The sequence below is a fragment of the Mesorhizobium sp. WSM4898 genome (assembly GCF_029625845.1).
GTDB lineage: Bacteria > Pseudomonadota > Alphaproteobacteria > Rhizobiales > Rhizobiaceae > Mesorhizobium.
Genome location: NZ_JARTVQ010000004.1, coordinates 409,792 through 500,864 on the forward strand (window position 1 = coordinate 409,792; position 91,073 = coordinate 500,864).

Sequence of the window (91,073 nt, forward strand, 5' to 3'; positions counted from 1 at the left end):
GGATTGCGCGCCGCTTGTCGGCGCGCACGCAGTAGAGGTCGTTGACCGCTTCATCGCCGTCGGCGATCAGGGCCGAGGGCTCGATGTCGAGGGCGGCGGCCAGCGGCCAGATCACCTTGACGCGCAGCGAGGACATGCCGCGCTCGATCTGGCTGAGCGCGCCGATCGATATGCCGGCCTTGGCTGCGAGCTCGGCCAGCGACAGCTTGCGCTCGAGCCTCAGCGCCCGCACGCGCCGGCCGACACGCACGTCGGCATCGTCCTTCGGTTTTGCTTCGTCGGCAATGTCCATCAAATAGTCCTTGTTGTCTTTCCACCGGTGCGGCGCAGCGCCGCCAGGCCCCCCTTCCCCCCTTGTGGGAGAAGGTGTCGCCGAACGCGACGGATGAGGGGCGCTCCAGCGAAGTGAGACGTCGGCGTTCCCTGGATCACCCCTGATCCGTCTCGGCGCTGCGCGCCGATCCACCTTCTCCCACAGGGAGAGAAGGCAAGTGCGCTCAGCCGCCGGCTTTCACCTTCTCGAACATCTTGGCGACGTCGTCGTTCTGCTTCATCGGTCCGGTGAAGATCGTGCTCTTCAGCATCACGTCGGGATCCGCCGGCAGCTGCAGCTTGTCCAGCTCGTCTTTCGACACGCCGGCGAAGGCGGTCGAAAGCGAGCTGCCATAGCCGTAGGACTGGATGAGGTACTTGCCCGAATCGGCGTCGAGCCGGCTGTTGATGAAGTCATAGGCGAGATCGACGTTCTTGGCGTCCTTCAGCATGACGAAGCCGCAGGCCCAGGTGAGCATGCCTTCCTTCGGCTTCATGAACTCGACCGGCACGCCCTGCTTCTTCAGCGACGTGGCCGACGCGTTCCAGGTCATGGCGGCGACCAACTGGCCGCTGGCCAGCGCCTGCTCGACCGAGGTCATGTCGGTGGTGTAGCTCGACAGCAGCGGCCGCTGCTCGCGCAGTTTCGCCGCGACTTTTTCCATCTGCTCCGGCGTCATGTCGAAGGGGTTCACGCCTGCCAGAAGTGCCGCGACGATCGGCGTGTCATGCACGGCGTCGATGGTCGCCATGCGGCCGGCATATTGCTTGTCCCACAGAAGGTTCCAGCTCGCCTCGGGGTTCTTGACCAGATCGGTGCGGTAGAGGATCGAGGTGTTGCCCCAGTCCCACGGCACCATCCAGACCTTGCCGTCGCCGGCCTGCAGGTCGGGCAGGTTCTTGAACACCGGAAAGATCGAATCCCAGTTCTTGATGCGCTTGGTGTCGATCGGCTGCAGCAGGCCTTCCTTGTTCCAGCGCGCCACCTTGTCGTAGCAGGGATGGGCGATGTCGGGCCGGAAGCCGGCCTTGACCTTGGTGAAGGCATCGTCGTCATCGCCGAAGATCGTGGCCTCGACGCCGTCCGGATGCGCGGTGAGGAAGCTCTTGTTGAAGTCGGGCAGCTCGTAGCCCGACCAGGTGAAATATTGCAGCTTGTCGGCAGCCAAAGCGACGGTCGACGACAGCGCCAGGGCGAGTGCGGCTAGACCCGCGCGGGCCTTGTATCCCGTGATCGATTTCAGGTGGACTGTCATTTTCGTTCTCCTCTTCTTTGTTGTGGTTCAGGCTGGATTGCGGCGCGTGGCGCCGAGGCCGCGATGGCGCAGGATCTCGGCGAGGGTGGCGATGACGAAGGACACGGCCAGGATCACCGTTCCGAGCGCCATCACCGTGGGCAGCGAACGCGGGAAGCGCAGTTGGCTCCAAATGTAGAGCGGCAGCGTCGGCTCGGTGCCGGCGAGGAAGAAGACGACGATGAACTCGTCGAAGGAGGTCAGGAAGGCGAGCATGAAGGCCGACAGCACCGCCGGCAGGCTGAGCGGAAGCATGACGCGCCGGAACGTTGTCCAGTCCGACGCCCCAAGGTCGAGCGCCGCCTCGCGAATGGTCTTTGGGATCGCGGCGAATCGACTGCGCATCACCACCACCGTCGTCGGCAGCGCCACCAGGATATGGCCGAGCACGATTGCAACGCGCGACGGGCCGAGGCCAATGAGATTGACCAGGATCAAGAGCGAGATGCCGACGATGACGCCGGGGATTAGGATCGGCAGCCGGGCTATGGCACTGATCGTAGCCGCGAGCGGCGAGCGGCCGTAAAGGTCCATATAGGAAACGGTGATGCCGCAAAGCGTTGCCCCCGAGGCAGCAACGACACCGATGACGAGACTGTTGGCCAAAGCGCCGGACAGCGCCGGATTGCCGTAGAGGGTCTCGTACCAACCGAGCGTGAAGCCCTGCAGCGGAAACGCCGCCTGGATGGAATCGTTGAAGGAAAACAGCGGGATCAAAAGGATAGGCAGATAGAGGAAGACGAGATAGGCAAGCACATAGAGGCCGAGCCAGCGACCGCCCGCATTTGCCTCTTTGCGCGCCGCGCTCATGTGCGGCTGCCAAACCGGCGGTCGGCGCCGCGCGCGACCAGGACCACGCACAGGATGACCAGCATGACGCAGACCGACAGGGCCGCGCCGAACGGCCAGTCATTGGCCTTGCCGAATTGCGACTGGATCAGCGTGCCGATCATGGTGCTGGCCGGGCCGCCGACCATAGCCGGCGTGACATAGTCGCCGACGGTCGGCACGAAGACGACGAGAGCCGCCGCCAGCACGCCCGGCATCGAATTGGGCAGCACGACGCGGCGGAACGACGTGAACGGGCGCGCGCCGAGATCGGAGGCGGCTTCGAGCAGCGATTTCGGGATGGTATCCAGCGCCACGTAGATGGGCAGGATGGCGAAAGGCGCGTAGGCGTGCGCAAGCGTCACCACCACCGCCGCCGGCGTGTTGAGGAAGGCGAGCGTCGGCTCCGACCAGAGGCCGCTTTCGATGAAAGCCGAGTTCAGGACGCCGTTATAGGCAAGCACGATCTTCCAGGCAAAGACGCGCAAAAGGTAGCTGGTCCAGAACGGCAGCGTGACCAGGAAGAGCAGCAGGTTGCGCCGACGGCCGGCATGGAAGGCGAGGTAGTAGGCGACCGGATATGCAGTAGCGACGGTGGCGAGCGTCACCAGGCCGGCGATGACCAGCGAGCGCAGCGTCACCGTCCAGTAGAGCGGATCGGTGGCCACAGTTACGAAGTTTGCCGCCGTCAAGCCGGCGCCGAGCAGCGAGCCGTCATTGCTCCTGAAGGCAAGGAAGAGCACAAGGCCGAGGGCAAAGAGGATGAGGAAGAAGGTGACCAGCCCGCCGGGCAACAGCATGGCAAAGCGGAAGACCGGCGAGATGCGGGTTTCCGGCGATGGCCGCGCTGCAACGATGGTGGACATCTGCTAGCTGCCCATCGGATTTTGAAATCCGCCAATGATTTTTCATATTCCTGAAACTGTCAAGCTAAATCGGTGATGCGCTGCACGCGTTCAACTCAGCGCTCGAAGGCATCCAGCATCCGATACCAGGCGATGGTGGCGGCAACGCCGACCTGGCGGAAGGCGTGGAGCGGGATCGGCCGGATCGGCGACAGCGGGAAAGGCAATTGACTGACATCGCCGGTCGCGAGGTAACCCGCCATGCGCTTGCCCAGCGCGCTCATCAGCCCGACGCCCCTGCCCTGGCAACCGACCACGGCGAGCAGGCCCTTTTCCGGCTCATGCAGGTGCGGAAGATGATCCGGGGTCATCGCCACACGGCCGAACCAGCGCTTTTCGACGGCGATGCCGGCAAGCGCCGGATAGAGGCGCAGCAGCGCGCGTTCGCAATGCGCCCAGTCGGCCGCGCTTGAAGGCAGGGCCATGCGGCCGCGTCCACCCAACACCATCCGGCCATCAGGGCCCTTGCGGTAATAGACCAAGATGCGGCGGGAATCGGAAACGGCTTGCCCCCCGGGCAGGATGCTTGCCGCAAGCTCGGCCGGCAGCGGCGCCGTGGCGATCTGGAAGGAATGCAGAGGCACAATCGTCCCGGCAAGCCCGGGGAGCAGGCCGTCCGTATAGGCGTTGGTGGCGAGCACGACCGCCTTCGCGCGCAGTTCGGCGCCGCCTTGCGTGGAGACCCGCCAGACGCCCGCTTCCTTGGTGAGCCTCACCACCCGCTGCTGTTCGGCGATCCCGACGCCGACGTCCGAGGCGACGCGGGCAAGCTCGAGCGTGTAGGACAGCGGATCGATGACGCCGGCGCGGCGGTCGAGCCAGCCGCCAAGATAGCCCTTGGCGCCGGTCATCGCGGCGATCTCGGCTCGGTCGAGCAGCTTGACGTCGGCGCCGCGAGCCCGCCATTGCCGATCCCGGTTCGCCGCCGCCTTCAATGCGGTCTCGGTGTGCGCGGCCTGGATCCAACCGTTCCGCGTGAACGGCACCGCAAGCTTCTCGTCACGGATCACGTCGAACACCGCGTCGGCCGTCGAGGCGGCGAAGTCGACCAGGGCCTCGCCGCGCTCCTTGCCAAAGTGCTCGATCAGCCATTCGGGATCATATTTGAGGCCGGGAATGACCTGGCCGCCGTTCAAGCCCGACGCGCCCTGCCCGATCGCGCCGGCATCCAGCACCTGGACGGAAAGACCGGCGCGGGCCGCGTGCAAGGCGGTCGACAGACCCATGATGCCGCCGCCGACGATCACCGCGTCGAGCGTGCCGTCGCTCGACAGCTCGGACTGCAACGCCGGAGCTGTTGGGGGCTTTTGCCAGATCGGATCGGAAAAGGCTGCGGGCAATTGGTCACCTGAGGCGCTGGAGGCTCGTGAAAATCCTATTGCTGATTTCATGAGCTTGAAAGGGGACCCGATGGGCCAGTCGGCGCTTGGCTATGTGACAGCATGCCATTGGCTCATAACCTCGCCATCGATGGGATAGACGTTTGCCTTAAATCCGGGGAAAGTGACGCGCGACAATCGAGAGGACAGAAGACCATGACCGATTTAACCCGCCTCCCTGGCGACGGCCTTTTCGTCGGCCGCGCCAGGATCAGCGAAGCCTCCCATCCGCTGGTGGTCACGGTGCGCGCAGGCGAGGTCATCGACATCACGTCGAGCGCGGCGCCTACCGTGCGCGACCTCTGCGAGCTGAAGGACCCGGCCGCCTACGTGCGCTCGGCCCGGGCCAAGGCGATCGGCACACTGGAAGACATCGCAGCCAACAGCTTCGAGTCTCAGCGCGACGCCAAGAAGCCGATCCTGCTCTCCCCCGTCGACCTGCAGGCGGTGAAGGCTTCCGGCGTCACCTTCGTCGTCAGCCTGCTCGAGCGCGTCATCGAGGAGCAGGCGCGCGGCTCCGCGGAAAAGGCCGACGCCATCCGCGCCGACATCGCCGGGCTGATCGGCCATGATCTCTCCAAGCTCAAGCCAGGCTCGCCGGAAGCGATGGAGATCAAGGCCAAGCTGATTGCGCGCGGCGTCTGGTCGCAATATCTGGAAGTGGGCATCGGCCCCGATGCCGAGATCTTCACCAAATGCCAGCCGATGGCCTCCGTCGGCTTCGGCGCCGATGTCGGGCTGCATCCGGTCTCCACCTGGAACAATCCGGAGCCGGAGATCGCCATGATCGCCGACAGCTTAGGCCGCATCGTCGGCGCCACGCTCGGCAACGATGTCAATCTGCGCGATGTCGAAGGACGCTCGGCGCTGCTGCTCGGCAAGGCCAAGGACAACAATGCTTCCGCCTCGCTTGGACCTTTCATCCGGCTCTTCGACGAGACCTTTTCCATCGCCGACGTGAAGCGCGCCACGGTGCGGCTCAGCGTCGAGGGCGAGGACGGATTTTCGCTAGAGGGCGCAAGCTCGATGGCCGAGATCAGCCGCTCGCCGGAAGAGCTGGTCAAAGCCGCGATGGGACCGCATCACCAGTACCCGGACGGGCTGGCGCTCTATCTCGGCACCATGTTCGTGCCGTCGAAGGATCGCGGCGAAAAGGGCAAGGGCTTCACCCACAAGGTCGGCGACACCGTCACCATCTCGTCGGAAAAGTTGGGCGCGCTGACCAACCGGGTGCGCCTGTCGCCCGACTGCCCGCCCTGGACCTACGGCGCCAGCCACCTGATGCGCGACCTCGCCAGAGCCGGTCTGATCTAGCAGCGGATCACAACGGCATACGCTTGCTCATCACTGGAGGCTGATGAGCGCAGCGGCGTTTGCCGGGAAAATATCACGGTAACTGATGCAATCTGATGGGATTGCTGATGGCGTGCGGAGCTGTGCCAACATCCATTGACGATCGAGGCTTGCCAGCGGCCGAAAAAGGGAATGCTCTAGAGGCGTCCGGTCGGCGCGGGCAGGAAGATGCGATCCTTGAGGACCGCATCGCGCCTGATGTGGAGGTGGTTTTCAACATGGGAGGAAATCGATGCTTTCGAGGCTGAGACTGTTCGTGCTTGGCTTGATCGCGGCAATCGCCATTCCGGCGATGGCCGAGGCCAAGACCTTCTACTGGATTTCGCATGGCGGGCCGGCCGATCCGGTCTGGACCTACTTCCTGGCCGGTGCCAAGCAATGGGCGACCGACACCGGCAACAAGGTGAACACCTCGTTCCACAATGGCGACGTTGCCTCGCAGCAGGAGGCTGTTCGCGCCGCCATCTCGGCCAAGGCCGACGGCATCGTCACCACCAGCCCCGATCCGGGCAGCCTCGTCGAGATCGTCAAGGAGGCCCGTGCGGCCAACATTCCGATCATCAACTTCAACACGCCCGACCCGAAGGCCAACTTCAACGCCTATGTCGGCGGCGACAACGTCACCTTCGGCAAGCACTGGGCGCAGTATCTGGTCGACAAGGGCCTGGTGAAGAAGGGCGACTTCGTATGGATGCCGGTGGAGGTGCCCGGCGCCACCTATGGCGTGCAGGAAGAGGAAGGCATCAAGAGCGTGTTCGAGCCGCTCGGCATCACCTATGAGGTGACCGAGGCGACGCTCGACCAGGCCGAAGTGATCAACCGCATGGTCGACTATCTCACCGCCCACAAGGGCAAGGTGAAGGCAATCATCGGCCTCGGCGACCTCGTCACAGGCTCGGTCAAGCGCGTCTTCGACCAAGTCGGCGTCAAGCCGGGCGAGATCCCCGTTGTCGGCTGGGGCAACTCGCTCGACACCACCCAGGAAGTGCTGAACGGCTATGTCAACGCCGCGCAGTGGCAGGACCCGCAGGCGACCAGCTACATCGCGCTTTCGATGGCGGCGATGGCGTCTGCCGGCATTCCTCCGGGCTTCAACGTCATCACCGGCGCGCTCTATGAAAAGGATACTGCCGGCGTTTATGACAAGATCCTGTCCGGCAAGTAATTGCTGACATTAACGGTCGCGGCTTTCGGGCCGCGATCGCTTCCTGGACCGTCGAGTCCTGACTGATCGCAGCGGGCTCGCCAATCATTCACATCGCGGGCCCAATGGAAAACCGTTCCTTCATCCAAAGTTTCATCGCGCGGCCGGAATTCGGGCCGTTGGTGCTGCTGATCGTCGAACTCGTCATCTTCTGGGGCATCAATCCGGATTTCCTGTCGCCGCAGAACATCTCGAACATCCTTGCCTTCACCGTCGAGCTTGGGCTGATCGCGCTGGCGATGACCTTGCTGATGACGTCGGGCGAATTCGACCTGTCGGTCGGCTCGTTGTTCGGCTTCTCGCCGGTGCTGATGTGGACGCTGTTCAACGGCGGGGTCACCTCGCTGGAGATGGGCTTAGCCATCGCGCTGGTGGTCGCGGCCTTGATCGGGCTTGTCAATGGCTGGTTCGTCACGCAGCTCAAGATCCCGTCCTTCCTGGTCACGCTCGGGATGCTGCTCGTCGTGCGCGGCACCGCGCTTTTCGTCACCGACGGCTTTCCGCAGCGCACCTGGAGCGCCGAAGGCAGCTGGCTTGCGGACATCCTGGTCGGCGACTTCTACGTCGGCCCGTTCCGCATCTATGCCTCGCTGTTCTGGTTCATCGGCGCCGCGATCGCGCTCGGTTATGTGCTGACGCAAAGCCGCACCGGCAACTGGATCCAGGCGGCCGGCGGCAATCCCAACGCGGCGCGCGCCCGCGGCGTCAATGTCAGCCGGGTCAAGATCGGCCTGTTCATCCTGTCGGCGGTGATGGCCTCGCTCGCCGGCGTGATCTCGTCGCTGCGCACCTCGGCCGCCAATCCGAACAGCGGCACCGGCTACGAGCTCGAGGTCATCGCCATGGTGGTCATCGGCGGCACGGCGCTGACCGGCGGCCGCGGCACCATTATCGGCACGGTGCTCGGCATCCTGATCCTGCGCGTCATGCGCAACGGCATCGTGCTGATCGGCGTTCCGGGACTTGCCTACAACATCTTCATTGGCGCGATCATCCTCGGGATGATGGCGCTGCACTCATGGCTCGAACGCCGGCACCAGGCAGGGACTTGAAGACGATGGCCGAGCCTCTGATCCGCATGACGAACATCCGCAAGTCCTATGGGCGCGTACAGGCGCTGGTGGATGCCAACTTCCACGTCAACGAAAAGGAGATCGTCGGCCTGCTCGGCGACAACGGCGCCGGCAAATCGACGCTGATCAAGGTGCTGTCGGGCGCGGTGCCGCTGACCAGCGGCGACATTTTCGTGCGCGGCAAGAAGGTGAATTTCCGCAGCACCAGCGACGCGATCGCTGAAGGCATCGAGACGATCTATCAGGACTCCGCGCTTGTCACGCAGCTGTCGATCGCCCGCAACCTGTTCCTGGGGCGCGAGCCGATCAAACCGCCGCGTTTCCTCAACCGCATGGACCAGGAGGCGATGAACACGGTGGCGCGCGACCTGCTCAAGCAGGTCGGCATCTCCAAAAACATCCCGCCGACGACGCCGATCGGCTCGCTATCAGGCGGCGAGCGGCAAGCAGTGGCGATCGCGCGCGCCATGCATTTCGACAGCGACCTCATCATCCTCGACGAGCCGACCAACAATCTCGGCGTCGCCGAGACGCAAGGGGTGTTGAGCTTCGTGCGCGGCGCCCGCGATTCCGGCCACTCCTGCATCTTCATCGCCCACAACATCCACCACGTGTTCCAGGTCGTCGACCGCATCGTGGTGATGCGCCGCGGCAAGGTGGTGGCCGATGATATCGATCCGAAGAAGACCACAGTAGCGGACGTCGAACGCGTCATCACCGGCATGTCGGACAAGGAGATCCGCGATGCGATTTCCGACGGCCCGCAGCCGCATGGCTGATTTGGCCTGACCTTGATTTTTGCCTGGGGCTCGATCCTATCCCATGACCGGACCCATGAAAGCGACCGTAGCCGACATCGCCAGAAGCTGCGGCCTGTCGACCGCGACGGTCGACCGAGTGCTCAACAACAGGCCGGGCGCAAGCGCGGCCAACCGGCAGCGCGTCTTGGAGGCGGCAAAGCAGCTCGGCTATCTGCCGACGCTCGATCAAGTCGTGCTGCCGTCGAAGCCGGCGCATCTCGAATTCTTCCTGCCGATCGGCAGCAACGCCTTCATGGCCGACCTTGCCCATCATATCGAGGACTTTGCAGGGCGCCTGCCGCTGGTCGCCTCCTGCCGCATCCACAATCTCGCCGGGATCTCGCCGGGCGCGCTGCAGGGCGCGATCGAGAACCTCTCGCTCAAGGCCAACGGCGTTGGCGTCATCGCCGTCGACCATCCACGCACGCGCAACATTTTGCGCGAGCTGGTCGAGGCCGGCATTCGGCTGGTCACGCTGGTTTCCGATGTGCCCGCGGCCCCTCGCTCGGCGTATGTCGGCATCGACAACCGGGTTGCCGGACGCACGGCGGCGCTGCTGATGGGCCGCTTCCTTGGCGGCCGGATCGGGCACCTCGCGATGGTCGTTGGCTCGCGCTCCTACCGCGGCCACGAGGAGCGCGAGATGGGTTTCCGCTCGGTGCTCGCAGAAGAGTTCCCCAATCTCACCGTCTCCAGCGCCGTCGAGATCAACGACGAGCCCGACGCCAGCTACAGCGCGACCATGAAGGCCTTGCACAACGAACCGGAACTGCTCGGCATCTACTGCGTCGGCGCCGGACGCTCCGGCGTGGCCAAGGCGTTGCTCGAGGCCAAGCCGCGCAGAAAGCCCGTCTTCATCTGCCATGACCTGACCAGGGAAACGCGCCGCTACCTCGTCGACGATCTCGCCGACGTGGTCATCGACCAGAACGCCCGGCTGATTGCCGAGCAAGCAGTGATCCGCCTGCTCGGCTCGATCGCCTCGTCGGCGCCGTACCTGACCAAGAAATTCATCGAGCCCCGGCTGATCATGAAGGAAAACGTGCCGGTGCAGTAGGCGCGAATGGCATCATGCCGTCGCCTCACTGATTTGTCAGACGATTGATCCGGCAAATCTGCACACCAGCTATGCACGTTTCGCGGTTGCCGAATGGTTGGGCAAATCGTAATTATTGCCGCGTCGGATGTCTTCCTCCTCCCAGACACCGGCGCTGAATGCGGTGCTCCTCCTCCCGCGCCGTATTCGAAATCGAAGCCCGCTGCCTCCTCCTCCCGGCAGCGGGCTTTTTCTTTGCCTGCACTTAGGCGGAGCGCCCCTCACCCGGATATTGCCGAGTCGAATTGCCTTGCAATTCGAGCAATCCGAACTCTCCTGGGGAGAGACGAGACGGGTCAGCGCCGGCGCTAGCCTGGCCGCGAAGCGGCCGCATCAGGGGAAGCCGCCTTCAGCGTGCCCGGAACGAGGCGATCAGGCTCTCGGCCATGCGCACGAACTGCGCGCTCGGGCCCTCGGCGCCAACGCTCTGCATCGAGACGCGCGCGCCTTCGAGCAACAGCGACAGCGTATCGGCGAGCAACTCGGCCTGGCCGATGCCGGCATCGCGGCAGAGCGCAACCAGCTTCTCGCGCTGGGCTTCCTTCAGTTCCTTGATGACGCGCCGTGCCGGGTGATTGGTCTCGGTGAGCTCGACGGCGGCATTGGCCATGTCGCAGCCGCGACTGTCGGCGCTGAGCAGCTCTGAAGCCTTGCGGACCCAGGCATGCAACTGCGCGAGCTTGTCGCCGGGATGCTCGGCCTCGAACTCGTCCCATATCCTTGAAGCCTTCGCCGCCGTGGCGCGCAGGCATTCGATGATCAGATCGTCCTTGGATTCGAAGTGACGATAGAGCGTCATCTTGTTGGTGCCGGCAGCCTCCGTGATGGCGTCGACGCCGACGCCCTTGATCCCGTGCTTGTGGAACATGTCCTGCGCCGTTTCCAGGATGCGATCCCGGGGGCGGGAACGTTCCGCAACGCCGTCAGTCATCATGCTCTCCTTTCGTCGTTTCCAAAAAAACCGAGGTCACCTCTTGACTAGGGTGTTACCGGTCTGTAACTTTCAGATGTTACTTACTGGTAACACCTATATCGCTCCCCGTCAAACGACAAGGCCCCCCGATAGAGCCCTGCCAGAGTGAGATAGGACGAAAAACCTGCCTGTCATGCGGCTTCGGCCGGTGAAAACGAGAAAAAGCGGTCCGTGATCATCCGATGCGGGCCGCAGCAAGGAGCCGCTCCTATGCAAAAGCGCAAAGACCTGACGATCGACGAAGCCATCCGGGATCCGATGATCCGGCTGGTGATGAAGGCTGATGGGGTCGATCCCAACGCCTTCGAACGGATGCTGCGCTCGCGCGCCGCGGAACAGGCGCCGGAAGATGTCCCGCCATCCTTCCTGGAGGTTTCCGGTTCCGTCCGGGCCCGGCGCATGCGCCATTTTGCAAAACCGTTCGGCGAGGCATCCGCGTCATGGTGAACTTCTTCATCCACCGCCCGATCTTCGCATCGGCGATCGCCATCATCATGGTGCTCGCTGGTGCGATCGCCTATTTCCTGCTGCCGGTCTCGCAGTTCCCTGACATCACGCCCCCGCAGGTCGTGGTCAGCGCCCATTATCCAGGCGCCAGCGCGCAGGTGGTGGCCGATACGGTCACCACGCCGCTGGAGCAGCAGATCAACGGCGTGCAAGGCATGACCTATATGTCATCGACGAGCTCGAATGACGGCTCCTCGACCATCACCATCACATTCGACGTCGGCTATCCGCTGAGCACGGCGGCCGTCGACGTCCAGAACCGCGTCTCGCAGGCCGCATCCTCCCTGCCGGCCATCGTCAACCAGGGCGGCGTCACGATCAAGAAGCAGAACCCGAACTTCGTTCTGATCGTCGACCTCACCTCGCCCGACGGCTCGGTCGATCCGGTCGCGCTGAGCAACCTCGCCTATCTCCAGGTCGTCGATCCGCTGAAGCGGCTGCCCGGCGTCGGCGACGTGCAGATTTTCGGCGAACGGCGCTATTCGATGCGCGTCTGGCTCGATCCGGACAAACTGGCCAATCTCGGCATCACCGCCGTCGATGTGCAGAACGCCATTTCCGAGCAGAACGTGCAGGTGGCGGCGGGCAAGATCGGCCAATCGCCGGCGCCGGCCGGCACCGCCTTCGAGATGCAGGTCAATGCGGTCGGCCGTTTGAGCGACCCGAAGGAATTCGGCGACATCGTCGTGCGCGCCAACTCGCAGAACGGCTCGCTCGTGCGTCTGCGCGACGTCGCCCGCATCGAGCTCGGCGCGCTGCAATATTCGTCATCGGCCTTCTTCGGCAAGGACCCGACCGTGGTGCTCGCCGTCTACCAGATGCCCGGCTCCAACGCGCTCGACCTGCAGCAGCGGGTCAAGGACAAGATGCAGGAATTGTCGGCGCGCTTCCCGAAGGGCGTCCACTACGCCATGCACTACGATACGACGCGCTTCGTCTCGGCCTCGATGCATGACGTGCTGATCACGCTCGGCGAAGCGCTGGTGCTGGTGGTGGCTGTCGTCTTTATCTTCCTGCAGAGCTGGCGCACCACCATCATCCCGACCATCGCCATCCCGGTGTCTTTGATCGCGACGCTGGCGGTGATGTACATGCTGGGCTTCTCGCTCAATATGCTCTCGCTGCTCGGCATGGTGCTGGCGATCGGCCTTGTCGTCGACGACGCCATCGTCGTGGTCGAGAACGTCGAGCGACAGCTGGAGGCCGGCCTCAAGCCGCTCGCCGCGACGCGCGCGGCGATGGCCGAAGTGACTGGCCCAATCATCGCCACCACCGCGGTGCTGATGGCGGTGTTCATCCCGGTCGCCTTCATTCCCGGCGTTTCGGGACGGCTCTACAACCAGTTCGCGCTTACCGTTGCGATCTCGGTCGGCATCTCCGCCTTCAACTCGCTGACGCTGAGCCCGGCGCTGAGCGCCGCGTTCCTGCGCCATCGCGGCGAAACGCAGTTCGTGCTGTTCCGCTGGTTCAATGCCGGCTTCGACTGGCTGTCGCATGCCTACGCGCATGGCGTGCGCATTCTGATCCGGCTGCGCTGGGCCATGCTCGGCCTGTTCGCGGCGGGCTTGGTCGCCACCTATTTCGTCTGGCAGAAGCTGCCCTCGACCTTCCTTCCGGTGGAGGACCAGGGTTATTTCTTCGTCGTCATCCAGTTGCCGGACGGCGCTTCGCTGGAGCGCACCGACGCGGTGGCGCAGAAGGCGCGCGACATCCTGCAGAACACGCCCGGCGTCGACATCGTCGGCTCGATCAGCGGCCTGAACTTCCTCACCAGCGCCGCGCAATCGAACTCGGCGGTGGAGTTCGCCATCCTGAAGCCGTGGGACGAACGCGGGCCCGACCAGAACGCATCGAAGCTGGTCGCCGAGGTGCGCAACAAGTTGCTGCAGATACCGGAGGCGTTTGCGCTCTCATTCGATCCACCCTCGATCCCGGGCCTCGGCACGACCGGCGGCTTCGAATTCCAGGTGGAAGACCTTTCGGGCCGCGGCAGCGCCGCGCTCAACGAGGTCACGCAGGCGCTGATCGCGGAAGCACGCAAGCAGCCGGAGCTCAATCCGCAGCAGCTGTTCTCGTCCTTCTCGACCTCGACGCCGCAGTTCAACTACGACCTCGACCGCAGCAAGGCGAAGCTGCTCGGCCTCAACCTGCCCGACGTGTTCAACACGCTGCAGATCTATCTCGGCTCCCTCTACGTCAACGACTTCAACCTTTTCGGCCGCACGTTCCGGGTGACGATCCAGGCCGACAAGGACGCGCGCGGAAACGCGAACGACATCTCGCGCCTCTACGTTCGCAATGCGTCCGGCGGGATGGTGCCGCTGAGCACACTGGGCAAGCTGGTGCCGATCGTCGGTCCCGAGACCGTGCCGCATTACAACAACAATGCATCCGCCCTCATCAACGGCGGCGCGGCGCCAGGCTTCTCGTCCGGACAAGCGGTCGCGGCGATGGAGCGGGCGGCGGCAAACGTGCTGCCGCGGGACTTCGGCTATGAATGGACCGGCATCACCTATCAGGAGCTCCAGGCCGGATCGATCGCCTCGATCGTGTTCGGCCTGGCGATCGTGTTCGTCTTCCTGATCCTGGCGGCGCAGTATGAAAGCTGGGCGATGCCCTTCATGGTGCTGCTCGCCGTGCCGCTCGCTTTGTTCGGCGCCTTCGTCGTGCTCTTGCTGCGCGGCATGCAGATCGACGTCTACTCGCAGATCGGTTTCGTCATGCTGATCGGCCTGGCGGCGAAGAACGCGATCCTGATCGTCGAGTTCGCCCGACGGCGCCGCGAGGAAGGCCTGACCATCGTCGAGGCGGCCATGGAAGCCGCGCGGCTGAGGCTGCGGCCGATCCTGATGACGGCCTTCGCCTTCATCCTCGGCGTGCTGCCGCTGATGTTCGCGACCGGCGCGGGCGCCGCCAGCCGGCAGTCGATCGGCACCACCGTCTTCGGCGGCATGGTGGCGGCGACGATCCTGTCGCTGGTCTTCGTGCCGGTCTTCTACGCGGTGATCGAGAAGCTGCGCGAGCGCGGCGGCGAGAGCGAACCTGCCGCGGGGCCTCAACATGCCCCGCACCAACAAGAGATTGAACCGACCGCCGAGCCCGTCCGGCTCGCCCAGGCGGCCGAATAGGATTGGAGACCAACATGCGTAAATGGAAAATCGCTTTGGGAACGGCGGTCGCGCTGGGCGCAATCTCGGTGGCAAGCGTGCACCTGCTCGACATGGGCAATCTCAGCCTCAGCGCCAGCACTGCGGGCGCGGCACCTGCGCCCAAGGCGTTCGTCATGCCGGTCCCGGTGGTCAACGTCGTCAAGAAGACGCTGCCGATCTATCTCGACTACGCCGCGCGCGTCGAGCCGATCCGCAACATCACCCTGCAGGCGCGCGTGCCGGGCTATCTGCAGGAGCAGACGGCGCAGGACGGCAGCGACGTCAGGCAGGGCGACCAGCTTTACCGGATCGCGCCCGAGGACTACCAGGCAGCGCTCGACCAGGCGAAGGCGCAGGTGCAGCGCGACGCGGCAGCGCTCGAATACGCGCGGTCCAACCTCGGCCGTGGCACCGACCTTGCCAAGGCCGGGTACCTCGCCAAGGACAGCTTCGACCAGCGCACCAGCAACTTGCGCACGGCCGAAGCCGCCCTCGCGGTCGACCAGGCGGCGGTGCGGACGGCCGAGCTCAATCTCGGCTATGCCGAGATCAAGGCACCGTTCTCCGGACGGATCGGCCGCAACCAAGCCTCGGTCGGTACCCTGGTGAGCGTCGCCGGCACGGTTCTCAACACGCTGGTGCAGCTCGACCCGATCTACGTCACCTTCAATCCGAGCGAGACCGACCTCGTAGAGATCGAGCAAGCGAAGGCCAACGGTCCGATCGCGGTCGACGTGCTGTTGCCCGGCGAGACCGAGCCCAGCCAGAAGGGCGAGCTCACCTTCATCGACAACACGATCGATCATTCGACCGGCACGATCACGGCGCGGGCGACGATCGGCAACGCCAAGTTCGCGCTGCTGCCCGGGCAGTATGTGCGCGTCCGGCTGCATGTGAAGGAGCAGCCCAATACGCTGATGGTGCCGCAGGTGGCGCTGGGTTCCAGCCAGCTCGGCAAATACCTGTACGTCCTCGGCAAAGACAACACCGTAGACCAGAAGCTGGTGTCGCTCGGCCCGACCGACGGCGACCTGATTTCCGTCACCTCAGGCATCTCCGAGAGCGACCAGGTGATCACCGGCAATTTGCAGAAGATCGGACCCGGAATGCCGGTTTCTCCCTTGCCGGAAACGAAACCGGCCAGCTGATAATCCCCCATCAGTCCCGGTCCGACGGCGCCCTCGACACCCACATCGAGGGCGCCGTTTTGTTTGCGCGCCTGCAACCGGGAAAAAATCGATAGCCACCCTCTTGTTGGATTGTCGACAATCTGCTTGTCTTGCAGTCGGTTCATCCAGGAGTGGCCCACATGTCAAAGCTGGATTTCAGTCCGATCGCGGATACGACGCGCAGGGCCGAGATCGTCGCGCTGCTCAGGCGCGCCATTCTGACCGGCCAGCTGGAGCCTGGGCAGAAGCTCAACGAACTCCGCATTTCCGAGCAGATGCGGGTAAGCCGCGCGCCGCTGCGCGAGGCGATGCGCGAGCTGGTGCAGGAAGGTATCCTGACCAGCATTCCCTATGCCGGAACCTTCGTCGTCGACGTCACCGCCAAGGACATCGTCGACGCCTATTCCCTCAACAAGGTGCTCGACGACTTCGCCATCGAGCTCGCCTGGCCGCAGCGCGACCAGCGTTTCTTCGACGAGCTCGACCGCCGCCATGAAGCGGTGAAGCAGGCGACCCGGGCGCTCGACACCACGCGCCAGATCGAGACGGCGCTGCAGCTGCACGGGCTGGTCTATGAGTGGGCCGACAATTCGGTGCTGCTCGAAACCTGGCAGCGGCTGACCAGCCGGCTGCAAATGTATTTCGCCCTGCACCAGCGTGCGCGGAACGAGCCGGTGCCGGCCGAGGACCTGCACGAAACCTATGTGGCGCTGCTCAAGGGCACGGACATGCGCGCCGCCCAGCGCCATGCCCGCGTGCATATCGACAACGATTTCGAAGCGCTTCTTGCCTATGCGCGCAGCCTCGAAAAGCGCGCATCGAAGGGCGCCTGACAAACCCGCGGACAAACGGATACAAACGTGAAGATCAAGAGCATAAAAGCCTACCATGTCGTGCAGCCCTTCGTGGACGGGCCCTACCGCATGTCCAAGGGCCGGGTCGCCGACTGTTTCGATGCGGTGATCGTCGCCATCACTTCCGACACAGGCGTGACCGGCTGGGGCGAGATGGCGCCACTCGGCAATTTCTACTCGGCCGCGTTTCCGGCGGGAACGCGCGCGGGCGTGCCGGAGATCGCGCCGCATCTCATCGGCCATGACCCGCGCGGGCTGGCCGGCATCGGCAGGTTGATGGACACGGTGTTCAAGGGCCATCCCTACGTCAAAGCCGCGCTTGACATGGCGTGCTGGGATCTCGCCGCCCGCGCGGCCGACGTGCCGTTGGTAGCGATGCTCGGCGGCCGCGAGAGCGAGACGGCGGAACTTTACCGGGTCGTGACCCACGGAACGGTCGACCAGATGGCGGCACTTGCCAAGCGCATCGTTGCCGAAGGCTGCCATCGGCTGCAGGTCAAGGTCGGCGGCAATGTCCGCGACGACATCGAGCGAGTGAGCGCCGTCGCATCAGCCGTGCCGAAGGGCACGGTGATCTTCTGCGACGCCAATGCCGGCTGGACGCCCTACCAGGCGCGCCAGTTCGCCGATGCCACACGCGGCATCGACTACACATTCGAACAGCCCTGCACGACGATCGAGGAGAATATGTCGGTGCGCCGCATGCTCGACAAGCCGATGGTGCTCGACGAATCCGTCACATCGCTGGGCGAGATGCTGGAAATCCATCGCCGTGGCGCGGCCGATGGGCTGACGCTGAAGATCTCGCGCCTCGGCGGCGTGACGCAGACGCGGCTGATCCGCGACGTCGCCGTCGAGCTCGGTTTCATGGTCACCATCGAAGACACCGGCGGCGCGGAGATCGACACCGCCGCGATGGCGCATCTGTCGCTGTCGACACCGGAGGAGCGCCGTCTGCATGCCATCGCCTTCCACGAATGGGTGACGGTGCGCACCGCCTCCAACAAGCCGCCGGTCGCGGGCAGCCGCATGGGCATTCCCGACGGCGCCGGGCTCGGCATCGACGTGGTGCCGGACCTGCTCGGCAAGCCCTTCTTCGAGATCGGCTGAGATGAAGATCGGGAGCAGCGCCGCAACGCCGATCGCGCTAGCAGGCTTTTCGCTGAGCTGAACTGGGAGATCGCCAAAAGGAAAGGAGACCGGCAAATATCGAATCGAGGCGGCCACGATTTCGATCGGGGCTGCACGCCCGAGCTAGGCATGCATCAAGAAAATCTGACTTTTCCGCTTCAAGGAGCGGATGGACCGGACCAAACTGCATGTTACAGTTCGTTCGACTGAATTCTTGACGATGGCCGGGACCGGAGAACTCCACGGAACGTCGTCAACCGGAATGCACTCGCCAACCACAAGAACTGGGGAAAGGGTTTAGACCCATGAGCAAGAACTACCGCGTCCTCGACCTCATCCGGCGCAACCGCACGCCGCTCGAAAATCACCTCATCGACGGCCTCATCGACGGCCGCGTCAGCCGCCGCGATTTCGTGCGCCACGGCAGCCTGCTCGGCCTGTCGCTGCCGCTTCTCGGCCGCATCGGCATGGCCGCCGGCTTCGGCGCCGCGCCCTCGCTTGCCCGCGCCCAGGGCGCGCCGGGCGCTACCATCCGCGTCGGCAGCAGCGTGCCGGCCGCCGCGATCGACCCGGTCACCATCGCCGACGCCGGCGGCCTGCTCGTCATGCAGCAGGTAGCCGAATTCCTCTGCGTCGACGGCCCCGACCTGGTGCTCAAGCCGGCACTCGCCGAAAGCTGGAAGCCGAATGCCGATGGCTCGGTGTGGACCTTCACGCTGCGCAAGGGCGTCAAGTTCCACTCAGGCGGCGAGATGAAGGCCGAGGACGTGGTGGCCAGCATCGACCGGCTTGCCGATCCCGCCAACTCCTCCAACGCGCTGTCGGTGTTCAGCGGCATCCTCTCGAAGGGCGCCAGCAAGAAGGTCGACGACTACACGGTGGAATTCCACCTCGACGCGCCGAACGGCAACTTCCCCTACATGCTGTCGTCCGACAACTACAACGCCGTCATCATCCCGGCGAGCTACAAGGGCGATTACGAAAAGAGCTTCGACGGTACCGGGCCGTTCAAGCTGGAGAAGTACACGCCCAAAGTCGGCGCCTCCTTCGTTCGCAATGAGAACTACTGGGGCGAAAAAGCCCTGCCGGAGCGCACCGAATTCACCTTCTTCACCGATATCCAGCCGCAGATCCTGGCGCTGCAGGGCGGCCAGATCGACATCATCAATCAGATGCCGGTGCTGGCGGGCGTCGCCGTCCTCAGCGATCCGAACGTGAACGTCATCAGCCTGAAATCGTCGGCGCATCAGCAACTGCATCTGCGCTGCGACGACGGTCCGATGAAGGACCCGCGGGTACGCCGCGCCATCGCGCTCAGCATCGATCGCAAGAAGTTGGTCGCCGGCCTGATGAAAGGCCGCGCCCAGGAGGGCAATGACAGCCCATTCGCCGGGGTCTATCCGTCGACGGACACCAGCGTGCCGCAGCGCGAGCAGGACATCGCGCAGGCCAAGCAGCTGATGGAAGCGGCCGGCGCCGGCAAGGGGTTCAAAATAACGCTGACCACCGAGCGCTATCTGGAAATCCCCGAATACGCGCAGCTGATCCAGAACTGGGTCAAGGAGATCGGTATCGAGCTCGAGCTCAACATCCTCGACCAGAGCGCCTATTACGGCGATGCCGTGTTCGGCAAATCGAACTGGCTGGATTCGGTGATGGGCATCACCGACTACGGCCACCGCGGCGTGCCGAACGTCTATCTCGCGGCGCCATTGAAGAGCGAGGGCACCTGGAATGCCGCGCATTTCAAGAACAAGGACTATGACCAGCTGGCGACCAGCTATATCGCGGCCCTCGACCTCGAGGCGCAGAAGGCTGCAGCCGGCAAGATCCAGAAGCTGCTGCTCGAGGAAACGCCGGTGATCTTCGGCTATTTCTACGACTATCTGACGGCGACGGCGAAAGGCGTGGCGGGCGTGCAGCCCACCGCGATGTCGCAGCTGTTCCTCGAAAAGGCTTCGAAAGCCTGACGCGAGGGAGCAAGCTTATCCCTGACAGCCGGCTCTCGACGGAGAGCCGGCTCCAATAGGAGTATTCGTCATCCTCGGCTTCCTCATCCGGCGCCTGGCTCTGTCGCTTGTGACGCTGTTCCTGCTCAGCGTCATGGTGTTCCTGGGCGGCCAGGTGCTGCCCGGCAATGTCGGGCGCGCGATATTGGGGCCGTTTGCCGACCAGCGCGCCGTCGACGCGCTCAACCACTCGCTCGGCGTCGACCGGCCGCTGCTCGTCCAGTACGGAAGCTGGATCTGGAACTTTCTCCATGGCGACATGGGCACGTCCTACATTTTCCGCGCACCGGTGGCGCCCTTCGTCATCGACGCGTTGGGTAATTCGATGAAGCTGGCGCTTGTCGCCTTCGTGCTGGTGGTGCCGATCGGCATCCTCGGCGGCGTGATCGCCGCGCTCAACCTCAACCGGCCGCTCGACCGCATCATCAGCCTCGGCGGACTGTCGGTGACGGTGCTGCCCGAGTTCGTCACCGGTATCATCCTGATCCTGATCTTCGGCGTCTGGCTGCGCTGGCTGCCGATCGCGGCGGCCTGGCCGAAGGGTGCCGGCTTCTTCACCCAGCTCTATTATCTCATCCTGCCGTCGCTGCCGCTGTTTCTGGTGCTGTTCGGCTATATCGCTCGCATGGCGCGGTCGGGGATGATCGAGGCGCTCGATTCCGACTATACGCGCACCGCGGTGCTTAAAGGTCTGCCGTGGCGCACGGTGATCTGGCGGCATGTGCTGCGCAACGCGCTATTGCCGACCATCACCGTCATCGCAACCCAGACCGGCTACCTCATCGGCGGCCTTGTCGTGATCGAGACGCTGTTCCGCTACCAAGGCATCGGCTCGCTGATCTTCACCGCCGCGCGCGGCAAGGATTTTCCGATGCTCGAGGCCGGCATCCTCACCATCGGCATCGTCTATGCGGTGGCCACATTGATCGCCGATTTCCTCTATTCGGTGCTCAATCCGCGCATCCGGCTGGGAGCGGAGCAATGAGCGCGACAGACACACCCGCTAACCTGCCAACGCCGGACGCCGCGACACAGCGCAGCCCCTGGGGCGAGGTGCTGCATTCGCTCTTGCGATCGGGAACCTTCCTCACCGGGCTCGGCATCGTCCTGCTCTGGATCGTCTGCGCGCTGTTCGGCGAGCATTTCGTCCCCTACGATCCGCTTGCCGACGACATCATCAACGCGCTGGCGCCACCGTCGGCCGAGCACTGGTTCGGCACCGACCAGATCGGCCGCGATGTCTTCTCGCGGGTCATCGTCGGCTCGCGCGATATCCTGACGGTGGCACCTTTGGCCACGATTCTGGCGACCATTGCCGGCACCGCGCTCGGGCTCGTCATCGGCTATTTCCGCGGCATCGTCGACGATATCGTCAGCCGTATCCTCGAAGCCTTCATGGCGATCCCGGTGGTGATCATCGCACTGCTCGCCATCGTCGCGCTCGGCACCTCCAAGATCACCGTGATCGTCGTCATCGGCTTGAGCTTCGCACCGATCATCGCCCGCACGGTGCGCTCGGCGGTGCTGGCCGAACGCGAGCTCGATTATGTCGCGGCGGCAAAACTTCGCCACGAAGGCGCGCTGCACACGATGTTCGTCGAGATCCTGCCCAACGTGATCCCGCCGATCCTGGTCGAGACGACGGTGCGTCTGGGCTATGCGATCTTCGCCGTCGCCACGCTTTCCTTCATGGGCTTCGGCATCCAGCCGCCCTCGCCCGACTGGGGACTCTCGATCTCCAGCAATTACGGCATGATCGGCGGCGGGTTCTGGTGGACGGTGCTGTTCGACGCGCTGGCGATCGCCTCGCTGGTGATCGGGGTCAACCTGGTGGCCGACGGCGTCCATGGAGCGTTCAATGACTGACAGGGACGCGCTCGAGCTCAACGATCTCTCGGTCGCCTATCGCGTCGGGCGCCGCAACCGGGCGGTGCTGCGCAATGTCAGCTTCAAGATCGGCCGCGGCGAGGCCTATGGGCTGGTCGGCGAATCCGGCTGCGGAAAGTCGACCGCGGCGCTGTCCGTGGTCCGCTACCTGCCGCGCAACGGCTCGATCACCGGCGGCTCGATCGCGCTCGACGGCCAGGATGTGATGAAGCTCGATGCCGAGGCGCTCAGACGCGCCCGCGCGGAAAGTGTCTCCATGGTCTATCAGGATCCCGGCAAGGCGCTGAATCCATCACTGCGCATCGGCCGCCAGCTCACCGAGATCTTCGAGCTTGCCGGCATGTCGGGACAGGCGGCGAGCGACAAGGCGATCGCGATGCTCAATCTTGTGCGCATCTCGGATCCGGCCAGTGTCATGCAGCGCTACCCTCACCAGCTTTCCGGCGGCATGCAGCAGCGCGTGGCGATCGCCATGGCCTTGGCCAACGACCCCTCGATGCTGATCCTCGACGAGCCGACGACGGGTCTCGACGCGACGGTCGAAGCCGAAGTGCTCGACCTCATCGCGCAACTGCGCCGCGAGCTTTCGGCCTCAATCCTGTTCATCAGCCACAACCTCGCCGTGGTCTCCAACATGTGCGACCGGGTCGGCGTGCTCTATGCCGGCATGCTGGTCGAGGAAGGCTCGACGAAGGACGTCTTCAACGATCCGCGCCATCCCTACACGGTCGCTTTGCTGCGCTGCCTGCCGCGCGGCGGCCAGCGCAAGGACCAGGGCCGGCTCGACACGATCCCCGGCTTCCTGCCCGGCATCGGCGCCACGATCGTCGGCTGTGCCTTCGCCGACCGCTGCGCGCTGGCGACCGAGCGCTGCCGCACCGAGCCGCCGCCGCTCTATGAGCTTGGAGGCGGCCGGCTGTCGCGCTGCCACTATCACGACAAGGCGCAGTCGCTGCCGCGCGCGACACCCGCCGAGATTGCCGCCGTCGCGCCGAAGCACGCACCGCCCGTGCTGCAGGTCGAGGGGCTGAACAAGACCTATGCCAGCCATGGTCGTGCATTGAGGGCGGTGAAGGACGTTTCAGTCAGCCTCCGGCCCGGCGAGACGCTCGGGTTGGTCGGCGAGTCCGGCAGCGGCAAGACCACCTTCGCGAGGCTGCTGCTCGGCCTCGTGCCGCCGGACGAGGGCGGCAGCATCGAACTGGAGGGCAAGCAGTTGGCGCCGCGGCTTGCCAGCCGCTCGGAGGACCAGGTCAAGGCGGTGCAGATCGTCTTCCAGAATCCGGATTCGGCGCTCAACCGTTCGCATTCGATCCGGCATATCCTCAGCCGCGCTTTGAAGCGGTTGGGCGGGCTCACCGGCAAGTCGCTGGAAGCGCGCCTCGAAGAGCTCGTCCGCTCGGTGCGGCTCACCGACCGGCATCTCGCCGTCAAGCCGCGGCAGCTTTCGGGCGGTCTGAAGCAGCGCGTGGCGATCGCCCGCGCCTTCGCCGGCGATCCGCGCATCGTCGTCTGCGACGAGCCGACCTCGGCGCTCGACGTGTCGGTGCAGGCGGCGATCCTCAACCTCTTGGCCGACCTGCAGTCGAAGCAGGATGTGAGCTACATTTTCATCTCGCACGACCTCGGCGTGGTGCGCTATCTGTCCGACAAGATCGCGGTGCTCTATCTCGGCCGCATCATGGAGTTCGGACCGTCGGAAGCGGTGTTTTCCGGCCCGCATCACCCTTACACGGAAGCTCTGTTGTCGGCCGTTCCGAAACTCGACCGGACGGAAAGCTCGCGCATCCGCCTCGACGGCGAAATCCCGAGCGCGGCCAACCCACCCACGGGTTGCGTTTTCCACACGAGATGCCCGCGCAAGATCGGCGCGATCTGCGAGACGCAGGAGCCGGAACTAAGCGAGGCCGAGCCCGGGCACACAATCCGCTGCCATATTCCTTTCGCGGAGTTGGCAAGGCTGCAGAAGCCGAAGGCCGTGGAGCCGGCATAGTCGCCGCCAGCAAACGACAACGCCTGCTGGATTCGCTGCGCCGATGGCTGGCGCAAGGGCGGCAAGCGCGCTGACACCGGCGCGGCCCTCCGTCAGCGACGTCCACGGCGTCCGCCGGGCGGCAAACCTCGTTTCGCCGCATAGGGGTTCCCTCGCGCCTCGATCCTGCCGGATCTCCCCCCGCCCCGCATCGTCTCGGAGCCTCGTTTTAGCTCATTCCTAAGACGACCGCCGAAATGGCGGTTGAAATATTTTTCAAACGGTCATAGGAATGTTCAAAGAGTGATCGCGGCGCGGGCGGCGCCAAGGACCGGAGGAAGCGACATGTCCCATCCGCAATTCGCAGCGGAACTCCTGCAGCGCGCTGAGAAACAAGGACCGATCACCATCGGTCTCGCCGGCGCCGGACAGATGGGAACAGATATCGTCGTTCAGGTCGCACTCATGCCGGGCATGCGCATCGGCGCCATTTCGGAGGTCAGGCCGCAGGCGGCGATCGATGCGGCGCTGCTGGCCGGCCATGATCGTTCCGATATTGTGCAGGCGCCCAATGCCCCGGCCATTGATCGCGCCATCGAGGGCGGCAAGATCGCGGTCACCGAGGACCTGCATGCGCTCGCCGCCGCCGGCCGCATCGACGTGATCATCGACGCAACCGGAAATCCCAACATCGGCACGCTGTTCGCGCTCGAGGTGATGAAGAACGGCAAGCATATCGTCATGCTCAATGTCGAGGCCGACATCACCATCGGCCGGTTCCTGAAGGAAGAGGCGCGCAAGGCCGGCGTCGTCTACACAGGTGCGGCCGGCGACGAGCCTGCCTGCACGCTCGAGATCATCGGCTTCGCCAAAAGCCTCGGCTTCAATATCGTTGCCGCCGGCAAGGGCAAGAACAATCCGCTGAAGTTCGACGCCGTGCCGGCCGGCTACGAGAAGGAGGCGGCCGAGCGCAACATGAATGCGCGCATGCTGGTCGAGTTCGTCGACGGCTCGAAGACGGCAATCGAGATGGTGGCGATCGCCAACGCGACGGGACTGGTGCCCGACGTGCCGGGCATGCACGGCCCTACCGCGACGCTAGAAGAACTAGCCAGCGTGCTCTGCCCGCGCGAGGATGGCGGCGTGCTTCATCGCAAGGGCGTTGTCGACTATTCGATCGGCAAGGGCGTCGCGCCCGGCGTGTTCTGCATCATCGAAACCAAGCATCCGCGCGTGCTGGAGCGCATGATCGACCTCAAGGTCGGCAGGGGCCCCTATTTCACGATCTTCCGGCCCTATCACCTCACCAGCCTGGAAGTGCCGCTGTCGGCGGCGCGCGCCGTGGTCTACAAGCGCGCCGACATGGAACCGCTCGACCATCCGGTGGCCGAGGCGGTGGCGGTGGCCAAGACCAATCTCGGCACCGGCCAGTCGCTCGGCATGATCGGCGAGAACGACTACCGCGGCTTCGCCATGACCTGGGAAGACGCGCGCGCCAAGGGCGCGCTGCCGCTCGGGCTTGCTGAACGTGCCAAGGTGGTGAAGCCGGTCAAGGCCGGCGACTTCCTAACCTATGAAAACTGTGTACCCGACGATTCGATGGTGATAACCCAGATCCGCCGTCGTCTCGACCAGTCGGACGGACGGTTCGTAACCAACGCGGCCTAAAGCGCGTCGCGCGGAATCGGATCCAGGCGACGCGCTTTAGGTCCTTTTTTATGCATGTCGTTTTCGCAAAACCGCTGCACACTTTTGCGCGACATGCTCTAACCCTCCGGATCCCAGCCTGATGGACGATGTGGTAATCGGGATCGACGCCTCGACGACCGCCGTGAAGGCGATCGCTTTCGCGCGCGACGGCTCGGAGCTTTTCCAGGCACGCGAAACCTATCCGCTGTCCAATCCGGCGCCCGGCCATTTCGAGCAGGAGGCCGAGCATTGGTGGGCGGCGCTGTTGTCGGCGCTGCAACACGTCGCCAAGGCGATCGATGCCTCACGCGTTAAAGCCATCTCAATCGCGCACCAGCGCGAGAGCTTCACGCTGATCGACAACGCCGGCAAGCCGCTCATCCCCGCCATATTGTGGCTCGACGAACGCGCTCGCCGCCAGGTGGCGCGGCTTTCGGAAGAACTCGGCCGCGAGGCGATCCGCGACTGGAGCGGCAAGCCGCCGGACCCGACGCCGGCGCTCTACGCTTTGGCCTGGCTGACGGAGCACCGGCCGCAGACGCTGGCGGAAGCGGCCGCGCTGGTCGACGTGCACGCCTTCTTCGTCCACCGGCTCACCGGGCGACTCGTCACCAGCACGGCGAGCGCCGATCCGCTCGGCCTGCTGGACATCGCGCATGGCGTCTGGCACCCGAGGCTGGTCGAGGCGGCGGGACTGCGGCCGGAGCAACTGCCGGAGCTCGCAGCCCCTGGCGCGGTCTGCGGCACGTTGTCGGAAAGCGTCGCGGCGGCGATCGGCCTGAAGGCCGGCACGCCGGTTATTGCGGGCGCCGGAGACGGCCAGGCAATGGGCCTCGGCATGGGAGTCTACGGGCCCGGCAAAAGCTATCTGTCGTTGGGCTCAGGCGTCGTCAGCGGAAATTATTCCGGTACGGTGACAACGTCGGATGCATTCCGCACGCTGGTTTCGCCGACCGGCTCCGGCTTCATGCTGGAGACGGTGCTGCGTTCCGGCATGCAGTTGGTCGACTGGATCGTGCGCACCACCGGCGCGCCTTCGGCCGCGGTGCTGGAGAAGGCTGCGAAGGATGTCGCGCCAGGCAGCGACGGATTGCTCGTCATGCCCTATTGGGCCGGCGTCATGAGCCCTTACTGGGACGGCTCGGCGCGCGGCGCCATCGTCGGCCTGTCGCTCGATCACGAGCCAAGGCATCTCTTCCGCGCGGTGCTGGAGGGCATAGCGCTGGAGCAGGCGATCGCCACCGAGGCAATGGAGGAACAGACCGGCAAGGCCGACGCGATGATCGCGGCCGGCGGCGGCACCAATTGCCCACTGCTGTTGGAAATCATGGCGAGCGTGCTCGAGCGCCCGCTCTTCGTCTCGCCGGTCAACGAAGCAGCGTCGCTGGGAGCCGCCATGCTCGCGGCCTCGGCAATCGGCTGGTTCGCGTCACCGGAAGAGGCGGCAAAGGCGATGGCGGCACGGCCGGCACGCCAGGTCGATCCTGTCGAGGCGCTTGTTCCGACCTACCGCGCGCGCAAAGAAGTCTATCGTGATCTCTATCACGCGACACGCGATATCCACACGCGGCTCGGCGCGATTACCTGAACTACCGGCTAAGCAGCCCCTTGGCCGCGTCTTCGTCGGTGATCAGCACCGAGACCTTCGTATTCGCAAGTGCGGCGCGCATGACGGCGATCTTCTCCCGCCCGCCCGACACCAGGATGGTGGTCGGAATGTCAGACAGATCCTGCAGCGGGTAGGCGCAGACGCGGCGGTTGACCTCATGGTCAACGATGCGACCCTCGGCATCGATGAAGTGGCAGAGGATATCGCCGACCGCGCCCGCCGCCTGCAATTCCTCCAATTCGCTGGGCTTGATGAAACCGTAATTGGCGATCGGGCTGTCGTTGGAAAAGGAGCCGACGCTGAGCACGGCGATGTTGGCGCGCCGCGCCCTAAAGACCACATCCTGGACGCTGCGCTGGCTCATGAAGGCATCGCGCTGCTCCGGCCTGTCGGCATAGACGGGCACGGGCAGCAGATAGCATTCGGCGCCGATCTTCTCGGCGAATTCCCAGGCGCTCTCGGTCGGATTGAGCGGCTGCGCATGGGTGAGGCCGCCAAGCATCGAGACCACGGTGGTCCTGGCGATCGGTCGCCTGGGCAATTCGTTGATGGCGAATTTCAGCGTCCTGCCCCAACCCAGTGCGATAACGTCGCCCGGATTGACGTTGTCGGCGAGATAGGCGGCGGCGGCATGGCCGATCATCAGTGGCGCGTTGCTCCGGTCGGCGGCCGACGGCACGACCACCGCCTGGCTGAGGCCGAAGCGCTGCTTCAGGCTTTCCTCCAGCTGCACGCATTCGACGACGCTGTCGCGAATGCGGAACTGGACCACGCCTTCCTCGCGCGCGGCCGACAGAATCCGGTGCACCTTGATACGGCCGACGCCGAGGATCTCCGAGATCCGCTCCTGCGTCAGCCCTTCGACATAGTAGTGCCAGGCGGCTCGGGCCTTGAGCTCGGCATCCGGAAAACGCGAGACCTTGTCGTTCTCGATCACCGCCATGCTTTATGCCTCCGTATGCGCTCGACTTCCCTATGGCAAACTGTCGGTTCACGCAAACTGCCGCCGAATGGCTGCGCGGCACTTGACAATTTTCTGATGAACGTTTTAGCTGAACAAAATTGCAGATCAAAGATAAATTGTTCACAAGGGAGGATGCCTGGTGAACAAGAGCGGAAGGCAAGGCACGCCTGCCCGCTGACGGAGGAGACCAAGTGGCCGTGAGCAACGAGACGAGCGAGTTGAAGGCTGGCACCGGCGCCGCGCAGGCCGCTTCCGGTGCGAAGCTTTCGGCGTTGTTTGCCGGAACGATGGGACCGCTGATCGGGCTGGTGCTGCTGTGCCTGGCGCTGGCGCTGACCACCGACACCTTCCTGACGGTACGCAATATCCTCAACGTGCTCGACCAGGTGACCGTCCTCGGCATCATGGCGATCGGCATGACGCTGGTCATCCTGATCGGCGGCATCGACCTTTCCGTCGGCTCGGTGCTGGCGCTGGCCTCGATGGTGATGGGCTATGTCGCCTATCCCGACTATCTCAATCTCGGCGTCCCGGCGGGCATCGCCGCGGCGCTCGTCGTCGCCGCCCTCTGCGGCCTGGTGTCGGGCCTGCTGGTGACGGTGACGAAACTGCCGCCCTTCATCGCGACGCTTGCCATGATGTCGGTGGCGCGCGGCCTCGCCAACATGATCACCGACGGCTCGCAGATCGTCGGCTTTCCGGACTGGTTCACCAACCTCTCGATCGTGCGCCACTTCGGCTTCCTGTCGGTCACCGTCGGGCTGATGATCGTGCTGGCGATCGTCTTCGCGATCTTCCTCAATTACCGCGCCACCGGCCGCAGCCTCTACGCGATCGGCGGCAGCGCCGAGGTTGCCCGCCTCTCCGGCATTCCGGTGAAGTCGCTGACCAACTGGGTCTACGCAATCTGCGCACTGCTGGCGGGACTGGCCGGCATCGTGCTCGCGGCCCGGCTCGATTCCGTGCAGCCGAGTTCGGGCGTCGGCTACGAGCTCGACACGATCGCCGCGGTGGTGATCGGCGGCGCCAGCCTTTCCGGCGGCATCGGCTCGATCGGCGGCACGGCGATCGGCGTTCTCATCATCGGCGTGCTGCGCAACGGCCTCAACCTGCTCGGCGTGTCACCCTTCATCCAGCAGGTGGTGATCGGCGTGGTGATCGCGCTGGCGGTTGCCACCGATACCTGGCGGCGGCGCCGCCAATAGGAATTCGCCCGGATGTCCGGGCGGAACGGATCGGTCGATCCGAGACTGGGACTGTCCGGCCGAGGGCGCCGCGATGCGCAGGCGGACAGATCGAACACCAACGGAGGAAAAACATGCTGACCAAACGTTCACTGCTGCTTGCGGCCGCGGCCATCGTCCCGCTGCTCGGCCTGTCCGATGCCGCCTCGGCCAAGGACGCCAAGAAGCTCGGCCTCGCCGTCGCCAATCTGCAGGCGGACTTCTTCAACCAGATCAAGCAGTCGGTCGAAGCCTATGCCAAGGAGAAGGGCATCGAGGTCATCACCGTCGACGCCAAGGGCGATTCGGCCACGCAGGTCAGCCAGGTGCAGGACCTCGTCACCCAGAACATCGACGCGCTGATCTATATCCCGGCCGGCGCCACCGCCGCGACGGTGCCGACCAAGACCGCGAAGGCCGCCGGCATCCCGGTGGTCAATGTCGACCGCAACGCCGACGGCGCGCCCGGCGACACCTTCATCGCCACCGACAGCGTCAACTCGGCCAAGGGCGTGTGCGACTACATCGCCAAGCAGGCCGGCGGCAAGGGCGAGATGGTGATCATTCATGGCCAGAAGGGCACGACGCCGGAAGTCGACCGCTCCAAGGGCTGCGGCGAGGCGCTCAAGGCCTATCCGGACATCAAGGTGGTCGGCGAGCTCTGGAGCGATCAGTGGCACCAGGACGAAGGCTTCAAGCTGGCGCAGGACCTGCTGCAGGCCCATCCGAACGTCTCGATCATCTTCGGCCAGGCCGACGCGCTGGCTCTGGGCGCCGCGCAGGCGGTCAAGGTCGCCAACCCCGACCACAAGGTGTGGATCGCCGGCTTCGACGGCGACGTTGCGGCGCTCAAGGCGCTGAAGGAGGGCGTGTTCGACGTCACCGCGACGCAGCAGACGCAAGGTATGGGCCGGCTCGCCGTCGACTCGGCGATCAAGATCGTGGCGGGCGAGAAGCTGCCGGCCGAGCAACTGCAGGACGCGACGCTGACCACCAAGGACAATGTCTCGCAATTCATCGAGAAGCATCCGTAAGGCGGCAACCGTTGAGAGAGCGCCACGATGTCCACTGAACCTCGCCATAGCGAAGGCCCGCATAACGGGCTCTTCGTCAACGGCCTCTGCAAGAGCTACGGACCGGTGCAGGTCCTGGCCGATGCGAGCTTCGAGGTGCGGCCGGGCGAGGTCGTGGCGCTGCTCGGCGAGAACGGTGCCGGGAAGTCGACGGTGTCCAACATCATCGCCGGTTCGACCAAGCCTGATGCCGGCACCATCATCTGGCGGGGGAGGCCCTATTCCCCCGCCAATCCCGCCGCGGCCATCGAGGCCGGCGTCGGCATGATCCATCAGGAATTGAAGCTGCTGCCGGACCTATCGGTGGCGGAGAATGTCTATGTCGGGCGGCTGCCGATGCGGGGCGGCCGCATCGACCGGGCAACCATGAACGCGAAGGCCTCGGCGCAATTGAAGCGCCTCGGCCTCGACGTCTCGCCCGAGCGCAAGGTGCGCACGCTGCGCGTCGCGGCACAGCAGCAGGTGGAGATCGCCAAGGCGCTGACGCTGAATGCCGAGCTTCTGATCCTCGACGAACCGACCGCCGCGCTCGGCGGCGAGGAGACGGAGCTGCTGTTCAAGCAAATCCGCAAGCTCAAGGCCGAAGGCATGTCCTTCATCTATATCAGCCACCGGCTGGACGAGATCGCTCAGATCGCCGACCGTGTGGTGGTAATGCGCGACGGCCGCATCGTCGCCCGGCACGAGCGCGCCGACATCCCGGTGCGCACGGTCGTCGAGCAGATGGTCGGACGCAGCGTCGAACGCATGTTCCCGAAGCTGTCGGCGCCGGGTACCGAGACAGTGCTCGAAGTCGAGAACCTGTCCTCGCCGGAGCGTAGCTTCAACAATGTTTCGTTCGCGGTGAAATCGGGCGAAATCCTGGGCATCGCCGGGCTGATCGGCGCCGGCCGCACCGAACTGGTCCGGGCGATCGCCGGCGCCGATCCAATCTCGTCCGGCGCGGTGCGGGTCGCGGGCCAGCCTGTTCATCTCAGCGGCCCCGCGGCGGCGATCAGGGCCGGCGTCGTGCTGGTGCCGGAGGACCGCAAGGAACAGGGCGTCGTATTGGAGCAGACGATCGGCGAGAACCTCGCCATCGGCAATTTCGATCATGTCGCACCGAAGGGCTGGGTGTTTCCCAAAGCGGTTCAGAGGTTCGCCGAGGCCGGCATATCGAGGCTCGGCGTCAAGGGTCGGCCGAACCAGGCGGTCTCAAAACTTTCCGGCGGCAACCAGCAGAAGGTGATCATCGCCAAATGGGTGTCGCGGCCGCCCAAGGTGTTCATCCTCGATGAGCCGACGCGCGGCATCGACGTTGGCGCGCGCGCGGCGATCTACGATGTCATCGCCGACCTTGCCCGCTCGGGCATGGCCGTGGTGGTGGTGAGCTCGGATCTCGAGGAGGTGCTGGGGCTTTCGCACCGGGTTCTGGTGCTGAGCCGCGGCCGCCAGCGCGGCATCCTCGATCGCGACGAAGCAAGCAATGTCGCCGTGATGGAACTCGCCACGAGCTGAGGGCACGGCAGATGGGAATAAAGCGCAGCAGGTGATAGCCTCCCAAGCACCGGACCGCGCGGGGCGCCAGCAGGGCTGGCGCCCCTTCTTTCAGGGAGAGGGAGAAAGATGAAACTGTTCGATATTGATGGCGACGTGGCGCTGGTGACGGGCGCCGGCAGCGGCATCGGTCAAGCGATCGCCATCGGTCTGGCGGAAGCCGGCGCCGATGTCGCCTGTTTCGGCCACAGCTCGAAGGGCGGGCTGGAAGACACGGCCGACAAGATCAGGGCGCTCGGCCGCAAGGCGCTGGTGCTGACCGGAACTGTCACATCGCAGAGCGATCTCGCGGCAGCGGTCGAACGCGTCGAAAAGGAACTCGGCGCGCTGACGATCGCGGTCAACAATGCCGGCGTCGCCGGTGCCGAACCCGCCGAGACGCTGCCGATGGAGAAGTGGCAGAAGCTCTACGACGTCAATGTAAGCGGCGTGTTCCTGTCCTGCCAGGCCGAGGCGCGCGTCATGCTGCCCCGTCGCAAAGGCTCGATCATCAACATCGCCTCGATGTCCGGCTCGATCGTCAACCGCGGCCTGACCCAGGCGCACTACAATTCGTCCAAGGCGGCGGTGATCCACATGTCGAAGAGCCTCGCCATGGAGTGGGCCGATCGCGGCCTGCGCGTCAATGTGGTGAGCCCCGGCTACACGCTGACGCCGATGAACAAGCGGCCGGAGGTCGCCGAGCAGGTCAAAATCTTCGAGCGCGACACGCCGATGGGCCGCATGGCGACGCCTGAGGAAATGGTCGGGCCGACCGTGTTCCTGGCGAGCCGGGCCGCGAGTTTCGTCACCGGCATCGACCTCATCGTCGATGGCGGCTTCGTCTGCTGGTAGGAGAAAGAAAAAGTGCAGAAGCGTTTCGAAGGAAAGACGGCAATCGTCACAGGCGCCAGCGGCGGTATCGGTGCGGCCATGGCGAAGCGTTTCGCGGCGGAAGGTGCGGCGGTCGTGATCAGCGCCATTGATCCGCGCGTCGACGAGGTCGCCGCCGGCCTGAAGACTGCGGGCGCGAAGGTCGCCTCGATGCGCATGGACGTGACGAAGAAGGACGAGGTCGAAGCGCTTTACGATCTCGCCGAGAATGAATTCGGTCGAGTCGACATTTCGGTGCAGAACGCCGGCGTCATCACCATCGCCAAGATCGAAGCGTTGACGGAAGCCGAGTGGGACAAGGTGATGGCGGTGAACACGAAAGGCGTGTTTCTGTGCTGCCAGGAAGCGATCGCGCGCATGCGCAAGCACGGCCAAGGCGGCCGGCTGATCAACACCGCGTCCGGCCAGGCGCGGCAGGGTTTCATCTACACGCCGCATTACGCCGCCTCGAAATTCGGCGTTGTCGGCATCACGCAGAGCCTGGCCAAGGAAGTGGCCAAGGAAAAGATCACCGTCAACGCCATCTGCCCCGGCATCATCGACACCGACATGTGGGCCTATAACGACACCGCATGGGGCCAGCTGCTCGGCGACTACAAGCCGGGCGAGCTGATGGCGGAATGGGTGAAGAACATCCCGATGGGCCGCGCCGGCAGCGGCGAAGACGTCTCGGGCCTCGTCAGCTTTCTCGCCAGCGATGACGCGGCCTACATCACCGGACAGACCATCAATGTCGACGGCGGCCTGATCATGTCGTGAGAAGGCCTGCGATGCGTTGAGTGACCGCGGCGCCAGCCTCACTGCGACCCAGGCAGCCGGATGGCGACAGCCGATTTCATCGCAGGTTCTGCGACATAAGACGGCTTGCCGCCGTGATTGCGCTCCTGTATCGCCACCGAATATGTTCACCTCGAGTGAAATAAATCGGCGGAAAGTTGAGGGGCGCCATGGCGAAGAAGACGACCGACACCAAGCCTTCCGGCGCGAGCGACCAAGCCAAGCCGTTGCCGAAGAGCGTCTCGGCGGACGGGCGAACCGTGCGAACCATCCGCGCGCCGCTGACGCAGAATCCGCACGCCGTCCGCGACACGCGCGAGAAAGTGCTGGAGGTAGCGATCGGCCATGAGGTGCGCGCCTTCCGCAAGAAGCTCGGCATCACCGTCGCCGATCTCGCGGCCGCCACCGACATTTCGCTGGGCATGCTGTCGAAGATCGAGAACGGCATCACCTCGCCGTCGCTAACCACGCTGCAGGCGCTGTCGCGGGCGCTCGGCGTGCCGGTCACCGCCTTCTTCCGCCGCTTCGAGGAAGAGCGCGCCGCCGTCTTCGTCAGGGCCGGCGAAGGCGTCGACGTCGAGCGGCGCGGCACACGCGCCGGCCACCAGTACAATCTGCTTGGCCATATCGGCGCCAACACCAGCGGCGTGGTCGTCGAGCCCTATCTGATCACGCTGACCGAGGACTCCGACGTGTTCCCGACTTTCCAGCATGCAGGGATGGAGTTCCTCTATATGCTCGAGGGCGAGGTCGTATACCGGCACGGCAGCAATCTCTATCCGATGAAGCCAGGCGACAGCCTGTTCTTCGACGCCGATGCGCCGCATGGGCCGGAAGAACTGACACAGCTGCCGATGCGCTATCTCTCCATCATCTGCTATCCGCAGAACAGCACGACCTGACCAACCCGAACCCGGACATCGTTCGGTGACGCATTCGTCGAAGGTCCGACCTCGCGAAGCATTTCCGTGGCATTTCCATCAGCTCGTGCCGGCGATGTGCCGTCCGCGGTAATTTTCCTGCAGGCAAATAGTTTTATCCACAGGCAATCCTGCGGCGGACCCCCAAACCGTTTACCGAACGGAAAACCGGCTTGACAACTTCGCGGTTCGGGCAGAACTTATGAAAAAAATTTCACTCTGTTGAAAGAGTGGACGCCCGGTCGATTGCGGGGCCGGACGTCGAGAAAAGGGGAAAAACCGATGTCCGACCTTAAGCAGCGCATCGAAGCGCTGTACCGTTCCGACGTGCGCGGATCCGTGCTCCTGATCGTCTGCCTTTGGGCGACGATCCTCTTCGTCCTCTTGATGACCTGGGCCTACATCCCCGACAGCGGGATCAAGCTCGTGGTGGTGATCGCCGCGGCCGCGGTGCTGATCTTCAACACCGCCGCCATCCTGGCGATGCTCAACCACTACAAGGAAGACAAGGATTTCATCTACGGCCTCGACATCAAGAACGCCGATGCGTTCCGCAACCGCCAGTCCTGAAGGGAGAAAGCATGTCCCGCTACATTCCGCCGGAGCAGAGCAAGGCCGGTCAGGTCTTCGACATCGCCGTCGTCGTCGTCGCCATTTTCGTGGCGCTTTGGTTGCCGCTGAAACTCGGCCTCGCGGGTGCTGCGAAATCGATCGACGTGCTCGACGCCAAGACCTGGGAAGCGCTCGGCCAGAACGCGACCATGGCCTCAATCTGGGAAAAGCTCGGCTACACGCCGGAGACCGCCCACGACATCATCCAGAACCGCTTCCACTACATCATCGACTGGCCGACGCTGATCATCATGGCGGTGGTGCTGATCGCCTATTTCGTCTTCATGTTCCGCGCCTCCGATCGCGAATATCGCGAGGTGATCAACGAGAAGTTCGACGGCAAGTAACCCGGGAACACGATCATGTGGATGACAGTCTCTTACGCATGTTGGGGCATCTCGATCCTGCTCGCGCTGTGGATGCTCTACGACTGGTTCAAGGTCGACACGACCTATTCCGAGGAGACGCTGACCTCCTCGCGCGAAGGCGAGCTTGAAGCCGTCTCCGAAAAGCACCGGATCTGAGTGGAGCCTCACCAATGACAGTCGCGGTTGAAACGAGAGAAACGGTGGTCCACGGCGACCGGGTCTCGCTGCTACGCGTGCTCGGCCCCGCCCATGTCTGGGCGCTCGGCGTCGGCATCGTGCTGGTCGGCGAGTTCACCGGCTGGAATTTTGCCGCCGACAAGGGCGGCGCGCTCGCCGCGCTGATCGTCTGCTGGGTCGTCGGACTGCTCTACACCTCGGTCGCGATGATCGATTCGGAAGTGACGTCGACGGTCGCCGCCGCCGGCGGCCAGTACGCGCAGGCCAAGCACATCGTCGGGCCACTGATGGCTTTCAACGTCGCGCTGTTCCTGGTCTTTGCCTACACGATGCTCGAAGTCTCGGATGCGATCCTGCTTGGCGACACCATCGTTGCCAAAGCAGGTGTCGAGGGATTGACCCACAATTCCTTCATCGCCGCCACCATCGTCGTGCTGGCATGGCTCAACTATCGCGGCGTGCTGATGACGCTCAACGTCAACTTCGTCATCACGGCGATCGCCTATATCTCGATCGTCATCCTGTTCTTTTCGGTCAGTCCATGGACGCAAGGGGCGGTGCTGAAGCTCAACGAACTGGTCACTCCCGGCAACGCGCTGCCCTATGGCTGGATCGGCGTGATCGCCGCCTTCCAGTTCGGCATCTGGTACTATCTCGGCATCGAGGGCACCACGCAGGCGGCCGAGGAAGTGCGCTCGCCGGCGCGTTCCCTGCCCTATGGCACGATGGCCGGCATGATCACGCTTCTGATCGCCGCCGCCATGACCTGGTATGTCTGCGCCTCGCTGATGCCTTGGGAATATCTCGGCATCACCTATTATCCGCTCTGGGACGCCGGCAAGCTGACCGGCAGCCCGCTGCTCGAGAACCTGCTCTTCATCGCGACGCTGCTTGCAGCCCTTGCCTCGGCCAATGGCTGCATCAACGACGCCGCCCGCGCCTGGTTCTCGCTCGGCCGCGACCGTTACCTGCCGAGCTGGTTCTCGGCGGTGCATCCGAAGTATCGCACGCCCTATCGGTCGATCCTGTTCCTGCTGCCGATCGCGCTGGCCTTCGCCTTCATCGCCGATCTCAACCAGGCGATCACCTTCTCGATCCTGTCGGGCGTGCTGCAATACACCTTCATGAGCATCAACATCATGATGTTCCGCAAGAAGTGGCCGCTCGGCTCGATCCGCCGTGGCTACACGCATCCCTTCCATCCGCTGCCGGCGATCGTGCTGTTCTGCCTGTGCGTGGTGACCTTCTTCGCCATCTTCCTCGGCTTCGGCTCGCAGCTGATCGCGATGATCGCCTTCTACTTCCTGATCTCGCTGTGGTTCCACTTCTACCGCTACAAGTTCGTGCGCCGCGGCGACCAGTTCACCATGCCCTGGCCGAAGCCGCAGGGCTATTGAACGGAAAAAGACCCGCCGCCTGGCGGCGGGTCTTGGCGTGTCGAGATGTCTGAGTTGACGTCAGTCTTGTTTGCCGGGGCGATCGTATTTGCGGTCGTCCTTCACCTTGCCTGGCTTGCGCGCTCCAGCCGCAACAGGGCCAGGGCGGCGCTCGCCGACGACGAGGCCGCCATCCGCGCCGTTATTCGCGACGCGATCGACGTCTCCGACGGCACGGCCGGCGTCGCTACCTGGGCGGGTTCGCACAAGGGCGAGCGAGCGCAGGTGCGTACCATCGTTGACACGCTCGCGACCAGAAAGCTTCCCGCGCGCTGGCTCAGCGTGTCGATCACCGAGCCGGTGGCGGTGCCGGGCGTTTTCGACATGATGATGCGGCCGGGATCGCCGACGAGCTTCTCCAATTTCGACCATCTCGAACACACGCTGCCGAAGACGGCGGCGTTCCCCGACGAGGCGGTGCTGCGGACAGCCCGCAAAGGCATCGTCTTCCCGCAGGAGGTGATCGCCGCGCATGCCGGGATATTCGGCGAAAGCCGCGCCAAGGAATTGCTGATCACGCCGAAGGGCGTGCGCATCGTGTGGCTGCTGGCCCAGGCCGATCGGGCGCGCTACGGTGTGTTCCGGCAAGCCGCTTTCGGCGACGCGAGGCTCGATCCGACATTGATCGAAAAACTGCTCGAAGCCGCATCCTCGATTCGCGACGCGATCAACCAGTGCGAAAGGCAGGCCGCATGAGCAACGCCACCGAACCCGCCGCCCGGCCTTCGAACCCTTATTTTGTCCTGGCCTCCGCGATCGTCCTGCCGGGCAGCGGACATGTCATGCTCGGCTTGCCGGCGCGGGGCCTGCAGTTCCTGTTCTTCATGGTGATCCTCGGCTGGGTCACAACCAAGGTGGCGCCGGCGGATGCCAGCTTCATCGGTCGCCATGCCGGCGGGTTCCTGATCTATGCGCTGTCGATCCTCGATGCCTACAGGATAGCGCGCGTTCGCCACGCGATATGGGGCCACGGCCATCCCGACGGCGACAACGCTACAGGCGGCGCGAGAACGGAAATATAATCAGAGGAAAATTTCTTTCATGCCATTGAATTCGCGGATTTCATTCGGTACACCATCTGGAAGCCACAAACGTCGGAGGCTGACATGTGCGGAATCGTCGGACTTTTCCTCAAGGACAAGACGCTGGAGCCGAATCTCGGCGCGATGCTGTCGGAGATGCTTATCTCGCTCAGCGACCGCGGTCCGGACAGCGCCGGCATCGCCATCTACGGCGCGGCGACCGGCAACGAGGCTAAGATCACCGTGCAGTCGCCGAAGCCCGAGCGCGATTTCCGCGGCCTCGACGTCGAGCTCGCCAAGGCGGTCGGCGCGCCGGTGAGCGTCGCGGTGAAGTCGACGCATGCGGTTATCCGCACCACGCCCGACAAGGTCGACGCCGCGCGTGAGGCGCTGCAGTCGCTTCGGCCCGATATCCGCATCATGGGCGCCGGCGAAGCAGTCGAGATCTACAAGGAAGTCGGCCTGCCGGAAGCCGTCGTCGATCGCTTCGACGTGCGCTCGATGACCGGCACGCATGGTATCGGCCATACCCGCATGGCGACGGAATCGGCGGTCACTACGATGGGCGCGCATCCCTTCTCGACCGGCGCCGACCAGTGCCTGGTGCACAACGGTTCGCTCTCCAACCACAACAATGTCCGCCGCGAGCTGGTGCGGGAAGGTATGACCTTCGAGACGGAGAATGATACGGAAGTGGCGGCCGCCTATCTCTCCAACAGGATGGCGCATGGCAAGAATCTCGGCGAAGCGCTCGAAGGCACGCTCTCCGACCTCGACGGCTTTTTCACCTTCGTCGTCGGGACCAAGAACGGCTTCGGCGTTGTGCGCGATCCGATCGCCTGCAAGCCGGCCGTGATGGCCGAGACCGACCAGTATGTCGCGTTTGGCTCGGAATATCGCGCGCTCACCAAATTGCCCGGCATAGACAATGCGAGGGTCTGGGAGCCGGAGCCCGCAACGGTCTATTTCTGGGAGCATTGAGTTCATGCCTGCAACACCCATGCCGAAGGCGCAGCGCGAGCAAGGCCATGCGAGGGTCTTCGACCTTGCGGAACAGTCGCTGCGCGAGCTGAACCAGGCGCTTCATCAGCTGACCCCCGGCTCGAACGAGACCGCTTGGGAAGTGCTCAACCCGAAAGGCAGCCATTCGGTCGCCGTCGGCGTCGACCAGCCGATCAGCATCGATGTGCGCGGCAGCGTCGGCTATTACTGCGCCGGCATGAATGATGGTGCCGCGATCACCGTGCATGGCTCGGCCGGCCCCGGCGTCGGCGAGAACATGATGTCCGGCTCGATCGTGGTCAAAGGCGATGCCAGCCAGTATGCCGGCGCCACCGGCCGCGGCGGCCTCTTGGTCATCGAGGGCAATGCTTCCTCCCGCTGCGGGATCTCGATGAAGGGCATCGATATCGTCGTGCACGGCAATATCGGCCACATGTCGGCCTTCATGGCGCAGTCCGGCAATCTGGTGGTGCTGGGCGATACCGGCGACGCGCTGGGCGATTCCATCTATGAGGCGCGGCTCTTCGTGCGCGGCAAGGTCGAAAGCCTGGGTGCCGACTGCATCGCCAAGGAGATGCGGCCCGAGCATATCGTACTGCTGCAGGGCCTGCTCGACAAGGCCGGCGTCACCGACGTCAAGGCTTCGGAGTTCAAGCGCTACGGCTCGGCCCGGAAGCTCTACAATTTCAATATCGACAACGCCGACGCGTATTGAGGCAAGATGACCTACCGCAACCCGCCGACGACGCCACGCAAGTCCGCGACCTTCGACGACTACACGCTTTCCGAAATCCGCCGCGCGGCAGCGACCGGCATCTACGATATCCGCGGCGCCGGCGCCAAGCGCAAGCTGCCGCATTTCGACGATCTCCTGTTCCTCGGCGCCTCGATCTCGCGCTATCCGCTCGAAGGCTATCGCGAGCGCTGCGACACTTCGGTGGTGCTGGGCTCGCGCCATGCCAAAAAGCCGATCGAGCTGAAGATCCCGATCACCATCGCCGGCATGAGCTTCGGCTCGCTCTCCGGTCCGGCCAAGGAAGCGCTCGGCCGAGGCGCGACGCTTTCCGGCACCTCGACCACTACCGGCGACGGCGGCATGACCGAGGAAGAGCGCGGCCATTCGAAGACGCTGGTCTACCAATACCTGCCGTCGCGCTACGGCATGAACCCGCGTGACCTGCGCCGTGCCGACGCGATCGAAGTTGTCGTCGGACAGGGCGCCAAGCCCGGCGGCGGCGGCATGCTGCTGGGACAGAAGATCTCCGACCGCGTCGCCGAGATGCGCACGCTGCCCAAGGGCATCGACCAGCGCTCGGCCTCGCGCCATCCCGACTGGACCGGCCCGGACGATCTCGAGATCAAGATCCTGGAGCTGCGCGAGATCACCGACTGGGAGAAGCCGATCTACGTCAAGGTCGGGGGCGCCCGTCCTTATTACGACACCGCGCTTGCGGTGAAGGCCGGCGCCGACGTCGTCGTGGTCGACGGCATGCAGGGCGGCACCGCCGCGACCCAGGAAGTATTCATCGAGAACGTCGGTCAGCCGACGCTCGCCTGCATCAGGCCGGCGGTGCAGGCGCTGCAGGACCTCGGCATGCACCGCAAGGTGCAGCTGATCGTCTCCGGCGGCATCCGCAACGGCGCCGATGTCGCCAAGGCGCTGGCGCTCGGCGTCGACGCGGTGTCGATCGGCACCGCCGCACTCGTGGCGCTTGGCGACAACGACCCGCGCTGGGAGACGGATTACAACGCGCTCGGCACCACGGCCGGCGCCTATGACGACTGGCACGAAGGCAAGGACCCGGCCGGCATCACCACGCAGGATCCCGAGTTGATGAAGCGCGTCGATCCGATCGCCGCCGGTCGGCGGCTCGCCAACTACTTGAAGGTGATGACGCTCGAGGCTCAAACCATTGCCCGCGCCTGCGGCAAGAACAGCCTGCACAATCTCGAGCCCGAGGACCTGGTCGCGCTCAGCATCGAAGCAGCCGCCATGGCCGGCGTGCCGCTTGCCGGCACCAACTGGATACCGGGGAAGAACGGCTTCTAGGACACACCATCCAGGACCACATAAGCGAGGAACTATAATGGGGAACGATCTCGCCGCATTCGCCAAGGAGAACGGCGTCAAATACTTCATGATCTCCTACACCGACCTGTTCGGCGGGCAGCGTGCCAAGCTGGTGCCGGCGCAGGCGATCGCCGACATGCAGAAGGACGGCGCCGGATTTGCCGGCTTCGCCACGTGGCTCGATCTCACGCCGGCGCACCCCGACATGCTGGCGGTGCCGGATCCGGATTCGGTGATCCAGCTGCCGTGGAAGCCGGAGGTAGCCTGGGTGGCGGCCACGTGCGTGATGGACGACAAGCTCGTCGACCAGGCGCCGCGCAACACGTTGAAGCGGCTGATCGAAGAGGCCGCCCGCGACGGCATGCATGTCAAGACCGGCATCGAGGCCGAGTTCTTCCTGATCTCGCCGGACGGCAGCGCTATCTCCGACCAGTACGACACGGCGTCGAAACCCTGCTACGACCAGCAAGCGGTGATGCGTCGCTACGACGTGATCGCCGAGATCTGCGACCATATGCTGGCGCTGGGCTGGGGTCCGTACCAGAACGACCATGAGGACGCCAACGGCCAGTTCGAAATGAACTGGACCTTCGATCACGCGCTGGCGACCGCCGACAAGCACTCTTTCTTCAAGTTTATGGTCAAGTCAGTTGCGGAAAAGCATGGGCTGCGCGCGACTTTCATGCCCAAGCCCTTCCAGGGCCTGACCGGCAATGGCTGCCATGCGCACATCTCGGTGTGGGACGAGACCGGCAAGACCAATGTCTTCGCCGACAATTCGGAGGAGCTCGGCCTGTCCGCCAAGGGCAGGAACTTCCTCGGCGGCATCATGAAGCATGCTTCGGCACTTGCCGCGATCACCAATCCGACGGTCAACTCCTACAAGCGCATCAACGCGCCGCGCACCATTTCGGGCGCCACCTGGGCGCCAAACACGGTGACCTGGACCGGTAACAACCGTACCCACATGGTGCGCGTGCCGGGACCGGGCCGCTTCGAGCTGCGTCTGCCGGACGGCGCCGCCAATCCCTATTTGCTGCAGGCAGTGATCATCGCTGCCGGCCTCCACGGCATCCGCTCGAAGGCCGATCCCGGCAAGCGCTACGACATCGACATGTACCAGTTCGGTCATACCGTGACGGATGCGCCGAAACTGCCGCTCAACCTGCTCGATGCGCTGCGTGAGTTCGACAAGGACAAATCGCTGAAGGCGGCGCTGGGTGAGGAATTTTCGTCGGCATATCTAAAGCTGAAGCAACAGGAATGGAATTCCTATGCTTCGCACTTCACGCAGTGGGAGCGCGACCACACGCTGGACATCTAAAGCCCGTCGGCCGTGCAATCCGATGCGATAGAGAAGAGTCGGCGTGGGCGAGCGGCCTCGGAATGATTTCATGAAATACTCGATCTTCTCGCTCGCCCGTGCCGCCCTCTCCGGCCACAAGACCTGGAAGCCGACCTGGCGGGATGCGGCTCCGAAGGATCGCTACGACGTGGTGATCATCGGCGGCGGCGGGCACGGGCTGGCGACCGCCTGGTTCCTCGCCAACGAGTTTGGCATCCGCAACGTTGCGGTGCTGGAGAAGGGCTGGATCGGCTCCGGCAATGCCGGCCGCAACACCACCATCATCCGCTCCAATTACGGCCTGCCCGGCAACACCGGCTTTTACGAATTGTCGATGAAGCTGTGGGAGCGGATGGAGCAGGATTTGAACTACAACGCGATGGTCAGCCAGCGCGGCGTCATCAACCTCTACCATTCCGACGCGCAGCGCGACGCCTTTGCCCGACGCGGCAACACCATGCGCATCAACGGCATCGATGCCGAGTTGCTCGACCAGGCGGCGCTCAGGAAGATGATGCCGTTCCTGAACTTCGACAATGCGCGCTTCCCGGTGCAGGGCGGGCTGTTGCAGCGACGCGGCGGCACGGCACGTCACGATGCCGTGGTCTGGGGCTACGCGCACGCGGCGAGCGAGCTCGGCGTCGACATCATCCAGAACTGCGAAGTCACCGGCTTCATGCGCGACACCAACGGCAAGGTCTCCGGCGTCGAGACCTCGCGCGGCCGGATCGGCGCCGGCAAGGTCGGCATGGCGGTCGCGGGCAGTTCCTCACGCGTCGCGGCGATGGCCGGACTGCGCCTGCCGATCGAGAGCCATGTACTGCAGGCCTTCGTCTCCGAAGCGATCAAGCCGCTCCTGCCCAACGTCATGACCTTCGGCGCCGGGCATTTCTATGTCAGCCAGTCGGACAAGGGCGGGCTGGTGTTCGGCGGCGACATCGACGGCTACAACTCCTATGCCCAGCGCGGCAATCTGCCTGTCGTGGAGGATGTTTGCGAAGGCGGCATGGCGCTGATCCCCATGATCGGCCGCGTGCGGCTTCTGCGCCAGTGGGGCGGCATCATGGACATGTCGATGGACGGCTCGCCGATCATCGACAAGAGCCCGGTCGACGGCCTCTATCTCAATGCCGGCTGGTGCTATGGCGGCTTCAAGGCGACGCCTGGCTCCGGCTTCGTCTTTGCTCATCTCATCGCCCGCGATCAATCGCACAAGGAAGCCGCCCGCTTCCGCCTCGACCGGTTCCAGCGCGGCGCCATGATTGACGAGAAGGGCCAGGGCGCCCAACCGAACCTCCATTGAAGACCCGACCATGCGCATAGTCTGTCCCTTCTGCGGCGAACGCGAACTCGGCGAGTTCACCTATCTCGGCGACGCCAAGCCGCAGCGCCCGCCTGCCGATGCCGGTGAAGACGCCGTCTACGACTACGTCTACCTGCGCGACAACATCGCCGGTGTGATGAGCGAGCATTGGTATCACGGCGGCGGCTGCCGGGCCTGGCTGAAGGTCACGCGCAACACGCTGAAGCATGAGATTTCGGCTGTCGACCCGGCGGCGGGCGCCGGCTCCGCCAAGGTTGGTGCTTGATGCGCGGGAACCAGGCAAACCGTCTGGCCGCCGGCGGCCTCATCGACCGTTCGACACCGCTCAGCTTCCGCTTCGACGGCAAGACACTCTCCGGCTTCCAGGGCGATACGCTGGCCTCGGCGCTCGTCGCCAACGGCGTCAAGCTGGTCGGCCGCTCGTTCAAATATCACCGCCCGCGCGGCATCCTGACGGCGGGTTCGGAAGAGCCCAACGCGCTGGTCGAGCTGCGCAGCGGCGCAAGGCGCGAGCCGAACACCAAGGCAACGACCGCCGAGCTCTATGAAGGGCTCGAGGCCGCCAGCCAGAACCGCTGGCCGTCGCTCGATTTCGACGTCATGGCGGTCAACCAGCTCTTCGCGCCGATTTTCGTCGCCGGCTTCTACTACAAGACCTTCATGTGGCCGGCGAAATTCTGGGAAGCGATCTACGAACCGGCGATCCGCCGCGCCGCCGGCCTCGGCCGCGCGGCGGGCATTCCCGATCCCGATCGCTATGACAAAGCGTGGGCGCATTGCGACGTGGCGATCGCCGGCTCCGGTCCGGCCGGCCTCGCCGCCGCCCTTGCCGCCGCGCGCTGCGGCGCGCGCGTCATCCTGTGCGAGGAGGATTTTGTCCTCGGCGGCCGGCTGCTTGCCGATGGCGGTACGATCGACGGGCTGCCGGCGGCCGAGTGGATTGCCCGTACCCTGGACGAACTCGCGGCGATGCCGGACGTCCGCATCATGACGCGCACGACGCTGTTCGGCGTGTATGACGGCGGTACCTATGGCGCGATCGAGCGCGTCAACGACCATCTATCGGCACCGCCGGAGCATCAGGTGCGGCAGCGGCTTTGGCGTATCGTCGCCAAGCGCTGCGTCGTCGCGGCGGGCGCGATCGAACGTCCCATCGTCTTCGCCGGCAACGATACGCCTGGCGTGATGATGGCCTCCGCCATGCGCAGCTACATCAACCGCTACGCCGCTGCACCGGCGCGACGCATTGCCCTGTTCACCAACAATGAGGATGGCTGGCGCACGGTGGAGGCGGCGATCGCAGCCGGACTGCAGGTCGCTGCGATGATCGATGGGCGGCCAGACGTTTCGCCGGCCCATCGCTCGCTTGCCGGCAAGGGCGGCTTCCCGATTCTCAACGGCTCAGTCAGCGGCGTTGACGGCGGCAAGAGCGGTGTGCGCAAGATTTCCGTATCGCTGACCGGCGGCGCGCGCGCCGAAGTCGAGGCCGACGGGCTTGCCGTCTCCGGCGGCTGGAACCCGGCGGTCGGCCTCACCTCCTATCATCGCGGCCGGCCGAGATGGCGCGACGATATCGCCGCCTTCGTGCCGGACGGCGCGCCGCCCGGCATGGCGGCGGCAGGCGCGGCGAACGGCGCCTTCGGCCTTGGCGCCTGCCTGCGGGAAGGTTTCGAGGCAGGTGCGGCAGCGGCGCGCGATACGGGACGGAGCGGCAACGCCGGATCGGCGCCCGTCGCCGACGACGAGGCCTTTTCGCTGACGCCGCTCTGGCATGTCGCCGGCAAGGGCAAGGCCTTCGTCGACCAGCAGCATGACGTGACGGCGTCCGATGTCGCGCTGGCGCAACGCGAGGGTTTCGAGTCGGTCGAGCATCTGAAGCGCTACACGACGCTCGGCATGGCGACCGACCAGGGCAAGACCTCGAATGTCGCCGGCCTCGCCATCATGGCGGCGGTGTCGGGTAAATCCATTCCCGAAACCGGAACGACGATCTACCGGCCGCCTTATGTGCCGGTCGCCATCGGCGCCTTCGCCGGTCACCATCGCGACGAGAATTTCCATGCGACGCGGCTGACGCCGTCGCATCACTGGGCGGCCGAACAGGGCGCGGTGTTCGTCGACACCGGCCTGTGGAAGCGCGCGCAATGGTATCCGTTGCCCGGCGAAAAAGACTGGCTGGAATCGGTGACCCGCGAGGTCAAGGCGGTGCGAAGCGGCGTCGGCTTCTGCGATGTCTCGACGCTGGGCAAGATCGACGTGCACGGCCCGGATGCCGGCGCCTTCCTGGACCGCGTCTATATCAACGCGTTCTCCAGCCTCGCAGTTGGCAAAGCGCGTTATGGACTGATGCTGCGCGAGGACGGTGTCGTCTATGACGACGGCACCACCTCGCGCCTGGCCGAGGACCATTATTTCCTCACAACCACGACCGCCAAGGCTGGGCTGGTGATGCAGCATCTCGAATTCTGCCGCCAGGTCCTATTCCCCGAACTCGACGTGCAGCTGACCTCGGTCTCCGACCAGTGGGCGCAATTCTCCATCGCCGGTCCGAAGACCCGCGATCTGCTGAAGGAGATCGTCGATCCGGCCGAAGACCTGTCGAACGAAGGCTTTCCGTTCATGGGCGCGCGCGAAGTCAAGCTGCGCGGCGGCATCAAGGCGAGGCTGTTCCGGATCTCCTTCTCCGGCGAGATGGCGTTCGAGATTTCGGTGCCGGCGCGCTACGGCGAGGCTCTGGCGCGCAACCTGATGATCGCGGGAAAGCCGTTCGGCGTGACGCCTTACGGCACCGAGGCGCTCGGCGTGATGCGCATCGAAAAAGGCCATGTCGCCGGACCGGAGCTCAACGGCACCACAACGGCTGCCGATCTCGGTCTCGGCAAGATGATGTCGACCAAGAAGGATTTCATCGGCCGCGTCATGGCCGGCCGCGAAGCACTCGTCGCACCGAACCGGCAGGTGGTCGTCGGCATCAAGCCGACCGACAAGGCGCGCCGCCTACGCTCCGGCGCGCACATCGTTCCCAAGGGCGAGACCCCCGGACCAGACAACGACCAGGGCTATATCACCTCGGTCTGCTTCTCACCGGTGCTCGACCAGTGGATCGGGCTCGGCCTCGTCGAGCGTGGCCGTGCGCGCATTGGTGAGATCGTGCGCGCTCATGATCCGCTGCGTGGCGAGGAGTACGATGTCGAGCTCTGCAATTCCGTCTTCTACGATCCGGATGGAGGGCGCCAGCGTGGCTGATTTTTCCTGGAACATCCGCAGCCCGCTCGAGCGCGCCCTGGTCGCCGGCCGTTATGGCGCGCCGGGCGAAGCCGGCGTGTCGCTGACCGAGATCCGCAATTTCGACCTCGTTCAGGTGATGGCGCGTCGCGGCAAGGCGGCCGAGACGGTCAATGCCGCGAAGGCTCGCTTCGGCGTCGCCGCACCGGAAACACCCAAGGCGGCCGACACGGCCGACGCGACGCTGATCTGGTCAGGACCGGACCAGTTTCTGGTGCTGTCGAGAGGCGGCGGGCAAAGGATGGAGACCCTTGCCCGCGTGTTTGCCAGTTTGGCCTCGCTTTCCGATCAATCACATGCGCGCGCGTTGATCAGCGTTTCCGGCGACAAGGCGCGCACGATGCTGGCCAAGCTGTCGTCGATCGACCTGCACCCCGAAATATTCCCGGTCGGCACGGCAGCCGCCACCTCGATCGACCATACCAGCGTGACGCTCTGGCGCGGGAAGAACCGACAAGACGGCCAGGCCGTGTTCAACCTCTTGGTATTCGCAACCTTTGCCGAAAGCCTGTGGCATACGATGCTCGACTCGGCCGCGGAGTATGGCGTGACGGTCGCGCATTCCGAGGAATTGGCGTAGGCGCCTCGCCGAGCGCGCCGCGGCGGCGCGAGGCGTTCTTTCGATGCGCATCATCCGCCACCGGCTTTCGCCGATGGCGGATGATTCGAGGTTGCCACCTTCTTATTCCGCAGCCAGCGCCAGCTGCGGTCTTTCGATGCCTTCGACCTGTTCCGGCTCCTGCGCCTGCTCGCCTGTCTTGGCCTTCTTGGGCTCGCGGCCGAAGAACAGGGCATAGCCCGCCGGCAGCACCAGGATGGTGAGCACGGTGGCGACGAGGATGCCGCCCATCATGGCGTAGGCCAGAGGCCCCCAGAAGACGGCGCGCGAGATCGGGATCAGCGCAAGCACCGCGGTCAGCGCCGTCAGCATGATCGGGCGGAAGCGGCGCACCGCAGCGCCGACGATCGCTTCCGATCGATCCATGCCGGCGGCGATGTCCTGGTCGATCTGGTCGACCAGGATGATCGAGTTTCGCATGATGATGCCGAGCAGCGCGATGACGCCGAGGATGGCGACAAAGCCGAAGGGCGCGCCGCTGATCAGAAGGGCTGCCGCGGCACCGATGATGCCGAGCGGGCCGGTGGCCAGCACCAGCATCGACTTGCCGAAATGCTGCAGCTGGACCATCAGCAAGATGACGATGACGGCCAGCATGATCGGTGCCTTGGCGGCGATCGAGGCCTGGCTTTCGGCCGAGTCCTCCGCGCCGCCCTGGATCTCGATCTTGTAGCCGGGGGCAAGGCCGGCGCGCAGGTCCTTCATGTCGTTGTACATCTTGGTGACGACGTCGTTCGACTGCACGCCATCCGGCAACGTGGCGCGCACGCTGATGGTCGGCAGACGGTCGCGCCGCCACTCGATGCCCTGCTCCATCACGGGCACCACTTTCGCCACCTGGGACAGGGGCACGGAGCCGCCGAAGTCGGTCGGGATGTAGACGGAGTCGACCGAGGACAGCAGATGACGGGTCGCCTCCGGCTCGCGGGCGACGATCGAGACCGTCTCTTCGCCGTCGCGGAAATCGTCGAGCGGCGCACCGGACATGGTTGCCTGCAGCATCTGGCGAATGCGCTGCGATGTGACGCCTAGTGCCCGGGCTCGGTCCTGGTCGATCACCAGCTTCATCGCCGGCACCGGCTCCAGCCAGTCGTCATGGACGGCGCCGAGCAGCGGGTTTGCTTCGAACCTTGCCTTCACCTCGTCGGCGATGCGGCGCACCTCCTGGCGATCCGGCCCCATGATGCGCATTTGCACCGGCCAGCCGGTCGGCGGCCCGAGGAACAAACGATCGACCTTGGCGCGGATCGACGGGAAGTCCTTGGCGAGGATGCCTCGCATCTTGACGATCAGCCGCTCGCGCGCCGGCTCATCCTTGGCCATCACCAGAAGCTGGGCAAAGTTCGGATTGCGAAGCTGCTGGTCGAGCGGCAGGAAGAAGCGCGGAGCGCCCTCGCCGATATAGGTGGCGATGAAGCGCTTGTCCTGGTCGTCCATCATCTTCGCTTCGAGCGCCTTGGCTTGGTTCTCGACTTCCTTGATCGAGGTACCTTCCGGCAGCCAGAGATCGACCAGAATTTCCGGACGTGACGACTGCGGGAAGAAGTTCTGCGGGATGAACTGGAAGGCCCAGAGGCTGGTGCCGAAAGTGACCAGCGTCATCGCCAGCACGATGATGCGGTGGCGCACGGCCCAGGTGACCGTCGCACGCAGCCGCCGGTAGAAGCCGGTGTCGAAAACGTCGTGGTGGGTGCCGGCGTGCTTGCGCTGCTTCAGGATCATGTAGCCCAGCCACGGCGTGAAATAGACCGCGACGAACCACGACACGACCAGTGCGATGCCGACGACATAGAACAGCGTGCGCACATATTCGCCCGCGGTGGAGACCGCGAAGCCGACCGGGATGAAGCCGGCGGTGGTGATCAGCGTGCCGGTCAGCATCGGGAAGGCGGTCGAGGAATAGGCGAAGCTCGCCGCCTCGATCTTGACCAGCCCCTCCTCCAGCTTGCGCTCCATCATCTCGACGACGATCATGGCGTCGTCGACCAGCAGACCGAGCGCGATGATCAGCGCGCCGAGCGAGATGCGCTGCAGGTCGATGCCGATCTCGTACATGATGGCGAAGGTGGCGGCTAAAACCAGCGGGATGGCGATCGCGATCACCAGGCCGGAGCGCCAGCCGATCGACAGGAACGAGACGACGAGAACGATCAGCAACGCTTCGCCGAGCGCCTCCATGAATTCGTTGACGGCATCCTTGACCACCTCCGGCTGGTCGGAGATCTGGTCGACCGCAACGCCATAGGGCAGACCTTCCTCGAAGCGCTTGTAGGTCGCCTCGACATCCTTACCGACGTCCCTGACATTGAAGCCCTTGGCCATGACGACGCCGACCTGGACGCTTTCGTGGCCGTTGAAGCGGTACTTGCGCTCATAAGGGTCCTCGAGGCCGGAAGAGACCGTGGCGATGTCGCCAAGACGCGTCACCTGATTGCCGGCGCGCAGCCTCAGCTCGCGGATATCGGCGGCCTTGGTGACGTCGCCCTCGACCGAGATGCGAACCGAGCGCAAGCCGGTATCGACCGAGCCCGCCGGATCGACGGCGTTCTGCCCTTTCACGGCATTCTGCAGGTCAAGCACCGTCAGGCCGCGCTCGGCGAGCGCCTTGGAGGACACATCGATATAGATCTTCTCGGGCTGGTCGCCGATGATGACGGCCTTTTCGACGCCCGGCGTCGCCAGCAGCATGTCGCGCGCCTGAACGGCGAATTTCTTCAGCTCGGGATAGGTGAAGCCGTCGCCGCTGATCGAATGCAGCGTGATGAAGGTGTCGCCGAACTCGTCGTTGAAATAGGGGCCGAGCAGGCCCTGCGGCAGTTCGTTGGCGATATCGCCGACCTTCTTGCGCACCTGGTAGAAGGCATCCTTCACCTCCTCGGCGTTGGTGTCGCCCTTTACCTGGAGCGTGATGATGGCGCTGCCGGCGCGGGTGTAGGAGCGGACAAAGTCGAGATGCGGCGTCTCCTGCAGCTTGCGCTCGATCTTGTTGACGACCTGGTCTTCCATGTCCTGGATCGAGGCGCCCGGCCAGACTGCCTGCACGACCATGACGCGGAAGGTGAAGTCCGGGTCTTCCTTCTGGCCCATGCGCATCAGGCCGAGCGCGCCGGCCAGGATAATGAGGCCGAACAGGAAGCGCGCGATGCTCGGATGCCCGATCGCCCAGCGCGAGAGGTTGAAGGGACGCTTTTCAGTGCTGCTGTCCGTGGTCATGGCGCAGGTCCAGTCCAATTGGCGGCAAGGCAGCATGCCTTGCGGCTCATGAGTTCTCGGTGGGCTTCCGGGCGGCGAGCACCTCAAGCGGAGAGAGACTCGCAATCGCGCTCGACGTGGCCGTGGTGCGGGGGATACCAATGCCGCGTCTCGTCGATCGGGCGATTTCGCCGCCCGGAACCCATGCCCTGCCCGGCTCGCGGCTCACGCAGCGAGGTCGGGAAAGGCGTTCTTTCGCCTGGTTAGCGCAGGCTGCTGGTGGCGGCGATGTCATCCTCCGCCGAGGCGGACTGCTGGGTGGCATCGCCGGATGGCTTCACCTTCAGATTGTCGGTCATGAACTGTGTGCCGGCGGCCACCACCACGTCGCCCTGCTTCAAACCTTCGGCAACGGCAACGCCGTCGGCGGTGAAGTTCGCCACCTTGATCGGGCGCGGATGCACCGTGTCGGACGCGCGGTCGACCGTCCAGACGATGTGCTTGCCGTCCTTCTCAGCCATGGCGGTCAGCGGGACAGACACCAGCTGCGCCTTGCTGCCGACGGTCGCCGCGACATTGGCGGTCATGCCGAGCAGCACCCGCGGATCGTTGGGCAGCGACACCCGGACCGCAAAGGTGCGCGACTGCGGGTCGGCGCTGCCGGCCACCTCGCGGACCTTGCCGTCAAGGGTCAGCGCCTCGTCCGACCAGAAGCTCGCCTTGACCTCCTTGCCCGGCCGGAAGCCGGCGATGTCCATTTCCGGCACCGCGATCAGCACTTCCTTCTCGCCGTCGACGGCAACCGTCATGACCGGCGTGCCGGCGCCGACCACCTGACCGATATCGGCCGAGATGGCGGTGACGATGCCGGCCTTGCCGGCTTTGAGATCGGTGTAATGGACCTGGTTCTGCGCCTGGGCCAGGGTCGAACGGGCGGCATCGCGCGTCGCCACGGCCTGATCATAGCTCAGAACGGCCTGATCGAGCTGCGACTTAGGCGCGAAGTTCTTGGCATAGAGCTGCTCGGCGCGCTTCCTGGCGAGATCGACGGTCTCGACCTGCCGCTCGGCGGCGTCGAGGCTCGCCTCGGCGCTCTTCACCGACAGCTCGTAGTCGGAGGGGTCGACGCGGGCAAGCACATCCCCCTCGTTGACATGCTGGCCGATGTCGACGAGACGCTCGGTGACCTTGCCGGCGATGCGGAAGCCGAGATTCATCTCGGTGCGGGCGCGCACCGAACCGGAATAGTCGAGCTGGCGCGTGGTCTCGGCCTCGCCGATCTCGACGACCTTCACCGGCCGGATGACTTCCTGGACTTCCGCTTTCTTCTCTTGGCTGCAGCCGGCAAGCCCGAGCGCCGCGACAACGACGCCGACGACTGGGAGGCCGGCGGCCGGCAGCCTGCGGAGGATGGAACTGGACAAAGACACCTTAGCACTCCCGAACTGGAGATAAACGTCGACCGGCACCCGGCGGGGCAGCGGCTATTTCAAGGCTCTGATTGCGTAGTCGATGAGGTCGTCCGGCATTGCCCGGTTGGTCTTGGCAAGGCACTGAGCGACCATCTGCGGATGGCATAGGATGACGGTGGAGGCGCCGAAACAGCGCGAGGCGATCACCGGGTCCTGCTTCCTGAACTCGCCGGCCTCTATGCCGTCGCGGATAACGTCGGCGAGCAGGTCGTGGATGCGGTCGACATGCTTGTCGATGACGCCCCAGTCGCGCTCGAGCGCGACGATCACCATCTCATGCACCTTCTGGTCGTCGAGCATGACTTCCAGCGTCATCTTGTACTGGGCGTGAACGTAACGGCGCAGCCGCTCCTCCGCGCTGATCGGCAGGCGCGAAATCTCGTAGGCCATTGCGTAGCTGGCGCCGAGCATGCGGCCGCAGACGGCCTGGTGGATTTCGACCTTGGAGGCGAAGAAGCGGTAGATGTTGGCCGGCGACATGCCGAGATCGCGGGCAATGTCGGCAACGTTGGTCTTGCCGTAGCCGTAATGCCGGAACAGGCGCTCGGCACAGTCGAGAATGCGCGTCACATTCTCCTGTCTGGCGGGGTCGGCCACGATGTTGGCGGGTTCTGACATGGTGCTTTCGATTTACGAGTGACGAATTTCAATTTTCGTCACTCGTAAATCGAAAGCGGCCCGGAGTCAACGCGGAATCGATATACGCGTACAAAATGGTGACAGATGGTGACAGTTGCGAGGGTGGGCGTGGGTCACACTGACGACTAGCCATTGACGCCTGTGACGTCGTCATCCACGGGCGGAGGAAGGAGCGAAGCGACGCGCGCAGACCCGAGGATCCATTCCGTGACTTATGTCAAAGAATACAACGGCATCAATAGGTTACGCCAATATACATCTGACGTCCACCTGCCAGCTATTCTCAACCGCTGGGACATGGCCGCATGGTCACGGAATGGATCCTAGGGTTTCCGCGACGTCGCTTCGCGACTGCTCCACCCTAGGATGACGATCTCAGAGGCCCTTCGCCATTTCCCTCAACCTGAACTTCTGGATCTTCCCCGTAGACGTCTTCGGAATGTCGGCGAACACCACCGCCTTCGGGACCTTGAAGCGGGCGAGCAACCCACGGCAATGCTCGATGATCTCGGCCTCGGTCGCAACCTTGCCGGGCTTCAGCTCGACATAGGCGACAGGCACCTCGCCCCATTTCTCGTCTGCGCGGGCAACCACTCCGCAAGAGGCGACGGACGGGTGCTTGTAGAGCGCGTCCTCGACCTCGATGGACGAGATGTTCTCGCCGCCTGAGATGATGATGTCCTTGGAGCGGTCCTTGAGCTGGATGTAGCCGTCCGGGTGCATGACACCGAGATCGCCGGAGTGGAACCAGCCGCCGGCAAAAGCCTCGTCGGACGCCTTGCGGTTCTTCAGATAGCCTTTCATAACGATATTGCCGCGGAACATGACCTCGCCGATGGTCTGGCCGTCGGCCGGCGTCTCGACCATCGTCTCGGGGTTCATCACGGTCAACCCTTCCAGCGCGGCGTAGCGCACGCCCTGGCGCGCCTTCTTCGCCGTCCTCGGGCCCTTCTCCAACTCGTCCCACTCATTGTGCCATTCGTTGACGACGGCCGGCCCATAGGTCTCGGTCAGGCCGTAGAGATGGGTGACGGCGAAGCCGGCATCGGCCATGCCGGAAAGCACCGCCTCGGGCGGCGGCGCGGCGGCCGTGTTGAAGGTGACGGTCTGGGCAAACTGGCGCTTGTCCTCGTCTTTCGCGTTGATCAGCACCGACATAACGATCGGCGCGCCGCAAAGATGGGTAACGCGATGGTCGGCGATGGCGTCATAGATCGGCTTTGCCCGTACCCAGCGCAGGCAGACATGGGTGCCGGCCTGCACGGCGAGCGTCCAGGGAAAGCACCAGCCGTTGCAGTGGAACATCGGCAGCGTCCAGAGATAGACGGCGTGCTTGGCCATGCCCGCGTGGATGGTGTTGGTGTAGGCCATCAGGGCCGCGCCGCGATGATGGTAGACGACGCCCTTCGGATTGCCGGTCGTGCCGGAGGTGTAGTTGAGCGAGATGGCGTCCCACTCGTCGTCGGGCATCGACCATGCAAAAGCCTCGTCGCCGCCGGCGACGAAGTCCTCATAGTCGAGCGTGCCGATCCGCTGGCCCTTCGGATAGGGTGCATCGCCGGCGTAGTCGGGGTCGTCATAGTCGATGACCAATGGCTTGGCCTTGGCCGATGCCAGCGCCGCCCTGACCACGCCCGAGAACTCGCGGTCGACGATGAGCACCTTGGTGTCGGCATGGTCGAGCTGGAAGGCGATGACCTCGGCATCGAGGCGGGTGTTCAGCGAATGCAGCACCGCCTTCACCATCGGCACGCCGAAATGCGCCTCCAGCATCGGCGGCGTGTTCGACAGCATCACCGTTACCGTATCCCCCTTGCCGATGCCATGCCTCGACAGCGCCGAGGCGAGCTTCAGCGACCGCCGCCAGAAATCGCGATAAGAGATGCGCTGGCTGCCGTGGATAATGGCGACATGGTCGGGATAGGTCTTGGCCGCCCGCTCAAGGTAGGTGAGCGGCGTCAGCGGCTGGTGGTTGGCGGCGTTCCGTTCGAGATCCTGTTCGTAGGGATTGGCCATCCCATCCTCCCCAAAAGTCTTTTCGAGCTTTCTAACCGCAGGCCCGCGATCATGCCATCCCCCTGAACGACCGGGAAATGCTATGACATGAGTGCTCGGTAGAAGGGCAGCCCCGAACATGCCGGCGCCGGAGGACGAATAACCCAGCCGGCTGGATTTGACTTTTGTCGAGAGCCGTGACTAATGTCAGCCGAGGAGGCGGCATGGCGATCCGACCGGCAGAACAGCTCATCCACAAGGCCGCCTGGCTTTACTATGCGCATGGCCTTCGCCAGGACGAAGTGGCGAACCAGCTCAAGATTTCGCGCGCATCGGTCGCCATGTATCTTCGCAAGGCGCGCGAGACCGGCATCGTCAACATCTCGACCTCGACGCAGCTTTTCACCGACGATGTCATGGCGCGCAGGCTGGAGGACGCCTTCAAGCTCGACGCCGTCTGGATAGCGCCGGAAAACGCCTATGTCGCCGACCCGTCGACCGACATCGCCGTCCTGGCGGCGAGCGTCTTCCTGGAACTGGTGAAGAAGGGCGACCGCATCGGCGTCGCCTGGGGCCGCACGGTCTACACCATCGCCGACATCATGTCCTATGCCGATCTGCAGGACGTCACCGTGGTGCAGCTCTGCGGCAACCTCGGCGCGCCCTATTCATATCGACCCGATCAGTGCACGATGGAGATCGCGCGGCGGCTGAACGCCAAGGGTCTGAATTTTTACGCGCCGCTGGTGCTGTCCACGGAAGAATTGGCAGAGGGCCTGCGCGCCGAGCCGGTGATCCGCGACCAGCTTGCCGGCATCAGCGACTGCGATGTCGCGCTCTATTCCGTCGGCGCCGTGGACGCCGACAGCCATCTGGTCAAATGCGGCGCGCTGACGCCGGCCGAAATGGCCGCGCTCCGCAAGGAAGGCGCGGCCGGCGTCATCGCCGGACAGATCATCGATGCAAGCGGCGAGGCGCTCGACTGCAGCTACAACCGGCGGGTCATTTCCGCCGAGCTCGCCTCGCTGCGCGCCATCGGGAAGCGGCTGATGGTGGTGCAGGAGAACAGCAAGTTCGAGCCGCTGCTGGCCGCAATCGGCGGCGGACTCTGCACGCATCTGGTGGTCGGCGCGCATATGGCGGGGCGCCTTCTCGATCACGCCGGCGCGGTCAGCAAAAAGGCCTCGTAGGAAATCACCCTCGCCGCGTCTGTCATCAAGACGTCGCGGCTTCCTGTTCATGAGCAGACAAAATACGGAATCGGACGGAACGACATGAAGAACCTTTGGAACGACGCCGACGCGGAAAAGATGGTTGCCGACTACGCCAAGCAGGGCGTCCGCCGCGACCTTGCGCTGCGCGTCTACACGACCCGCCTGCTCGGCGGAGAGCCGCGGCTGGTGCTGCATGGCGGCGGCAATACCTCCTGCAAGACCAAGGCCACTGATCTGGTCGGTGACGAATGGGACGTGCTTTGCGTCAAGGGCAGCGGCTGGGACATGGCCGTCATCGAGCCGCAAGGCTTGCCGGCGGTGAAGATGGGCGCGCTGCTCAAGGCGCGCGCGCTGGACACGCTCTCCGACGAGGACATGGTGGCGCTGCAGCGTTCCAATCTCATCGACCCCGCCTCGCCGAATCCATCGGTCGAGACACTCCTGCACGCCTTTCTGCCGCTTAAATTCGTCGACCATACGCATTCAACCGCGATCCTTGCCATCGTCGACCAGGAGAACAGCAAGGCGCTGGTGAAGACGGTGTTCGGCGACAAAATGGGCTACGTGCCCTATATCAAACCGGGCTTCGAGCTCGCCAAGGTCGCGGCGGACGTTTTTGACGCCGACCCCAGCGTCGAAGGCCTGATCCTCGACAAGCACGGCATCTTCACCTTCGGCGACGATGCCAAGCAGGCCTATGACCGCATGATCCACTATGTGACCATCGCCGAGGACTATATCGCCAAGAACGGCAAGCCGCAGGCGACCAAGGCGGCGCTGCCGGTAAAGCTCGCCAAGGCGAGCGACATCGCGCCGACTCTGCGCGGCGCTGTCGCAGTGGCGCGCGGCGAAGGCCGCTTCGACCGCATGATCAGCGATTTCCGCACCTCGGATGCGATCGTCGATTTCATCAATTCGGCCAGGATCGCCGAGCTGGCCGGACGCGGCGTGTCGACGCCCGATCTTTCGATCCGCATCAAGACCGGACCGATGGCGGTCCCGGCTCCCGACGCCGACAAGCTCGGCGACTACAAGGCCGCCGTCCGCAGCCATGTCGAGGCTTTCGCCAAGGACTACCGCGCCTATTTCGAGACCAACGACGCGCTGGATGACGTCAAGCGCACCATGCTCGACCCGATGCCGCGGCTGACATTGGTGCCGGGCCTCGGCATGTTCGGCCACGGCCGCACGCTGAAGGACGCGAAAATCGCCTCCGATGTCGGCGAGATGTGGATCGAGGCGGTGCGCGGCGCGGAAGCCATCGGCAACTTCCAGCCGCTCTCCAAGGCCGACCTCTTCCCGCTCGAATACTGGTCGCTGGAGCAGGCCAAGCTCGCCTCGAACAAGCCGAAGCCGCTGACCGGCCAGGTGGCGTTGATCACCGGCGGCGCCGGGGCGATCGGCGCCGCGACGGCGAAGCTGTTCGCCGCAAACGGTGCGCATGCGGTCATCGTCGATCTCGATCCGGCCAAGGCCGCGGAAGCGGCAAAGGCGGCGGGTAACAATTCGATCGGGGTCGGCGCCGACATCACCAGCCCGGCCGAGGTGCGCGCCGCCTTCGACAAGGCGGTCGCGGTCTATGGCGGCGTCGACATCCTGGTCTCGAATGCAGGCGCGGCCTGGGAAGGCCGGATCGGCGAAATCGACGACGCGCTGCTGCGCAGGAGCTTCGAGCTCAACTTCTTCGCCCACCAGTCGGCGGCGCAGAACGCGGTGCGCATCATGCTCGAACAGGGCACGGGCGGCGTGCTGCTGTTCAACACCTCCAAGCAGGCGGTCAATCCCGGGCCGAAATTCGGCGCCTACGGCCTTCCCAAGGCGGCGACGCTGTTTTTGTCGCGCCAGTATGCCCTGGACTACGGCGCCTACGGCATCCGCTCGAACGCGGTCAACGCCGACCGCATCCGGTCCGGGCTTTTGACCGACGCCATGATTGCCAGCCGCTCGGGCGCGCGCGGTGTCTCGGAAAAGGAATACATGTCCGGCAATCTGCTCGGCCAGGAAGTGACGGCCGACGACGTGGCGCAAGCCTTCCTGCATCAGGCACTGGCCGAACGCACCACGGCCGACGTGACGACGGTGGACGGCGGCAATATTGCCGCGGCGCTGCGCTGAAGAAACAAGGAGATCTCCCTGAGCGGCCCGTCGCTTTCCCAGAACGACGGACCACTCTCTCCGTGTCGCGACCCAGGTCAGGACTGAAGCCCATTTCACGTCTGCTGGAAAACTGCTCCAACCGGTCAAAATCCGCGCAAATCTTTTGCTTATTGCTCGAACAGCTTTAAGGGGGTGCCTTGCCCCTCGCTTGCGGGACACAAAGCTGGAGCCGCTATGCAAACCAGGGAAGTGCCTTATTTCAGCCAGTGGGAATCGCCCGGCATGACTCTGCCGCTGTTGGCGGAGGGACCATCGGCTCTGCACCGCGACCCGCTGTGGCGCAATTCCGGAGCCGAAACGATTGAGGATTATGCACGCTGGGCCGTGAATGTCTGCGGCATGGCCTGCCTGAAGATGATCCTTGCCGCGCGCGGCGAAATTCATCCGACGCTTGAGCTCGCCCGCGCCTGCACGGCCTATGGCGGCTATGTCGTCAATGAAGGCGACGGTACGATCAAGGGGCTGATCTACGAGCCCTTCGTCCGGTTCGTGCGCGAACGTTTCGGCCTGTTCGCCGAGACGATGACGAATGTCGATGCGGCCACGGTGCCCGGTCTGCTTTGCAAGTGGCGCTACTTCATCGCCTCGGTTCATCCAGGCATCCGCTGGCCCGAGCGCGAGCCGCCGTCGAAAGGCGGGCATCTGGTACTGGTGACGGCCGCCTCGCCAGGCGAAATCCGCTTCCACAACCCTTCGGGACACGTCAGGCAGAGCCAGGCGGACGTCACGCTACCGCTCGCCAGTTTCGACCGCTTTTTTGCCCGGCGCGGCATCGCCGTCGGTTTCTGATCCTTGAGCATTGTGGAGATGTCGATGGCCGAAAAAAGACTGCGTATTGGCGTGCTCTTTGGCGGGCGGTCCGCCGAGCACGACGTGTCGGTGCTTTCGGCGAACAATGTCATGGGCGCGCTGGAGCCGGGGAAGTACGATGCCGTTCCGATCTTCGTCACCCGCGAAGGGCAATGGCTGCTCAGCCGCTTCGAGGACGGCGCGCTGGCGACACCGTCGAACGGAGCGGAGGTCTGTCTGGTGCCCGGCGGGCATGGCCGAATGCTGGCCGTTCCGGCCGAAGGGCCGCCTTACGAGTTGCCCGCGATCGACATTCTGTTTCCCGTCCTGCACGGTCTCCATGGCGAGGACGGCGCCGCGCAAGGACTGGCGGAGGTGGCGCGCGTGCCGCTTGCCGGCTGCGGCATTCTCGGTTCGGCCACGGCGCTCGACAAGGATATCGCCAAGCGGTTACTGAAGGCGGCCGGCCTGCCCACGGCACGGTCCAGCACCATCCTGCCCGAGGCCGCGCCTGGCTTCGCGGAGATCGAGCAGGCGCTCGGACTCCCGGTCTTCATCAAGCCGGCCCGCCAGGGCTCTTCCGTCGGCGTCAGCAAGGTCTCCGACGAAACGGGCTATCAGGCAGCGCTCGCCGAAGGCTTCAGGCACGACGGCAAGCTGCTGGCGGAGGAATTCATCCGCGGCCGCGAGATCGAATGCAGCGTGCTTGAGGACACGGAAGGTGGCCTCTTCGTCTCCCGTCCCGGCGAGATCGTGCCGTCCGAAAGCCACGGCTTCTACAGCTATGACGCCAAATATATCGATAAGGATGGAGCAGCACTTAAGGTGCCCGCCGAACTGCCCGAGACGATCGAAGGCGAGATCCGCGAGACGGCGGCGAAGGCGTTTCGCGCGCTGGGTTGCGACGCGATGGCGCGCGTCGACTTCTTCGTGAGACCGGACATGACGCTCCTGATCAACGAGCTCAACACCATTCCGGGCTTCACCGACATCAGCATGTACGCCAAGGCAATGGCGGCAAGCGGCATCAGCTACCCGGAAGTCATCGACCGGCTGGTGGCGCATGGGCTGGCGCGTGCCGCCCGATCTACCTGAGCGACTCCGGGAATAAAAAGAGCGGCCCGAGAGCCGCTCTTGCCTTCAGGCGCGTGGCCTACTTGGCGTTGGGGTTCGGCATCCAGGCCGGCATGGCGACATCGGCATGGGCGAACTGCGGCAGCTTGGCCGACAGGTCTTCCATGTTCTTGATGTCCTTGTCGATAAGTTCCTTCTGGGTGATCAGCGTCGGCGGCACGATGACGTTGTGGCCGGGATCCTCGCCGGCGAGCAGTTGCGCCAGCGCGCGCACCGAGACCTGGCCGACGACTGCCGGGTTGGTGGCGGCGGTGGCGGCCCAGGCGCTGTCCGGCTCGCGCATCGCGGCGATGTCGGACGTCGATATGTCGGCTGAGTAGATCTTGATGCCCTTGTTCAGGCCGGCTTCGTCGACGGCGATCTTCACCCCCTTGGCGAACTCGTCGTAAGGCGCGAACATCACCTTGATATCGGGATGCGCCTGCAGCACCGAGCGCGCCTGGTTGGCGACGGAATTGGCGATCGGATTGTCGAGCGTGCCGAACATGGCGACCTCGCTGATGCCGGAATGTTTCTTCTTCACGTCGACCCAGGTTTCGTTGCGGCGGTCGAGCGGGGCGATGCCGGCGACATAGACATAGCCGGCTTTCCAGGCGTCGCCATTGTCCTTGACCGCCTGTTCGAGCGCGAGTCGCGCGAGATCGCGGTCGGACTGCTCGATCTGCGGGATCTTCGGGTTCTCGACATTGACGTCGAAGGCGACGACCTTGATGCCCGCGTCGACGGCGCGCTGGGCGGCGTCCTTCATCGATTCCGTCAGGCCGTGCTGGATGATGATGCCCTGCACGCCGAGCGCGATCGCCTGGTCGACCATGTCGGCCTGGAGCGCTGCGTCCTGGCGGCTGTCCAGCACGCGCAGATCGACGCCGAGCGCCTTGGCCTGCGCCTCGACGCCGGAGAGATAGGCCTGGAAGAAGTCACCGGTGGAGAGATAGCGCACCAGCGCGATCTTGACGCCCGGCTTGTCGAATGGCGCCGGACGGTCCGCCGCCAATGCTGTGCCCTGCATGAGCAGCGCCGCGCCCGCGAGGCCGAGTGCGGCCTTCCCTAAAAGTCTCCTTGTGATGCTCACTTCGTCTTCCTCCGTTTTGTTCTCAATGCCCCGGTCGAAACTATCTCTTGCCCCTGCCGGAAAGGGCGAAGGTGAAGACAAGGGCGACGACGAGAACCGCGCCCTTGACGAAATCCTGCGTGTAGTAAGGGGCGTTCATCATCGTCAGGCCCTGCAGCAGGACGCCGACGAACACCGCGCCGACGGCCGTGCCGAAAGCGTTCGGCTTGGCGGCGCCGAGCACCGCGTAGCCGATAAGCGCCGCCGCTACTGCGTCGAGCAGCAAATTATTACCCGAGGCGATATCGCCGCGTCCAAGCCGGGCAGCGAGCAAAATCCCGCCGATCGAGGCAAAAACTCCCGAAATGACATAGGCCCAGATCTTGTATGCCTTGACAGGCGCGCCGGCCAGTTCGGCGGCGCGTTCGTTGCTGCCGACGGCATACATCATGCGGCCGAAGCGGGTGTATTCGAGGAAGAACCAGATGAGCGCGGCGAGCACGACCAGCACCACCACCGAGACCGGGATCAGGTTCGGAATGAAGAAGTCGATGCGGTGGCGGCCGAGCGCCAGGAAGGCTTCCGAGAACTTGCCGTTGGCGACCGAGCCGTCGGGCATCGTCATGCCGGTGGCGATCGAGCGGCCTTCGGTCGGAATGCGTTGCAGGCCGAGCAGCAGGAACATCATGCCGAGCGTCGCGAGCAGATCCGGCACGCGCATGTAGACAATGAGCCAGCCGTTGATGAGGCCGACGACCGCGCCGATCACGAGGCAGGCGATGACGGCGACGACGGCGTTCTGCTCCAGCACAACCATGGCATAGGAAGCCGCCATCATGGCGCTGGTGGCGACCGAGCCGATCGACAGATCGAAGCCGCCGACGACAAGTGTCGCGGTGACGCCGAGTGCCAGCACGCCGGTGATGGCGACCGACTGGAAGATGAAGACGGCGCTTTGCGGCGAGGCGAAGCCGTCGGCGGCGATCGCGAAATAGGCGATCAGCCCGACCAGCAGGATGATGAAACCATAGCGGATCGCATAGTCGCGCAATGTTATCGAACGCCCCCGCGCTGCTGCCCTCTCCGCCAAACTGGAACTCATGCCTGCACTCCAAGTCTCGTCATCCATACGATCTCACGCCGCGCTGGTGAGCGGCCCGCCGGCCACCTCAGCCAGCAGCCGATCGAGATCGATGTCATCGTTCCTGTGCTCGCCGACGATCGCGTGCTCCGACATCACCAGGATGCGGTCGGCGGTCTCCAGGGCCTCGTCGATCTCGGTGACGAAGAGCAGTGTGGCGCGGCCATCGGCGCTCGCCCTGAGCTTGGTTGCGATGTCGCGCCGAGCCGAGATATCGACGCCCTGGAACGGCTCGTCGAGGATGAACAGGCGCGAGGCCTGCGACATCCAGCGCGCCACCATCACCTTCTGCTGGTTGCCGCCCGAAAGCGCGGAAAGCTCGTCCTTCTCGGAGCGGCAGACGATGCCGAGCTCGTCGATCTGGCGGCGTGCGGCAGCCCGCTCTGCCCGCTTCTTCATGACGCCGAAGCCGGACATGCGCTTGAGAAACGGCAGGCTGATGTTGCGTTCGATGTTGAAGCCGCCGACGATGCCGCTCATCGCGCGGTCCTTGGCCACAAGGAAGACGCCGGCAGCGATCGCCTCGCGCGCGGATCCCGGTGCGTAGGGCTTGCCGTCCATATGCATGGTGCCGGCGAGCGGCCTGCGCACGCCGAACAAAGTTTCGGCGAGCGCCGTCTTGCCGACGCCGACCAGGCCGGTGATCGCCACCACCTCCCCAGCGCCGAGCGTCATCGAGATCGGTCTGGCGCCGGGCGCCAGCTGCAGGCCTTGGGCGGTGAAGACCGCGCGCGCCGAGCTTCTGGCAATGACGCGGTCGAGCAGTATCTTGCGGCCGAGCATGGCATTGACCGCGCCCTCATAGTCGAGCGGCTTCCGGTCGAACACGCCGGAGACGACGCCGTCACGCATCGAGACGATGCGGTCTGCCAAGCGCCTGATGTCGGACATGCGATGCGAGATATAGAGCATCGCGACACCCTGCCCGCGCAGCCTGTCGATCAGCGCAAACAGCCGGTCGGCCTCGGCGCTCGACAGCGAGGAGGTCGGCTCGTCGAGGATCAGCACTTTCGGCTGGTGCGCCATGGCGCGGGCAATCGCGACCATCTGACGATCGGCGAGCGAGAGGTCCGCGACACGTGCCTTAAGATCGAGCGTAAGCCCCATGCGGTCGGCGACGGTCCTGGCTTCGACGCGGACATTGGCGGGCTTGAACAGCAGCGATGCACCCTTGCCGCTCAGCCGGTCGAGGGTCAGGTTGGTGGCGACGTCGAGATCGGCGACAACGCCGTCATTGATGTTCTGATGAACGGTGACGACGCCGGCGCGGATCGCTTCTGCCGGCGAGCCGGGATCGAAGGCCTGGCCGGCGAGCCGCATCGTGCCGCCGCCGCGCGCGTAGACGCCGCTGACGATCTTGACCAGGGTGGATTTGCCGGCGCCGTTGGCGCCCATCAGCACGGTGACCTCGCCCGCATAGAGATCCAGCGCGATGCCGCCAAGCACTTCGTTCTGGCCGAAGGATTTCCTCAGGCCGCCCACACGGAACACGGCATCTGCGCCCATTCGTTCCTCCCTGATCCATGACGCTATGGGCTCACTCGGCAATTGTCAACACGATTGACAATTGCCAGAGCGCTGCCTAGCTTGGCCCGGCCGCCATGGCTCCGTTATCGTGGGACACCACGCGCAGGAGGGAGAGGATGACCGGGAAGTTCGAAGCATTGTCGGTGGAGACGCTGCCGCAGCGCCTCGGCGAGACCACGGCGCTGACCGAGCGCATTGGCAAGGACGCCGGCCACTGGAAAGTACGCGAGGTCGGCGACGGCAATCTGAACCTCGTTTTCATCGTCGAGGGCGACCAGGGCGCGGCGGTGGTCAAGCAGGCGCTGCCCTATGTGCGCCTGGTCGGCGACAGCTGGCCGCTGCCTTTGAAGCGCGCTTTCTTCGAGTATCACGCGCTGACGAGGCAACAGCGCCGAGCGCCAGGCTCGGTGCCGGCGATCTATTATTTCGACGAGGACCAGGCGCTTATTGTCATGGAGTATCTGGCGCCGCCCTACATCATCCTGCGTCGCGCGCTGATCGACGGCCGCGAGCTGCCGAACATTGCGCGCGACATCGGCCTGTTCATGGCCCGCACGCTGTTCCGCGGCTCGGACCTCTCAATGCCGACAAAAGAGCGCAAGGCCGATCTCGCGCTGTTCGCCGACAATGTCGAGCTCTGCGACATCACCGAGAACCTGGTGTTCTCCGATCCCTATTTCGACGCCGAGATGAACCGGCACACCAGCCCGCAGCTCGACCGCCTGGTGGCCGAATTGCGCGCCGACCGCGACCTCAAGGTCGAGGCGCAGCGGCTCAAGCACCTATTCGCCGCCAATGCCGAAACACTGCTGCATGGCGACCTGCATTCCGGTTCGATCATGGTGACCGACACCGAGACCCGGATGATCGATCCGGAATTCGCCTTCTACGGCCCGATCGCCTTCGACGTCGGCATGCTGCTCGCCAATTTCTGGATGGCCTTCTTCTCGCAGCGGGGCCATGAGCAGAAAGGTAGCCGGGATTCGATGCGCGCCTACCTGCTTAAGGTCACGGCCGAGAGCTGGGCGGTGTTCCGCGCCGAGTTTTCGCATTTGTGGCGAACCGAGCGCACCGGCATCCTCTACCAGAAGAGCCTGTTCGAGGATCAGGGCGACCTGCTCGGTTCCGAACAGGCGCTCGACCACATGCTTTCCGGCATCTGGACCGACCTGCTCGGCTTCGCCGGCATCGAGGTGCACCGACGTATCCTCGGTCTCGCCCACAATGCCGATTTCGAGACCATTGCCGACGCAGACCTTCGCGCCAAATGTGAAGCAAAGGCGCTGCGCTTCGGCCGCCACATCGCCGTGAACCGGCGTCAGATCCACAGCATCGACGAGGTCAACGCATTGGCCGCGCTGGTCGAACAGGAGAAGAGCCTTTGAACGTCGGCGAACGCCACTATCGTACAATTTGGCTCAGCGACGACAAACGCTCGGTCGAGATCATCGACCAGCGCTGGCTGCCGCATGAGTTTCGCGTCGAGACGATCGGAACGGTTCCCGGCATCGCCACCGCGATCCGCGACATGTGGGTGCGCGGCGCGCCGCTGATCGGCGTCACCGCCGCCTACGGCGTCGCCATCCAGATGACCGACGATCCCTCGGACGAAGCGCTCGACGCGGCGTGGGAGACGCTGCACAAAACGCGACCGACGGCGATCAACCTGCGCTGGGCGCTGGACGAGATGCGGCGTTTTCTGAAGCCGCTGGCGCCGGGAGAGCGCGCCGAGGCCGCCTACCGGCGCGCCGCCGAGATCGCAGACGAGGATGTCGGGCTCAATCGCGCCATCGGCGAGAACGGGCTTGCCATCATCAAGGAGATCGCGGCGAAAAAGAAGCCTGGCGAGGCGGTCAACATTCTCACCCATTGCAATGCCGGTTGGCTGGCGACGGTCGACTACGGCACCGCCACGGCGCCAATCTATCTGGCGACGGAAGCCGGCATTCCGGTCCACGTCTATGTCGACGAGACCAGGCCGCGCAACCAGGGCGCCCAGCTGACCGCCTGGGAAATGGCCGGCCACGGCGTGCCGCACACGCTGATCGTCGATAACGCCGGCGGGCATCTGATGCAGCATGGCGACATCGACATGGTGATCGTCGGCACCGACCGCACGACGGCCAATGGCGACGTCTGCAACAAGATCGGCACCTATCTCAAGGCTTTAGCCGCCGCCGACAACGACGTCCCTTTCTATGTCGCGCTCCCCTCGCCCACCATCGACTGGACGGTCGCCGACGGGCTTGCGGAAATCCCGATCGAGGAGCGCGCGAGTGACGAGGTTTCGCTGGTGTGGGGTAGGACGGCCGACGGCAAGGTCGCGCAGGTGCGCGTCTCGCCCGACGCAACGCCGGCGGCAAACCCCGCCTTCGACGTGACGCCGGCTCGGCTGGTGACAGGGCTGATCACCGAGCGCGGCGTGGCGAAGGCTTCGCGCGAGGCGCTGAAGGCAATGTTTCCCGAGCGCAGCTAATCTTCGCCCGGTGCTCTCGGCCGTGCTCACGCCGCACAACTATCATGAGAGCGCCGAGCACCGCCGCTTCTCCCACGAGCATTTTTTGGTGAAGGGCAAGGAAGCGGCGAAGGCCTGCGTCGAAATCCTTGCCGCGCGCGAGCGGATCGCTGCTTAGACTCGACTCGGGCCGGATTTCAGCCCTGCAACAAGAATTGCGGCCGAAAGGGCTTCAAAAGGTTGCGGTAGGTCAGAAATCCGGCCAGAAGCAACGGGGCCGCCCGCCCGGGCCGGCCTTTTCAAACACGGGCTCGAACCAGATACGGGAGACTATTCGTTGGCTCGCATCACACTGAGACAATTGCTCGACCATGCCGCCGAACAAGGCTATGGCGTGCCTGCCTTCAACATGAACAACATGGAACAGGGCCTCGCCATCATGGAGGCGGCCGAGGAGACCAAGTCGCCGGTCATCCTCCAGGCGAGCCGCGGGGCGCGCGCCTACGCCAACGATGTGGTGCTGGCCAAGCTGATCGACGCGCTGGTCGAGATTCACCCCGACATTCCGGTCTGCATGCATCTCGACCACGGCAACAACGAAGCGACCTGCGTCACCGCGATCCAGTACGGCTTCACCTCGGTGATGATGGACGGTTCGCTGAAGGAAGACGGCAAGTCGCCGGCCGACTACGCCTATAATTCAGGCATCACGCGCCGCGTCGTCGATATGGCGCATTGGGGCGGTGTCTCGGTGGAAGGCGAGATCGGCGTGCTCGGCTCGCTGGAGAGCGGCGGCGGCGAGCAGGAGGACGGCCACGGCGTCGAAGGCGCCATCAGCCACGATCAGTTGCTTACAGACCCGGTGCAAGCCGAGCAGTTCGTGCGCGACACCCATGTCGATGCGCTGGCGGTGGCCATGGGCACCAGCCACGGCGCCTACAAATTCTCGCGCAAGCCGGATGGCGCGGTGCTGGCGATGAACGTGATCGAGGAGATCCATCGCCGCCTGCCCAACATGCATCTGGTCATGCACGGCTCGTCATCGGTGCCGGAGGAGCTGCAGGAGATCATCAACAAATATGGCGGCCAGATGAAGCCGACCTGGGGCGTGCCGGTGGAAGAGATCCAGCGCGGCATCAAGCACGGCGTGCGCAAGATCAACATCGACACCGACAACCGCATGGCGCTGACCGGCGCGATCCGCAAAGTGCTGACCGAGAACCCTTCCGAGTTCGATCCGCGCAAATATCTGACGCCGGCCATGGCGGCGATGAAGAAGCTCTGCAAGGAACGCTTCGAGCAGTTCGGCACTGCCGGCAACGCGCCGAAGATCAAGCCGATCCCGTTGTCGGAAATGGCCAAGCGTTACAAGGCCGGCAGCCTCGACCCGAAGTTCGGCTGAGCCACCTCCTCCCGCGACCGGGTTCCAGCCGGTCGCGGGAGCATCCCCGCCCTCCCACGGCACCAATTCCGCGAACCTGACGTCATTGGCATTGGCCAAGGAACCATCCATGGCCGAGCTTAGTTGTGTCCTGACGCAATGGAGGGTGCGCCGACCGGCGTCGCCGACGGGAAATGCTCGAGCCGCTCTGCTGCGACATGCCGCTTCATCCGACCTGGCCGGATCTCGTTGCGCGGCTGTTGCTGACGCTGGTCGCGGGCTTCCTCATCGGCTTGAATCGCGAGGCACGCGGCCATTCCGCCGGCCTGCGGACGACCATCCTGGTCGGCCTCGCGGCTTGCGTCGCCATGGTCCAGGCCAACATGCTGCTCGACGTTGCCGGCAAGGGACCGGCCTCATTCGTGCGCATGGATGTGCTGCGCTTTGCGCTCGGCGTGCTCACCGGCGTCGGCTTCATCGGCGGCGGCGCCATCCTCAGGCGCGGCGATCTCGTCACCGGAGTGACCACCGCCGCCACCATGTGGATCATGACGATGATCGGGCTGGCCTTCGGCGGCGGCCAGTTCGGCCTCGGCGCGATTGCTACAGCATTGACGCTGGTGACGCTGCAGGCCCTGAAGTGGGTCGATCTCAAGATCCCGCGCGACCATAAGGCGATCCTTGCGGTCTCATGGCCGAAGACAGCCCCGCCCGACCTCCAGGAGATCGTACGGCCGCTCGGATACGATGCCCGCTTCGTTGGCATGGAGCACGATGCCGACCGCGACCGCTTCGTGTTTTCCTTCCAAGTCAAATGGCGGCAGCCAGATGCAGTCGAGCCGTCAACTGAGGTGCTGGCGCTGGTCGGCCAACACTGCGAGATCGAGCGGTTTGAATTGATCAGCGAGAAAGCGCCCTGATCAGCGTCAGAAGGGTGGCGAACCTATTCGGCTGCGCTTGGCGTTTCCGAATCCGGGCGAACAAGCTTGATGTCCGCTCCCGCCGCCCAGGCGCCGATGTCCTCCCGGCGCAGCGCCGCCGCCATCATGTCGGGAAAGTGGTCCGGCGTGCAGGCGAAGACCGGGACGCCCAACGCCGCGACCGAGCCGGCCATGGAGGAGTCGTAGCCGGGACGGCCCTGGTCGGTGAGCGCCAGGAGCACAACGACATTGACGCCCGACCGCACCAGCGCAGCCAGCCGACGAAGCAGTTGGTGACCGTTGCCGCCTTCGTAGAGGTCTGTGATGAGGACGAAATGCGCCTTGGTCGGCCGCTCGATGCGCTCGGCGCAATAAGCGACCGCCTGGTTGATGTCGGTTCCGCCGCCGAGCTGGACGCCGAACAGCACCTCGACCGGATCGCTGAGCTCGTCGGTCAGATCGACGATCGCGGTGTCAAAGCAGACCAGCTTGGTGCGCACGACCGGCAAGGAGGCCATCACGGCCGCGAAGATCGAGGCGTAGATGACCGAACTTGCCATCGAGCCGGACTGATCGACGCAGAGCGTCACTTCGTCGAGGTCGACCAGCCGACGCTGGCGGCGCATGAAGCCGACGAGCTTTTCCGGCACCACGGTCTTGTGGTCTGGCTGGTAGTGGCGAAGGTTCGCCGCGATCGTGCGCGGCCAGTCGATGTCGCGCTGCCGCGGCCGGTTGGTGCGCCTTGAACGGTCGAGCGCGCCGCGGATCGCCTCGGCGGTCTTCTGCTCGAGACGCTGCATCAGCTTGGCGACGATGTCGGAAATGATCGAGCGGGCAATGTCCTTGGTCTTTTCCGGCATCGCCGAGCGCAACGAGACCAGATCGGCAACGAGATTGACGTCGGCCTCGATCGCCTTGAGGAATTCCGGCTCCATCAGCATCTGCTTCAGGTTCAGGCGCTCGAAGGCGTCCTTCTGCACGACCTGGACCACCTGCTCGGGGAAGAAGGAGCGGATATCGCCCATCCATTGCGCGACGCGCGGCGCCGAGCGGCCAAGCCCGCCGCGCCGCTTGCGCGGATCGCCGGCGTGGCCGCTGCCGTCGCCGTAGAGCGCATCGAGGGCTGCCGAAAGCCGCCGGTCCTCCTGCGACAGCGCCGAGGAGGACTCATCGTCGGCGCCGATCGCCAGGCGCCAACGGCGCTCCCGCGTCCCTTCGATCGGGTGAAGATCGGGTCCGACCGTTTCATCATCCATGGTTGAGCTCCCCCGTGAGCAGCTTGCCGAGGAGACCAAAATGCCGGCGCCAGGCCTCGCCGCCATCGGGTGCCGGCGTCAGTCCGGCGGGCAGGCTCGCCCTGCGGCCGAGCACGGCCTCGATCAGGCGGCGGCGCTCCATGCTGTCGAGATTGGAAAATACGCGGCGCAGCAAAGGCAGATGCGCAACGAAGGCGTCCTCGTCGAGCGATGCCAGCCAGGAATCGACAGCGCCGCGCAGCCCCTCGTCATAGATCAGCCTCTGGCCGGCGCCGCTGAAGAAGCCTTCGAAAAAGGCGGCGGCATCGATGACCGGCGTTCCGGGCGACAGCCGCTTTGCCAAAAGGCCGGCCGTGGCCTCGACCGAGAGGTGCCCGGCCTCGTAGAGCAGATGTGCGGCGCAGCCAGCAACGAGCGCCGTCGAGCGCGATGAATCGAGCACGGCCGCAAGGCCGTTCCGCCAGGCATCCAGGACATGCTCGTCCGGTTCGACCAGCCTGATCGCCTCGTCGGCCTTGCGCAGCGCCGCCATCAGCGCTGCGGCGGCCTGCGCGTCGAGATCGCGCGCGGCGTAAGGCAGCGCGATCGCGCCTTCGATGACCAACCGCTCCAAGAGGCCGGCAAGCCGCTGCGTCTCGGTTTTGCGCGCTTCGCCATAGCGGATGATGTCGGCAAGTGGGGGCACCGACGCAAGGAGCTCCAGGCATTCGCTGCTATGCGCCGCCTTCTCCTCGAGCGCGGCGAGGCCGGCCGCGGACGCCTCGCTCAAGGCGGCGGTGATCGCGCTTTGCACCAGCGTGGCCAGAGCATCGAGCGTCGAAGCGGCGCCGATCATCTGGACAAGCCGGCCGTTGGCGGCCTTCTCGATGGTCGGTCCGTAAATCAGGTTTTCGACCAGGCGCACGGCGTATTCCGGCTGCCAGGCCAGCAGCCAGCGCTCGCGGAACGTGCCGCGGCTGCGGCCGACATCCGTCAGCCTGCCCCAGTTCACGCCGAGCACGTTCAGCCGGTGCAGAAGCGTCGACCGAAAGAGACCGCTCTCGCTGCGCAGGTCGATGGAGAGCTCGCGCTCCAGTGCTTCAGGCTTGAGCCGCGCGGCCTTCTGGTTGCGCTGCAAATCATCGATCAGCGGCGCGAGCGGCGTGTCGGCTGGAATCTCGCCGACATCGGCGCCGAGCAGCAGCTCGGCCTCGACCATCTTCCACAGCAAGGCCTCGCCGTTGAAGAGCGCCGCGATCGAGGCCTCACGCAGTTCCTCGAAACCCGGTTTCGGGCGCTCGCGTATGGCGGCAAGCGCCCGCGCCAGACGCTCCGCCTCGATCAGCGAGGCGGTCGAAATTATATGGCCCTTGGCCCTGAGAACCGAAGCGATCCGCGCGAGCCACAGCACCGAAGCGTCATCCTGCCCGCGCGTCTGCCACAGGTGCTTGCTCCAGCCCGGCGCGACGACACCGGCGCCGTAGCCATAGCCCAGCGCCAGCCGCGGTCCGGTCCATGGCGCGAAGGTCATGGCGGTCTTGCGCCGGCCGATGCCTTTGAGCAGTGCCTGGTCGCTCTTTTGCGGATGCGCAGCTTGCAGGGCGGGCACATGCCACGCGCCGCAAACGACGGCCAGCGGCCCGTCGATTTCTTTGCGCGCAGCGGCGATCTCCAGCCGCATATGCGCCTCGCGCATGGCCTCGAACTTGCCAATGGACGTCTCGCCGTCGCGCAGCGTCGTCATCGCGTCGGCGATGGCAGCAAAGATCGGCCCGGGTGCGGGATTCTGCTCAATGATATCGGACCACCAGCTTTCGCCGTCCTCATAGCCGGCGGCGCGCGCCAAAGTGCCGATCGGATCAAGGATCCGTGAGCTTGCTTCGCTCTGCTTTTCGGTGGCCTCCGGTTCGTCCGCATCGGCGTCGGTCGAACCCTCGGGTCCGTGCTCGGCAAGCCGCGCGGCGGACGGCAAGTCGATGAAACGCAGCGCCGCCTTGTTGGCGACAGCCCACAGCGCCGCCTGATATTCGGGAGAGAATTCGGGGAAGGGCCAGAAGCGCGTCGCGGCGGGATCGTCCTCGGGGTAGCAAAGCAGTGCCACCGGCGGCTTCATGTCCGGGCTGGCAAGCAGGGGCAGCAAGGGCGAGGCATCCACCGGCCCCTCGATCAGCACGGCGGCCGGCTGCAATTCCTGCAACGCTCTAACCAGGCTCGCGGCGGAGCCCGGCCCATGATGGCGAATGCCGAAATAGCTGATGCCGCCTTGCGTCATGGCTCAGATGGCCGCGTTGAGCGCCGCGTAATAACCGGCGTAGTCCGGCCGCTTCTTCAGCACCGTCTCCAAATATTCCTCAAGCACGACCTTGTCCTGGACCGGGTCCTTGACGATGGCGCCGACCAGGCTTGGCGCCAGGCCTTCGGCGTGGAGCTTGCCGCGGTCGAACCAGGCCGCCTGGCTGAGGCCGCTGATCATCGTGGCGATCGCCTCGGCGGTGGAGAGCGAGCCCGACGGCGTCTTCAGCGTCACCTTGCCGTCGGCGGTCGCGCCGGAGCGCAGCTCGCGGAAGATGGTCAGCACGCGCGCGATCTCCTCGCCGACATTTTTCGGCACCGGCAGGTCCAGTCCGCCGGCCATCTCGCCGACGCGCCGGGACACGATCGAGACCTCTTCCGCCATGTCCTCCGGCAGCGGCAGCACCACGACATTGAAACGGCGCTTCAGCGCCGAGGAGAGTTCGTTGACGCCCTTGTCGCGATTGTTCGCGGTGGCGATGATGTTGAAACCGCGCTGCGCGTAAATCGAGGTGTTCAGCTCCGGCACCGGCATCATTTTTTCGGACAGCACGGTGATCAGCGTGTCCTGCACGTCGGAGCCCATTCGCGTCAGTTCCTCCAGGCGGCAGAGCTTGCCTTCCTGCATGGCGCGGTAGAGCGGCGTCGGCACCAGCGCCTCCTGGCTCGGCCCCTTTGCCAAGAGCTGCGCATAGTTCCAGCCGTAGCGGATCTGATTCTCATCGGTGCCGGCCGTGCATTGCACGATCAGCGTCGAGTTTCCCATGATGGCGCCGGCGAGATGTTCCGAGACCCAGGATTTTGCCGTTCCCGGCACGCCGAGCAGGAGCAGCGCCCGGTCGGTCGCGAGCGTCGCCACCGCGGTTTCCATCAATTGCCGACGTCCGACATATTTCGGGGTGATAAGCGTGCCGTCGCCCGCCTTGCCACCCATCAGGTAAGTGAGGACGGCCTTGGGCGACAGGCTCCAGCCGGCAGGCTTCTGGCGGTCGTCGTCGCGCGCGAGCGCCTGCAGTTCGGAGGCATAGACCTGCTCGGCCGGAAGGCGGATGGCTGCGTTCATGCGATCTTCTCCGGGTTCATCATCTCTCGGATTGCGAAGGGTTTCCGGCCAGCGCCGCATTGAGCCGCAGCAGGCCGAGGGATGGGGAAGCGGGCGACAGGCCGGCGGCGATCACCTCGTCGATCAATTTTTCCGCCGCCTCCGGATTGGCCAGAAAGCCCAGGGTCTCGAGATATTGCTCGGCGCTTCGTTTCATGACGTCGTTGTCACCCGAGACGGCGGAACGCAGCGCTGGAATCGTCTTGCCTTTTGCGAGGTCGCTCCATGCCAGCCAGCCCGCTTCCGCGCCTTCGACCAGGTTGAGCGCGGCCAGATTTTGCCCATCATCGAGGATCTGCCTGATCAGGACACGCTTCCTGTCGTTGTCCAAACGCGACATGAGCTGGAGGACGAGAAGCGCCAGCCTGCCGCCGGCGGCGGCAAGCAAATCCGCCAAACAGGCGACCGCCGCATCGCTGCCGGACACCGCGGTCATTCGAACGAGAAAGAGATCGGCACCCTCATCGACGCCGAACTGCCATGCGCCAATGAAATCGGGCTCAGTCTTGCCGAAATGGGCGACGAGATCGCCGAAGTAACAGGACGCGAACAGGTCGGCGCGACGCGACTTTTGCGCAGGCGACTTGGGTTTTATCGGCGTGTAGGTGGTGCGGCGGCGGATGAAGCCGGATTTGCCTTCCTCAATGAAACCGGCGAGCTCGGCTATCGGATCTTTCGACGCGCCATCCGCTGGATCGCTACGTTCACCCAACCTTGCCAGGAGCCGGCCGGCCGTTTCGCGCACCTTGCCTGAGCGATCGGCGGACAGGCTCTTTAGAAATGGAATGTCATCGGCACTCAAGCCGAAGCGCATCAGCTCCACGAGCGCAAGCCTGACCTCCGCCGGCTCGCTCGCTCCCTTGGTCTCAATCAACGTCCGCGCCAAGACAGGCATGGTGCGCCGTAATTCGACCAAAGCTGTACGGCGCGCCGCAGGATAAAAATCATCCCAGGTTTCAGCGGTGAGTTGTCCTCGTCGAGACTGCCTGTCGCCATCCGCGCCTGCTTGCCAGTCGACCCAGGGAGCATAGATATCTGGGCTTTCCTGATCCGACGCAGCAGGCATCCAATCCATCGGATGCAGCACGAAGCCTCGGCTGGCGACGAGTGTGGCCACGCGGGTCTTGAGCCTCGCATCAGCGGCGTATTTCAATGCGGCACGCAGCAACGGTCGCAGCCAATCAGGAAGCATCGGCAGCGCGAGCATCGGCAGCGGCGGACGGCGTTTCAAGGTTTTGGGCGCCGCCGGCCGAAGCGCGACATCCAGCGCCTGCGCGGCGATCGCCAAGAGCCGACGTTCCTGCTCGTCCGAGCTGGAGGCAGCCGCGAACTCCTTCCATTCGGCGGGCGCCAATTCGAAAGCGGCGCCGCCCGAAATCCAGTTGTCGCGAAGCCTCGCCAGCCCTGCCTGCTCGAGCTCGTTCATGAGAGATTGAGCCTCCCGATGCTGCTTTGTGAGGCCAGAAGCTCGAGCCTGGCGCCGTTCCACAGTGCTGCCGTGACTGTCAGATCGAGGCCAAGCAAGGTCTGGTTGACGGAGCCGGCGACTGGCAGGGCGATGCCATGCGAATCGTTCGCCGCCTGCCACCAGGCGCCATCCTTCTCGTCCAGCGCGATCGCGCCCGCCGGCAGGAGGATCGGACAGTCGGACAGCCACGGCGCGCCGTCCTGGAAAGCTGCATAGGCGGCCAGCGGATCGCCGGCAGCGTTCGGAGCAAAATCGGGCCAATTGCCGGGCGACGCATCGCCCAGGCGTTCTGCGACCAGTGCGCGAAGCGGAATTCGGGATGGATAGAACACCAGCCTCGCCTTGAAGCGATCCCCCGGCGCGAAGGCGCCGGAGCGGCGCCCGGCCGAGGCCGGGAAGAAGTCCAGGAGGACGGCAAATCGTGGGATTGGGCTTTTCAGATCGAGCAGCCAGGTCGCGTGGCTGACCAGGCCGTCGCGACGGGCCTCGATCTTCTCACCCAGCACCTCCCAGTCGCTCTCGACCTTGACGGCATCCGGATTGGCAAGGATCTGGTCGCGTGTTTCGGATGTCGAGACCAGGCGCTTCAGCTCGGCATCGTCGGGCGCGGCACGCCAGGCCTTGGCGAGCAGCACCAGCTTACCCAGCTCTCGGATAGCGGCGTCCGGCCGCTCTTCGCTGCGCAGCGCCATCAGTTTCGCGGGCAGCTCGTCGATACGCCCGGCCAAAGCGGTCGCCTTGAGGTCTACAAGCCGCGCCGCGATGCGGCGGCAGCGCTCGCTGCTGGCGTCGACAAAACCGGCAAGGCCGAGCCGAAGCTGGTCGGCAACCCACTGATCCAATTCGTCGAGCGCTGCCGACACGGCACTTCGCGTGTCCTCGGCGCGCTTGCGCTGCGCCGCCTCGCGGCGCTCGGCGGCCGCGGCGTCTTCTACGGCAGCGCTTTGCTCGGGCCGCAACGCCTCGTCGATGCTTTTGCTTTCCGCGCTTGCCGGCGCCGGCGTCGGCGGCTGGCCCGGCTTGCGGCGCCGCCCGAGCCAGTCATTGACCCATTCCGGCGTCTGGTCGACCCGATCGAAGCTGGCGGGCGCGGTGGCGCCGATCCACATCAGCCCCAGTATGTGCTTGCACGGCAATTTTCGCGATGGACAGGTGCATTTGTAGCCGTGGTCGCGGGCATCGAATGCGACGCGGTAGGGATTCGCTCCCGAGCCCTGGCATTCGCCCCAGATGAGGCCCAGCTGTTCGTTTGTCTCGAGACGGGGCCAGTTGGACCGCTTGGTCAGCTTGGCGGCGGCGCCCAGCGAAGCCTGGTCGGGCGCGAGCGCCTCGATTGTTTTCAAATCCAGCTGCAAGCCGCTCCCTCATGACCCCCGAAGCATGATGTCGCGACGATAGATACCTGTTTGCGGCGCGCTGGTGTAGCTCCAGCCGCTGAAAAGTTGGTGTCTTGTCTAACGTTGCGTTGCCCTGTTCATCGTCAGGCGCGCACCCACCAGGATGGCGTGCACAGCATAGGCGCGGCGATCCTCGGCGCTGACGGCCAGCCGATCGGCACGCTGTCCATCGCCTCCCCTGTCTCGCGCGTAGACGATGCGGTGGCGGCCCCCGGGCGAGGCGGCGATCAGGGCGGCGAGGCTCATCTCGGCGCGGCTGACCGGCGAGGCATGACTCATCTTCCCCGTTGCGGCGAAGATGGTTAGGTGCTGCCGACGCCGTCCCGATGGCAGCTGGCGTCGTGCCCCAGCTTCTCCAAGCCTGACTTCATCATCTGCCTCCTCCACCAGTCGCTTCGCGTTCCGCAACCGGCGGATTTCGCGGCCGAATTCCTCACCGTCAAACAGCGTCCTGGTAAAATTCGATCGGCAGTCCATCGGGATCGGCGATGAAGGTAAACAATCGTCCCGTGTATGGATCTGTTCGGATGGGCTCCACCTCGACGTCTCGCGACCGAAGCAGCTCGGCTGTTGCCTCGACCGAGGCGACCGAGAATGCAATATGCCTTAATCCACAGGCCTCGGGCCTGCTGGGCCGGCTTGGCGGATCAGGGAAACTGAACAGTTCGATCTGGATGGGACCGTGACGCAAATCGCACTTCCAAGACTGCCTTTCGGGGCGCCAGTTTTCGGCCAGAACGACGAAACCGAGCTTGTTCGTGTAGAACTGCTTGGAGGTCTCATAGTCATTGCAGATGATTGCGACATGATGGACAGCCATCAGCATCAGATTGGCCTCCCGTAAAGCGTCGATAACGGCGACGCAGCACAGTCGCATCGGCTATGCCTTGGCGCAACCAGGTGGCGACACCGGCCATGCCGGCTCGGGCGAGCATATCTACAAAGTCCGGCTACCCTCCCTCAAGCCGGAGGGTTATCCGAGCGCTATCCACGCCGTCTTGAGGTCGGTGTACTTCTCGATCGCGTGCAGCGACTTGTCTCTGCCGAAGCCGGACTGCTTGAAGCCGCCGAGCGGTACCGTGATGTCGGCGCCGCCATAGGTGTTGACGTGGACGACGCCGGCATTGATGGCGCGCACCATGCGATGCGCGGTCGAGAGCTTCGAGGTCCACACGGCACAAGCAAGACCATAGACGGTGGCGTTGGCAAGGCGCACCGCCTCTTCCTCGCTTTCGAAGCGCATGACGCCGAGCACCGGCATGCACAATGTGATGTTCGGCCGCGTCGTCGACATCCGCCATGGCAGCGACGAGGCGGCGCTGCTCTATGTCGGGCGCAACTACATGCAGCCCAGCGCACTGGGAGTTTCGGTGGCTAGTCGGTCAGTCTGGCGCTGACTCCGACTCGATCAGGCTTTCCAGCATGTCCAGCAGGCGCTCGTACTGCTCGGCGCCGTAACGCTTCTCGATGGCGTCGTAGATGGCGGTGCGCTCGGGCGCCAGCTCCTCGATCAGCGCCACGCCGGCCGGGCTGATGGCGAGCAGAGCGCGGCGGCCGTCATCCTTGACCTTGTTGCGGGTGATGAATTCGCGCTCGTCCAGTGCTTTGATCATGCGGGTGAGGCTGGGCGGCAGGATCGAGGCGCGGTTGGCGAGCTCGGTCGCTTCCAGCGGACCGGTCTCGGCAAGCACGCGCAGCACGCGCCATTGCTGCTCGGTGATGTCGTGGCGAGCAAGCATCGGACGAAAATGCGCCATGATCACTTCGCGGGCGCGAAGCAGAGCCATGGGCAGGGAACGGCGGGTGCTGGGCGGCAGCAGAGTCAACTCTCCGAAAAGTTCCAGTCCAGTACGACTCGCAACAGAAATCAACGCTCGGATCGCAGCTATATCCGCGATTTCTCCGAGAGCGGCAATCCCGTCCCCGACGACCCGTCGACATGGAGACCAAGCACTTGACATTCGGTCGCCAAGCCCTTGCCCCACATGGGGATCGAATATTCGGCGAATCTCGACGCGAAGGTCGAGATGAGCGAGCTTTGCGCGCTCGTTTCACGCATCATCCTCGAGACGCGGCCTGTTCGAGCCCGGCGCCGCGCGGGTGCGCGCCTTCCGTGCAGATCCCTATGCGATCGCGGACCGGCTCCCCGAGAACGGCTTCATCGACATGATTTCCGCATCGGCAGGGACCGCAGCCGAAGAAGCGGACCGGCGAGGCGATCTTCACGGGGGTCAGCGCGCGTTCTATGTCGACACGCTCGGCCTGCAGGTGAGCGACGAGACCAGCGACGCGATCTATCTGCGCGCGCTTGAGGAGCGCGGCCACCCCAGCCCGCGCGAGGCAGACCTGCGCTGAATCGGCGCCATCGTGTCGCGCAACGGCGAGGTGGAGGAGACGGGGCTCGGCGCCGGCGTGCTCGATCATCCGGCCAAGGGCATTGTGTGGCTCGCCAACCGGCTTCACCAATACGGCATGCAAATCGAGGCCGGACAGGTGGTGCTGTCGGGCTCCTTCATCCGGCCGGTCGAATGCCGGCATGGCGATCGGATCGTCTCGGATTTCGGGCCCTTTGGTGCGATCCGCATCGCTTTCGCCTGACCGGCCGCGCGAATTTGCAAGCGGCGCGCTGCCCCAAAGAAAAAGGCCGGGCGCGAAAGCGGCCCGGCCAAGAAATGAAGGTCACAACCTTCAGAGGGGAACATCGCCCGGCGCAATGGGAGGAAAACACCGAGCGATGGCGTCTATTTGGGGCGGTTGCGGTATATTTTCCACGAACTGAATTCCAAAAACTGGCCGAAAGGCGAAAAAATATCGCGCGGGCAGCGGCAAAGCTCAGCCGGCCGCCGCTGTCTTTTCCAGAAGATCGGCATAGTGCTGCCGGGCCACGTCGGGATGCGACCTCAGACGGCTCTTCAGCACATTGGTTCCGACGTTGCGGAAGAGCGGATTGTCGGGATCGCTGGCCGGCCCGCGCGCCTCACCCGCCAGTTCCTGCGGAAGGTCGAGCAGCGGGATGGTCGCGTCGAGCCGGGCGCTGAAGAAGAACGGCACCGAAATCCGCTCGACGCCTGGCGGCGGTGTGACGACGCGGTGCACGGTTGCTCTCAGATACCCGTTCGAAGCGAGTTCGAGCAGTTCGCCGATGTTGACCACGAGCGTTTGCGGAATCGGATCCACATTCACCCAGCTGCCATCATATTCGACCTGCAGCCCTTTGTTCTCGTCCTGCAGCAGAAGGGTGAGGAAACCGCCATCCTTATGCGCGCCGACGCCCTGGTCGTCACCGGTGGCGTCGCGGCCTGGGTAGCGCACGATCTTCATGCGGTGGTTGGGCTCGCTGCCATAGATCGGGTCGAAGGCGTCCTCCGGCTGATCGAGTGACAGCGCGAAGGCCTTGAGCAGCCGGATGGCTACCTCCGTCGCCTTGGTCTGCCAGGCAAGCAGCGCCGGCTTCAGTTCGGGCAACGCAGCCGGCCACTGGTTCGGACCTTGCAGCCGGGTCCAGGCCGGCACGCTCGGCCCTTGCGAAATGGTCGCGCGCTCGACGCCGATGTCGAGCTGCTCGCGCCAGTCGGCCTTGCCCCTGGTCAGCTCGCCGCCGGCACGCGTGTAGCCGCGAAACTGCGGCGACTTCACCATCTCGATGGCCAGCTTGTCGGCCTCCGACAAGGCAAAGAAGCGCCGCGCGGCATCGAGCACCGCGTCGATGTCCGGCTGCGTTATGCGGTGGCCGCTGAGATAGAAGAAGCCGACATCGCGAGCGGCGGTGCGCAGATCAAACAAGAAGGTCCGCAGTTCCGACTCGCCCTGCTCCAGTCGGTCGAGATCGAGCACCGGGATTATTCTGGCCATGGACAGCTTCCTCTTGGCGGCAACTCTCTGTTTTTCGCAAGTCCGGACGGAAAACCGATGCGCACTTTTCCTGGAATTGCTCGAGCAACCCCGCCGCACGATGACATGCGCGTCATTGCAGGTGAAGAAACGCGCCAACCAATCTCGTTGCAAATGGAGCAAGCCGCCGCTCAATTCCCGGGTTTTCGCGGCAAATTGCGTTCATTCGACTTCCGCTTCTCGCGTTTCGCCTATCCGCGATGATCCAGCCACGCGACCAGCCGGTCACACCACTGGATGTCGCAGACCAGCACGATCAGCACCACCACCGCCGCAACCATGACGCGGTCTCGCGTCGGGGCGCGTTATTGCACGGTTCGTGGAATGGATCGTCAGAACGTCTCGACCCAGGGCCTCAGCTCGACCTCGAAGCTCCAGGCGCTGCGATGCTGGCGGTGGACTGCGAGATAGGTCTCGGCGATCGCGTCCGGCGAGAGGCGGCGATCCGGCCGGTCTGGCTCGGCCGCCTGCCCGGGCGGCTCGATCTGGCCGTCGATGATGAAATGCGCGACATGGATGTTCTTCGGACCTAGCTCGCGCGCCATCGACTGCGCCAGCCCGCGCAGCCCGAATTTCGGCATGGCGAAGCCGGCCGAGCCGGAGAAGCCCTTGAGACTCGCAGTGGCGCCGGTGAACAGGATCGAGCCGGAGCCGCGCGCAACAAGCCGGCGCGCCGCCTGCTGGCCGACGAGGAAGCCGCCATAGGCGCCGACGAGCAGGGCCTGCTTGACCGCCTCGGGATCGAGCTCGGCGATCGGGCCGCGCGTGCGGCCGCTGGCGTTGAAGACGGCAATTTCGAGGGAGCCGGCCTTGTCGGCCGCCTCGAACAGCCGCGCGACGGAGGCGGCATCCGACACGTCCGTCTCCACCGCCTGCGCACCCGTCTCCTGAACCAGCGCGGAGAGCTTGTCGACATTGCGGGCGGCCAGCACGACGCGAAAACCTTGCTTGCCGAGGAGCCGCGCCAGCGAAGCGCTGAGGCCAGCTCCAGCGCCGGCGATCACTGCGACATTGGCGGCCATGTCGTTCCTCCTGCGAGTACGCGTTGTTCAGTTGAGATCGATAATCGCACAAGCTCGCTCCTTCGGCGGCAACAGGCAAGGACTAGGTTGCTCCGTTTTGGCAGTGCGACACAAAGGCGGTGCACGGTGAGAGGTCCCGGCGCATCCGAAAGACTTGCCTGTCGCGCCGATCCGTCCGACACGTGGTCCAGCGGCGATTCGAGGAACGACCATGGAACCAATCTGGGCCGTCGGCCTGATGACCGGTACGGTGCTTGACGGCAATATCGACGTGGCGCTGATTAAAACCGACGGCGAGCGCATCGCCGACACCGGCACATACACACTGGCCCCCTACCCGCAATCGATCCGCACCCTACTCGAAGAGACCCTGCGCCAAGCACGCGTCTGGAATTTCGAGGGGCCGGAGCCGACGATTTTTCGCGAGGCGGAGGAGGCGCTGACGCGCGCGCAGTCGGCGGCGGTCAGGGATTTGGTCGAAAGCCAGGGCATGACGATGGCCGATATCGGCGTCGTCGGCTTCCACGGCCAGACGGTGCTGCATCGCGCCCCGCAGCCGCGACGAATCGGCCGCACGCGCCAGCTCGGCGACGGCGAGCTGATGGCGGCCCTGCTTGGCACCAAAGTCGCCTATGACTTCCGCACGGCCGATGTGGCGGCCGGCGGACAAGGCGCGCCGCTCGCTGCCGCGTATCATGCGGCGCTGCTCAAAGAGGCCGACGCCAGCGGCGACACCGCGGTGCTCAATCTGGGCGGCGTCGGCAACGTCACCTGGTGGGACGGCAAAGACAACATCGTCGCCTTCGACACCGGGCCGGCCAATGCGCCGGTCAATGATTTCATCAAGGCGAAGGGCCTCGGCGAGATGGATCGCGACGGCAGACTGGCTGCCGCGGGTACGGTCGACGAGGCAAGGCTAGAGCGGCTGCTGCAGCATCCGTATCTGACGAAGCCTTACCCAAAATCGCTTGACCGCTTCGACTTCACCGCGGCCATGGCCGACGGGCTCGGCGCGGAGGACGGCGCGGCGACGCTGACGGCTTTCACCGTCTCGGCGGTCGGCAAGGCGCTCGATCTGTTGCCGCGCCGGCCAAGACGACTGGCGGTCAGCGGCGGCGGCCGCCGCAACCCGACCATGATGGCGATGCTCGGCCAGCGTGCCGGCGTCGAAGTGGTGCAAGCCGAGACGCTCGGCTGGAAGGGCGACGCGGTCGAAGCGGAATGCTTCGCGTTCCTCGCGGTGCGCGTGCTGCGCGGCCTGCCGATCAGCTTTCCGAGCACCACCGGGGTGCCGCAGCCGATGCACGGTGGAAAGCTCGCGGGTTAAGACAACTTCTTCTGCAGGAAGATGCGGCTGCGGCCGACCGGAAAATCGGCGAGCGTGCCGAACGGCTGGTAGCCCTGGCGCTGATAGACCTTGGCCGCGGTCGGATTGAAAGTGTCGATCCACGCGGCCTGGCAGCCGCGCGCCAGCGCTTCCCGTTCGGCTGCGTCCAGCATGCTCGCGGCGATGTGCCGGCCACGCCAGGTTTCGTCGACCCAGAGCCATTGCACATAGAGCCAGCCCCAGGCGGTGTAACCGGAAATGCCGGCGACGATCGCGCCGGCGTCGTCGCGAACGAAGACGGCGAGCGTCTTCCGGCCCGAGGCACCGACATCGCTGTCGTTGAAGGCGGTCAAGCCCTCGCCGACACGGGCGAGATCCTGCGGCAAGGGCTCGGCGGTGATCTCGAGCGTCATCTTCATGGTGGCTCCGGTGCGGTTCGGAAGCCAGCCTTAGCCAAGGAGCGAAGCGACACGCAAGCCTATTGCCGGGCAGAGCGCCACGCCGCGGCCGATGCCGCCACCAGCATCAGCAAGGCGGCGACCAGGGCGCAGTTGGCGAAGCCGAGGGCGGTGTAGAGCGGGCCGAAACCGGCGGTGCCGACGGTTACGGCGAAATAGGTGACTGCGCTGTTCAGGCCCATGATCGTGCCGCGCCGCGCGGCGTCGAGCGCGGTGAGCCGCATCACCAGAACGTTCAGCCCGAAATGGTTGGCAAGGCCCCAGACGGCGATCGTCGCCATCAGCAGGCCGAAGGTGCCGCTGGCCGAGGCGATCGCCACATAGACGGCGGCGACCAGCAGATAGGCGAAGGGCATGACACGGCGGGCGCCGAGACGGTCGATGACGCCGTCAAGCAGCGCCGCCGCGCCGAAGCCGAGCCCGTAAGCGATCGCCGCCAGCCCGTTGGCGCTGACCGGCTCGCCGAGACCTTCATGGAGATGATCGCCGAGATAGCCGTAGACGCCATAGAAGGCCGTCATGAAGGCGCCGCAGGCGATCAGCAGCGGCAGGATTCCGGGCACAGCCAGCGCGCCGAGCGGCGACGGTGCCGGACCGCTTTTCCTGGTGTCGCGCAGCGAGCTGACCGACAGGCCGGCGACGGCGGCTCCGGCGAGAAGCGCGACAGCGGCGAAGACGGCCCGCCAATGGATCAGATCGGCAAGCACCGCCGACAGCGACACTCCGGCGACCATGGACAGCGTCCAGCCGGTCAGCACGACGCCGATCGTTCCGCTCTCGCGGCCGGGCGGCGCGATCGCTGCGGAGCTGGCGTAGATCGCCGGCATGGCGACGCCAGCAGCGATGCCGGCAACGAGCTGGGCCGCGACCAGCGCCGCCACCGTCGGCGCGAGCGCGCTGCCCACCAGCGCCAGCGCAAGCAACAGCAGTGCGCCCTGCAGCATGCGGCGGGCGCCGATCCGGTCGATATAGCGGGCAAGAAAAAGCGCGCTGGCCGAGGTGCCGAGGCCGAAGGCAGCGGCGGCCGTCATCACCGCCGGCACGCTTGCCGCGAAGGATGCCGCGACGGCGGGCGCTATCGGCCCGAGAACCAGTGAGTTGGAGCCGATGACGGCGATGCAGCCGGTGAGCAGGTAGGCTGCGGCCGGGATCGGTGCACGGGACGCCGCAGTCAGAATCGCTGATTGATCACTGTTCGACATATCTCCATAATGACCGAATTGAATTCAGCATCAATGGAGAATTTCCAAATGGACTCAGAAACAGATGACGTTCAGCGGAACAAGCAGCCAACCCGTGAGGTCGACCCGATCGACCGAAAAATATTAGGCGTTCTGGTCGACGATGCGACCATCAGTTATGCGGAGCTCGGCGATCGCGTCGGCCTGTCGCCACCGGCGGCGCATGAGCGGGTGAAGCGGCTCAGGCGCAGCGGCGCCATCCGCGCCACCTCGGCGATCATCGATCCGAAGGCGGTGAAGAAGCCGCTGCTCGCCTTCGTGCACATCGATACCAGGGGCTGGGGCAAGACGCCGGAATTGATGGCGATCTCGGAATGCCCGGAAGTGGAAGAGATCCATTCGGTCGCCGGCGACACCTGCATGCTGCTCAAGGTACGCACCGAGGACACAAGGGCGCTGGAAGGCCTGCTGTCTCGTATCTACGAGACGCCGGGCGTGGTCTCGACGCGCAGCTATGTGGTGCTTTCAACCTATCTCGAACGGCCGGTCCAGCCAGAGATCACGGCCGAATGGCCGGCACCCAAACATATGGCGACGCCTGTCTACTAATCCGCCGGCTTACGGGATCGTGGCCCTGCGATAGGTATCGAGGACGCGCGTGACGCTGGCAATCAGAAGCTCATGCGCGGTCGGCGTGATCCGACCGGCGCCGACCTCGGCATCGAGATGGCCGAGATACTGGCTAATCAGGGGGCGTGGAATTTCACGCTTGCCGAGTGCCGCCAGCAGCGCTTCGGTCGCATGCTGTGCGTCGGGCAATGGCCAGTAGTAGCGGATGCGGTCGCTGAAGGAGAAATGCCGCTGCAGGCGCTGCTCGTCAGGCGATCCCGGATAATATTTCTGCCAATCGCCGGGCGAGGCCAGCATGATGCGTTCCATCGCGGCCAGCAAGCTTTCGCGCGAGGGATCGGGCGCGAGCGCGTCGGCGATGTGGCTCAGGCCATAGAGCGCCTCGCGCAACGCGAAGGTGAGCCAGGGGCCGACCTTGAGGATGGCGAAGCCGTCGCGCACGAGCGCGGCCAAAGCTTCCGCGGGCTGATAGTCGGTCGAATGCGCCTCGAAGACGAATTGCGGCTGGCTTTCCAGGGCCGCGACCAGCTTCGTCGCCCTCTCGGGCGCATAGGCGATGATGTCGGCATTGCCGAATTCGACGCCGGGCTGAACGACGACACCGACGGCCCGGGCAAAAGCGGCATCGAGGCCGAGACGGGAGAAGGCCTGGTGATGGAGCTCGACCGTGCGGAGCGCATCGGCCGGCTCGGTCACATGCATATGGTCGAGCGCTTCCAGCGCGCCGCCCGGAACCGGCACTTCGGTGCCGATGATGTAGACGGGTTTTTCATCACCCGAGCGGGCGACCGCCGCCTCGGCAACCGCCGCAAGCTCGGCCGCGCGCGCGGCAATCGTCTCGTCGGCGAGTGCCACGGAATCGTCGGCACAAGCCATGCTGGTGTCGAGATGCAGCTTGGTGAAGCCGGCGGAGGCATAGGCGTCGATCATCGCCGCCGCCTTGTTCATCGCTTCCGCCGCGGGCAGATGCTTCCACGGATTCGGGCCGAGGTGATCGCCGCCGAGGATCAGCCGGTCGAACGGAAAGCCGGTCCTGCCTGCTTGCGTCTCGACGAAGGCTCGAAAGGCGGCCGGGGTCATGCCGGTATAGCCGCCCTCGTGATTGACCTGGTTGCAGGTCGCCTCGATCAGCACATCGGCGCCATTCCTCGCGCCGTGGCGGAGCGTCGCTTCGATCACCAGCGGGTGCGCCGAACAGATCGAGGCGATGCCGCCCTTCGCGCCTGCCGCGCGGCGAGCGGCGATGCCAGCAAATCTTGCCGTGGCGCCGGTCATGCGCGTGCGGTCGCTTTTGCGATGAAGGCCTCGACGTCGGCGAGCCGGTGAATGCCTTCCATCGGCCCCTTGCGGGTAACGGCGAGCGCGCCGCAGGCATTGGCGATGCGCAGTGCATCGGCGGGCGAGGCACCGCGCAGCCAGAAGGAAACGAAGGCGGCGCCGAAGCAATCGCCGGCGCCGGTCGGATCGACTTCCTCGACCACAAAGCCGGGCATGGCGAGCGTGCCCTTGCGGTCGTGATAAGTGGCGCCATCGGCGCCTTTCTTCAGCACGATGCAGGAGATGCCTCGCCCCAGCAATTCGCGGACCGCGGCCTGTTCGTCGCTGGCGGAGGAGAAAAGGAACAGTTCGTTGCCGCTCGGCAGGAAGACATCTGTCTGCGCGAGCACATGATCGAGCGCCTGACGCGTGCCGGACGCCTGCATGATCTCGCGACGGATGTTCGGATCGAAGGACACCGTGCCGCTCTTGGCCTTCACGGCCGCGATCGCGGCGAGTGCGACGTCGGTGGCGCGATCGGAAAAAAGCGAAGAGCCCATGACATGGACATGATCGGCTCCGGCCAAGAGCCGCTTGGCGGCATCGTCCATTTCCAAAAGGCCGGCGGCGCTGTTCCGGATATTGAAAACAAAATGCCTGGATGCATCGGTCCGGTAGGCGACGAAGGCGGTGCCGGTTGCATGGCCTTCACGGACGGCGATTGCCGAAACGTCGGCGCCGAGCGCGCTGAGCCGGTCGATGTTCAACTGGCCGAAATCGTCCCCGCCGACGGCGCCGATGAGACCCGCAGGCTGGCCGAGCGCCGCCGCTTGGCCGATGAAGATCGCCGGGGCGCCGGACGGAAAGGGGCCGGCCAGCGGACCGGGCTCGAGGAAGCTCTGGCCGATTGATTCCGCCATGATCTCGACGAGGATCTCGCCGGCTGAGACCAGCTTCTTCATCACGTCCTCCCAGCATTCGCCATGCATGGCTTTAGGGCTTGGAATACGGCCCCCTCTTTTTCACGTCAATTAATAAATTTACGCATGGAATAATTTCTCCGGACGCGTTGAAACTTGCGGAGCTTCCTGTAAAGTTTCAACTTGCAGACGCACGCCGATGCGCCGTATGAGCGCCGGAGCAGCGCCATGGGAGCGAGGTTCCATGCCGCGAGGGTTTGGATGCCGATGACTCACAAGACGATGGAGGAGTTCGCCCGTTCCTGCGGCGTCTCCAGGCCGACCTTGTCGAAATTCTTCGACGATCCGACCAGCGTCAAGCCGGCGACGCGAAAACGCATCGAGGATGCGCTGCGCTCGTCCGACTATCAGCCCAATCTGTTCGCGCGAAACCTCAACCGCAAGCGCACCCGCAGCATCGGCATCGTCGTGCCGACGGTGACCGACCCGTTCTATTCCGAGATGGTCAGCCGCATCGAACTCAGGCTACGCGACGAAGGCTATTGGCCGATCGTCATTTCCTCGCATGGATCGAGCGAACTGGAAGCCGAGGCGACGCGGACGATCTTGTCGTTGAAGGTCTCCGGCGCGCTGATAGCACCGCTCGGCCAGCGCTCGGACCAGCGAGCGATCGAGAAGCTGACGCAGGCGATCCCGATTGTCTATTTCGACACCTATCTCGAAGGCGGCACGCCTTTCGTCGGCAACAACAATGTGCAGAGCATGTCGACCATCGTCGACTATCTCTGCCGCTCGGGCGATGCCCCGGTCTATTTCGATATTCCGCACGTCAATCATAATTCGCGCGAGCGGGTGGAGAGTTATGTCAATGCCATGAAGCGGCTCGGGCAGGAGCCGCTCGTCTTCGGCAATACCGACGACTACACATGGGAGTTCGAACGGATCGGCTACGAACAGACGGAAAAGCTGCTCGGCAATGGCGGCCTGCTGGGCAAGACCATATTGTGCGCCAACGATCGTCTCGCCTTCGGCGTGATGGCGGCCGCCTTCTCGAAAGGGCTGAAGGTGGGCCGCAAGGCGGATTGCGACCTGCGGGTGGCTGCGCATGACGACCATCCGCTCAGCCGCTACACTTGCCCGGCGCTCACCACCATGGCGCAGGATTTCGCGGCGATGGCCGGAAGCAGCGTCGAGACGCTGCTTACCCTGCTCGACGAGGACGGCGCGCCCGTCGCGGCGAAGGTCAGTCTCGACGCGACGCTGGTGATGCGCCAGTCGGCCTAGGGATACCGAACTCCTGCTGGGCGATCACGGCGCCTCAGGCAAGCAGGCTCGCCGCCTCGTCTTCACTGAGCAGCGGCGGCTGGTCGACCGAGCCGACGACGGCGACGGAGTTCCGGCTCTCGCCGGAGGCGAGGATCGCTTCCATGACCTCGAGCACGTGCAGCGCCAGTTCGCCGGACGCGCGGGGTCTGCGCCCTTCCGACAGCGACCGCGCTAGGTCGGCGACGCCGAGCATGCGATAGTTGGCGCGGTCCGGTGCAGCATAGGGCCAGTTGCGCGCGCCGTAGAGCTCGCCTTCGCTCTCGAAATCCTTCCAATCGGCGCCGTGCGCCGATAGCGAGACCGTGCCGCCAAACGTGTCGGGATCGGGTAGCCTGAGCGAGCCTTCCGTCCCGTGTAGCTCGATCGGATGGTTGGAATGCTTGAAGACGTCCCAAGAGGCGCCGAAGGTGACGGTGGCGCCGCAGTGGAATTCGAGCAGCGACAGGATGTTGGTCGGCGTGCCGACCCTGAAGCTGGTGTTTATGTAAGGGCCTTCGGCGGTGATCAGGCGCTCGTCCTGACCGCGCGTCGTCATCGCCATGACGCGGGCGACCGGGCCGAGCAGGTTGACCAGCATCGTCAGGTAGTATGGCCCCATGTCGAACACCGGACCGCCGCCCGGCTGATAGTAGAATTGCGGATTGGGATGCCAATGCTCCATCCCGCGCCCCATCATGAAGGCGGTGCCGGTCACGGCGCGGCCGATCGCGCCCTCGTCCATCAGGCGGCGGGCACGCCGCCCGGCTGCGCCGAGGAAGGTGTCTGGAGCCGAGCCCAGCAGCAGATCGCGCTTCGCCGCCTCCGCGACCAGCCGGCGGCCCTCGCCGGCCGAGGTCGCCAGAGGCTTTTCCGTGAAGACGTGCTTGCCCGCGGAAAGCGCCGAATGGGTGATGTCGAAATGCGCCGACGGAACGGTGAGGTTGAGGACGAGATCGACCTCGGGATCGGCCAGCAGCGCATCGACCGGCAGCGCGCGGATACCGTATTCCCTGGCCCGTAGCGCGGCCATGTCGGCGGAAATATCGGCGCAGGCGCGCAGTTCCACGCCGGCGAAAAGTGCTGCGTTGCGCAGATAGGTCATCGATATGTTGCCGCAACCGATAACGCCGATACCGAGCTTCGCTCCTGATTTTGCTTGCATTTTCCTTCCGACCTCCCATGCGGCACCGCCGCAGACAACCCGTTGCAACGGCGGCGGACCATGTTCGTGACTCGCTATAGCGCATTTTAAATCTTGACGCGCGTAAAATTTTTATAGAGCATGTGAAAATGCTGGCTCGACATCGGAGGCCGCCAGCTCAAAACGATTGAGGAATTTTGCACTCATGAGCCTAGGAACCAAGGTGCGCCTTGCGCGCCTCTTCTCGCATCCGTCCGGGAAGCTTTTTGGCGGCGCGGTCGACCACTTTGTCGGCTATGGCGACGTGCGCAAAGGCGGGCTTGCCGATCTGCCCGGTGCGCTCGCGCGCGTCATGATGGGCAAACCCGACTACGTCAGCATCCAGCCCGGCACCGCGCGCCATCTGTGGCCGCAATATGCGGGCAAAGCGTCTCTGGTGATCCAGGCGGGCTGCTTCACCCCAGACGATCGCATCAGCGAGCTGATTGCAACGCCGGAGGATGCGGTGCGCGCCGGGGCCGATGCGTTGGCCGTGGCCATTCCGGTGCGCGGCGCGACCGAGGGTAAGTACATACGCTGGCTGACCGACTCGGTGAATGCGGCGGCACGCTACGGCATGCCGGTGGTGGCGCATATCTACCCGCGCGATTTCACCGACGGAGCAAAAATCGTCTTCACCCCCGACGAGATCGCCTATGCGGCGCGCATCGGCTACGAGTCCGGCGTCGACGTGATCAAGATAGGCTACACGGGCGATTTCGAGTCGTTCCGAGAGACCGTCCGGACCTGCCCGGTGCCGGTTGTGATCGCGGGTGGTCCGAAGACCGAGACGCTGCTCGGCGCCCTTCAGCAGACGGCGGACGCCATACGTGCCGGCGCGCGCGGTGCCGTGGTCGGTCGCAATCTCTGGGGGCACGGCGATCCGGAGAAGGCGGCACTTGCCTTTCGGAGCGTCATCCATGACGGCCTTTCGGCAGAAGACGCCCTGGCGAAGGCGGGTGCCTGAACGATGCCCACCGTCCCTTCAATCCTCGGCTTCGGCGCTATTGCGATCGACGACATCGTCTATGTCGATCAGCCGTTGTCGGCGGGCAAGGGGAAGGTTCTGCAAACTGCCCGAACTTTCGGCGGAAATGTCGCGACGGCCCTTGCCGCCGTCGCGCGGCTCGGCGGAACCGCCGGGTTCGTCGGATGGCTAGCCAGTGCCGCGGACGACGCCGTAGTGTGCGATCTCGTTGCGAGCGGCGTTGAAACCGCATTCGCGCCGCGCCACCCGCACGCACGCCCGGTGCGCTCGCGGATCACCGTCGGCTCGGATGGGGAGAGGTTCATCGCGTATGACGACGAAGCGATGCTGGGCACCGCGCCAGACTTTCCGGACGAGGTCCTCAGCCGCGCGGCCGTCCTGATCGTCGATAGTTACGCGATCCGGTCGATGGATGTCGTGGCTCGGGCTCGCGATCTCGGCCTTGCAATCCTCGGCGATATCGAATGGAGCAGCGGCCCAGCCACCGAGAGGCTGATCGGGCTCTGCGACCATCTCATTCTTCCCCTCGGCT

Annotated in this window: 80 protein-coding genes and 5 pseudogenes; 54 read left to right on the forward strand and 31 right to left on the reverse strand. The window is 64.8% G+C overall.

Translation table 11 applies throughout. The features are described 5' to 3' along the window. The 5 genes from P9228_RS21275 to P9228_RS21295 form a co-directional block, all read right to left on the reverse strand. Positions 1-292 (reverse strand): helix-turn-helix transcriptional regulator (locus tag P9228_RS21275; RefSeq protein WP_278055391.1); only part of this gene is annotated, 292 nt, incomplete at its 3' end. Between the two features lie 205 nt (positions 293-497). After that, complete coding sequence (locus P9228_RS21280; protein ID WP_066988891.1) at positions 498-1,568, reverse strand: ABC transporter substrate-binding protein; 1,071 nt, start codon at positions 1,566-1,568, stop codon at positions 498-500. A 27-nt stretch (positions 1,569-1,595) separates the two neighbouring features. Further along, positions 1,596-2,417, reverse strand: a complete 822-nt coding sequence (locus P9228_RS21285; protein ID WP_278055394.1) for an ABC transporter permease — start codon at positions 2,415-2,417, stop codon at positions 1,596-1,598. Then, positions 2,414-3,301: an ABC transporter permease gene (locus P9228_RS21290; protein WP_095776234.1), complete on the reverse strand. Its 888-nt coding sequence runs from the start codon at positions 3,299-3,301 to the stop codon at positions 2,414-2,416. Before P9228_RS21290 ends, P9228_RS21285 begins: the two co-directional genes overlap by 4 nt. Before the next feature lie 95 nt (positions 3,302-3,396). Continuing rightward, entirely contained in the window at positions 3,397-4,680 is a 1,284-nt protein-coding gene (locus tag P9228_RS21295) for an FAD-dependent oxidoreductase (RefSeq protein WP_127246458.1), read from the reverse strand. A 195-nt stretch (positions 4,681-4,875) separates the two neighbouring features. Between P9228_RS21295 and P9228_RS21300 the strand changes: the two genes are divergently transcribed. The 5 genes from P9228_RS21300 to P9228_RS21320 all read left to right on the forward strand — a co-directional run bounded on the left by P9228_RS21300 (position 4,876) and on the right by P9228_RS21320 (position 10,206). Continuing rightward, positions 4,876-6,033 (forward strand): fumarylacetoacetate hydrolase family protein, encoded by a 1,158-nt coding sequence (locus P9228_RS21300; protein ID WP_278055398.1) that lies wholly within the window; start codon positions 4,876-4,878, stop codon positions 6,031-6,033. A 271-nt stretch (positions 6,034-6,304) separates the two neighbouring features. Continuing rightward, entirely contained in the window at positions 6,305-7,237 is a 933-nt protein-coding gene (locus P9228_RS21305; RefSeq protein WP_066988900.1) for a substrate-binding domain-containing protein, read from the forward strand. A 104-nt stretch (positions 7,238-7,341) separates the two neighbouring features. Then, positions 7,342-8,328, forward strand: a complete 987-nt coding sequence (locus P9228_RS21310) for an ABC transporter permease (RefSeq protein WP_066988902.1) — start codon at positions 7,342-7,344, stop codon at positions 8,326-8,328. 5 nt (positions 8,329-8,333) lie between these two features. After that, complete coding sequence (locus P9228_RS21315) at positions 8,334-9,128, forward strand: ATP-binding cassette domain-containing protein (RefSeq protein ID WP_127246460.1); 795 nt, start codon at positions 8,334-8,336, stop codon at positions 9,126-9,128. Positions 9,129-9,183: 55 nt separating this feature from the next. Next, the gene (locus P9228_RS21320; protein ID WP_067327781.1) at positions 9,184-10,206 is read left to right on the forward strand and encodes a LacI family DNA-binding transcriptional regulator; all 1,023 of its coding nucleotides are present in this window, start codon (positions 9,184-9,186) and stop codon (positions 10,204-10,206) included. Between the two features lie 388 nt (positions 10,207-10,594). On the opposite strand, the gene P9228_RS21325 is transcribed toward P9228_RS21320, so the two are convergent. Beyond that, entirely contained in the window at positions 10,595-11,176 is a 582-nt protein-coding gene (locus P9228_RS21325; protein WP_095823937.1) for a TetR/AcrR family transcriptional regulator, read from the reverse strand. Positions 11,177-11,428: 252 nt separating this feature from the next. Here P9228_RS21325 and P9228_RS21330 point away from each other — a divergent pair, with 252 nt between their 5' ends. From P9228_RS21330 to P9228_RS21380, 11 genes are all read left to right on the forward strand, one after another. Further along, a complete protein-coding gene (locus P9228_RS21330) occupies positions 11,429-11,665 on the forward strand; it encodes a hypothetical protein (protein ID WP_278055405.1) in 237 nt (78 codons plus the stop codon). Then, positions 11,659-14,853 (forward strand): multidrug efflux RND transporter permease subunit, encoded by a 3,195-nt coding sequence (locus tag P9228_RS21335; protein ID WP_095800938.1) that lies wholly within the window; start codon positions 11,659-11,661, stop codon positions 14,851-14,853. The genes P9228_RS21330 and P9228_RS21335 overlap by 7 nt, the downstream gene beginning before the upstream one ends. A gap of 14 nt (positions 14,854-14,867) precedes the next feature. Then, positions 14,868-16,022 carry an efflux RND transporter periplasmic adaptor subunit gene (locus tag P9228_RS21340; RefSeq protein ID WP_278055408.1) on the forward strand — a complete coding sequence of 385 codons (1,155 nt, stop codon included), beginning with the start codon at positions 14,868-14,870 and terminating at the stop codon, positions 16,020-16,022. Between the two features lie 161 nt (positions 16,023-16,183). Beyond that, complete coding sequence (locus P9228_RS21345) at positions 16,184-16,876, forward strand: GntR family transcriptional regulator (RefSeq protein WP_278055411.1); 693 nt, start codon at positions 16,184-16,186, stop codon at positions 16,874-16,876. A 27-nt stretch (positions 16,877-16,903) separates the two neighbouring features. Next, on the forward strand, positions 16,904-18,007 hold the full coding sequence (locus tag P9228_RS21350) for a mandelate racemase/muconate lactonizing enzyme family protein (protein WP_278055412.1): 1,104 nt from the start codon (positions 16,904-16,906) through the stop codon (positions 18,005-18,007). A gap of 326 nt (positions 18,008-18,333) precedes the next feature. Next, positions 18,334-19,998, forward strand: coding sequence for an ABC transporter substrate-binding protein (locus P9228_RS21355; RefSeq protein ID WP_127216429.1), 1,665 nt, complete (start codon positions 18,334-18,336; stop codon positions 19,996-19,998). A gap of 85 nt (positions 19,999-20,083) precedes the next feature. Next, complete coding sequence (locus tag P9228_RS21360; RefSeq protein WP_278055482.1) at positions 20,084-21,022, forward strand: ABC transporter permease; 939 nt, start codon at positions 20,084-20,086, stop codon at positions 21,020-21,022. Then, positions 21,019-21,903 (forward strand): ABC transporter permease, encoded by an 885-nt coding sequence (locus P9228_RS21365; protein WP_067327775.1) that lies wholly within the window; start codon positions 21,019-21,021, stop codon positions 21,901-21,903. Before P9228_RS21360 ends, P9228_RS21365 begins: the two co-directional genes overlap by 4 nt. Next, the gene (locus P9228_RS21370; protein WP_278055416.1) at positions 21,896-23,917 is read left to right on the forward strand and encodes an ABC transporter ATP-binding protein; all 2,022 of its coding nucleotides are present in this window, start codon (positions 21,896-21,898) and stop codon (positions 23,915-23,917) included. Before P9228_RS21365 ends, P9228_RS21370 begins: the two co-directional genes overlap by 8 nt. 324 nt (positions 23,918-24,241) lie before the next feature. Continuing rightward, positions 24,242-25,564 carry a homoserine dehydrogenase gene (locus P9228_RS21375; RefSeq protein WP_278055417.1) on the forward strand — a complete coding sequence of 441 codons (1,323 nt, stop codon included), beginning with the start codon at positions 24,242-24,244 and terminating at the stop codon, positions 25,562-25,564. 121 nt (positions 25,565-25,685) lie between these two features. Beyond that, the gene (locus P9228_RS21380) at positions 25,686-27,173 is read left to right on the forward strand and encodes an FGGY family carbohydrate kinase (RefSeq protein WP_278055420.1); all 1,488 of its coding nucleotides are present in this window, start codon (positions 25,686-25,688) and stop codon (positions 27,171-27,173) included. A gap of 1 nt (position 27,174) precedes the next feature. Here P9228_RS21380 and P9228_RS21385 read toward each other — a convergent pair whose 3' ends face one another. Continuing rightward, entirely contained in the window at positions 27,175-28,137 is a 963-nt protein-coding gene (locus P9228_RS21385) for a sugar-binding transcriptional regulator (RefSeq protein WP_066988921.1), read from the reverse strand. Between the two features lie 239 nt (positions 28,138-28,376). Between P9228_RS21385 and P9228_RS21390 the strand changes: the two genes are divergently transcribed. From P9228_RS21390 to P9228_RS21485, 20 genes are all read left to right on the forward strand, one after another. Next, complete coding sequence (locus P9228_RS21390) at positions 28,377-29,363, forward strand: ABC transporter permease (protein WP_066989390.1); 987 nt, start codon at positions 28,377-28,379, stop codon at positions 29,361-29,363. Positions 29,364-29,476: 113 nt separating this feature from the next. Further along, positions 29,477-30,415, forward strand: a complete 939-nt coding sequence (locus P9228_RS21395; RefSeq protein WP_127246469.1) for a sugar ABC transporter substrate-binding protein — start codon at positions 29,477-29,479, stop codon at positions 30,413-30,415. A 27-nt stretch (positions 30,416-30,442) separates the two neighbouring features. Continuing rightward, on the forward strand, positions 30,443-31,951 hold the full coding sequence (locus tag P9228_RS21400) for a sugar ABC transporter ATP-binding protein (protein WP_278055422.1): 1,509 nt from the start codon (positions 30,443-30,445) through the stop codon (positions 31,949-31,951). A 108-nt stretch (positions 31,952-32,059) separates the two neighbouring features. After that, on the forward strand, positions 32,060-32,824 hold the full coding sequence (locus P9228_RS21405; protein WP_278055424.1) for an SDR family oxidoreductase: 765 nt from the start codon (positions 32,060-32,062) through the stop codon (positions 32,822-32,824). A 12-nt stretch (positions 32,825-32,836) separates the two neighbouring features. Continuing rightward, a complete protein-coding gene (locus P9228_RS21410; RefSeq protein ID WP_127240607.1) occupies positions 32,837-33,622 on the forward strand; it encodes a glucose 1-dehydrogenase in 786 nt (261 codons plus the stop codon). A gap of 188 nt (positions 33,623-33,810) precedes the next feature. Beyond that, positions 33,811-34,542, forward strand: coding sequence for a helix-turn-helix domain-containing protein (locus tag P9228_RS21415; protein ID WP_095781781.1), 732 nt, complete (start codon positions 33,811-33,813; stop codon positions 34,540-34,542). 300 nt (positions 34,543-34,842) lie between these two features. After that, positions 34,843-35,130: a hypothetical protein gene (locus P9228_RS21420; protein ID WP_066988933.1), complete on the forward strand. Its 288-nt coding sequence runs from the start codon at positions 34,843-34,845 to the stop codon at positions 35,128-35,130. 11 nt (positions 35,131-35,141) lie between these two features. Then, complete coding sequence (locus P9228_RS21425) at positions 35,142-35,519, forward strand: hypothetical protein (protein ID WP_095800950.1); 378 nt, start codon at positions 35,142-35,144, stop codon at positions 35,517-35,519. Positions 35,520-35,534: 15 nt separating this feature from the next. Further along, positions 35,535-35,696, forward strand: a complete 162-nt coding sequence (locus P9228_RS21430; RefSeq protein WP_082953998.1) for a hypothetical protein — start codon at positions 35,535-35,537, stop codon at positions 35,694-35,696. Between the two features lie 14 nt (positions 35,697-35,710). Then, the gene (locus P9228_RS21435; RefSeq protein ID WP_066988937.1) at positions 35,711-37,114 is read left to right on the forward strand and encodes an amino acid permease; all 1,404 of its coding nucleotides are present in this window, start codon (positions 35,711-35,713) and stop codon (positions 37,112-37,114) included. Between the two features lie 45 nt (positions 37,115-37,159). After that, a complete protein-coding gene (locus tag P9228_RS21440; RefSeq protein ID WP_278055429.1) occupies positions 37,160-37,849 on the forward strand; it encodes a hypothetical protein in 690 nt (229 codons plus the stop codon). Next, positions 37,846-38,175 carry a hypothetical protein gene (locus P9228_RS21445; protein WP_278055431.1) on the forward strand — a complete coding sequence of 110 codons (330 nt, stop codon included), beginning with the start codon at positions 37,846-37,848 and terminating at the stop codon, positions 38,173-38,175. Before P9228_RS21440 ends, P9228_RS21445 begins: the two co-directional genes overlap by 4 nt. A gap of 84 nt (positions 38,176-38,259) precedes the next feature. Continuing rightward, positions 38,260-39,156 (forward strand): glutamine amidotransferase family protein, encoded by an 897-nt coding sequence (locus P9228_RS21450; RefSeq protein ID WP_278055434.1) that lies wholly within the window; start codon positions 38,260-38,262, stop codon positions 39,154-39,156. Between the two features lie 4 nt (positions 39,157-39,160). Then, a complete protein-coding gene (locus P9228_RS21455) occupies positions 39,161-39,892 on the forward strand; it encodes a GXGXG domain-containing protein (protein ID WP_278055435.1) in 732 nt (243 codons plus the stop codon). Positions 39,893-39,898: 6 nt separating this feature from the next. Next, a complete protein-coding gene (locus P9228_RS21460; RefSeq protein ID WP_066988947.1) occupies positions 39,899-41,227 on the forward strand; it encodes an FMN-binding glutamate synthase family protein in 1,329 nt (442 codons plus the stop codon). Positions 41,228-41,264: 37 nt separating this feature from the next. Further along, complete coding sequence (gene glnT, locus P9228_RS21465; protein WP_278055438.1) at positions 41,265-42,572, forward strand: type III glutamate--ammonia ligase; 1,308 nt, start codon at positions 41,265-41,267, stop codon at positions 42,570-42,572. A 70-nt stretch (positions 42,573-42,642) separates the two neighbouring features. Then, positions 42,643-43,896, forward strand: coding sequence for a sarcosine oxidase subunit beta family protein (locus P9228_RS21470; RefSeq protein WP_278055439.1), 1,254 nt, complete (start codon positions 42,643-42,645; stop codon positions 43,894-43,896). 10 nt (positions 43,897-43,906) lie between these two features. Continuing rightward, complete coding sequence (locus tag P9228_RS21475; RefSeq protein ID WP_278055440.1) at positions 43,907-44,182, forward strand: sarcosine oxidase subunit delta; 276 nt, start codon at positions 43,907-43,909, stop codon at positions 44,180-44,182. Next, on the forward strand, positions 44,182-47,163 hold the full coding sequence (locus P9228_RS21480) for a sarcosine oxidase subunit alpha (protein ID WP_278055441.1): 2,982 nt from the start codon (positions 44,182-44,184) through the stop codon (positions 47,161-47,163). Before P9228_RS21475 ends, P9228_RS21480 begins: the two co-directional genes overlap by 1 nt. Continuing rightward, positions 47,156-47,782, forward strand: a complete 627-nt coding sequence (locus tag P9228_RS21485) for a sarcosine oxidase subunit gamma family protein (RefSeq protein WP_067328011.1) — start codon at positions 47,156-47,158, stop codon at positions 47,780-47,782. Before P9228_RS21480 ends, P9228_RS21485 begins: the two co-directional genes overlap by 8 nt. 102 nt (positions 47,783-47,884) lie before the next feature. On the opposite strand, the gene P9228_RS21490 is transcribed toward P9228_RS21485, so the two are convergent. The 4 genes from P9228_RS21490 to P9228_RS21505 form a co-directional block, all read right to left on the reverse strand. Next, complete coding sequence (locus P9228_RS21490) at positions 47,885-51,034, reverse strand: efflux RND transporter permease subunit (RefSeq protein WP_278055442.1); 3,150 nt, start codon at positions 51,032-51,034, stop codon at positions 47,885-47,887. A gap of 242 nt (positions 51,035-51,276) precedes the next feature. After that, positions 51,277-52,443, reverse strand: coding sequence for an efflux RND transporter periplasmic adaptor subunit (locus P9228_RS21495; protein ID WP_067328010.1), 1,167 nt, complete (start codon positions 52,441-52,443; stop codon positions 51,277-51,279). A gap of 54 nt (positions 52,444-52,497) precedes the next feature. Beyond that, positions 52,498-53,103: a TetR family transcriptional regulator gene (locus P9228_RS21500; protein ID WP_067327751.1), complete on the reverse strand. Its 606-nt coding sequence runs from the start codon at positions 53,101-53,103 to the stop codon at positions 52,498-52,500. Between the two features lie 396 nt (positions 53,104-53,499). Beyond that, entirely contained in the window at positions 53,500-55,140 is a 1,641-nt protein-coding gene (locus P9228_RS21505) for an acyl-CoA synthetase (RefSeq protein WP_278055444.1), read from the reverse strand. 203 nt (positions 55,141-55,343) lie between these two features. On the opposite strand from P9228_RS21505, the gene P9228_RS21510 reads away from it, so the two are divergent. From P9228_RS21510 to P9228_RS21525, 4 genes are all read left to right on the forward strand, one after another. Beyond that, complete coding sequence (locus P9228_RS21510) at positions 55,344-56,309, forward strand: sugar-binding transcriptional regulator (protein ID WP_278055445.1); 966 nt, start codon at positions 55,344-55,346, stop codon at positions 56,307-56,309. A gap of 84 nt (positions 56,310-56,393) precedes the next feature. After that, entirely contained in the window at positions 56,394-58,448 is a 2,055-nt protein-coding gene (locus P9228_RS21515; protein ID WP_095823870.1) for a bifunctional aldolase/short-chain dehydrogenase, read from the forward strand. Between the two features lie 216 nt (positions 58,449-58,664). Next, positions 58,665-59,279 (forward strand): hypothetical protein, encoded by a 615-nt coding sequence (locus P9228_RS21520; protein WP_127241359.1) that lies wholly within the window; start codon positions 58,665-58,667, stop codon positions 59,277-59,279. Positions 59,280-59,297: 18 nt separating this feature from the next. Next, positions 59,298-60,374 carry a D-alanine--D-alanine ligase family protein gene (locus tag P9228_RS21525; RefSeq protein WP_278055446.1) on the forward strand — a complete coding sequence of 359 codons (1,077 nt, stop codon included), beginning with the start codon at positions 59,298-59,300 and terminating at the stop codon, positions 60,372-60,374. Positions 60,375-60,432: 58 nt separating this feature from the next. Here the strand turns inward: P9228_RS21525 and P9228_RS21530 are convergent, their stop codons facing one another. From P9228_RS21530 to P9228_RS21540, 3 genes are all read right to left on the reverse strand, one after another. After that, a complete protein-coding gene (locus P9228_RS21530; protein ID WP_066988974.1) occupies positions 60,433-61,485 on the reverse strand; it encodes a substrate-binding domain-containing protein in 1,053 nt (350 codons plus the stop codon). Positions 61,486-61,525: 40 nt separating this feature from the next. Next, complete coding sequence (locus P9228_RS21535; protein WP_066989394.1) at positions 61,526-62,521, reverse strand: ABC transporter permease; 996 nt, start codon at positions 62,519-62,521, stop codon at positions 61,526-61,528. Between the two features lie 78 nt (positions 62,522-62,599). Next, entirely contained in the window at positions 62,600-64,111 is a 1,512-nt protein-coding gene (locus tag P9228_RS21540; RefSeq protein ID WP_095823873.1) for a sugar ABC transporter ATP-binding protein, read from the reverse strand. Positions 64,112-64,248: 137 nt separating this feature from the next. Between P9228_RS21540 and mtnK the strand changes: the two genes are divergently transcribed. The 5 genes and pseudogenes from mtnK to P9228_RS21565 all read left to right on the forward strand — a co-directional run bounded on the left by mtnK (position 64,249) and on the right by P9228_RS21565 (position 68,888). Next, positions 64,249-65,517, forward strand: a complete 1,269-nt coding sequence (mtnK, locus tag P9228_RS21545; protein WP_095823874.1) for an S-methyl-5-thioribose kinase — start codon at positions 64,249-64,251, stop codon at positions 65,515-65,517. Then, positions 65,514-66,608, forward strand: coding sequence for an S-methyl-5-thioribose-1-phosphate isomerase (gene mtnA, locus P9228_RS21550; protein WP_127214206.1), 1,095 nt, complete (start codon positions 65,514-65,516; stop codon positions 66,606-66,608). Before mtnK ends, mtnA begins: the two co-directional genes overlap by 4 nt. A 7-nt stretch (positions 66,609-66,615) precedes the next feature. Next, a pseudogene (locus P9228_RS21555) lies at positions 66,616-66,765 on the forward strand (6,7-dimethyl-8-ribityllumazine synthase); the annotation flags it as partial. Positions 66,766-66,924: 159 nt separating this feature from the next. Then, complete coding sequence (gene fba / locus P9228_RS21560) at positions 66,925-67,989, forward strand: class II fructose-bisphosphate aldolase (protein WP_067327727.1); 1,065 nt, start codon at positions 66,925-66,927, stop codon at positions 67,987-67,989. 173 nt (positions 67,990-68,162) lie between these two features. Next, positions 68,163-68,888: an MgtC/SapB family protein gene (locus tag P9228_RS21565; protein WP_278055448.1), complete on the forward strand. Its 726-nt coding sequence runs from the start codon at positions 68,163-68,165 to the stop codon at positions 68,886-68,888. Between the two features lie 23 nt (positions 68,889-68,911). Here the strand turns inward: P9228_RS21565 and P9228_RS21570 are convergent, their stop codons facing one another. The 8 genes and pseudogenes from P9228_RS21570 to P9228_RS21605 form a co-directional block, all read right to left on the reverse strand. Next, on the reverse strand, positions 68,912-70,144 hold the full coding sequence (locus P9228_RS21570) for a VWA domain-containing protein (RefSeq protein WP_278055450.1): 1,233 nt from the start codon (positions 70,142-70,144) through the stop codon (positions 68,912-68,914). Beyond that, a complete protein-coding gene (locus P9228_RS21575) occupies positions 70,137-72,395 on the reverse strand; it encodes a DUF5682 family protein (RefSeq protein WP_278055451.1) in 2,259 nt (752 codons plus the stop codon). The genes P9228_RS21570 and P9228_RS21575 overlap by 8 nt, the downstream gene beginning before the upstream one ends. 3 nt (positions 72,396-72,398) lie before the next feature. Further along, positions 72,399-73,478, reverse strand: a complete 1,080-nt coding sequence (locus tag P9228_RS21580; protein WP_278055452.1) for an AAA family ATPase — start codon at positions 73,476-73,478, stop codon at positions 72,399-72,401. A 19-nt stretch (positions 73,479-73,497) separates the two neighbouring features. Beyond that, entirely contained in the window at positions 73,498-74,943 is a 1,446-nt protein-coding gene (locus P9228_RS21585) for a DUF5691 domain-containing protein (protein ID WP_278055453.1), read from the reverse strand. Continuing rightward, entirely contained in the window at positions 74,940-76,328 is a 1,389-nt protein-coding gene (locus P9228_RS21590) for an SWIM zinc finger family protein (RefSeq protein ID WP_278055454.1), read from the reverse strand. The genes P9228_RS21585 and P9228_RS21590 overlap by 4 nt, the downstream gene beginning before the upstream one ends. Before the next feature lie 111 nt (positions 76,329-76,439). Beyond that, the gene (locus P9228_RS21595) at positions 76,440-76,661 is read right to left on the reverse strand and encodes a hypothetical protein (protein ID WP_095823881.1); all 222 of its coding nucleotides are present in this window, start codon (positions 76,659-76,661) and stop codon (positions 76,440-76,442) included. A 160-nt stretch (positions 76,662-76,821) separates the two neighbouring features. Next, a complete protein-coding gene (locus tag P9228_RS21600; protein WP_278055455.1) occupies positions 76,822-77,208 on the reverse strand; it encodes a VOC family protein in 387 nt (128 codons plus the stop codon). A gap of 147 nt (positions 77,209-77,355) precedes the next feature. Further along, a pseudogene (locus tag P9228_RS21605) lies at positions 77,356-77,640 on the reverse strand (aldehyde dehydrogenase family protein); the annotation flags it as partial. On the opposite strand from P9228_RS21605, the gene P9228_RS21610 reads away from it, so the two are divergent. Continuing rightward, positions 77,624-77,779 (forward strand): hypothetical protein, encoded by a 156-nt coding sequence (locus tag P9228_RS21610; protein WP_156751111.1) that lies wholly within the window; start codon positions 77,624-77,626, stop codon positions 77,777-77,779. The pseudogene P9228_RS21605 and the gene P9228_RS21610 sit on opposite strands and share 17 nt — an antisense overlap. Here P9228_RS21610 and hpaR read toward each other — a convergent pair. Next, positions 77,765-78,169, reverse strand: coding sequence for a homoprotocatechuate degradation operon regulator HpaR (gene hpaR, locus P9228_RS21615; RefSeq protein ID WP_095800975.1), 405 nt, complete (start codon positions 78,167-78,169; stop codon positions 77,765-77,767). The two genes, P9228_RS21610 and hpaR, sit on opposite strands and share 15 nt — an antisense overlap. Positions 78,170-78,358: 189 nt before the next feature. On the opposite strand from hpaR, the pseudogene P9228_RS21620 reads away from it, so the two are divergent. Together P9228_RS21620 and P9228_RS21625 are read left to right on the forward strand one after the other, a co-directional pair. Further along, positions 78,359-78,551, forward strand: a pseudogene (locus P9228_RS21620) (5-carboxymethyl-2-hydroxymuconate isomerase); the annotation flags it as partial. Between the two features lie 168 nt (positions 78,552-78,719). After that, a pseudogene (locus P9228_RS21625) lies at positions 78,720-78,980 on the forward strand (2-oxo-hepta-3-ene-1,7-dioic acid hydratase); the annotation flags it as partial. Positions 78,981-79,214: 234 nt separating this feature from the next. On the opposite strand, the gene P9228_RS21630 reads toward P9228_RS21625, so the two are convergent. Next, complete coding sequence (locus P9228_RS21630; RefSeq protein ID WP_278055456.1) at positions 79,215-80,234, reverse strand: isopenicillin N synthase family oxygenase; 1,020 nt, start codon at positions 80,232-80,234, stop codon at positions 79,215-79,217. Positions 80,235-80,291: 57 nt separating this feature from the next. Between P9228_RS21630 and P9228_RS21635 the strand changes: the two genes are divergently transcribed. Continuing rightward, positions 80,292-80,477 (forward strand): hypothetical protein, encoded by a 186-nt coding sequence (locus tag P9228_RS21635; protein WP_141245810.1) that lies wholly within the window; start codon positions 80,292-80,294, stop codon positions 80,475-80,477. Here P9228_RS21635 and P9228_RS21640 read toward each other — a convergent pair. Both P9228_RS21640 and P9228_RS21645 read right to left on the reverse strand, forming a co-directional pair. Further along, positions 80,465-80,557 (reverse strand): annotated as a pseudogene (locus P9228_RS21640) (ABC transporter permease); the annotation flags it as partial. The gene P9228_RS21635 and the pseudogene P9228_RS21640 sit on opposite strands and share 13 nt — an antisense overlap. Before the next feature lie 48 nt (positions 80,558-80,605). Further along, positions 80,606-81,295 carry an SDR family NAD(P)-dependent oxidoreductase gene (locus P9228_RS21645; protein ID WP_066988999.1) on the reverse strand — a complete coding sequence of 230 codons (690 nt, stop codon included), beginning with the start codon at positions 81,293-81,295 and terminating at the stop codon, positions 80,606-80,608. A gap of 211 nt (positions 81,296-81,506) precedes the next feature. Between P9228_RS21645 and P9228_RS21650 the strand changes: the two genes are divergently transcribed. Continuing rightward, positions 81,507-82,622 carry an anhydro-N-acetylmuramic acid kinase gene (locus P9228_RS21650; protein ID WP_278055458.1) on the forward strand — a complete coding sequence of 372 codons (1,116 nt, stop codon included), beginning with the start codon at positions 81,507-81,509 and terminating at the stop codon, positions 82,620-82,622. Here the strand turns inward: P9228_RS21650 and P9228_RS21655 are convergent. Both P9228_RS21655 and P9228_RS21660 read right to left on the reverse strand, forming a co-directional pair. Next, complete coding sequence (locus tag P9228_RS21655) at positions 82,619-83,041, reverse strand: GNAT family N-acetyltransferase (protein WP_066989003.1); 423 nt, start codon at positions 83,039-83,041, stop codon at positions 82,619-82,621. The genes P9228_RS21650 and P9228_RS21655 overlap by 4 nt on opposite strands. Positions 83,042-83,100: 59 nt before the next feature. Then, on the reverse strand, positions 83,101-84,282 hold the full coding sequence (locus P9228_RS21660; protein WP_067327699.1) for an MFS transporter: 1,182 nt from the start codon (positions 84,280-84,282) through the stop codon (positions 83,101-83,103). Positions 84,283-84,330: 48 nt separating this feature from the next. On the opposite strand from P9228_RS21660, the gene P9228_RS21665 reads away from it, so the two are divergent. Further along, positions 84,331-84,870, forward strand: a complete 540-nt coding sequence (locus tag P9228_RS21665) for an Lrp/AsnC family transcriptional regulator (RefSeq protein WP_095776664.1) — start codon at positions 84,331-84,333, stop codon at positions 84,868-84,870. Between the two features lie 9 nt (positions 84,871-84,879). Here P9228_RS21665 and P9228_RS21670 read toward each other — a convergent pair whose 3' ends face one another. Beyond that, entirely contained in the window at positions 84,880-86,166 is a 1,287-nt protein-coding gene (locus tag P9228_RS21670) for a D-tagatose-bisphosphate aldolase, class II, non-catalytic subunit (protein ID WP_278055459.1), read from the reverse strand. Then, positions 86,163-87,110: a sugar kinase gene (locus P9228_RS21675; protein WP_095776665.1), complete on the reverse strand. Its 948-nt coding sequence runs from the start codon at positions 87,108-87,110 to the stop codon at positions 86,163-86,165. Before P9228_RS21675 ends, P9228_RS21670 begins: the two co-directional genes overlap by 4 nt. 219 nt (positions 87,111-87,329) lie before the next feature. On the opposite strand from P9228_RS21675, the gene P9228_RS21680 reads away from it, so the two are divergent. Further along, entirely contained in the window at positions 87,330-88,352 is a 1,023-nt protein-coding gene (locus tag P9228_RS21680; protein WP_278055460.1) for a LacI family DNA-binding transcriptional regulator, read from the forward strand. Between the two features lie 34 nt (positions 88,353-88,386). Here the strand turns inward: P9228_RS21680 and P9228_RS21685 are convergent, their stop codons facing one another. Continuing rightward, positions 88,387-89,535, reverse strand: coding sequence for a Gfo/Idh/MocA family oxidoreductase (locus tag P9228_RS21685; protein WP_278055461.1), 1,149 nt, complete (start codon positions 89,533-89,535; stop codon positions 88,387-88,389). A gap of 184 nt (positions 89,536-89,719) precedes the next feature. Here P9228_RS21685 and P9228_RS21690 point away from each other — a divergent pair, with 184 nt between their 5' ends. Together P9228_RS21690 and P9228_RS21695 are read left to right on the forward strand one after the other, a co-directional pair. Further along, complete coding sequence (locus P9228_RS21690; RefSeq protein ID WP_095800983.1) at positions 89,720-90,520, forward strand: class I fructose-bisphosphate aldolase; 801 nt, start codon at positions 89,720-89,722, stop codon at positions 90,518-90,520. 3 nt (positions 90,521-90,523) lie between these two features. Further along, on the forward strand, positions 90,524-91,073 hold a 550-nt coding region (locus tag P9228_RS21695; RefSeq protein WP_278055463.1), incomplete at its 3' end, for a PfkB family carbohydrate kinase.

What these genes read in the sequence shown, in the direction of transcription:
- P9228_RS21430 (WP_082953998.1), top strand. Translation starts at nt 35,535, where the DNA reads ATGTGGATGACAGTCTCTTACGCATGTTGGGGCATCTCGATCCTGCTC.
- P9228_RS21425 (WP_095800950.1), top strand. Translation starts at nt 35,142, where the DNA reads ATGTCCCGCTACATTCCGCCGGAGCAGAGCAAGGCCGGTCAGGTCTTC.
- hpaR (WP_095800975.1), bottom strand. Translation starts at nt 78,169, where the DNA reads ATGGCTCTGCTTCGCGCCCGCGAAGTGATCATGGCGCATTTTCGTCCG.
- P9228_RS21525 (WP_278055446.1), top strand. Translation starts at nt 59,298, where the DNA reads ATGTCGATGGCCGAAAAAAGACTGCGTATTGGCGTGCTCTTTGGCGGG.
- P9228_RS21650 (WP_278055458.1), top strand. Translation starts at nt 81,507, where the DNA reads ATGGAACCAATCTGGGCCGTCGGCCTGATGACCGGTACGGTGCTTGAC.
- P9228_RS21365 (WP_067327775.1), top strand. Translation starts at nt 21,019, where the DNA reads ATGAGCGCGACAGACACACCCGCTAACCTGCCAACGCCGGACGCCGCG.
- P9228_RS21670 (WP_278055459.1), bottom strand. Translation starts at nt 86,166, where the DNA reads ATGACCGGCGCCACGGCAAGATTTGCTGGCATCGCCGCTCGCCGCGCG.
- P9228_RS21510 (WP_278055445.1), top strand. Translation starts at nt 55,344, where the DNA reads ATGGCGATCCGACCGGCAGAACAGCTCATCCACAAGGCCGCCTGGCTT.
- P9228_RS21335 (WP_095800938.1), top strand. Translation starts at nt 11,659, where the DNA reads ATGGTGAACTTCTTCATCCACCGCCCGATCTTCGCATCGGCGATCGCC.
- P9228_RS21450 (WP_278055434.1), top strand. Translation starts at nt 38,260, where the DNA reads ATGTGCGGAATCGTCGGACTTTTCCTCAAGGACAAGACGCTGGAGCCG.
- P9228_RS21375 (WP_278055417.1), top strand. Translation starts at nt 24,242, where the DNA reads ATGTCCCATCCGCAATTCGCAGCGGAACTCCTGCAGCGCGCTGAGAAA.
- P9228_RS21340 (WP_278055408.1), top strand. Translation starts at nt 14,868, where the DNA reads ATGCGTAAATGGAAAATCGCTTTGGGAACGGCGGTCGCGCTGGGCGCA.
- P9228_RS21395 (WP_127246469.1), top strand. Translation starts at nt 29,477, where the DNA reads ATGCTGACCAAACGTTCACTGCTGCTTGCGGCCGCGGCCATCGTCCCG.
- P9228_RS21305 (WP_066988900.1), top strand. Translation starts at nt 6,305, where the DNA reads ATGCTTTCGAGGCTGAGACTGTTCGTGCTTGGCTTGATCGCGGCAATC.
- P9228_RS21635 (WP_141245810.1), top strand. Translation starts at nt 80,292, where the DNA reads ATGCGCACTTTTCCTGGAATTGCTCGAGCAACCCCGCCGCACGATGAC.
- P9228_RS21685 (WP_278055461.1), bottom strand. Translation starts at nt 89,535, where the DNA reads ATGCAAGCAAAATCAGGAGCGAAGCTCGGTATCGGCGTTATCGGTTGC.
- P9228_RS21370 (WP_278055416.1), top strand. Translation starts at nt 21,896, where the DNA reads ATGACTGACAGGGACGCGCTCGAGCTCAACGATCTCTCGGTCGCCTAT.
- P9228_RS21310 (WP_066988902.1), top strand. Translation starts at nt 7,342, where the DNA reads ATGGAAAACCGTTCCTTCATCCAAAGTTTCATCGCGCGGCCGGAATTC.
- P9228_RS21445 (WP_278055431.1), top strand. Translation starts at nt 37,846, where the DNA reads ATGAGCAACGCCACCGAACCCGCCGCCCGGCCTTCGAACCCTTATTTT.
- P9228_RS21325 (WP_095823937.1), bottom strand. Translation starts at nt 11,176, where the DNA reads ATGACTGACGGCGTTGCGGAACGTTCCCGCCCCCGGGATCGCATCCTG.
- P9228_RS21570 (WP_278055450.1), bottom strand. Translation starts at nt 70,144, where the DNA reads ATGGATGATGAAACGGTCGGACCCGATCTTCACCCGATCGAAGGGACG.
- P9228_RS21580 (WP_278055452.1), bottom strand. Translation starts at nt 73,478, where the DNA reads ATGAACGCAGCCATCCGCCTTCCGGCCGAGCAGGTCTATGCCTCCGAA.
- P9228_RS21300 (WP_278055398.1), top strand. Translation starts at nt 4,876, where the DNA reads ATGACCGATTTAACCCGCCTCCCTGGCGACGGCCTTTTCGTCGGCCGC.
- P9228_RS21455 (WP_278055435.1), top strand. Translation starts at nt 39,161, where the DNA reads ATGCCTGCAACACCCATGCCGAAGGCGCAGCGCGAGCAAGGCCATGCG.
- P9228_RS21630 (WP_278055456.1), bottom strand. Translation starts at nt 80,234, where the DNA reads ATGGCCAGAATAATCCCGGTGCTCGATCTCGACCGACTGGAGCAGGGC.
- P9228_RS21585 (WP_278055453.1), bottom strand. Translation starts at nt 74,943, where the DNA reads ATGAACGAGCTCGAGCAGGCAGGGCTGGCGAGGCTTCGCGACAACTGG.
- P9228_RS21600 (WP_278055455.1), bottom strand. Translation starts at nt 77,208, where the DNA reads ATGCTGATGGCTGTCCATCATGTCGCAATCATCTGCAATGACTATGAG.
- P9228_RS21280 (WP_066988891.1), bottom strand. Translation starts at nt 1,568, where the DNA reads ATGACAGTCCACCTGAAATCGATCACGGGATACAAGGCCCGCGCGGGT.
- P9228_RS21515 (WP_095823870.1), top strand. Translation starts at nt 56,394, where the DNA reads ATGAAGAACCTTTGGAACGACGCCGACGCGGAAAAGATGGTTGCCGAC.
- P9228_RS21470 (WP_278055439.1), top strand. Translation starts at nt 42,643, where the DNA reads ATGAAATACTCGATCTTCTCGCTCGCCCGTGCCGCCCTCTCCGGCCAC.
- P9228_RS21645 (WP_066988999.1), bottom strand. Translation starts at nt 81,295, where the DNA reads ATGGCCGCCAATGTCGCAGTGATCGCCGGCGCTGGAGCTGGCCTCAGC.
- P9228_RS21285 (WP_278055394.1), bottom strand. Translation starts at nt 2,417, where the DNA reads ATGAGCGCGGCGCGCAAAGAGGCAAATGCGGGCGGTCGCTGGCTCGGC.
- P9228_RS21660 (WP_067327699.1), bottom strand. Translation starts at nt 84,282, where the DNA reads ATGTCGAACAGTGATCAATCAGCGATTCTGACTGCGGCGTCCCGTGCA.
- P9228_RS21435 (WP_066988937.1), top strand. Translation starts at nt 35,711, where the DNA reads ATGACAGTCGCGGTTGAAACGAGAGAAACGGTGGTCCACGGCGACCGG.
- P9228_RS21520 (WP_127241359.1), top strand. Translation starts at nt 58,665, where the DNA reads ATGCAAACCAGGGAAGTGCCTTATTTCAGCCAGTGGGAATCGCCCGGC.
- P9228_RS21500 (WP_067327751.1), bottom strand. Translation starts at nt 53,103, where the DNA reads ATGTCAGAACCCGCCAACATCGTGGCCGACCCCGCCAGACAGGAGAAT.
- P9228_RS21540 (WP_095823873.1), bottom strand. Translation starts at nt 64,111, where the DNA reads ATGGGCGCAGATGCCGTGTTCCGTGTGGGCGGCCTGAGGAAATCCTTC.
- P9228_RS21420 (WP_066988933.1), top strand. Translation starts at nt 34,843, where the DNA reads ATGTCCGACCTTAAGCAGCGCATCGAAGCGCTGTACCGTTCCGACGTG.
- P9228_RS21330 (WP_278055405.1), top strand. Translation starts at nt 11,429, where the DNA reads ATGCAAAAGCGCAAAGACCTGACGATCGACGAAGCCATCCGGGATCCG.
- P9228_RS21400 (WP_278055422.1), top strand. Translation starts at nt 30,443, where the DNA reads ATGTCCACTGAACCTCGCCATAGCGAAGGCCCGCATAACGGGCTCTTC.
- P9228_RS21380 (WP_278055420.1), top strand. Translation starts at nt 25,686, where the DNA reads ATGGACGATGTGGTAATCGGGATCGACGCCTCGACGACCGCCGTGAAG.
- P9228_RS21290 (WP_095776234.1), bottom strand. Translation starts at nt 3,301, where the DNA reads ATGTCCACCATCGTTGCAGCGCGGCCATCGCCGGAAACCCGCATCTCG.
- P9228_RS21610 (WP_156751111.1), top strand. Translation starts at nt 77,624, where the DNA reads ATGACGCCGAGCACCGGCATGCACAATGTGATGTTCGGCCGCGTCGTC.
- P9228_RS21575 (WP_278055451.1), bottom strand. Translation starts at nt 72,395, where the DNA reads ATGACGCAAGGCGGCATCAGCTATTTCGGCATTCGCCATCATGGGCCG.
- P9228_RS21475 (WP_278055440.1), top strand. Translation starts at nt 43,907, where the DNA reads ATGCGCATAGTCTGTCCCTTCTGCGGCGAACGCGAACTCGGCGAGTTC.
- P9228_RS21405 (WP_278055424.1), top strand. Translation starts at nt 32,060, where the DNA reads ATGAAACTGTTCGATATTGATGGCGACGTGGCGCTGGTGACGGGCGCC.
- P9228_RS21355 (WP_127216429.1), top strand. Translation starts at nt 18,334, where the DNA reads ATGAGCAAGAACTACCGCGTCCTCGACCTCATCCGGCGCAACCGCACG.
- P9228_RS21565 (WP_278055448.1), top strand. Translation starts at nt 68,163, where the DNA reads ATGCTCGAGCCGCTCTGCTGCGACATGCCGCTTCATCCGACCTGGCCG.
- P9228_RS21490 (WP_278055442.1), bottom strand. Translation starts at nt 51,034, where the DNA reads ATGACCACGGACAGCAGCACTGAAAAGCGTCCCTTCAACCTCTCGCGC.
- P9228_RS21680 (WP_278055460.1), top strand. Translation starts at nt 87,330, where the DNA reads ATGCCGATGACTCACAAGACGATGGAGGAGTTCGCCCGTTCCTGCGGC.
- P9228_RS21345 (WP_278055411.1), top strand. Translation starts at nt 16,184, where the DNA reads ATGTCAAAGCTGGATTTCAGTCCGATCGCGGATACGACGCGCAGGGCC.
- P9228_RS21415 (WP_095781781.1), top strand. Translation starts at nt 33,811, where the DNA reads ATGGCGAAGAAGACGACCGACACCAAGCCTTCCGGCGCGAGCGACCAA.
- P9228_RS21460 (WP_066988947.1), top strand. Translation starts at nt 39,899, where the DNA reads ATGACCTACCGCAACCCGCCGACGACGCCACGCAAGTCCGCGACCTTC.
- P9228_RS21595 (WP_095823881.1), bottom strand. Translation starts at nt 76,661, where the DNA reads ATGAGTCATGCCTCGCCGGTCAGCCGCGCCGAGATGAGCCTCGCCGCC.
- P9228_RS21385 (WP_066988921.1), bottom strand. Translation starts at nt 28,137, where the DNA reads ATGGCGGTGATCGAGAACGACAAGGTCTCGCGTTTTCCGGATGCCGAG.
- glnT (WP_278055438.1), top strand. Translation starts at nt 41,265, where the DNA reads ATGGGGAACGATCTCGCCGCATTCGCCAAGGAGAACGGCGTCAAATAC.
- P9228_RS21675 (WP_095776665.1), bottom strand. Translation starts at nt 87,110, where the DNA reads ATGAAGAAGCTGGTCTCAGCCGGCGAGATCCTCGTCGAGATCATGGCG.
- P9228_RS21505 (WP_278055444.1), bottom strand. Translation starts at nt 55,140, where the DNA reads ATGGCCAATCCCTACGAACAGGATCTCGAACGGAACGCCGCCAACCAC.
- P9228_RS21440 (WP_278055429.1), top strand. Translation starts at nt 37,160, where the DNA reads ATGTCTGAGTTGACGTCAGTCTTGTTTGCCGGGGCGATCGTATTTGCG.
- P9228_RS21315 (WP_127246460.1), top strand. Translation starts at nt 8,334, where the DNA reads ATGGCCGAGCCTCTGATCCGCATGACGAACATCCGCAAGTCCTATGGG.
- P9228_RS21655 (WP_066989003.1), bottom strand. Translation starts at nt 83,041, where the DNA reads ATGAAGATGACGCTCGAGATCACCGCCGAGCCCTTGCCGCAGGATCTC.
- P9228_RS21690 (WP_095800983.1), top strand. Translation starts at nt 89,720, where the DNA reads ATGAGCCTAGGAACCAAGGTGCGCCTTGCGCGCCTCTTCTCGCATCCG.
- P9228_RS21480 (WP_278055441.1), top strand. Translation starts at nt 44,182, where the DNA reads ATGCGCGGGAACCAGGCAAACCGTCTGGCCGCCGGCGGCCTCATCGAC.
- mtnK (WP_095823874.1), top strand. Translation starts at nt 64,249, where the DNA reads ATGACCGGGAAGTTCGAAGCATTGTCGGTGGAGACGCTGCCGCAGCGC.
- P9228_RS21320 (WP_067327781.1), top strand. Translation starts at nt 9,184, where the DNA reads ATGAAAGCGACCGTAGCCGACATCGCCAGAAGCTGCGGCCTGTCGACC.
- P9228_RS21665 (WP_095776664.1), top strand. Translation starts at nt 84,331, where the DNA reads ATGGACTCAGAAACAGATGACGTTCAGCGGAACAAGCAGCCAACCCGT.